The following is a 115343-nucleotide window of genomic DNA, read 5'->3' as shown; positions in this document are numbered from 1 at the left end:
CACATTCGCAAAGCGCTCGACTTCTTTGATCGCCACATCGTGAGCGAAGATCACCAACCTCGCTCTTTCAATGTCTTTCTGTGTGATGCGATTGCCTATTCCATTAGCACCTTGTGTCTCAACCTTAATCCGAACCCCGAGATGATGCGCCGCTTTTTCCAGAGACTTCGCAGCTAAGAAAGTGTGGGCAACACCTGACGGACAAGAAGTGATTGCGAGTACATCCGCTTGCCCTTCTTCTGTCACCGAGCCACCTGCAAACTGGTTGGAACTCGCCTCGCCTTCGACCACATTTTTTTTCAGCAGTATCACGATCAAAGCCGTGGTGAGCGCTCCCGCCAGTGTGCCAATGATGTAGCCAATTTTTCCGTCAACCACAGGCAGAACAATCCAACCGCCCCATGGTGCATGGTTCACTACATGGAACATAAAGCCAACAACGTTACCGACAATGCCACCAGCAACAACCGCAGGCAGAACGCGTGCAGGGTCGGCAGCAGCAAATGGGATCGCACCTTCACTGATGCCGATCATTCCCATGATCCCTGCGGCTTTGCCCGCTTCGCGTTCGTCGCGTTTAAACTTCTTCGGCGATATAAAAGTCGCCAGAGCCATACCGAGTGGTGGCGTACAAATCGCAATGCCAACGCCACCCATCAACCAAGGTTGGGTATTTACCTGAGTTTGAGCAAACAGTGTAGCGACCTTATTGATTGGTCCTCCCATATCAAAGGCGGTCATCGCGCCTAAAATACTGCCGAGCACCATTTTTCCAGAGCCAGCCATACCCGTGAGCATTTGGTTCATCTCAAGCATCACTTGAGCTATCGGAGATCCAATCACCCACATCACCGCACCACAAGTGACGAAGGTACCAACTAGTGGATAGATGAAGATAGAACTCAGCGAGATCATGCTGTCTGGCAGTTTGATCTTCTTAAGTAGATTCACCACAAAGCCCGCAAAGAAGCCGACCACTATCGCCCCAAGAAAACCGGTGTTGTATTGGTTAACGGCAACCCAAGAACCAATCATGCCCGGTGCTAAACCCGGTTTGTCGGCCATCGAGTACGCAATGTAACCGCCCAGCACCGCAGTAAACAACGTTAAGCCCGCAATGCCCATCTGTGCGATATCAGCTAACACGCCACTCTCAGGAACTGCGCCGTGACCGGATATCATCACCGACAAAGACAACAACACACCGCCCGCAACCACGAATGGGATCATGTGTGAAGTGCCATACAACAGGTGTTCTTTGAGTCGATTGAGTGATTGTGCCCAAGGGCTGAGTGGCTCGACATACACTTCGTGATGGCTAGAGGCATAGCTATCAAAGGAATCTGAATTGACTTCAAGAAACAGCTCTTGAGCTTCCTCAACCGACTCGGCTGCCTTTAATTTTGTAACAAAGCCATCTTCGATCAATTTGGTCGAGATCTGAGCCAGTACCTCGATATGGTGGTCGTCATTATTGTCTGGCGAAGCGAGCATAAAAAACACATCAGACAGTTCACCGCCATCGGCACCATAGTCAATCCCCGTTCGGCTGATACCTACAGCAACGGCAGGTTTAGCAACGGCAGTGCTTTTCGCATGTGGAATCGCAATACCATCATCAAACCCCGTATTACCAATCGCCTCACGCTTCCAGATATCATCAAGGAATTCACTTTTATTCGAGAGCTTACCAGCGCGATCGAGTAACTCAACAAGCTCTTCAAATACTGCCTGTTTTGAGTCTGCTTGTAGCTCCAAACAGATAATCTCGGGCTCGATAATATTAGTGATATCCATGGTCTATTCTGCCTCGCCTGATTTCAGACTGAAGTAATTAGGTTCTTCCGACCTAAATTAAAATTTCGATGTTAATAAGATGAAAAGATTAACGGTGTGAAGGCACTCAATATATAGGACGAAAGGTGCATTAACTGGATTATTGTAACCAAGAACTCAGAGTGTGACTTTCACCTTGGAATAAAAAACGGCAATCCATAAAATCCACAGAACCCATAAACATATCGCCCCTCCTCTATGCGAGCTTTCCATACTGGATTTCCCACGCAAGATGGCTTTTACAAAATAGCTTCTGAAAGGTAGCTTATGTAACGTAACAGGGACGAGAATAAGCCGAGAATAATAATGAGAATTGTAGCGGTAACTGCGTGCCCTACAGGCATTGCGCACACCTATATGGCAGCTGATGCTCTAAATAAAACAGCCCCTAAGTTCAACGTTTCAATCAAGGTTGAGACGCAAGGCGCTATGGGTATTGAAAACTTACTGACCGCCCAAGATATTACTCTCGCAGACAAAGTATTAATCGTATCTGATATCGATATTGAACAACCAAGCCGGTTCGACCCAGCTAAAACCTTATTCATTCCCATGGAAGAGGTGTTGTTGAGTGTCGATAAAGTCTTTATTAAGCATTGTCGAACTTAAACTTTTCATGAACGAATATCAGATCACCTTCTTCGTTAACGATCCTGCCGCAAACTCACATGTCGCGCAGCCCCTTACTCGATTAGCGAAGAAGTTCAAAAGCAACATCCGCATTATCAACATCACTCAAAATCGAACCGCTGATCTATCCAAATCCGTCGCGATGCTGCAAGTAGGTTTACTTCGTGGTGACTTGTGTCAGATAACCGCGGTTGGGATTGATGCGGAGCTGGCCTGTTTCGTTCTCAAAGATGTAATTGCTGAGCATTACGACATGGTTGGCTCACAAGTGAACCATGAATTCTCGAAAGATCTAATCCAGCGTATGCCGCAAATATGCCCGCCCTGTGACATCAAGTGGCACCATGCCAAAGCACAAACCCAACTGACCAAGTTTGAATGCCTAAAAGGGCTCGCTCATTTGGTGTATCCAGAAGATCCGGATGAACTGATTCTGGCGTTTATTAAACGAGAGGAACGCTCGTCTACGTGTGTATCTCCAGGGATCGCCCTGCCGCATGTGATGTTTGAATCGACCCAAGACCTCTCGATCGCGGTTATCGTCAGTGACGACCCAATTGACTGGGCCTCACGCATTGGCGAAGTACACGTTACCATTGCTTTGGTACTGCCTACCAAGCCACAGCGAGAGCATATTGTGGCGGCTACCAACCTAACCAGAAATCTGCTTCACGACCAAGTCAATGAGCGTTTACAAAAGACTCGAAGCAGTGTCGATCTACAAGCTCTGCTCATGTACATCTCTTCACGTCTTATTTAGTTACCAGCTCGTTAGAGCTAGATTGAGCCTCGATACTCGGTCGGTGTTCTTCCGGTGCGGTTTTTGAAAACTCGACAGAAGTAGTTCACATCCTTAAAGCCGCAACGTAATGCCACTTCATTGAGCTTGAAGTTGTACTTCTTAAGCATGAACTTGGCACGATCGACTCGCACGCGCGTGATGTACTCGGCCAGCGTCATATGGCCTTGTTGGCGGAACATTCGTGACAAATGGTTAGATGAAATACTAAAGCGTGAGGCGATGCTATCTCGAGTGATCTGGCGGTGGAAGTTCTCTTGAATGTAGATGCAAATCCCCTGATACACATCCTGTACTCGGCTGTGAGATTTCTCGACAGGTGCATCCAACATGGTCTTACTGTATTGCAGCAGCGCTTGTAGTAACAGTTCATCCATAGGCTGCTTGTTACTCTCGCGCGCTAACGAGCTGAGCGCCTCCAAAATGTTATCAATCGCAAACCCAGAGCGAGTCTGAATACTGTGCTTTTGAATATCGTAAAAACTCTCTTCCCCTTTGCGCTTACTCACCAAACTTAAGCCAAGCTGACGGCGACCAAACAACATGCTCAACACCGAGCAGTCAGTATCCCAGTTGGGTTTGTTCCAGCAGTTCGGTGGGATAAAAATCGCATCGCCCGCTTTCGCGACAACGTTGGTGATCTTACGATCATGACTCTCCATCTCATTGACATACTCTCCGTCGAGCACCAGCTCTAAGCGTGGAAAGTTCACCTGATAACTGCATGCTGAAGGCGTGTGAAAATCCCCCGCAAACCAGATGTTATGAAATGGTTCTCGCTCATTTAATACCGACGAGATTAGGTCATGAAATATCATTTATTCGAACTCTTAAAAGCAGCAATAACGCTACGGGAATAGATATACTCCTTAGTGAAACATAGCGCTATTGAGCAAAATCACAATTTGAGATCTAGGTTACAAAAATCCAGTAGTGGAAATAAATCTCCAGTCAAAAACCTGATATAGCACATTGTTCCTTCGATAACTCTACACGCCGAACCCCATGCAAATAAAAGCCTCAAGCAGGCTCAACCTATGTCAATAGAGGCCGAAAAACGCGCCACTAAACGATCAAAATCACACTCTACTTATAACGCAACAATCATCCAGTAAATGCGTTTTTTCTTCACTACAGAAGGCAAGCCGTAGATTCCAGAATACCTCTAACAAAATAAAAACAAGTAGGGGTTCATTATGATCACAACATTGATCAATCAAGATTTGATTAAGCTTTCGCTTAGCGCTGATTCAAAAGAAGAAGTATTCAAAGAGCTGATAGACGTGCTTTATGCACAAGGCAGAATTTCAGACAAAGCACAGTTTCTTGCCGACATTAAGGCTCGTGAAGAACAAGGTAATACCGGATTTGAAGAAGGTATTGCTCTGCCACACGCGAAAAGTGCTGCGGTCATCAAACCTGCGGTTGTTATCGGTGTCCATCAACAGGGTATCGAGTACGGCGCGGATGACGGTCAGCCATCAAAACTGTTCTTTATGATTGCCTCTCCCGATGGTGGCGATAATCATCACATCGAAGTACTGGCAGAGCTTTCTTCAAAACTGATTGAAGAAGGCTTTATCGAAAGCTTCATGAATGCTCAATCTGAACAAGAAGCATTAGAACTACTGCTTACCAAACCTGAGCCTTCGGAAGCGGAAACCAACGTTGAGAAACAAGGCTTCATCATTGGTGTGACAGGCTGCCCAGCTGGCGTTGCACACACTTATTTGGCAGCCGAAGCACTAGAGAAAGGCGCGGCGGCTCTTGGCTACGATGTGAAGGTCGAAACTAACGGCTCTATCGGCGTTAAAAACAGCCCAACTCAAGAAGAAATCGAACGTGCCGACGCAATTGTGGTGGCTTGTGACAAACAGGTCGACATGGCTCGCTTTGCCGGAAAACGCGTTATCAGCACCAACGTGAAAGCGCCGATCAAAGACGCGCAAGGCTTGATTCAGCAAGCACTCAACGCACCAAGTTACCAAGCAGAGCAAGCTCCAACCAACCAATCCGTTGCAGAGAAAGCATCACAAGCGCGTTCAGACCTTTATCGTTACTTGATGAATGGCGTATCTCACATGATCCCATTCGTGGTCACAGGCGGCCTCTTGATTGCCCTAGCCTTAGCGATTGGCGGTGAGCCAAGCGAATCTGGCATGGCGATTCCTGCTGGCAGCATGTGGAACCAAATCCTAGAAGTGGGTGTGGTTGCCTTCACCCTGATGATCCCAATCTTGGCTGGCTACATTGCTTACGCAATTGCTGACCGCCCTGCTCTAACCCCTGGCTTGATTGGCGGTTGGATTGCCAACAACGGTTCTTTCTATGGCGCTGACGCAGGTACTGGCTTCATTGGCGCAATCATCGCAGGCCTATTAGTGGGTTACTTCGTTAAATGGATTACTTCGTTTAACTACCACAAGTTCGTTCAACCGCTTGTGCCTATCATGATCGCTCCGATCACTGGCTCTCTATTCATCGCGGGTCTGTTCATCTTCGTAATTGGCGCCCCTATCGCGGGACTAATGGATGCTCTTACTGCCCTACTTACTAGCATGAGCACAGGCAACGTGGTTCTGCTTGGCATCGTACTGGGTGGCATGGCTGGCTTTGATATGGGTGGCCCATTCAACAAAGTAGCATTCCTGTTCTCGGTTGGCATGATTGCTAGCGGTCAAACTCAATTCATGGGTGCAATGGCGTGTGCTATCCCTGTCGCTCCACTGGGCATGGCTATCGCAACCAGACTTGGCCGTAAGTTCGACCTGTTCGAATCTTCTGAAATTGAAGCAGGTAAAGCAGCAGGCGCAATGGGCTTAGTGGGTATCTCTGAAGGTGCGATTCCTTTCGCAGCTCAAGACCCGATGTCAGTTATCCCAGCCAACGTACTTGGCTCAATGACCGCTGCAGTAATGGCGTTCTCATTTGGCATCACCAACAGCGTTGCCCACGGTGGCCCAGTTGTGGCTCTACTAGGCGCAATGAACTACCCAATGCTGGCACTTCTGTGTATGGCTTCAGGTGCGGGCGTAACTGCGGTTACTTGTATCGCGCTTAAAAATCTACGCAAAGCCAAGCTAACAGCAGCAGCGGCTTAAGCCATTTCAACTCCAATGGCTTGAGCCTTTCTACCCTACTGTTTTTAGTAGCTAATAGTTTTTTAGGAACGAATAGAGCTCAAGCCATGTTTCCCTTCATGGTGATTTCGATGTCTGATTTTTCTTTAGCGAACGACTCGTTCGTACAACGCTTTTTCTACCCTATGACCAACGTGATTCAAAACTACGCATGGGGGAGTCCTTCTTCGTTTAGCCAACTGTTTGGTATTGATAACCAGTCTGGTGAGCCACAAGCAGAGATCTGGATGGGCGCTCACCCGAATGGTTGCTCAATGGTGACTGATAACGGGCAGCAGACCACGTTGTCGAACCTTATTTCCAAGAACCTAAACCTGTTTCTAAGCGAGAAAGTCGCGAGTCGTTTTGGTGAGCTACCATATCTATTCAAGGTGTTAGCAGCAGAGAAAGCGCTATCGGTGCAAGTACACCCAAATAAACAACAAGCTGAATCTGGATATGCTCTAGAAGAGCAGCAAGGCATTCCGATGACCGCTGGCAACCGCAACTACAAGGATCCCAACCACAAGCCAGAACTGGTGTATGCCCTAACCGACTACACCGCAATGAATGGTTTTAGATCAATCAGCGAGATCCTTGAGCACTTCCATTACCTTGATATTCCAGAGTTGCATTCGATGGTGAACGATCTCGCGGACGACCAAACTCCCAATGGATTAGCCAGCTTCTTTGCAAGCTTGCTGTCTCTGGAAGGCGAGCAAAAAGGCATGGCGTTAACCATGCTGCTGATGAAGGCTAAGCTTTCAGATAAACGTGTATTCCAATTGATTTCAGAGCTTGAAGCTCAATACCCAGGTGATGTCGGCTTGTTCGCTCCGCTGCTATTGAACGTGATTACCCTAAAACCGGGGCAAGCCATGTATCTGGATGCTGAAACCCCTCACGCTTACATCAAGGGCACAGGCTTAGAGATCATGGCGAACTCAGACAATGTGCTGCGTGCAGGGTTAACGCCTAAGTACATGGACGTGAATGAACTGGTTTCTTGTACTCGATTTAATGAAAAACCTGCGGATAGATTACTGCTCAGCCCGATTGAGCAAGGTGATGTGATGGAGTACGACATTCCGGTCGAGGATTTCAAGTTCTCTATCGTGCAGAATTCTCATCAGAGAAAAATCACCACCGAAGGTGCCGAGATCCTACTGCCGCTCGACGAATCTATGGTGCTCACTCACCAATGCGGTGAAACCTGCGTGATAGAGAAAGGCCAGTCGGTATTCATTCCTGCTTATGCTGAGAGTTACAAACTGGATTGCGCTGGACGCGTAGCGCGCGCTTACAGCTAGATCCATCACCACTAATCACACACTATCCATGCCCTGCTTTTGCGGGGCATTTTTGTTCCTACAAAAAGTTATTTCAACACCGAAAAACGCCATCAAATATGACCCATCTCACACTGGATGAATGATGCAAATCACACTTAATTTTGCTGGATACAAATGTACAGTGAAGGGCTTTTATTTGCTATTTCGCGAATCGGGTTAATCCATTAATTTTAATTCAAGAACTTCAAGAGTGAATGAGTTAATAAATGATCACACAGCTAACTAACGTCAACTTAATTAATAACAACCTTAAAGCGAATAATAAAAAAGAACTGTTTGAAGAATTGGCAAGCATGTTATTTGAGAACAACCGAATCAGCAGTAAAGAAGCCTTCTTGGCAGACATTGAAATTCGTGAATCTCAAAGCATCACCTCAATGGACGGCATCGCTTACCCACACTCAAAAAGCAAGGCTGTAACTGAGCCTGCCATTGCTGTCGGTGTTAAGCGTCAAGGTATCGAGTATGGCGATGAAGACGGCATCAATCCAACCGTATTTTTTATGATTGCCTCTCCGGATAACGGTGCTGACCATCATATTTATGTACTACAAGAACTATTTGGAAAATTCAGCGATGAATTTATTCAAGATATCCATAACGCAAAAGACGAACAACAGATCCTTAATATTTTAATTAATTCATAAGGCGTAGAAAATTATGAGCACCCTAACAACTCAAGCTACGAATACCAATAATAAAAACAGTAGTAGCGACTTTAAAAAAATCCTTAGTACCATGAAAGGCCACCTGCTTTTCGGAACCTCACACATGCTGCCTTTCATCGTAGCTGGTGGTGTTCTGCTGGCTTTAGCGGTCATGGCATCAGGCAAAGGTGCGGTTCCAGCCGACGGTTTGCTGGCAGACATCTCTAATATCGGTATCAAGGGCCTTGTTCTTTTCCCAATCATTCTTGGCGGCTTTATTGGTTACTCAATTGCAGACAAACCCGCACTAGCTCCTGCGATGATCTCTTCTGGCATCATGGCTGACATGGGCGGCGGCTTCCTTGGTTGTATCGTGGCAGGCTTTATCGCCGGTGGCGTGGTGTTCCAACTTAAGAAGATCCCGCTTTCTGCGAACATGACGGCGCTGGGTGCTTACTTCATCTACCCACTTCTAGGCACGTTAATCTCTGCAGGTATCGTTCTTTGGGGCATCGGTGAGCCAATCAAACTGTTCATGTCTTCTATGAACGAGTTCTTAGCTTCAATGGCTGGCGCATCTAAGATGGTTCTGGGCACAATCCTTGGCGGTATGACTGCGTTTGATATGGGCGGCCCTATCAACAAAGTAGCGACCCTATTTGCTCAAACTCAAGTAGACACACAACCGTGGCTAATGGGCGGCGTAGGCATCGCGATTTGTACACCACCTCTAGGTATGGCACTGGCGACGTTCCTATTCAAAAATAAGTTCTCTAAACAAGAACAAGAAGCAGGTAAAGCAGCGGCAATCATGGGCTCTATCGGTATCTCGGAAGGTGCTATCCCATTCGCAGCAAACGACCCAATGCGTGTACTTCCTTCAATCGTTGCCGGTGGTATCGTGGGCTGTGTATTCGGCTTCATGACAGACGTTCTACTGCACGCACCGTGGGGCGGCCTAATCACTGCGCCAGTATCAAGCAACATTCCAATGTACGTCGTCGGTATTGCGCTAGGTTCACTGACAACAGCGGTTATCGTTGGCTTCTGGAAACCAGTCGCAGTAGAAACAGAAGATGACATGGTTGAAGCAGCGCCAGTTCAAGCTCAAACAGCACCTGTAGCAGGCGAAGGCGAGTACGACATCGTAGCAGTAACATGTTGCCCTTCAGGTGTTGCACACACCTTCATGGCAGCGAAAGCACTGGAAAAAGCAGGCTTAGCAGCAGGCCTTAAGATCAAGGTAGAAACTCAAGGTCAAAACGGTATTCAGAACCGCATCACCGACCTAGATGTAGCGAACGCGAAGCTAGTTATCTTAGCTCACGATATCCAAGTGAAAGACGCTCACCGCTTTGCAAACGCGAATGTGATTGAGTGTTCAACCAAAGAAGCGATGAAGAAAGCCGCGGACATGGTGGCTATTTAAACCTGAAACAAGTTAGAAGATAAAAATTACTACCCCCTAGTAACTAAAATCCCCATTCGTCTAGTCAATGAATGGGGATTTCTTTTTACAGAATAACTCGTAGGAGCAACAGAATCAGCTCTTAGGAACGAGCGTCTCTTCGGTTTCCAAATCAAATAAGTGACACTGTAGCGTATTAAAGTGGAGCACTGTCTCTTCACCGCTGTTTGCAATTCGATCTGCATCGAAAGGTACACGAGCCACCAGCTTGTCAGCACCGAGTTTGAAGTAGAGATACAGCTCATTACCCATGGATTCAACAACATCTAGCCTGTGCGTTTGAGTATTCACCTCCGACAATGGGGCATCGTGGTTGGCCAATTGGATATGTTCAGGGCGAACACCAAACCACAACCACTCACCGAGTTTCTCACGGGCGATAGCCTGCTTATCTTGTGGTAGCGTCCAACGTGTACCACTTTCCGATATCACGTTCATCACACCGTCAATCTCGTCCACTCTCACCTTGATAAGATTCATCGCTGGCGAACCAATAAAGCCTGCAACAAACTTATTGGCTGGGTACTGATAAAGATTCATTGGCGTATCGACTTGCATGATCTCACCTTGATTCAATACACAGATCCGGTCACCAAGAGTCATGGCTTCCACCTGATCGTGTGTCACGTAGATCATGGTGGCGTTCTGCCCTTCTTGCTTCAGGTTGTTGTGCAGCTGCGCAATGCTGACACGAGTCGACACACGTAGCTTTGCGTCTAAGTTAGACAACGGCTCGTCAAACAAAAAGACATCCGGCTTACGCACCATCGCACGACCTAAAGCCACACGCTGCCTTTGACCGCCCGACATTTCACCCGGCTTATTATTTAGCAGATGTTCAATATCGAGAGTCTTGGCTGCATCTTCAATTCGCTCATTGATTTCATGCTTTGGCAGCTTCTGTTGTTTAAGGCCAAAAGCCATGTTTTCGTACACCGACATGTGCGGGTAAAGCGCGTAGTTCTGAAACACCATCGAGATGCCACGATCTTTAGGTGGCAGCTCATTCACACGCTTATCGCCAATGTAGACATCGCCTTCTGAGATATCTTCAAGGCCTGCGATCATACGAAGTGTGGTGGATTTTGCGCAGCCAGACGGCCCAACAAACACCATGAATTCACCTTCGCGAATATTCAGATCGACACCGTGCACGGCCTTAAAACCATTTGGGTAGGTTTTTTCTACCCCTCTCAGTGTGACTTCAGCCATAACCTGTCCTTAAATCAATTCGTTAAATACTATCTTTGCAATCTGTCGTGAAACGTTTTAGCCACGTTCTTGCAGTTGATTGAGCTCAAAGTGGGCAACCGATGCGATAACCAGATCCGCCACAGGCTCTAACTCGCTGTGTTGTGCAGTCCCCGTCAGAACACCGACATTGCTTGCGCCTGCATTGCGGCCAAATTCCATATCCGAAACCGTGTCACCAAACATGATCACCTCATGAGGCTCAATACCGCATTGTTCACAGAATGCATTGAGCAGTGCTGGCGCAGGTTTAGGTTCGATATCACCATCGGAGTAACCGACATAATCGAACATCTCGCTCAAACCCGATTGCTCCAGTGTGTAGATGGTTGAGTCTTTGGTATCCGCAGTCGCGATGCCTAAAATCATGCCTTGCTGCTTAAACAGGCCAAGCTTTTCAGTCACACCCGGAAGGGCTTCAATCCAGCTTGGATTCTCTTCCACTTCGTCATTGAAAGCCGCTTTGGTCAACTTGGTGAACTCAGCGAGCGAGACATTGGGTTGCAGCATGTTGAACCACGCTGTCGCGGTATCTTCCACTGGGTTTGAGGCTAATAGTCCATAGTTATCAACCACATCACCTTCCACGCCGATGGCCAAGAGTAACTCAGCAGGTGTGACAGTTTGATTACCTTGATGCTGGTCACTGTAAGATTTCACACGCTCACAGGCACCACGAGAAACGTTAAGCCACATCTTGTGGAACTCTAACAATGTGCCGTCTTTATCAAATAACATCGCCTTAAACTTCATCACGGCTCATTCGCTCCATTAGTTCTCCCCAAGTACGCACTAGGGGTTGGTTAAATTCTGGTTGTTTGCCGTCGAATACGGCATTGATGCAGCCTTCAAATTCATGCTCGTTAGATGAAGGTTGAGTACTGTTGATTAGTGCTGAAGAAAGCTCCCCACGACGAATATCGACACGGCACCAACGGTACCCTTCATCAATATGGATACTTTGTAGCTCATCACTCAAAGCGATTCGGTCGACAATTTCGCCATCCACAACGCACTCCGCGTAATAGGGGTTTTCTGAGTCAGTGACAGCAATACGATAAGTCAGAGCCAGCCCTTGAGAATCGTTACCTGGTAGCAAGTCGCCTAAGTTGATATCAAACTTCAAGCCGCAGCGGCGCTCTAAGTACACTTGGCCGTTACGCAAACCGGACAAGATGCCTTCACCACTCAAACCATGGCTGTAAACGAATGTTGATGGATCGCCATAGATAGAAGGCTCATCGGATTTTGGGTTGCGTTCATGGGGCTCAAGGTGTGAATCACTGCCGCCAATCGCCGTGATTCGCTGACCACAATTCCACATTTCATTGAGAACCAATAACGCCTCTTCCGTTGCTTTCGGTGAGGTCGACCAAGTTGGGTCACAACACACTTCAAACGTGGACACTTGGCTGAGCTCTACTTGATCGTATTGCCAATGCCACGGCTTCATCATCGGGTGATTAATGCCGAGGGAACTGTGTCCGCCATTGTGTCCACTTTTAGCTAAGCTCAATCCCGCTTCCATCGTCGCTTGGCTGCTGTGTTCAACGTTTCTGAGATCCAAAGACTTAACCGGGCCATGCACATTGAAATGCCCGAGATCAGTCGTGACTTCTAACGCCGGTAAGAACAAACACTGATTTGATACAGGCAGCTTGGGCTGGCAAATGTTGTGCTCTGTAAAGAAGAAAAAATCGAGCCCTTGTGATTCAACAATGTCTTTAGCCGCGGCTAAGGTATTGTGACCATCAGAAAGCTGAGTGTGAGCGTGTAAATCGCCACGATACCAGCGAGAATCAGAACTCAGCATGTAGCTGTAATCAAACTCGATATCGTGCTCAGTTGTGACTGTTGGGTTCAGTTCTAGCTCAACATCGTTATTAACTAATTCATCAGAGCAAAGCACATCGACTTGATACTGCATCGCGCGTTCGGTACGAAACTCACCCTCAAGGTTGTAGAGTTCTAAGAACCACTCGCCCGATGGAATCGCTCCATCAATCGCGCCTAGGCCTGAGTTTTCCGGTTGGATGGTGAGTGACTTGTGCGTCTTTTCAAACAGCACTTTGCCACGAAATGCTTGGTTGGGATCGTAGGCTGCTGCGTATAGGAACCCTTTTGTCACCGTCGTACCAATAATGGTTACGCTGTGAGAACCTGCTGGCACATCAAAGGGGATACGTACTCTGCCAAACGGCAGCTCACCTTGAAATTGGGTCATTGTCTTCACCAAATTCGTCCTAATTGAAGGACTGGGTCAAAAAGAGGCCCACCCGAATAGATGGGCCTTTATGCATGCAAAGATAGTTTTAACCACTTTACAGATTAAGAACGATTCGCTCGGTCTAGTGCACGTTGTGCTTTCTTAGCTGCTTGTTTTAGCGCTTTATCAGCAGGCACGTTTTGGATTTGAATTTGGTCTGCAGCCACCTTAAGCGCATCCATGATCTTACCGTTGGTAGGGTCTAGGAAATCTTTGGTCGCCGTGTTCGCTTGCTTTAGCGGGATCAGAGCTTGTGGGTTATCTTTAGTGAACGCTTGGTATTCTGGAACTTCAGAAACGCTGTTACGCACTGGGATGTAGCCCGTAAACATCGACCATGCCGCGGTGTTTTTCGCGTTGGTGTAGAACTCAACAAACTCGAATGCACCTTTGGCCGCTGCGTCATCTGTGCCTTTTGGCATTACGTAAACCAGCGCACCCGCTTGTGGTGCAGAAGGGTTTGAGCCCCAACCTGGTTGCGTGGTTGCTGAAAGCTTAGTGAAGTCCAAGTCACCTTGGTCACCCGATGAACCGGTGTAGCCTAGTGCGTTGTCTTTCATCACATCATCAATGGTTTTGTACCAGTATTCCCAGCCTTGACCACCGTAGTGAATACGCATGATTTGATCATCGTGGATCCACTTACGGAAGCTGTCCCAAACCTCAACCCACTCAGGAGAGTCAATCAGCACTTTCTTACCGTCATCACTGATGATCTTAGCGCCGTTAGAAAATGCCGCATCAATCATGTTGTCTTGACCCCACATCGGCTCCCAGCCGTAGAAGGTCACATTACCTTTCTCATCACGTTGTGTGACTTTCTCTGCGACCTTAGCCACGCCTTGCCATGTCTTTAGATCTTGCTCAGTAAAGCCGTTATCTGCCAACACCTGCTTGTTGTAGTAGAACACTTGAGTTGTGCCGTAAGCAGGTAGACCGATGATAGTGCCATCTTCTGCCGTCACTTGATCTTTAAACGCGCCGATGAAATCAGAGAAGTTGAACTCTTCATCCATGAACGGCGTTAGGTCACGACTCAGACCACGCCCGTGCATCGCTTCCGCACGGCCTGAATCTAACAGAACAAGTTCAGGTGCCGTTTTCGACGCTAAACCGGCTTGCAGCTTCTGGTAGGTTTCTGTGTAGTTACCTTGCAATGCTGGCTTCACCACATACTCATCTTGGCTCGCATTGAACTCTTCGATGAGCTTAGTCATCATTTGCTGTGGCTTAGTACCACCGGAATACCAAAAGTTAACTTCGGTAGCGGCAAGAACACTGCTAGAGAACATAGACGCGCTTGCTGCGCCAGCACACACTAGTGCGAGAGTTTTTAGTTTCATTTCCGTTTACTCTTTTACGCCGTTATCGGCGATACCTGAAAGAATCGTCTTTTGACAAATGACGAATAGAATTAACAAAGGCAATACTGCAATGGTGCTCGCCGCCATAATTTGCGACCAGTTCAACCCATAGTTACCTTCGGCAATAAAGTAGTGACGAATACCAGTAGCGATCAGATTTAAATCCTGAGTCGTAATCACCAGACTTGGCCACATGTAGCTGTTGTAATTGGTAATAAAAGTGATGAGGAACAGTGTTGCGACTGCTGCTCGGCATTGCGGTAAGATGATTGCCCATAAGATTTTGAGCTCACCTGCACCATCAATTCGTGCCGCTTCAATCAGCGACGGATGCACCTTGATAAACACTTGGCGCAGATAAAACACGCCGAAAACCGACGCCGCATTCGACGCCACTAAGCCCATATGTGAATCCAACAAACCCAGTTTTGCCAAGGTGATGTAAGACGGAATGTAAGTCACTGCGCCCGGCAGCATGTAACAACCCATCACGATGAAATAGAGCACCGTCTTCGAGCGAAACTTCAGCTGAGTCAGCGCGTATGCAAACATCGCGGAATTCACAATCACCAATAGAGTCGTAAACAAAGCCACGCTAAAGCTGTTGAAGATGTACAAGCCAAACGGCGCACTGTGAAAAGTTTCGACAAAGGTTTCCCAACGGAAATGTTCTGGAATCAAGTCCAGCGGGTTAGCAAAGATCTCATCGTTGCTTTTCAGCGAGCCAGACAGCATCCATAAGAACGGAAACACCATGATGGTTCCACAGGTTGCCAAGAACAGGTGCTTAGCCAGTGCGAGGAACGAACGGCGATCCACTGAATTTGTCTTTGACGCAACCTCTGATTTCGTCGCTTTGGTTTGGGCTTTAACTTTGGTTGTAGCTGCCCTCTGATTTAATACTTGATTGGCATCCAATACTTGCGTGGTCATAATTCTGTCCTTTCAAAAATCGACTAGTAGTACACCCAGCGCTTGCCGATGTAGGTATTAATAAGTGCCAACAATCCAGTAATCAGGAATATCACTAACGATGTCGCGGCTGCAGGTCCCATTTCGTAACGTTCAAATGCTTGTTGGTAGAATAAGTACAACAAGGTACGAGTCTCACCACCCGGCCCGCCCTGCGTTAAGATCTGGAACTGATCGAACGCCTGCATTGCAGTGATAATATTGACCACCACTAAGAAGAATGTGGTTGGAGAAATCAGGGGCAGCGTTATCTTCAAAAAGCGCGTTAAGCTACTGCAACCATCGATCAAAGAAGCCTCATACAGTGACTCTGGAATCTTGTTGATCGCACTGATGTAAAACAACATCGTCCAACCAATCGCCTGCCACACCGTCACGATAATTACCGCAATCAAGGCTGTGTTTCCGTTTTCTAGCCATGGAATCGCGCTAAACCCTGCCGACTCTAACAAGTGGTTTGCCAAGCCCGACTTCGTCTCGAACACCCAAGACCAAACAATCGACACCGCGACCGTTGGCGTGATCCAAGGCGAGAAGATCACAGCACGATAAAACTGGCTACCCTTGAAGTTTTTGTGCAGCAACATGGCAAACACAAGACCAAGAATGATGGTTGGAATCACCACTCCGGCAGAGAACCAAAACGTGTTGAGCACCGCTTGAATGAACTCGTAGTCCTCAACCATGTACTCGTAATTTTCTAAACCGATGAACGAATAATCTGGCGAGATGTAATCCCAATCGGTAAAGCTGATATAAATTGAATAACCAAATGGTACGAGCCAAAAAGTAAACAGTGGCACCAACAACGGTGCGGTAAATAACAGTACCTTTAAGCGGTTTTTCATTGGTTGTGAGAAAGCACTCATGGTGACCTCGTCCTTATTTGTATGCGGTTAAATTAAGGGGTTTGTGTGACAGGTTAGTAAGAGCGCCCTTCATTTTTTTTATGGCTACCCATTAGAAAATCTTTACTCCAGTTCACCGTCTTCCATTTGGTGATAGAGCCAATCGCAGAAGAAATTCACCTTGGCGCTGCGACTGTGTTTGGTAATCAGATAGTGGGCAGATTCGGCAGGCATCGAGGATTCGTTTGCCAACACAAGGTCTTCTTTCTTGAGCAATTCAGACACCGCGAGCGAGCGTACGAGCAACATTCCAATGCCATGTTTAACCGCTTCTAAGGCATGCAGAGAGTTACTCACTTCGAGCAGAACCTTAGGTAAGGTCATCTCGAATTGGTTATGCCCAAGCCATTGCAGCCAGTTCTCTCGGTAGCCTTTCACCTGAACCGTCGGCAGAGCAGCAAAGTCATGCTTGCTGAGTAATTCTTGATGATCGGATTTGAATTGAGGGCTACACACTAACTGCCAGTGTTCTTGAAACAGTCGCTCACAATGGGTGTCTTCGCTTTCGACTTTGCCGTTGGTCAGCTCGATATCGACATTCTGACAAGGGTTGGTTGATGGCCAATCCACCAGCTGAATATCGAGCCTGATAAAAGGGTATTTTTGATAAAAAGATGGCAGGCGAGGTAGCAGCCAGTTATGGCAAAAGGTGTGATTAACGCGCAGGCTCAAAACGTCGGTTTCTTTTTCCCCAAACAGGATTTGAGTCTGTAGTTTCAGATGAGCCAATGAGCCCGCAACAATCGGTTGATAATGTTGGGCAGCCGACGTCAACTTTACGCCTTTGGAGCTGCGTTCAAACAGTGTGGTATCGAGAAAGATTTCTAAACTTTTAAGCTGCTGACTCACCGCAGCTTGCGTAACACAAAGCTCTCGCGCAGCAGCGCCAATAGAACCGAGGCGGGCAACAGCTTCGAACGCAACAAGGGCACGTAGAGGGGGTAACATGGCTTCACCTGATTGAAATAAAAGTGAAAAATACTTCAGTCAGGTTTCAGTTTTTTGTGCTTACCGTTACAGATTAATGACGAAGGGACGTTGATCCGATATTTATGATCAACGTCCCTTTTCTCTATTTCTAATTGTTATGCGTGATGTCTTAGCTTCGCTATGTCTTAGAGCCGAGTTCGCATCAGACTTATCTATTGATCTTTGCAATAACGCAGCTCTAGTAGGTGCCGATATTCGCGAAGCAGCACCGCTTAAAGACGTTGAAGAGAGTAAACCCATCACATCTAAAGTAAGTGTGCTCGGCTCTACTTTTTAATATAATGAGTTTCTAGAAATCAAGGCTAAACGTATTTAAATAGCGCTCTAGCCTAACTGAATAAAAGTCTGATAATTCTTCGTCTTCTTCATCATGACAGTCGGTACAAGTGTCCTTAGGATCAAATTCTTCATGGGGAAGATGACACTCGACGCACTCCATCTCTTCGCTCTCTTTGTGCTTTAAATTATGCTGGCGCCCTTCGAGGTGACCAAAATCATCATGACACTCCACGCAGCTGTTATATTCAAACTCAAGATCGTCAGAAGGCTCTTCGTCTAGATGGCACTGACCCGCACATGTTTCATCCTTTAGGTGAATATTCGCAAGGTTATGCTCATCTGGATTAGGTAAATCTTCAGCGACCACCAGTGCGCATACTCCAGCAAGTAACACACTAATTAAATATCTAGTCGTACTCATAAAACTGGCTCCTTCTTACCGATGCGACTTAAGCTCTTTCTCACGCAGAATAGCTTCATGGCAGGTTGCACATAACCCAATACGGAACTTCTTACTGATACCGATAATCGGGTCTGAATCGCGATGTAAATTATGACAATTGGAACATGTCAATTTGGTGGCATGTACATCGTGAGTCCACTCACTGACCCTCAAGCTTTCAGGAGAATGACAAGCGATACACTTTTGGTTTTGCTCGAAAATTGGCAAGTCGATATGATCATCGAATGGAATCACACTTACCACATCAGAATCTTTGGGATGAGAACCTTTTCTGCCATGACAAGCCGTGCAGTTGTTGTAAAACTCAGTACTGGCATGTGCGCCTACAGAAGCGATGGCATTAATATTTTTAAGCAGACGCTTTTTTTGATGGCACCGTATACAACGCTTATTTTCCTTTATTAAAGTCTGCATTTCCGCTTCATTGGTAATTTGGCTAGAAAACGGTTTTACATTATGCACAGCGGGATTCTGAACTGTTGACTCAGAACAGAGTGGTAGCGGCATAAAGAATATGCTCAACGTGGTCAACACAAATAAATAAGAAACATATTGAGTAACTGTTTTGACCATAATAGTACTCTTCTGTTAAGAAATGATTTGAGCCGATTATTTCGACACAAATCATTTCAGTTAGTTACGAGTGTTATAATTATTTAAACTCAAGGTTTAACACACCGCGATGGTATATGTGATTAATTTGAGAGTTATCAAAAACCGCAACACCAAATGGATATAATTGGCTCAAATCGTCAAATTGCACATCTTGCGTTTCTGCATTTTCCCCCGTAGTTACAAGCTTACGCTTCATTTCCAGAGTCCAAACACCCTCTTTCCAAATAGCACCGACTTCGATATCACCACGGGAACCGGTAAATGGCTTACCCGTTAACCCTGGAATTCGGTCTAACTTATTGTAGTCAGTTGTAAACGGCTTCTTCTCTGAGTCTAAAATAAGTAATGTTTCATTGGTTAAGTTATCTGATACATAGGCTGGCTGACCGTCTTTTACGTTATTAACGTAGCCACCCCCCGTTTTGCTGTCTCCTTTACGTCCCCAACCTTTGTTTTGTTTTGGATCGGTATTACTATCAACATATTGGTCATCGAGCTGATTATGAACCGCGGTTCTCACACCTTTCCAGTGCCACATATCAATAAACTCGTCTTCCTGCTTGGTGTATTTACGTGCTGGGTTCTTATCATCACGCCCTGCATTTTTACCCTTTTTAGCTCTGTGACATGCAGCATTACACCCTTTCTCAGAAAAGCCTTCAGCATTGATGTCCCAATAAACCGCAAATTTATCTTCGTAGTAAGTATTGTCGTGCCCAGTATCATCTTTATTTTTCAACTGCTTCCATGACCCATCCTCTTGTTTAACCCAAGGAAAGCGGTCAATACTTTTGGTCGGGTCGGCATAAGTAAACAAGAAGTAAATGTATTCATTGTCATACATCGACTTCATTTCCACACTGGTTTTTTTAATGCCTTCATAGCCATTATTTGGTTTATACGGTAATTTGTTCACCTTCTGTGTCAGTGGTTTAGCTTGCTCCCAAACGGCATCAACGTTGCCATCGATAACTATATTTGAGGCAAGCTTACTGCTCTCTAGTATCTTATCTTTTGCGTGAACAGCACTGGCTGGAATGATCGTAAGTACAACCACGGCTAATAGCGTCATCATTGAGTACTTCATTATTACCCTCCTAAATCCTATTGCTCTATTTATATAATTAAGCGTAGGAATGAATGAGTTTATTTCAATTGATCGACATCAACTTAAATACAAATAGACAAAATATAAAAATAGATATTTAGAACTCAATAAATAGATAATCACTTTTTTAAAAAAATCTCAAATATTATAAATATCAATAGCCTTATGATAGCTATACTTAACTAATTCACAAATAATAATGGTTAGTATCAATTTCGAGCTTCAACGTTCATTTATAGGCAGCTAAAACTCCCTATAAGTAGCATTATCTAAAATAGAGATATAATAAAGGGACGTTAATCATATATTTATGTTCAACGTCCCTTTTCTTCTGTTTTTGACCTTTATGCGCTATTTCCTAGCTCTATCATATTTTAGTCCTGATATGTCTGAACTCGCATTTGGCCCACCTATTCCTTGATGTAAAGATCCTTAGAATAGATTCGCCCTTCTACGTTGTTCTTAGCAAAGCCACCGACACTTGGACGCACTAGGCGAGCCTGCATATAGTAGTAGATTGGCGCGATAGGCATATCTTCAGCCAGTAACTGCTCTGCTTGATCATAGAAACCTTGGCGATCTTGTTCGCTGGTTGCGGCCAATGCGCTGTCCATCGCAGAGTCGTACTTGTCGTTGTTGTAACGCGCAAAATTACCCGAGGACTCAGATCGCAATAAGCTCAAGAAGGTAGATGCTTCATTGTAGTCACCACACCAAGATGCTCGCATCACATCAAAATCACCTTGGCGACGTGATACTAGGTAAGACTTCCACTCTTGGTTTTCTAACTCAACTTGTGCGCCTAAGTTGCCTTTCAGCATTGATGCAATCGCCACTGCAATCGACTTGTTCGACTCACTGGTGTTGTACAGTAATTTGAAATCCAATGGATTAGCTGCATCGTAGCCCGCTTCTTTCAACAGCTCTTTCGCCTTTTGATCACGCTCCTTTTGAGTCCATGTACTGTATTCAGGCTGAGTCGCATCAAAGCCTGCTGTATACTCATGGGCAAAGGTATAAGCCGGTAAGTTACCCACCTGAGTGACACCATTGGTGATAACGTCACGCATCATGGAGTACGACACCGCTTTACGCACTCTCGCGTCATCAAACGGAGGACGCGTGGTATTGAACGCGTAGTAGTAAGTACACAGCAAAGGCACTGCGGTAAACGCATCTTGGTATTTGGTTTTAAGCTGCTGCGCCATGTGTGTCGGCACATCAGAAGTGATATCGACCTCGCCCACCGCATAACGGTTGATCGACGCATTCTGGTTCTCGAACGGAATGTAAGTCACTTCAGTTAAGTGCGTATCTGCGTTGTCCCAATATTTCGGGTTCTTCTTCAGTTCAATGCGCTCGTTAACCACCCACTCGTCCAGTACAAACGCGCCATTACCGACAAATTGCTTAGGATCGCTCCACGGCTTGTCGCTGTTTTCTAGCGTTGCCTTGTGAACGGGCATCATTGAGGTGTGGCCTGTCATCGCCACAAAGTAAGGTACTTTGCTATCGAGTTCGAACTTCACCGTGTATTTATCGACAGCGGAGATACCAAGCTCTTCAACAGGCTTTTTGCCTTCGGCTACGTCTGCAATGTTGCTAATTTGAGTAAGCTTAAGATACCAAACATTCGGCGAAGCGAGTTTCGGGTCGACCGCGCGTCTTATCGCATACACGAAATCATCGGCTGTCACAGGATCGCCATTCGACCATTTAGCATCTTTACGCAGGTGGAATACAAACGTCTGGTTGTCTTCGGTTTCCCAAGATTCCGCAACACCTGGAGTGATGTTGCCATCGCGATCTTGAATCACTAAACCTTCAAACAGGTCACGTAGAATATGCATCTCAGGCAGGCCTTCTGCTTTCGCAGGGTCAAGCGTCGCAGCTTCTGCATCATTGGCACGCACCAAGTGTTGGTCTTTCGCCAGAGAAGTTCCGGCAGGCAATGTGTCAGCAACGGCAGTCACTGATATAAAAGGGGTCAATAGAGATGAAATGAGTAAAGCCGTTGAATGTTTCTTAAAATCCATATTTTTTTGCTCTCCTAGCCTATCTTTGAAGCAAGTAATAAAATTAACAATGCGACTGTTGACGAGTTTTAACGCTTTAGTTTATTTAAGTAAGTTTGTGTAATCGTTAATACTTGATAGTACTTGATCAATCAGGAGATAAAGGTGAGTTTAATTCCAAGAACGGAAAGAGCTGCATTTTCAATAAAGCCGCTGCCATATGGAAAGTCGGTATTGGGCGCACCCTTGCTCTACTTCCCCGCGCAAGTAGAAAGTGAGTCTCGCGGGCTGCTTTTAGCAGGCACACACGGCGATGAAACTGCTTCTATCGCAGGTTTGTCTTGCGCGCTAAGAAGTTTGCCTGCCCCCAACTTACGACACGATGTAATTTTATCGATGAACCCAGACGGCAATCAACTCGGCACTCGCGCCAACGCCAACCAAGTTGATTTAAACCGCGCTTTTCCGACTCAAAACTGGACAGAAAACGGCACCGTCTATCGCTGGAGTTCACATACACCAGTCAGAGATGTAAAAGTAAAAACTGGGCAAACCGACCAGCTAGAACCTGAAGTACAATCACTGATCGACCTCATCGAGCAGCGCCAGCCTAAGTTCGTCATATCTTTCCACGAGCCACTCGCCATGGTCGACGACCCAACTCAATCAGAGCTCGCCATTTGGCTAGGCAAGCAATTCAACCTACCGCTCGTCGAAGACGTTGATTACGAAACCCCAGGTTCATTCGGCACTTGGTGCCAAGAAAGAAACCTACCGTGTATTACCGTAGAACTACCGCCAGTTTCTTCAGATTTGACTATCGAACAGTATTTGGATGCGTTTGTGGCGGTGTTGGGGGGTAAGTTGACTTATTTTCGAACATAGCTTCGATAGAGAATTAGCTCACTCGGAAATTAGCATTGGCATTGGCATAAAAGATCCCTCTAACTCGGAATCCAATATTGATAATGTAGATCATTATTAGTTTTCTTGGAGCTGCTTCATGCCTTTAAGATATACATCATAGTTATACACATCATCTTCATCACCAATCTCAGAAAATCTTCTGAAAATATCCCCTGCCAACTCTAGATCTTGTAAATTGCTAGACTTAATTAGAGAAAATGCTAATTCTCTTGTTACATAGTTTTCATCTAGCTGATAAGACTTTTTCAGATAGTTTTTAGCTTTTAAATACCAATCTAAAGGTGCATCTTTTGCTTCTGTAAATTTAAAATAATAACTCAGACCAAGGATAGACATCTGGTCGGGATCATTTTCATTATAAAAAGGGCTAGACTCGACAATTTCGATTGCTTTATCAAGGTTGCGAACAAAGCCCTCCCCATGGTAATAAATACTGGCTTCGATTAAAAAAGCATAGTTTTCATTTGTTTTAGAGATAATTTCTAACTTCTCTAAGAACTTTTTTTTGCTGTAGAAACCACTTAGGTAATTTATATTGTCCAAATATACAAATATACCGTCAACCACCTTAGAGTCTTCCTCTGAAGTAAAGTCATCGAAGAAGCAGGTCTCTAGTTCCTTAGTACAAGAATACTTATTTGTTGCGTTAACCCAACTTATATCTCCTTCAGCAAAAACTTGCAGTGAAGTGAATACTCCTAACAAAAAAAATAATGTTTTATACATCAAATGTCCAAAAGTCATATAGTGCATTGAAATGAGTTCGGTTTGTACAATGGAACAACTTATGTTATCCGATTACTATCATGTGTGTGCAGACTAAGAGAGGTTACAAATATCAACTTCTATGCCACGAAAGTCCGTGCTTCATAATTACATAATACAATCCACATTTATAAAATAAAAAGAAAAATCAATCTGTTAAATTAATAAGTGTGACCTAAATAAAGCTCAATGACTCACCGACTCCGAAAACAGGTTGATGATCACTACGCCAGACAGAATCAAACCGATCCCAATCACCGCGTAGATATCGAGTTTCTGCCCGTAAACCAGCCAAGACAGTGCTGCGACTAATACAATCCCAGCCCCACACCCAAAGACATGGTTTGCACTGTGAGAGATAACAGATAAAAGGCACAACCGTAGCTAATCAATACCGCGGCCGTGGCCGGTAAAGAAGTAAATTGCTGCGTTTTAGGTAATAAAGAAGTGGCGACAACTTCAAGCACGATGGCGAGTGATAGCATCACTGGTGGTGGGAGAGATAAAAGCATGTTTGAGTCCACAACTGTAAAATACGGCGCTCAGAATATTGTAGTTTTATTTCCAATTCATGCGATTTTCAGTAAGCAATTATTATGACGTACCCTAAAAGATCTTAACCAAGAAACTCAATGAATTGGTCTTAGATAATTCATCTGCATGCAAAATAAAAGAGCCTGCTAACTCATTTTTAGACAAAAGGGAGCTACAGCTTCCCCTAAATTAGCAATTCATAGATAGCCCAAGGTTTTCCATAATTAGGAAAAGACGGACTGATAGTTTATGGATTATGAATATGTGTTCAGCTATTGCTCCCCGTTGAGCTGATCGCGCTTTTTCAGTGATGCGTAAAAATTGGCTAAAAACTCAATGTCCTCTTTGGGGGCTGCAAGCATGAGGTCGAGAAATTTAAGTGTACTGGCAGAAAGAGGCAATTGCCCTCCATGTAATCGCTCTAATTGGGTCATTGGGAACAACTGCAGCAAGCTGACATCAAGCGCTTTGGCGATTCGGAAAAAGTCCAAAATGGTGAAGTGACTTTTCGCTTCTCTATCCATCTTCTCATAAAGCGCTGAGCGGCCAATATCTGCTTTTTTAGCCAGCGAATTCTTAGATAACCCTTCTTGAACCATGAGCGCCTCGATTCGCTCTATCACCATTCTTCGAAAGACCGTCTCTTCAACGCCGAAGAATTCAAACCCTTCTGTTTCTATTTCTGCCATTACGATTGTCCGTTTTCTGGAATTACTCGAGTAATGCTATCTGAATTTCGGAAATTTGAAATGATAATTTAATAGCCAGACATAGAGGTATGAGTTGTCTCAAATGATGAATCAAATACATAAAGGAAAACAATATGAAAATGACTAAACGCGCAATCCTTTCTACCGCACTTGCACTCTCAGGTTCAGCTCACGCGATTTCTCTTGAGCCAGTACCAGGTTTGGATGTCCATCAGCCTTACTATGCGCCGCAAGCATTTGTTCAGCAAGAAAGTTTACCTATTGTTGATATTCGTGGCGTAAAATCGGCTGATTATGCTGAGTTATTTGAAAAGCAGGTCGGTGAAGAAGTACGACGTGGTATTAAGGAAGCGAAATACGTCTACAAACTAGCAGGCATCGATGTGGTCAAGTTTGAGAGAGATTCAATGAAGGTTTTAAGGAACTCTCAAAAGCTTAATCCCGACTACTTCGAAGTTCTTAACGCGCTTGCCAAAGTGGGCGGGATTTCGTTAAAAACCATGTTCACACTATCACAGCTTGATGCGGCATTAGCTTCGACTGCCCAGTCTGCGCTAAGCGGATGCACAACAGTGAGTTTTTCAGGTACTGGTGTTGTAGGTCAAGTAAACGACACGCCTTCGTTATCTGGTGGTAATTACTGGGTTTTACAAGCTGATGATTATGTACAGGTGATGGCATCAGGATTTTATGGTTCAGGTCAAACACTAGGTAAAGATATTGGGGTTGTGATTAACTTCCAAGGTACCGACTCTAAGGGTATAGGCAATGAAGCAGACAACGCTATTGAGCTTGGTACACTTCAAAACTACCTAGTGCGAAACGCCAAGAGTGTTGATGATGCAGAGAAGATTTTAGACCAATACCGTACTGTCGTGGCATCCCACTTTAACTTTGCGGACAGTACTGGTAACACGGTGGGCGTGGAGATGCTCGACGGTAAGAACTACGTCATAAAACGTCCTGCAGGTGTCGGTCATGCGAATCACTCTGAGCGTCCAGGCGTATTGCAAGCATTCGCTGAGTCTGTGGGGCTTGGCGAGAAGAGTAAACAGCGTACGGTTGCAACCGCTTACACTGAGTGGCGCGCAGAGCTTGCTCAGCAGTTCATTGATAACACACCAGAAGGCAATGTAGAGGCTGCTAAGTATGTACTTAATACGAAGCCGATTGCGCAGCATGCCGCTTATGGCTCTGACTTTATCTCCACGCTAACAGCAGTTATGGATACAAAAGAAGGCTGTATAGAAGTCGCTCCAGGTGTGGGTGAGTGGAATGACTTCCAACGTGTTTGTTTAGACAAGTAAGCACAAAGCATAATAGAAAGCCGACTTAGGTAACAGTGATCAACCCGATGAGCGTTGATCGTTGTTAGAAAGCGAATATGCAATTAACGTGAGTGAGGTGACCCGAGCACCCCACTTGAACGTTACGACTCATATGTAAAAGTCCATACTTTGAATAGGTCCTCCATGGACTTTGCCATCAAGCCTTGAGTAGTTACTGTGAATTACTGAATATTTTCAAAACGAAGAGGCTTTGATGTGTAACTCGTCCACATGAGAAGCCAATGACACAGTGGAAATGACCAGCAAACGAACATGTTTGAACTTACCACGAGAAAATAAGCGAAAATCTCACGTCGTATTTATTTCTAATAAATACCTTACCTACATAGTTCCTGTTTACAGTGTCCTTAGGTTCTCTGAGTAACGAACGTCCCCTATCCCCCCTTCTTAATATACCAATTATTACAAATACGTAATAATCATTTTCCATTTAGAGGGATTATCAAAAACTAGAGTGACATCTATACTAGCTCCAACAAAACGAGAGAGCGGAAACATTTAAGCTCGACTACTCTTAACGAGTTGAACTTAATTGCAAAGTTATCCGCTGTACTGACATATAAAGGAAGCATCCAATGACTATCGAAATCAAACCTGGTCAAACTCATATCCAATCCAAAGCTATGGTTGCTTGGAAAGCGGGCGAGCCACTAAAGCGTGAAACGGTTGACGTTGAACTGCCAAAAGCTGGCGAAGTACTTGTTCGTATCGTTGCGACTGGTGTTTGTCACACTGACGCATTCACATTATCAGGTGACGATCCAGAAGGTATCTTCCCTTCTATTCTTGGTCACGAAGGTGGCGGTATCGTTGAGATGATCGGCGAAGGCGTGACAAGCGTTGAAGTTGGCGATCACGTTATCCCACTTTACACTGCTGAGTGTGGCGAATGTAAATTCTGTAAGTCTGGTAAAACTAACCTTTGCCAAGCGGTTCGTGAAACTCAAGGTAAAGGCCTAATGCCAGATGGCACAAGCCGTTTCTCTATCAACGGTGAGACAATCTTCCACTACATGGGTTGTTCTACTTTCTCTGAGTACACAGTACTTCCAGAAATCTCACTAGCAAAAGTAAGCAAAGAAGCACCACTTGAAGAAGTTTGTCTTCTAGGTTGTGGCGTTACAACAGGTATGGGCGCGGTACTGAACACAGCTAAAGTTGAAAAAGGCGACAACGTTGCTGTATTTGGCCTTGGTGGTATCGGTCTTTCTGCAATCATTGGTGCTCGTATGGCTGGTGCTGACCGCATCATCGGTGTTGACATCAACGAGAGCAAATTCGAGCTAGCGAAACAACTTGGCGCGACTGACTGCATCAACCCAATGAACTACGACAAGCCAATCCAAGACGTTATCGTTGAGATGACCGACGGTGGTGTTGAGTACTCTTTCGAATGTATTGGTAACGTAAACGTGATGCGTCAAGCGCTTGAATGTTGTCACAAAGGTTGGGGCGAATCTGTAATCATCGGTGTTGCAGGCGCAGGTCAAGAGATCTCAACTCGTCCATTCCAACTAGTAACCGGTCGTGTATGGCGTGGTTCTGCTTTCGGTGGTGTTAAAGGCCGCTCTGAGCTTCCAGAAATCGTAAACCGTTACATGGCAGGTGAGTTTGGTCTTCAAGAGTTCATTACTCACACAATGAGCCTTGACGAAGTAAACGACGCATTCGACCTAATGCACAAAGGTGAATCTATCCGTACTGTTTTACACATGGACAGATAATTCTCCTTGGTCTCGGCACTTAGGTGTCGAGACCACAGTTCTGACTTAAGCATCAGAGCGAAACTGTCTTCACCACCTCCTGCCCGGTGGGTGGTGAAACTTTTACTCATATAGACAAATTTACTCCCAAACCATCAACCTAACGGAGCACAATAGATGACAATTGAAAACATTAGCCAAGCAAAGGTTGCTGGTGGTTGGCACAAACAATACACCCACTTTTCTGCAACGCTTGACTGCAACATGCGTTTCGCGATTTTCTTGCCACCGAATGCAAGCAAAGAAAACCCAGTACCTGTTTTATATTGGTTATCAGGCCTAACCTGTACCGATGAAAACTTCATGCAAAAAGCCGGCGCATTCAAAGCCGCGGCTGAGCAAGGCATTGCCATTGTTGCCCCAGACACAAGCCCGCGTGGCGAAGGTGTTGCCGACGATGAAAACTACGACTTAGGCCAAGGCGCAGGCTTCTACGTGAATGCTACTCAAGCGCCATGGGACAGCCATTACCACATGTACGATTACGTGGTAACAGAGCTTCCTGCACTGATTGAGTCTTTCTTCCCTGTAACATCAGTGAAATCAATTTCTGGTCACAGCATGGGTGGACACGGTGCACTAACGATTGGCATTAAAAACGAAGATAGCTACCGCTCTATCTCGGCATTCAGCCCAATCACGAACCCAATGCAATGCCCTTGGGGACAGAAAGCATTCAACCAATACTTGGGCTTAGATATTGAAGAGTGGAAGCACTACGATGCCTCTGAGCTTCTAAAAACCAAAGGCACTAAGCTGCCAATGTTGGTAGACCAAGGCGAAGCGGATAACTTCCTGATTGAGCAGCTTAAACCTGAGCAACTAGTCGAAGCGGCTAAGGTAACCAATGCCGATTTAGAGCTACGTATGCAGCCAGGTTACGACCACAGCTACTTCTTCATCTCTAGCTTTATTGATGAGCACATTGAGTTCCACGCGGCTTACCTAAACAAGTAGCGACACCTATTTAGCCCACACCTTGCAAAAGCGTGAGGTGTGGGCTTTTTTGTGCCTGCAATATGAGTTAATCCGCGATTGGCATCGATTAACACTTTCAAACACTCTTGCTATACCAACACAAACAATACAACGACAAAGGTACGAATATGAGCTGGTTTTTCTTGATGATGGGCGTAATGGCTGAAGCACTTTCTCACGTTGCACTTAAAGCCACTGACGGGTTTAGTTTGTCTAAACCAGTACCAGCTTTACTGGTTATCTCAGGGCACTTGGCAGCGTTTCTATTTTTGAGCCAAGCGATGAAGGGAATGCCAGTTGGTGTGGTGCACTCTTTATGGGCAGGTTTAGCTATCGTGACCGTGAGTCTGATTTCTACATTCGTTTACCGCCAGCACCTCGATACCATGGTTTGGATTGGCATGTTACTAGTGGCAGCCGGTGTTGTGATGATCAACCTGTCGCAAGGTCATTCACACTAGTGTAGATAGTGAGTTATTAACAGTGTGTCAATTCGTTCAAACTTCCTAACAGACAGGTGATGCCTTCACTTATTCATACTCTTACAATCAGCAGATCAAACCTGTTACCATAGCACCTTCAACATCACCTATTTTGAAGGTTGCTATGAAAGCAATTAAGACTCTTTTCTTCCTGATGGTTTTATTGAGCGGTCTGTTTACCGCTTGGCTGTTTATCCCGATTCCAGCAACAATGGACAAGCAAACGCTCGACGTTCCATTGACGGAACCATTCAAGCTTGTGGCGTATCGCAGCAACCCGAATGATGCGAGCAAGCCGCTAACCTACCACTACTATGTGATTTCAGATGTGGTTGGTGTGGACGACATGGACCCGTTTCTAATTACGACAGACCAGTTTGTGAAGCTTGGCGAATTTGACGAGAACACATTCAACCTTACAGTTAACGGCAAGATTGAGAGCTACACCAACGATTTGTGGATCAAGAAAGCCGATGGCAAACTGCAGCACTGGTACGTAAGTATTAATGCCAACTACATTCGTTAAAGTCGGTATACAATAGAATCTATTATTAGACAGCGCTTGACTTCCAAGCGCTGTTTTTGTTTCTCGCCTCTCGCTTAAAACCTTCTCTCACTTTCCACCGACTACTGCCCTTTCCGCTGGAGATACGATAAGCTCAGCCAATGCTCAACGCCCAATAAATCAAAAATAATAAAGGATCACCCGTGGAATTTACGCTCGACAAATTTAACGGCATCATCATTGCCCCGGCAACCGCCCCTCAAGATGCTGATACATTTCATGCCGAACTTAGTGAAATCACCGAATTTTCAAAACAAAATAACAAAGGCATTATTTGGATTAGCTTACCTATTTCGCTCTCGCACCTCATTCCGGTAGCGACCGAACTTGGCTTTGTGTTCCACAACTGTCTAGAAGACGAGATTACGCTGATCCACAAATCCGAAATCGTCGAGTTTGTGCCTTTCATCCCGACCCATACTTTGGGAGCTGGAGCTCTGATCACCAACGGACACAATCAAGTGCTGATGATAAAAGAGCATGGCATGACAGGCTATAAACTACCTGGCGGCCACATTGAACTTGGCGAGGGTATTGAAGAGTCTGTGGTTCGAGAAACCTTGGAAGAGACGGGTATCAAAGCGGAGTTTGTATCGGTGGTTGGCATGGCAACGCGCCACCCATACCAGTTTGGCAAATCGAACCTCTACTTTGTTTGTCACCTTATCGCTCAAACTCGGGAGATTGCGATTCAAGACACCGATGAAATTGCAGAAGCAAAATGGGTCGATATTGAAGAGTACATTAACAACCCTGACAGTTACCCGTTTAATCGCCAGTTGGTCGGTTCTTTAATAGGGAAACAAGGATTAGAGCTTACTCAGCTAGAAGGTAATTCGGGCCCGAACCACAAGCCAGAGGTCTTCTTTTCGCAAAGCTAGACCAATTCAAACATAAAAACGCCCAACTCAATTGAATTGGGCGTTTTGCTTTCACTTTTTGTTTTTCTTAATTAAGCCAACTGCGTTGTTAGTTGTTCTTTGTACCCATGATTCATTCCCATACTTTTAGAACAAACCTGTATTAGAAGAAGCCCAACGGATTAGTATCGTAGCTGATCAATAGGTTCTTAGTGTTTTGGTAGTGGTCGAGCATCATCTTATGTGTCTCACGGCCTATGCCCGATTTCTTATAACCACCAAACGCCGCATGTGCTGGGTAAGCGTGGTAACAGTTAACCCAGATACGGCCCGCTTCGATATTACGTCCCATGCGGTACGCAAGGTTGGCATCACGCGTCCATACACCTGCACCCAAGCCATACTCGGTATCATTGGCAATCTCTAGCGCTTCTGCTTCATCTTTAAAGGTGGTTACCGCGATAACAGGGCCGAAGATCTCTTCTTGGAAAACACGCATTTTGTTGTGCCCTTCGAGCATGGTTGGCTGGATGTAGTAACCATTACCTAAATCATCTGGTTGCTGCGCGACTTCGCCACCTGTCAGCACTTTCGCGCCTTCTTGGCGGCCAATCTCAAGATAGCTCAGAATCTTATCGAACTGCTCTTTAGAAGCTTGTGCGCCAACCTGAGTATCGGTATCTAGCGGGTTACCTTGTTTGATGGTTTGAGCACGCTCGACTACTTTCGCAATGAACTTGTCGTATACCGATTCATGGATGAGCACACGAGAAGGACAGGTACACACTTCACCTTGGTTGAAGAACGCCAACAACATGCCTTCAACACACTTGTCTAGGTACTCGTCCTCATGGTCAAAGATGTCTGGGAAGTAGATGTTTGGAGACTTACCGCCAAGCTCAACGGTTGATGGAATCAAGCTTTCAGCCGCACATTTTAGAATATGGTGACCGACTTCTGTTGAACCCGTAAACGCCAACTTAGCCAAGCGGTCACTGGTTGCTAACGCTTGGCCTGCTTCGCTACCAAAACCATTCACGATGTTGACCACACCTGCAGGCAGGAGATCCGCTATCTTCTCCATCATCACCAAAATCGATGTCGGTGTTTGCTCGGCAGGCTTCATCACCACACAACAGCCCGCAGCCAGTGCAGGTGCTAGTTTCCAAGCCGCCATTAGAATCGGGAAGTTCCAAGGAATGATCTGACCGACTACGCCAATTGGCTCTGGGAAGTGGTAGCTTGCAGTGTTTGAATCGAGCTCGGCAGCACTGCCTTCTTGCGCTCGAATACAACCCGCAAAGTAACGGAAGTGATCGACAACTAACGGGATGTCTGCCGCCAGGGTTTCACGCACTGGTTTGCCGTTTTCCCATGTCTCGGCGACTGCGATCTCTTCTAGGTTTGCTTCAATACGGTCAGCAATTTTAAGTAGAATGTTCGAACGCTCTGTCACACTGGTCGCCGCCCAACTTGCACGAGCTGCATGTGCCGCATCGAGCGCTAAGCTAATGTCAGCCTCAGTTGAACGTGCCACTTGGCAATACACCTGACCATTCACTGGAGACGTGTTATCAAAATACTCGCCGCTGACAGGCTTCACCCACTCACCACCGATAAAATTATCGTACTGAGCTTTAAAGTTCACCACTGCGTTGTCACTACCCGGCTGTGCGTAAATCATAGTTAGATCCTTCTTAGATGTGTTGTTCGTTATTGAGCGAGAGCTGTCTTATTTTTGTTGCGACTTCTCTGAGAAAAGGACTCATGACAAGACGCCCATGTTTATTCTTTCTGTTTAAAACACTGATACTTCGTGTTTTCTTCACAGCAAGAACAACGCAAATCACACGCCACAACCTCAAGACTTGTTGTTAATAAATTGTAAAACTATGATTACCAAACATTTACAACCTAAAGTGAGTTGGTATTGAACAGCCGTATGGAAACCACTCCAGTGTTCAACTGTTCCAATTTGGTACACCCTCACTGTTACGACATGGAACAGTCATGCACCTTCAACAAGCAAACACCTCAGATTGGCTTTCGTCCTCTTGGCACCGCAGCACAGAAGCGGGGCTGAAACAGAGACGTCTTCCCGAAGATATTCGCCTGCCACAGTCGATTCTTAAGCAGCGACGCCATCAATCATCGAGCTTGATTCAAATCGTCGAGCGCAATGCTCTACCTCTGTTTAACCAGATGTTTGCGCGCACCGACAGTCGTTTGATCTTGACCGACATTGAAGGGGTGATTCTGGCTAGTTGGGGACAAGAGCGGTTTAGGGAAAAACTGACTTCGATTGCACTCAGCTCTGGTGCGTGTTGGCAGGAGCAACTCAAAGGCACCAACGCCATTGGCACGGCGATCGTGGAAGCTAAACCTGTAACCATCATTGGTGAGCAGCACTTCATCCACCAGCATCGATTTATCAGTTGCTCAGCAAGCCCAGTGTTTGATCATCAAGGGCAAATGGTTGGCGTATTGGACATTACCAGTGAGCAGCAGCAACACGACAGTTCGGTGCAGCTACTCGTTCAAAATATGGTTCAGCTTATTGAGAATCAGCTATTGAGCTATATCCCACAAGGCACGACTCGCATTGATCTCGCTTGTGAAAAATCGCTACTGCACAGTGGTTGGCAAGGGATCGTAATAGCGAATGAGGCTGGTGAGGTGGTGGCACATAATCAGGTCGCCTCTCAACTATTGGATCAAACCTCGATCGTCGGTGAGAGTATCGATACCCTCTTCAACCGAGCTTCAATAGATGCACCCTTTGTGTTTGAAAAACAGCACCTCAAACGACCAACAACCAAGCGCACACGCTCTATATCAGCATCATGTGATTTACACCATGGTGAACAACAGATAGAACACGCTTGGCAGCAGGCCAATAAGGTTATCGACAAAGGCATTAGCCTATTAATTCTAGGTGAAACAGGTGTCGGTAAGGGCGAGTTTGTTAAAGCGTTACACAAGCAAAGCCAGCGTAAATCATCGCCTCTAGTGGCGGTGAATTGCGGTGCGCTGCCTAAAGATCTTATCGAATCTGAACTGTTTGGTTACGCGCCGGGCGCCTTTACGGGAGCAAGCCACAAGGGCTTCCAAGGCAAGATCCGCCAAGCAGATAAAGGGATTCTATTTCTCGATGAGATCGCCGACATGCCTTTAGAAGCTCAGTGCCGACTGCTGCATGTTCTACAAGACAAATCCGTAGTACCTGTAGGTTCAAACCAGAGCTACCAAGTCGATTGCCAGATCATCGCTGCCACTCACAAAAACCTCGAGCAGTTAGTCGCAACAGGTGAGTTTAGGCAAGACCTGTATTATAGACTCAATGGCTTGGCCTTTACCTTGCCAAGCTTGCAACAACGACAAGATAAGCATGCTTTAATCGAGTATATTCATCGTAAATACGCCGAAGCTGAGCAGTCAATTTGCCCGTACCTGATGAGTTTATTGTGCGCCTATTCCTGGCCGGGCAATATCCGCGAGTTAGACAACCTACTTAAAGTCGCCGCTTTACTAGCAAGTGATGAACCACAACTTACACTCGAGCACGTACCGAACCATCTTGCTCAACACCTTATCTCTTTAGCTCAAGATAGCCATCATCAGGTTACTGCTTCTCGTATAATCGAAGGTAAGCCAAATGCTGATTTAAGAAGTACCGTGGAAGAAACCTTGCTGCAAACCTATCAAGCCAACCAAGGCAACATCAGCAAAACTTCACGCATACTTGGCATCAGCCGTAATACGATTTATCGAAAACTAAAAAGCTTAGGTATTCTCTGATAATGAACACAGGCGCTCATAGCCTACCCTTTCATCATCGAAAATAAAATTCACTTCCAGTGAGACATTTTGACCTCTGATTCGTAATGATCCAAAACGAAAGAGGGCTCAGATGCAAACAATCAACATAGTGTGGCTAAAGCGCGATTTAAGACTCACCGACCATGCACCTTTACAACATGCTTTATCAAATCAACACCCCACGATATTGCTCTACATTTTCGAACCCATGCTGCTAAACAATGCCCACTATTCTGAGCGACATTGGCGGTTTGTTTGGCAGTCGCTGCAATGCATGAACCAGTCGCTGAAAGAGTATGGACATCAGGTCTCAATACTTCATGGCAGTGCAGTGGACTGCTTCGAAGTGATCCAATCTCGTTACAGCATCAAAAACGTCTTCTCTCATCAAGAGGTAGGATTAAATTGCACTTTTGAGCGTGACAGAGAACTCTCTACTTGGTTTAAAGAGCACAACATCCATTGGCAAGAGTTCGCACAGGGCGCTGTCGTGAGAGGGTCGAAAGACAGAATCGGTTGGGACAAGCATTGGAACAGTGTGATGCGTGCTCCCATAGAAGAAAGTCAGTTAACTACAGAATCACTGCATACCCTTGATGCTGAAGAGCTTGAACTCGCTATGGAACCTCCACAAGCATGGTTAGCCAAAGTTAACGGCATACAAACGGGCGGAAGTGCACTGGCATGGGCAACATTACACGACTTCTTTGAGCGCCGTGGTCGCGATTACTATCGCAGTATCTCAAGCCCAGAAGCTTCACGACATGCCTGTACACGTCTATCCCCATATTTAGCTTGGGGCAATATATCGCTGCGCGAAGTTTATCAACACCTATTGGGACACTGGCAAGTCGCTGGATTTCGTCGCAGCTTGATTGCTCTCTCTTCAAGGCTTCACTGGCACTGTCATTTCATGCAGAAGTTTGAATCGGAATGCGGGATGGAGTTTCGCTGCATCAACCACGCCTATGAGACGCTATTGCAGAATGAAACGGTAAAAGATCCGACACATCTTCAGGCATGGAAGATGGGGATGACAGGCGTGCCGTTGGTCGATGCCTGTATGCGCTGCCTGCATCATACGGGGTACATTAATTTCCGCATGCGCTCTATGCTGGTGAGCTTTCTCACTCACCATATGAACATGGACTGGCGTGATGGTGTCACACACTTAGCGCAGCTGTTCCTCGATTTTGAACCTGGCATTCATTACCCACAGTTTCAAATGCAAGCTGGGGTAACCGGCATCAACACCATCCGAATTTACAACCCAACCAAGCAAGCCCTAGAACACGATTCCGATGGGGACTTCATCCGAAAATGGGTACCCGAACTTTCAGACATACCCACTCCACTCCTGTTTGAGCCTTGGAAGATGACGCCTATGGAAATCATGATGCATGAGCTTGAACCAGAATCCCCTTACCTTAATCCAGTAGTCGATCTCGACGCTAGCGCTAAAGAGGCACGAGTGCGTTTATGGTCATGGAGAAAGCTAACGGAAGTGAAACAAGAGCGAAGTCGTATTTTGTCACGCCACGTTAGGCCACCGAAGAAACAGAGCAAAACAAAACGGGCAAGCTAATACAACGCGTTCCCTCTTTAAATCACTTATAAAAAGAGTGGTAATTCATTGGGTTAAATAAAATAAATTGTGACCGCCGTCATATAATGAGTAATAGACTCGCGGTCACAAACTAGAAAAGAAAAATAGCCGCCTTACTAAAACATCAAACTCTCCTAATTATCATTAAAACTAATAAATACAGAAAGTTAGCGATTGCTAAATGATGATTTTCATCTTCCTCTAAACGTTGCGACCAAAGCCAAAACTGCGCACTATGCAATCTTGTTTATATTTTTGATCTCCCTATTCTTTTTGTGTTCATTATTTTGAATTTTCCGTTCACTTATCTTGTTTAAAATCTCTGCAAAACTACCACTATTTAGCTAGAGAGATCATATGTTTAACAGTATACGAACGCGAATTGCGGTGAGTGCAGGCGGGGCGATGGCTTTCACCCTGTTGATCGCAATGGGCATGACCACTAGCGCTTTTACTGATGTGAATAAACAAGTCACAGAGAAAGTAAAACTACAGTTAACCGACGCTACGACAACCGATTTACAAAATACGGCACTTCAGCAAGGGTTGAACATTTCCAACCAACTTAATCCGGTATTAGCCAACTTAAAACAAGCACGTTCAATCATTGAGTTGAGTTCAGAAACGGACGCTAGCTCAGACCTTATCGTTCAACAGTTTACTGCCGCTTTAGAAGCACAAAACAAAGCCGTCTTTGCTGGCTACATGGTGTGGGAAAACAAAACTTGGCCACAACAAACCGATCTCAATGGCGAGATCAGCTTAGACAACAAATTAGGCTTTAACAGTCAGGGCTATCTTGCCCCTTTCTTCTCTCCCAATGACCAAAACAGCTTTGATGCGGTCGCAATGGAGAGCTTCAGCAATACTGAACTGAACAGCAATGGCGAACGCAAAGACGACTGGCACTTAATGCCTTACCAAACAGGTAAAACATTCGTAATGGAACCGTACTTCTATCCGGTTCGTGGTAAGCAAGAACTCATTACTACCATCAGCCAGCCGATCAAACAGAACGGTAAGATCATCGGCTCACTTGGTTTCGATCTGTCACTTCATGAACTGCAAAGCCAGAGTGAAGGTCTTGCTCGTCACCTGTTCAACGGACAAGGTAAAATTCTCATCACGTCATGGAAAGGCATTACCCTAGCCAACAGCAGCGCTAGAAACACGGTCGGTAAAAAGGTCTCGCCAGAGCTAGAAAAAGAATGGTCGCGAGTTCAGTCTATCGCTAAACAGTCTGGGGCTGGGTTGGTTACATTTGGCGGAGAAGAGTACGCCATAACTGCTATCGAGACTAGCGACGCACCGTGGGTAGTCATGGTGTCGGTTCCCAGTAGTCACCTTGCAAAAAGTGTCGACGAATACACCCAGTGGAGTGATGAACAGAATTCGAAAGCGCTTGAAAAAGGTGTGTGGGCGGGGATCGTCGCTGTTCTTCTAGGCATCATCTCTATGGCATTGATTGCCAACTCTCTGGGCAAAGTTCTCAATAACTTGGTCGAGCGCTTTAAAGATGCCGCACAAGGTGAAGGTGATTTAACCTATCGCATCGAAGTAAAAGGGAAAGATGAGACCGCGCAACTTGCTCACTGGTTCAATACCTTCCTATCTCGCATACAAGAGATGCTGCTTACTGTAATGGCGACAGCAGACCAAGTCGATAAGAACGCGACTGAGGGTCAAGCTCGTGCAGAGGTATCCCGTGACCAGTTGAACGCTCAAGTAAACGAAGTGAACTCACTCGCCACTGCAATCAATGAGATGAGTGCAACTGCACAAGAAGTAGCGAACTCAGCCGTTCAAGCCGCTGCGGCCGCTAGCCAGGTACAAAGTAATAGCCTTAACGGCATGACACGCATGGACAATGCCGCCAGCGCAGTTGATAGCTTGGCCACTCAAGTGAATGATGCTCAGCAACAAACGCAAAACTTAGTTGATTCAAGCACCGCCATTCAAGGTATTTTGAGTGAAATTGGCGGTATTGCAGAACAAACCAACCTACTTGCGCTTAACGCCGCGATTGAAGCAGCTCGTGCGGGTGAAGCCGGACGTGGCTTTGCGGTGGTGGCCGATGAAGTGCGTAACCTAGCAAACCGTACTCAAGGCTCGACCGAAGAGATTCGCTCAATGCTGGCGCGCCTAGAGCAAGAGACCCAATCTATCGTGGTATTGATGGAACAAAGCCAACAGCAAGCGAACAATACCAAAGGCGAAACTCAAGCGGCCCACTTAGCCCTATCAGAGATTAACCAAGCCATTGAAGTCATCAACGACATGAACAACCAAATCGCTTCCGCGGCTGAAGAGCAAAGCTCAGTATCCGAGGAGATTAACCGCAACGTGGTCATCATTAACGACACCGCCGTGGAAGTGATGGACACCATGACATCATCGGTAGAAATCAGTAATGAGCTGACAGTAAAAGCCGGAGATTTACACGGCGAGTTGAGTAAATTTAAGCTCTCTTAATTCACTCTATCTTCCATAAAAACAAGGCCGAGAAACGTAATGTTCTCGGCCTTTCTATTTCTTGAACACTCTTAGCAGTGCCTCTCACCAAACAACACACCCTAATTGGAATCCAACTCAATCAGCTGATTGATCACCTCTTTATCCAACACAGGATGATGCTTACTCGCAAGCAACAGTACGATGTCCACCGCAGGTAACGGCGGCATATCGTCGAGAACCTTCAAATCAGGCGTGACACTGAGCTTGCCCATCGCACCAATTGCCAACCCAGCTTTGACGATTGCGCGCTGCGCTGAAGCCGTATTGCTACACGCCAAAAGCTGATAAGGGGTGTCTTGTTTGGTTAAGCCATTCACCGCCGCTGCATGGTATTTACAATCAGTCTGGAACAGAGCAAGCGGGACAGGTTTAGAATCATCAAACACAAAATCAGGGCTGCTTATCCAAACGCCCACATCATTGGTTAGCCAATATCCCTCTTCACTATCGGGAGCGCGGGTCACAATCGCAGCATCAAGCCGACTATCATCAAGCCACTCTCTAAGCGTAATGCTCGGCAAGCTAAATATTTGAATGGAGCACGTGGGTTCTGCGTTCTGCAACAAACGAATCACTTTCGGCAGAATACTGTCGTTATAGTCTTCAGGGCAGCCGAGTCGCAGAGGTTGTTTGTCTTCGTAACGCTTTACTTGCTTAAGCGCGGTATTGTGTAGCGAGACCAACTGTTCAGCATGAGAACGCAGCGCTAAGCCTGCTTCAGTCAATACAAGGTTACGTCCTTCTTTTTGGAAAAGGGTGACGTTTAGCTCCTCTTCCAACTTACGCATCTGCGCACTGAATGCCGATTGGGTGCGATTTATCTGTTTCGCTGCACGTGTGAAGCTGCTGGTTTCCACAAACGCGAGAAAGCCTCGCAACGCATCAATATCCATATTGAAATCACCACCCATCGTTTTAATTAATGTATTGCATCAAAATTATCCGTTAGTGCGCCGCAATACAATCCCCTAAGCTCAAATGCATACTCACCAAACGCAAGGAAGTACCTATGCAGCTTTATATTGGAAACCAGAACTACTCTACTTGGTCATTGCGCGCATGGCTCATATTCGATAACTACAACCTGAATGCAGACATCATCAAACTTAAGCTTTTCACCTCAGGTTTTTACGACACTCTGGCGAAAGTGACGCCAACGGCCAAGGTTCCAACCTTAGTAGATGGCGACATTGCGGTGTGGGATTCACTTGCCATTCTCGAATACGTTAACGACGCCCACTTGAACGGCGCAGCATGGCCAAAATCCACCAAAGAGCGTGCTCGTGCAAGAGCTATTTCCGCAGAGATGCACTCAGGATTCTTTGCTGTCAGGAATGAAATGCCAATGAATTGCCGAGCTAAAAGAAAGCTTACGCTGAGTGAAGGCGCGCTGAAAGACATCGAACGTATTGATGCGATATGGTCGACGCAGATGGATCAATACCCAGAAGGTTGGTTGTTTGGTGAATGGTCGATTGCTGATGCGATGTTTGCACCTGTAGCACTGCGAGTCGAAACCTACGGCATCAAACTTTCGGATAAAGCCCAACAGTATCAACAACGTGTGTTGAATAGCCCGTCGATAAAGAAATGGTTGGCGGAGGCGAGTTTAGAAAAAGATATCGTTGAAGAAGACGAGGCAGGAGAACCTGTTTAATTTGTAACGAATGAGTCTCGAATAACTTCGAGACTCATTGTTTTCATAAGGGAATACGATTTACGAACTCGCTATTCAGCAGTTGCACTCTCTTGATGAACGTTCGCTTCAAACTCCAATATGTCACCCGGTTGGCAGTCTAACACTTCACACAACTTGTCTAGTGTCGATAACCTTACCGCTTTGGCCTTGCCATTCTTTAACACCGACAAGTTGGCTTCAGTAATCCCAACCTCTTTTGCCAATGTCTTTAATCGCATTTTTCGCTTGGCCATCATAATGTCTAAATTAATGCGGATAGTCATGACAAGTCCTTTAAATCGTTTGGCTGTGCTCATCAGCCAGAATATAACCTTCTTTCATCACCCATGAGATGATCAAAATAATTATACCTAATATAAGTGTCAAAAAGTCCATTCCCTCAAAACTAATCGCAAAGATACGCTCACCTGGTGGATTATTGAACGACAAAATCACTGACATCAATGAGCCATAGATAACGGAGCCGAATACCCAATAGAACAAGCTATACCCGAGCTTCTGGTAAGACAGTGCATTTTCTAGTGAGAAGATCTCGCCTCGCTCATAGTTGCGGAATAAACGTATCAGAACTACTAGTGCGTATATCAGGATGCTAGACATCGCTAAGCTTGTGAACGCAGCAATCATTCTTGTTGTCATATTAAGCGGCAACATCGTGTAACTCCCGATGTCATAAGTGAGATAAAAAATGCCTGTCGCACTTATAAAGTCATAGGGAGTCTCAACGGTTAACCAAAAGTAGCACACCATGATAGGAGTAAGTACAAGAAAGGACTGCAATAGCATACGCACACGTCGGCTTTGTTTTTGGATTTTAGACATAGTTAATGTTCCTGTTGAGTTGACAGGAGGATACTAAGATCAAAACAAACGATGATCAATAAAAAATTATCGATAAGCGATAATTTATTGCTTATTTACAACATTTGACGAGTGAGACCCGCATAGTCCTTCATCTACACCACAATAATTTGGTCGATTGTGATCGCCGAATCACAATGTGCAGATATGATTGTTTATATTCAACTAAATTCAAATAGTTAAGATAAAAATCATGCTACGAGCAACGATCGCATTACTCAGTGTTACTAGCTTCGCCGTATCTGCCAACGCACCTCTTCCTTCTGGTGAAGACTGGATCAATCATGCTACTGAAGGGTTAGCACCGTACTGGTTGATGCCTAGCGCTCAAGGGCAACCGATAGGCAACTTCCCTACTTTCCGCTGTGATGACGGTACCTTGCTCGATGTTTCCGATGTGTGCCCTGAGCTGAACAAAGGCTGGATCACGCCACATTTTGGCAAAGAATTTACGCGCATGAAGTCACGTCAAACCTATGCCTATGGCGTGCTCTACCATCTTACCGGAGACAAGCAGGCGTTAGAGTTAGCTAAGCAAGGTGCCTACTACATCATTGACCATCTTGAAGATACGCAAAATGGCGGCTTTATTGGCTACACAAAAGAGGGAAAAGCAGGCCAGGATTGGCAGCAACGTACCTCTCAAGATCAAGCGTATGCGTTGGTCGGCCTTGCCATGTACTACTACCTGACCCAAGACAAAAAGGTAGAACAGGCACTCATCGCCCAACAATCTTTTATCTTTGATAAATATCGGCTTAGCGACAACAGCGGTCTTGCATGGGTACTTGCTGACGGTGAGGATGGCAGTGCAGAACGACGCGAGCTTGTCGCACAACTTGATCAAATTAACGGTTACATGTTGTTAGTCGCCCCTCTACTGCAAGAGCCTGTTAAATCAAAATGGCTTGATGACTTACACTGGCTCACGCAAGCCATGATTGATCACTATCACTCTGAAGATGAACATCGATTCTACGGTGCAATTCACGACAAAGCAGCGATGATGCCGAATACCAATCACAACGATTTTGGGCACACTATCAAAGCGTATTGGATGACCTACCTAACCGGTCATGCATTAGAAAATGCAGAATGGTCGCAGTTTGGTTTGGGTGGCATGAAACACACTCTCGCTCAGGCGCAATATCAAAAAGACTTTGCCAATGTATCCAACTACTTTGGTGAGCAGCTTCAGAGCGCATGGAAAGGACAAGAGATTACTGGCTGGCAAAGCAGACCGAACACAAACTGGGCTTCATCATGGGAATGGGCAGAGCTCGACCAAGCTGCGATGACGGTATCGCTTATCGATGGTTCAATGAAAGAAACCCTACAATACACCTTACCTACCTTTCATGATGTGTGGGTTGATCATCAATACGGAGGCGTAGGGCTTGAACCTAAGCGCACCAAGGCTTTTCATTGGGGCAATGGCTACCATCAATTTGAGCACGCTTTGATTGGCTATTTATACGCTCAGCAAGTTGCTGCTAAGCCAGCAACCCTTTACTACGCTAGAGAAGCTAACAGCGAAATGCCAATGGAACCGTATTACTATCAAGGAGATGTAGTTAAGCTGGAGAATCAAGGCGATGGAACGCAGAAGGTCAGCTTCAATAACATTCGACCTTAGCGTGGGGGCGCTCTGAATAAGCGGACTAACAGCAAAGCCTGAAAAGCAATTTTCAGGCTTTTGAATGACTACTTTCTTTTACCCTGCTCAACCAGCTTTTCATTCCATGCCGTGTTACCGTCACGCTTGGTCACATCATATTCAGAACAGAACTGAGAGATGGTCATGTTGCTGTCGCCAGTAGCAAGTTTGAGAGCCAACTGAACTTGTTGAAGCTTGCTTTGCAAACGCAGGATCTGACCTGCATTTGGGCTTTTCTCTTTGGCATATTTTAAAGCCGCATGTTTGCGTTCTGCCGCGCCAGCTCTACGATCCGCTTCTGATAACAGATACTTTAACTGCGCAACACTCTTGCCCTTCTTGAAGGCAGGATCAAGCAACTCAACGCATTCATCAAACGATGGTTCGATAACGTATGGGTCAACTTTATGAGCTTGTTGGCGCATCCATTCGAGTGCGAGTTTTTCATCTGACATAATTACATCTTTACCAAAGAAACAGCCCTATATGGTATCGCTCAATAGCGAATGGCTGCAATAGCAAATTAACTTATCTCAAGTCTTTAAATACATTGCTAAAGAAAGTATTGGTGCCACGCATCAAGAAGCACCCTCTCTTCAAATATTGGCGTTAGAAACTAAATAAGAGCTAATCACACCGTTAAAATTCGCCAAACCAAACGCAAGAAAAACGAAATTAAAAACATTTAAATCAATAGCTTATTGATATTAACCCGTGTAATTCACCCGTCAAATTACACGACTTCTTTGCACTCTTTCATAGTTTTGTACATTACTCATTCTAGCCAATAAAACTCACCTACTTTGTTTATATGCATGGGTAAACATATAAGTCAGAGCAATGAAAAGACGTACATTTTTGAAAAGCGTAGCAGGGGCTGCCTTTGTGCCAACCCAACTTTTGGCTTCGCAAGACAACACCCCTTCCTTATTTCCGGTCTCAATTATGCAAGCTGGGCGCAGCGCAACCTCGGGAGATTTGCACCTTATTAGTGGAGAGTTGCCAGCTGATATCCATGGCCATGTGTTTTTTTCTGAAGGAATACCATTAGAGCCAGACCACCTGAGTCCGAACGGTCGCGGCGCTCTAACCCGTCTCGACTTTTCGCCAAGCAAAGTTTCTTTCTTGCGTAAGATGATTGATACCCCGTCAGCCATCATGCAACAGCATATCTCGTATGGCTATGACAGCTTTAAACTACTTGGTGGTATGGCTTATTACAGCCCGACGATGGGATTCGTCAACTATTGTAATACCGCGCCCAACTACCTAGGTGACAACCGATTCGCGCTCAGCTACGAAGGTGGGGTTCCCTACGAATTTGATGCGCTCAGCTTAGACCTGATCACACCGGTTGGTCACTATGATGAGTGGCAGAGCAGTCTTCCACCTTGGATGAGCCCTTTTATTCCTGACAAATGGCTGTTTCCACAAGTACGTACCACAGGCCATCCATATTTTGATCTCGAGTCGGATGAATGTTTCACGATTAACTACGGTGGAAACATTTCCAACACGGGTACTAAAAATGGATTTATACGGCTTTTGAAATGGGATAAGCAAAGCCCTTTACAAGGCTGGAACATTATTGGTCGTAACGGTAAGCCCGCCTTTATCGTCGCAACCGCTCACTCGCTGGGTGTAACGCGCCACCACATCCTCGTATTTGAAACTGCAGCGCAAGTCGAACCATTACGTATGCTCGGTATATCGTCGGTTTATGCTCAGCAACATCGAACTCCAACTTGGATAATTCGCAAGAAAGATCTCAATCCCGAGTTCAATTATGTGGTTGCCGACTACCTAGAACTGGATTTCGATACCTCAGACATCATGTGTAACTACGATGACCATGAAAACGAAATCACCCTATATGGCCAATACCTAGGAGCGATGGACAAATCGGAGCCCCAATACACACGCGATAAGCGATTATTTGGTGGAAGAACTCCGAGTCAATTGGCAGGTTATCCGGCAGCACCTATTGATGTCGGCGGCTTAGTACGCGCAAGGATCCAAGTTCAGTCACAATCCGTTCGACAGATAAATGAAGACTTCAGGCTGATACGAGACGACCAACTTTTTTGGGATATGAATGATCCCGCGTACCGTGGACACTTCCAGTTCCCAGAGCAATTTGAACATATTTATTGGGCTGCCGTTGGCTATCGCAAAGACCATGTCATTAAGCGTGTCGCAGAGGCGTATGAGCACTACCCCAATAGAAGGTTCACCAACGATTCATTACCTGAAACCGACCAACCCTCGGCTCTCGTGCACATGGACTGCCTTTCGATGAATCTCGCCGATGCGTATCAATTTCCCTCAGATTGTGTGATGCGAACACCTCAGTTTATGGCTCGCCCTAACAGCACCGCTCAAGACGACGGCTACATATTCACAGCCGTGGTTCGTAGTCACCCTACTCATGGCATTGGAAATGGCAAAGAGATCTGGATCTTTGACGCACAAAACTTAGCACAAGGCCCATTAGCGATCTTAGGGCACCCGCAACTCAACTTTGCGACTACGAATCATGCGCTCTGGGTGGCAGAGATAGGCCCGAGACCTGCCGATGCCTATAAAGCCAACATAGGAGACTTCTTCAGTTCACGTTTATCCAGTCATCGCAGCGCTGTTCAAGAAGTCATTCAACAACACATTCTGCCTCGATTTGGCTAATCCATTCGATGAAGAAAACCACCTTTAAAAATCAACTTCGACTAAACCACAAGGAAGTCTTAATGAAAATAAAAACCATGGTACTTGGTAACGCTTTGCTTGCTGCCGTAATGGGGACAGCTTTCTCTCTTCATTCCAATGAGCCGGAAAGAGAGATTTCGAACTACCAAGGAACATACACTTGCCACCCCGAAGCGATCTACGACCCAAGTTCTATTGATGAAGTACAAAACATCGTCCAAGACGCTCTGATACGCGGTAAAAAAGTGATGACGGGAAATCGCAAGTTCGCAAGCCAAATAGATGCCGCTTGTGCCGGTGACGACCAAGTTCAAATCACTCTGAAGAATATGAATAAGATCGTCCACTTCGATGCAACAAATAAGACCGTCACCGTTGAAGCTGGTATGCGGTTCAACGATCTCAATGACTTCTTACGCGGGCAAGGTTATGCGATCAACATGGTGACGGAGTTAGCTATCTTTACCGTTGGTGGCATGCTGGGCAGTGGTACACACGGCTCTACATTAGATAGACCAAGCAACATGCTCGCTGACTACGTTACCCAGCTTAAAGTTGTTGATGGGCAAGGCGAAGTCAGAGTACTTGAGGGCGATTTACTGGACGCCGCAAGAGTGAACCTTGGTGTGCTTGGCGTAGTGGTTGAAGCGACATTAAAGCTTGAAGATGCCTTTAAAGTGAAAGCAGAAGTCACCGGTTATCGAGATGATTCCAACCTTGAAGACGTAATACTGGATATTGCACACAACAACTACTCAGCGAACATCGCATGGTTCCCCGGTCTAGGGCGTTACACCACAACACTTTACAACCCCGTTCCAATCGAGACAGAAGGCCAAGCCTACAATGCACAAGCCGATGTCACGGATGCTGAGGAATTTTTCTTCGGGCTACTGTTTAATGCCGCACACGAATTCCCAGGTGCTGGTTTGCAATGTCTTGCTGCCGTCGCTCGTTACAATGGCCGAGCAAAGTCCTACTTCAGAGACAGTGTCACAGGTAAGGCAGTTGATGAACCTATCGGCTATTCTGACCAAATGCAGTACTTCGAATGCAAAGACCCGAACAAATGTATCTGGGATCGTCTGCCTATCGCGCTTCAAGAAGTCGCTATCGACATTGAACGCCTGCCAAACTGGATCAATGATGTCCGCCAAATCGTCGATGCTCACCCACGTACTTGCTTCCCGCTCAATGGTATTTACTTCCGATTTGGTAAAGCTTCCGACAGTTATTTAGGAATGAGCGCAGGACGAGATACCGCTTTCGTCGGCATTGAATACACACTACGTAAAGAGGGCAAGAAAGAGCCTAAAAACTACTTCGTGAACCTAGAAATCGAGCAAATGTCGCTACGAAAATATGATGCGCGACCACACTGGGGTAAAAACTCAGTCGCTATTTTTGAGGACATGCCCTCTCGCTTCCCGATGTGGCCTGAGTTCTTGCAAGCCAAAGCGGAGCTGGACCCTTTCGATACCTTCACCAACCCATTCTGGGAGCGTGTGAGTGGTGAAACGCCATTAGAAGATTATCTAAAACCAGGATGTAACGTGCGCGGCGAATGTTACTGTGAAGAAGATGCTCACTGCCAATCAGGGACGACTTGTCAGTCAGGGCTCTACTTCACTGACGCACGCATATGCCGAAAATAACCGGCTCGTCAGGCATATAGCACTGTGCTCTATGCCTGACACTCGCTTTTCCAAAGGATTCAACAAAGGACATCACTTCAATGAACCTCTGCCAACTACTGCGTTTAGGGCTAGCATGTTGCTGCCTGTTCGTAGCACAAGGGTTTGCTACCACACTCGAGGATATACGCCCTCATACTCCATCATCGCAACAAACTTGGGCTGAACAATGGTTCTATAATATCGCCGTCCCAGAGGTCGGCTACTTTAAAGTCAGCCTACAAACCTACATTGCTCCAGACTTTTCTGACCCAACGCCTAAGGCATACGTGCATCTCGCGTTTACACCGGTCAACGGCAAGACAGTGAAATACGACATCTTTCGTGATGAGTTAATCCTCCGTGGTTTTGACGACTCGGAACAGTTCCATTACGAAATACCGGGGATTGTCGTCGCCAATAAAGAAACACTGAATGTAACTTTCGAAGACTTTCAATTCTCGATGCGTTGGGATGGCGAACATGCTCATTATTGGCGTGGCAGAAATCCGGGACAAACGCCTTTCGGTATTATTCCTGAATTGCCGGGAGTCGGAGGTAAATGGTTTCTTTACACCGTTGGCACGCCGATTCAGTACAGTTTCTACGATGGTGAGCAATCTCTGTTTGGAAGCGGATACGCTCAGCTTGATAAAGGGTGGTACGACAAAGAGTCTAGCGCAGGAATGATCTACACCATGGGACTTTCTGATGAACTCTACTACATGTTTACAGGCGCAAAAGTTGGGAGTTCTAATATTGAACTGTGGGCTGGCCGCTATATCTCACCTAATTATGACCTGATCTTCTACCCGGCGATTGGCAATATTTCACTGAAAAGAGAGGTCGATTCCTGCGCAGGATACTTAAAATTCGAAATGAACAAAATTAAGTACAAGATGGTCATGGAAGTAAAATCCGAACTGGAAAGCTTTTACCCGTTAGCCTTCCCTTCTGTAATTATCTTTGGCGGAGAGCAGAAGTACATGAAATCAATGAAGGCTTCGGTCAATGTTTCTTTATACGAGCACAACGTTTTGGCCGAAACCATAGAGATGCCGCAAGCCTTGTTGGAGTTCAGTGGACCTTTCTATTGCGATGCCTTGGATGATATTCAAAATGCATCACTGTAGATCGGTTTGAATACACAACAGGTGCTTCAAACAAAACAACAACGGAGTAGTACTTTCTTGGTGCTACTCCACAACTTAACACCTTCCAATCAGTTCCAGTAACCCCAAAAGACTCACCTTTCATGCAGACGTAATGGTAGCTCACGAAACGGATAATTTTCCTGATCGATAAAAAGCCCATGTTCGTACATATAAGCTCATAAAACGCAGGTTCATTTAATCAAGTAGGAAGAGAAAGATATGAAGGACATGACCCTTTCAAGACAAGATATCCAAACAATGGATCAGCGAGAACGCGCTCGCTTAATCAACTCCTTATCAGGATTCAAAAGCGCCAACCTAATTGGTACGTGCGATAAACAAGGGCTAGAAAATCTTGCTGTGGTGAGCTCTGTTGTTCACCTAGGGTCGAATCCACCTTTGCTTGGCTTCATAGTCCGACCAACAGAAAGTCGCCGCCATACATTAGAGAACATCTTAGAAACTCAGCACTTCACCATCAATAGTATCGGTGCTGACTTTGTTCAAAAAGCCCATCAAACTTCCGCTCGTTATCCTAAATCAATCTCCGAATTTAACGCAGTTGGTCTCACGCCCTATTACGATGATGTATTATCTGCTCCATTTGTTTTAGAAAGCAGTCTCAAAATAGGGTTAGTTTTGAAAGAACAGATATCGATTGAAAGCAATCAAACGCAAATGTTGATTGGAGAGGTCATTACGATTCAAGCACCCAAACGTGCCGTGATGCCGGATGGCTACCTTGATTTAGAAGCACTAGATTTAGTCACGATTTCAGGGCTAGACAGCTACCATGTCACGCAAAGGCTTCATCGCTTAAGTTATGCCAAGCCAGACAAGTCTCTATTTCCGCTGACTCACGAAGGCACCCCAACCTCGTGGGAAGCTTTCGAACACAACCTAACTCATTTTGTTCGGTAATTTACTCACAAAGGTGCTAACTTTCGTTCTTAAATACGGTTCATAACGGTGTGTTTTAAGAATATGGTTCAATGCCCAGCATCCGATAAAAACACTCCACTTAAATTCCACCTAACCTCTTTCTCCAAGGACCCCTTTGAAGTTAGCTCACTTTAAATACAAAACGCGCAAAGGCCCAAACTACCGACATGGCGATCAGGTGTCTTTCATGGACATCAAACAGACCTTCGGTATGGGCAGCATTCGTGTGGGCGCTTGGGTAACAAAAGAAGAGAAAGAGCTCGCTGCGAATCTGATATTCGATTCGCTAGCAGATTTGGCTTACATCTTGACTTTGCCACCAGAAGCAATTGGCTTGCGTGGCACATTAGGCTTAGCGTTCGGCAGTGGTGGCAGAAAGGGTGTACAAGCACACTACGCGCCAAACCAAAGAGAATTAGCCCTCGCTAAAAACGCAGGGGCAGGTGCGTTAGCGCATGAGTTCTGGCATGCGTTTGACCACTACATTGCTGAAAAGGCGTTTGAAATTGGTGATACCTCAGGCCCTCGAAAACACATTTTGTTCGCCAGTGATTGTTGGTTACACGATAGAAAAGTAAGACCTCATCCATTAAATGAAAGTTTGATGTCTGTGTTCGATGCCACACTACTCAGTGACAACAACCTAGATAAGCACGACTACGTAGCTCGAAGTGTTATTGCCGACAAAGCGATGTCTGCCCGTTACTTCTCACTACCCACAGAGATGATGGCGCGTGCCTTTGAGTCGGTGATTGAATCCTGTTCTGATATCAAAAACGTTTATTTGGTCGATGGTACAACCAAACCGGATATGTACCCTGTGTATCCTGATATGGCGCACCGAAAACAGATTTATCAAGCGCTGCAAGATTACTTCGCGCCGTTGGGCCGATCTTTAAGTAAATAGCATTTTGAGTCAGTAACACTCTGCAGATTTACAGTGAGTGACATGTACCATAAGTTGACCATGTGTAATCTCTAAGATAACATGTACAACAAGCGGAACATGTACAATAGTTAATTCATGAATGATTAACTATTCTGTGTATATTGAAAGATTAAACATATCCAAAAACAACAGGGTAAATAAGTGATGAATATTGTTTCTTTTACTGAGGCAAGAAATAGCCTTAAGTCTGTGCTCGATAGAGTGGTAGACGATTCTGATGTTACGGTAATAACCAGACGAGATTCAGAAGATGCCGTGGTAATGTCTCTTGATCATTTTAATTCAATGCAAGAAACCTTGTACCTAATGAGCTCGCCTAAAAACGCTGAAAGATTGGCTGAATCCATTGCTCAACTCGAAGCCGGAAATACAACCGTTCGAGAATTGAATAATGACGAATGATCGAAAGATTGTATTTACAGATAATGCTTGGGAAGATTACCTATACTGGCAAACCCAAGACAAGAAAACGCTCAAGAAACTAAATAAGTTGATTGAAGCTGCCAAAAGAACGCCCTTTGAAGGGATTGGAAAGCCGGAGCCACTAGTCGGCAACCTCTCTGGCTTTTGGTCAAGACGAATCGATGACAAGAATCGATTAGTGTATAAAGCAGATGACGATAACTTTTACATAATTGCTTGTCGTCACCACTATTAAAAGCAGTAAGCAGCACATAGAAAGGGCAGTAATGATCAGTTGGCCATCTTTGGTAAAACTCGACGGTGATGATGAGCTTATTTACGTCACATCCGAGAACGATTTTCAGGCAGAATGCTCAGACATGATCTTGGGTGAAGATGATTACCTCATCGATTCTGAAGGTGACAGTTACGCACTTCAATCGAACTCAAATCAACTGTCGCTAGCGAAACGAACTGAGCAGTATTCAGTAGAAAGCGTGACTAAGCTGATTCGAAATCACGAGTTCCAGAAAGCAGAAATGTGTCTGATGAAGATCCACTTCCTGACGATTGAAGAAGCAATTCAGTCTTTGGCTTTTGAGCCACGTTAATAGTTCATTTAAAAGCTAATAAACGAAACCTGTTAAAACAAAAACAGCGCCAATTTAGGCGCTGTTTTTCGTTGTTGTCTTGGCTATTTCAAAAAAAGAGTTAATACATTAAGCGATAAAAATCTGAGCCAGTGCATAACCTAAGCAACATGCGCCGACCACACCAATTAAACCAACCGACATGAATGAGTGGTTGAAGTACCACTTACCAATCTTAGTGGTACCAGACACATCGAAGTTCACCGTAGCGATATCTGATGGATAGTTCGGGATGAAGAAGTAGCCGTACACTGCTGGCATCAAACCGATAAGCAGCGCTGGATCCAACCCTAAACCAAGGCCAACAGGCAACATCATTCGTGCAGTTGCAGCTTGCGAGTTCACCACAACCGATACGATGAATAGCGCCAGTGCGAACGTCCATGGGTAGTTGGTCACCATTTCCACGATGCCAGATTTAAACTGAGGCATTGCGTATTGGAAGTAAGTATCCGACATCCATGCGATACCAAAGATAGCAATCGCTGCCACCATACCCGATTTGAATACCACGCCGTTTGGCACATCTCGCGGGTCAGTTTTGGTTGCCAGCAAGATGATACCGCCGAAGCAGAGCATCATCATTTGAATGATCACCGACATCTTGATTGGCTTGTCGCCGTCTACGATGGTTCTGATCTCAGGCACCATCGCCACGATAACAATCACGACAATTGACAGTAGGAAAATCAAAACCGCATTACGAGCCGAAGTTGGCAGCACTTCATCCAAAGACGTCGCTGTGGTGCTTTCGATACGCTTTTTCCACTCAGGATCTTTTAGACGCGCTTGGTATTCAGGATCATCGTTCAGCTCTTTACCGCGTTTCAAGCTATACAAAGAAAGTAAGAACGTACCAAACAGCGTTGCAGGCACCGTCACCATCAAAATAGAAAGCAGAGTAATAGAATGTTGAATATCAGAAAGCTGCGCGAGGTAATACACCACAGCAGCTGAAATTGGCGATGCGGTAATCGCAAGTTGAGAGGCAACAGAAGCCGCAGCCATTGGGCGCTCAGGACGGATTCCGTTCTTCAATGCCACATCACCGATGATAGGCATAATTGAGTAAACCGCGTGGCCAGTACCCAATAGGAAAGTCATCGAATAAGTCACAAACGGGGCTATCAAGGTGACGCGTTTCGGGTTCTTTCTCAGCACCCTTTCCGCCACTTGCAGCATGTATTTTAAGCCACCAGCCGCTTCGAGTATCGAAGCACAAGTAACAACGGCGAGGATGATCAACATTACGGTGACAGGTGGAGACGTTGGTGGCATCTTGAAGACAAACACCTCGATTACCAAACCAATACCAGAAACAACACCTAAGCCAATACCGCCATACCGAGACCCGATATAAAGGACGACTAATAAAAATAGAAACTCAAAATACAACATAAGCAACCCTGCTAAAAATGTGGACTAATGTTATTTTCTCCCTAAGCTCAGCCATTTACTTATTGCTTGGTCACACTATGATTGCAGGCTCCCGTTAATTGTTTTTTATAAGATTATGGTCACGCTAACACGCCTGTAAGTTTATGAAATGTAATAAGAAGCCAGGCACAAGACCTAGATTTGTTATGTGGGATAATCACAATTGTTTCTATTAGATCTATATGGCCTATAAAATATCAAGCTCATAACTGAACGATATTATTTCAGCGTAAATCAATCAGCTCCCAACCCACCTATAGGCACATTCCTTAAGCTAATTGGGCTCGTTCTTACTAAACACTGACTCGCCTATCCCTAGACACTGTGTCAAAATACTCGCCCTCACGACGACAACACATAAAGAACCACGTATATGAATTTTCAAGCTGCTATTTTTGATATGGATGGACTGCTGCTCGACACCGAGCGACTTTGTATGCAGGTATTTGAAGAAGCATGTCACGCGCAAGGTGTTCCGTTTTTGCAAGATGTTTACCTAGGCATCATTGGTTGTAATGCAAAAACCATCGAACAGATTTTTCGAAATGGTTACGGTGAAAACCTAGACTACCCAGCGCTGAATAACGAATGGCGAACCCGCTACAGTGCGATTGTTAAAAACCAAGCAATCCCGGTAAAAGATGGCGTAATTGAGTTGCTGGAGTGGCTAAAGTCGAATGACATTCCAATCGCGGTAGCAACCTCAACTCAACTAGATATCGCCAAGAAGAAGCTTGAGTTAGCAGGCCTAGATTCTTACTTCACTTCACTAAGCACCGGCTGCGAAGTGACTCACGGTAAGCCTCACCCAGAAATTTACTTGCTGGCGGCAGAACGCCTAGGTGTTGCGCCTGAAACTTGCTTGGCGTTTGAAGATTCAAACAACGGCATTCGCGCTTCTATGGCAGCCAACATGATCAGCTTCCAGATCCCTGATTTAGTAGAGCCATGTGACGAAGTAAAAGCGCTTGGTCACACCATCAGCCCTTCTCTACATCATGTATTGGCACAGCTTCAACAAGCTGCAGCTTAGGCTCTCACTACCGTTGATAATGCTTTTATCTGTCTCGTCCTAAAATACGTAGACAAGCCTCTCTATTAAGCCGACTCACAGAGTCGGTTTTTTTGTTGGTATAGTTTTTATAAAAGATAAAAAATCGCGCTTGAAACTGTTAAAGTCGATGTGAAATAAATGCTAGGTGATCAACAAGATTGCTAACGTCTACGTATGGAGAAAAAGACGCGTGAAGGAAAAGTTTGAAGACCAACTGCTTGATTTTGCACAACGAGAAATGACACAAGATGCAGCGCACGACATTAGCCACATTAAGCGCGTCGTTAAAACCGCTAAGGCTTTATGTGTTCAAGAACAGGCTAAGCTTGAAGTCGTTCTTCCCGCCGCTTATCTTCATGACTGCTTCACCTTCCCGAAGAACCACCCAGACAGAGCCAAAAGCTCGCAAATGGCAGCAGACAAGGCGATCTCTTTCCTTAAATCTATCGACTATCCTGCGTCCTATCTGGATGAAATCCATCATGCGATTGTCACGCACAGCTACAGCGCCAACATCACACCAGAAACTTTGGAAGCTCAAGTCGTCCAAGATGCTGATCGTCTCGATTCTCTTGGTGCGATTGGCATTGCTCGTTGCTTGTATGTGGGTCAAAGCTTTAACGCAGAGTTGTATAACCACGAAGACCCGTTCGCGAAGCAGCGTGACTTAGATGACAAGCATTACAGCGTCGACCACTTCTACGTGAAGCTGTTTAAGCTCGCTGAAACTATGAATACAGAATCCGCCAAGTTAGAAGCCAACAAGCGCACTGACTATATACGTGGCTTTCTTGAGCAGTTGAGTACGGAAGTTTAATGGTTTAGAAAAAGAGACACACGACAAGGAAGAGACAAGGATATGGAAATAAACCGCTTTAAAGCATCCGACGCCGACGAGATCGTCACTTGGTTCACATCCCTCGAAGACTACGTACTGTGGGGAGGACGAACCTTTGGTTGGCCGTTAGAAGCCTCTTCCATCATCGAACGTTCTCAAGAGCCCCATGTCGAGCTTTACACATTCTCCACGTCTAGCACTAACTCGAATACCAATGACTTGCTCGGTTTTATGGAGTTTCAACGCATGTCAGACAATGAACTTCGTTTCTGCCGAGTTGCTATTCACCCAAACCAACGAGGCAAAGGGTTAGGACAATCGATGCTTGAAACGGCCTTAAAGGTGGCGAAAGAAATACCAAATGTCACCACCATCACCTTGGCCGTATTCAAGCAAAACCACGGCGCAAAACGCTGCTACGACAAAGCGGGCTTTGAGGTGGTCGACAAAGAGCCGAGCGTTAAAGAGTTTAATGGTAAAACGTGGCCCTTGTATCAGATGGAATTAAAGCTCGGATAGCATGCTTTACTCAACTCAATCGTTTTAATTGCTAGATTCACCCCCATATCATTAAGCATTGGCTACACACTCAAGATACACAGATGTAATTTGGAACCTTCAATGACCCAAGAAAAATTCGACACCATTTACCAACGTGCCGCTCACCGTAAAGGCGGGGCAGCTGAGCTCGAAAAGATTGTTCGTGCACCTCTTTCACAAGCCGAGTTATCACAAATCACCGACGACCGTTGGCTAGCCGCCTTTACCGAGAAGGTATTCCAGTGTGGGATTTCGTGGAATGTGGTGAGGAAGAAATGGCCGCAATTTGAAGAAGTGTTCTTTGAATTCGACATCGAAAAGATGCTAATGCTGCCGAATGAGATGTGGGAACAGAAAGCGCAAGACCCGCGTATTATTCGCCACCTTACTAAGGTGATGACTATCCCTGCCAATGCCACCATGATTCATAATGCCAAGCGTGAAGCCGATTCATTCTCACAAATGGTTGCCGACTGGCCATCAGAACGCATTACAGAACTTTGGGACTACCTGAAGAAACACGGTAAGCGATTAGGTGGTAACACCGGTGCTTACACCTTGCGCCAGATGGGTAAAGACACATTCATCTTATCATCGGACGTTGAAGCGCACCTGCGCAGCACAGATGTGGTTGATAGCGGTCGTAACACTAAGCGAGCACAAGTTGCGGCAAGTAAGGCTTTCAACGAGTGGCAGCAGCAATCAGGTCGCAGCCTGAGCGAAATCAGCCAGATCGTGGCATACAGCTGCGGCGATAATCGCGTCTAGTTTTAGGGCTAATGACTTAAAGCTCTAGATTGCACACAGTTCCTTGCAAACTAAATGTTATAAGTCATTAACAAATAAGCGTGCATCGCACTTTCATCCGGTGGAATTGTATAGATAAATGTATACAATATAGGGTAATACTCATGAATTATTCTCAACCAACCCAACTCGACTAAACAAGGGTCCTTATCTCTATGACAGTTCTCAAAAACTCTGTCTCCAAAGGTGTAAAAACGAAAGTAACAGGCCAGACTCAAGACGATGTTGTTTACTGCCATATCTTCGATGCGATACTAGAACAAAGGCTGCCACCAGCCACAAAATTAAGCGAAGAAGCATTAGCAGAAATCTTTGGTGTTAGCCGTACTATTATTCGTCGTGCCTTGCTGCGCCTATCTTTAGAACAAGTTGTGGTGATCCGTCCTAACCGAGGTGCCGTGATTGCAGCACCCACAGTAGACGAAGCCAAACAGATATTTAAAGCACGCGAAGTGATGGAAATTGCTATCACAGAGCTAGCGGTTAAAAACGCGACCAAAGCTCAAATCGAAGAGTGTAGAAAACTGGTCGCGAAAGAGAACTGCGCCTTCGACCAAGGTGACTATGGTTCTGGCTTACGTTTGTCTGGTGAGTTCCACATCAAACTGGCTGAAATGGCTGAGAACGCGCCACTGCTGGCTTTTCAACGCAGCTTGGTATCGCAAACTTCTCTGCTTATTGCCCAGTACGAAACCGGCAGCCACTCAAACTGCTCTCTCGATGAGCATGAAGGATTGCTTGATGCGATAGAGTCTGGAGATGAAGAGCAAGCCGTTGACCTAATGCGAGAGCATTTAAGCCACATTCGCTCTAAGCTAAACCTAGACAGCAGCACTGCATCGAGCGACCTGCATGTTGTGTTCTCAGATCTGCTTAAGAACAAATCATAATCGCTTCTATAAGCTATTAATGACTAACTGCTAATAGTTTCTTGTTGGCAACTATCAGTTAACAACTTTTTGTTAACAAGACGGGAGAGAAGTAAGCCTCTGCGATTACTTCTCTTTTTTATACCCTCCCTATAATGATAGACGCGAAGATCGACTCATTTCACCTCAAAATACTCTCGTTTCTGAGCAGAATAGTGCTCTTAGCCTCTATAACATTTACTCCCTAATGCAAAAATTATTGTCTTTATTTTGTATACATAGCCATTAATTCATTCACACCACAAAACTCAACACTTCCAATTTAAATCCCAATAAAACAAACAACTACATCCAAAATTAAATTGTACACAATCCACCAAAGTGCAATGTTGTTGCATTTTTGTAAATAAATAGTTGACCACAGGGTCAGGATGGATAATTATTGACCTAGAAGTCAAAAAGAATACACATGGAACAATGTCGATTTACAAGGAGGTCTCTTGATTACTTTTTTGCTCAATCAGGAAATAAGACGTGAAGACAATCTGTCACCTAACATGACAGTGCTCAACTACCTTCGTACCAAGGTTAATAAAACCGGTACCAAAGAAGGTTGTGGGTCAGGTGACTGTGGCGCATGTACCGTCGTTCTCGGTGAAGTAGTTAATGGACAACTGCAATACCGTTCGGTGAACTCTTGCCTTACATTTGTGTCAGCGTTACACGGTAAGCAGCTGATCACAGTAGAAGATCTGCAAAACCGAGATAAGTCATTACACCCGGTACAGAAAGCGGTCGTCGATTTTCACGGTTCACAGTGTGGTTACTGCACGCCGGGCTTCATCATGTCGATGTTTGCCCTAGGCAAGAACAAACCCGATGCGAGCAAAGAAGACGTCATGGAATCACTGGCGGGTAACCTATGTCGTTGTACAGGCTACCGACCAATCGTTGATGCCGCGATGTCGCTTTCAACAGACCAACCTTTGATCGACCAATTTGCTGAGCTTGAACGCAACACCATCAAGAAGCTAGAAGGTATTCAAGACACCGAGGCCAACTTACGCCTTGGTCACCTCACCGCTTTTTCCCCGAAAAGCACTGACGAGTTGGCCAAGCTTTTTCAAGCGCATCCGAACGCGAAGCTGGTTGCTGGCGGCACGGATTTAGCACTGGAAGTGACACAATTCCATCGCGAGATTGAAACACTGATCAGCGTAAACCTTGTTGAAGACATGAAGGTATGCGAAGAGACCGACACCGATTTAATCATTGGTGCCAACCTACCTATCAGCGATTCTTACTCACTACTGAAAAAACACTACCCAGATTTTGGGGAACTATTGCACCGCTTTGCTTCACTTCAAGTTCGTAACCAAGGCACCATCGGTGGCAATGTTGCCAACGCTTCACCTATCGGTGATACCCCTCCTCTACTGATTGCCCTGAACGCGAAGATCAAACTTCGTTGTGGTGATGAGTCACGCACCATGCCGATTGAAGATTACTTCATCAGCTACAAAGTGACAGCGCAAAAAGAGAGTGAGTTCATTGAACAGATCATCATTCCTAAGCCAACCAACGACAGCTTCCGAGCTTACAAACTGTCTAAACGTTTAGACGATGATATCTCTGCAGTGTGTGGTGCGTTTGATATTCAAATCGAAGATGGCAAGGTTTCTTACGCTCGTATCGCTTTCGGTGGTATGGCTGCAACACCTAAGCGCGCGGCGCGTTGTGAAAATACGTTATTAGGCAAACCGTGGACAGACGCTAATATTAAGTTAGCAATGCAGGAACTGTATAACGACTTTGAGCCGCTATCTGATTTCCGTGCAAGCCAAGAATACCGTTCATTGTCGGCAGCAAATATGTTGCGTCGCTACTTCATTGAACAACAGAACAAAAACAACCAAATCGAAACAAGGGTAACGTCTTATGTCTAAATCAAATTCCTCTGTTCACAAGAGCAATGCGATGACCCACGAAGAGATGGTTACCATTGCAAAACAAGACCTAAAAACTGGCGTAGGTAAAAGCGTTAAACACGATAGTGCAGCCAAGCAAGTCACGGGCGAAGCGGTATACATCGATGACCGCCTTGAGTTCCCAAATCAGCTGCACGTCTACGCTCGCCTGAGCACTCAAGCACACGCCAACATCACCAAAATAGATTTATCACCGTGTTACGAATTCGAAGGTGTGGCGATTGCCATTCAAGCCAAAGACGTACCAGGTGAACTGGATATCGGTGCGATTCTTCCGGGTGACCCACTGCTTGCCGATGGCAAAGTCGAATATTACGGCCAACCTGTGATTGCCGTGGCTGCTAACGATTTAGAAACCGCACGCAAAGCCGCACATGCAGCCGTTATTGAATACGAAGAGCTACCTGCGATTCTTGATGTGAAAGAAGCACTGGCAAAAGAGCACTTCGTCACAGAGAGCCACACCCAGCAGCGTGGTGACTCGAAAGCAGCATTGGCAAAAGCAAAACACGTGATCTCTGGTGATCTAGAGATCGGCGGCCAAGAGCACTTCTACCTAGAAACTCAAATCAGTAGCGTGATGCCAACCGAAGACGGCGGTATGATCGTCTACACCTCGACTCAAAACCCGACCGAAGTTCAAAAACTGGTTGCGGAAGTGATTGGTGTGCCAATGCACAAAGTCGTGATTGATATGCGTCGTATGGGTGGTGGTTTCGGTGGTAAAGAGACTCAAGCAGCCTCTCCAGCGTGTATGGCTGCGGTTATTGCTCACCTCACTGGTCGCCCAACCAAAATGCGTTTGCTGCGCAGTGAAGACATGCAGCAAACCGGTAAACGTCACCCGTTCTACAATCAATACACAGTCGGTTTTAACGACAATGGTGTGATTCAAGGTGCCGACATTACCGTTGCAGGTAACTGTGGTTACTCACCAGACTTATCAAGCTCAATCGTAGACCGCGCGATGTTCCACTCAGACAACGCCTATTATCTAGGTGATGCAACTGTGGTCGGTCACCGATGCAAAACCAACACAGCATCGAATACCGCTTATCGTGGCTTTGGTGGCCCGCAAGGCATGATGACTATTGAACACATCATGGACGAGATTGCGCGTTACCTGAAAAAAGATCCTTTGGAAGTACGTAAGGCAAACTACTACGGCGAAGAAGGCCGTAACGTGACCCATTACTACCAAACCGTTGAAGACAACTTTTTACCTGAGATAACCGAACAGCTTGAGCGCAGCAGTGACTATCACGCACGTCGTAAAGACATTGCTGAGTTCAACAAGCAAAGCCCTATCTTGAAGAAGGGTCTAGCAATCACACCAGTGAAATTCGGTATCTCGTTTACTGCGACTTTCTTGAACCAAGCAGGTGCGCTCATCCATATCTACACCGATGGCAGTATTCATTTGAATCACGGTGGTACGGAAATGGGGCAAGGCTTGAACATCAAAGTGGCACAAATCGTTGCACAGGAGTTCCAAGTCGATGTCGAACGTATCCAGATCACCGCTACAAACACAGACAAAGTTCCGAACACATCACCAACCGCAGCCTCATCGGGCGCCGACCTCAACGGTAAGGCCGCGCAAAACGCCGCAATAACCATTAAGCAGCGCTTGATCGAATTTGCTTCTTCACACTTCAAAGTTTGGCCTGAAGAAGTCATCTTCAAGAACGGTATGGTGCAGATCCGCGATGAGATCATGACCTTTAACTCGTTTGTTGAACTGGCTTGGTTTAACCAAATCTCGCTGTCGAGCACTGGCTTCTACCGCACTCCGAAGATCTACTACGATCACGAGAAAGCGCGCGGTCGCCCATTCTACTACTACGCGTATGGCGCATCTTGTTCAGAGGTTATCATCGATACTCTAACTGGCGAAAACAAGATTCTGCGTGTCGATATTCTGCATGACGTGGGGGCTTCATTGAACCCTGCGATTGATATCGGCCAAGTCGAAGGCGGCTTTGTGCAAGGTGTCGGCTGGTTGACGACAGAAGAGCTAGTATGGAACCAACAAGGTCGCTTAATGACCAACGGTCCTGCAAGCTACAAAATCCCAGCGATTGCTGATATGCCGATTGATTTCAGAACGCACCTTTTGGAAAACCGCAGCAACCCAGAAGACACTGTCTTCAATTCGAAAGCCGTGGGTGAACCACCTTTCATGTTGGGTATGTCGGTATGGAGCGCACTGAAAGATGCGATTAGCTACGTAGCCGTCGATGGCACGATTCCAAAGCTCAACACACCTGCAACGCCAGAGCGTATTCTGATGGCGATACAGGAAGTAACTGAAACGGCTCCGACTTCGGTCGATGCACAATCAGAAACGGCTTAGGACGTAATAGACCGCTAGGGAAGCATAAAAGGGATTTAGGAGGACGTATGTTTAAGGATAATTGGATTCACGAACTGGCAAAACTGGAAGAGAACTACGAACCATGTGTGATGGTGACAGTGCTTGAAGACAAAGGCTCAGTGCCGCGTGATGCGGGTACCAAGATGCTTGTAACTCGTGACCGAATCATCGCTACGATTGGTGGTGGTCATCTTGAACATGTGGCCACCAAAATGGCGCGTGAAATGCTGATTGCCAGCGAGAAATCACTCAAAGTAGAACGCTTCAACCTAGGCGCTCGTTTAGGCCAATGTTGTGGCGGAATGGCAACGTTAAGCTTTGAACCGATTGGCACTCAGCAGAACCACCTTGTGTTGTTCGGCGCAGGCCACGTTGCCAAAGCGCTACTACACATTGTCGCAACCCTGCCCTTCCGCGTGACCTGGATTGATGAACGCGAAGAAGTATTCCCTGAAGCGCTGCCACACGGTGTGAAAAAGCTTGTCTCAGACGATCCAGTCGGTGAAGTGAAACACATGCCACCGAACAGCTATTACCTAGTGATGACCCACAACCACCAGCTCGATTTTGACCTAACCAAAGCGATTATCGACCGTGAAGACAGCCGTTACTTTGGCATGATCGGCTCGCTTACTAAGCGTAAGAAATTCGACTTCCGCTTAGAACAGCGTGGCTATAGCCAAGAGCAAATTGAAACCATGATTTGCCCGATTGGCATTAGCGCCGTGAATGGTAAACATCCTGCCGAAATTGCGGTATCGGTTGCGGGTGAACTGATCGCACACTATCAAGGCCAAGCGCTTGAACAAAAGCGCCCAACCAAACAATATCGAAATCAGGATTTGACCGATCAACACAGTCAACCAAGCGATGTAGGCGAACCACCATTGGAAGAGAAGATCGCCTAATACAAGTCGCAAAGCTTCAGTGGCCATCACGTCGCTGAAGTCATTAAAAGGAAGTAAACATGACAACGCAACGCAAAGCTTATCGCGCCAGTATTTTACACAGCGTCGCCGACCCAAAAGATGTCGGTATCGATGAGTCTTACGACTATTTTGAAGACGGTGTTTTAGTGGTTGAGAACGGCCACATCGTCGATTTAGGCCATGCCGATGACGTATTGGCTCGCCAGCCTAAAACACTCGAAGTAAAAGAATACAAAGATAAGCTGATCACCTCTGGCTTTATTGATACGCACATCCACTACCCTCAAACAGGGATGATCGCGTCTTACGGTGAGCAGCTACTTGATTGGTTAGAGAACTACACCTTCCCAGAAGAGAAACGCTTCAAAAACCCAGTTTATGCACACAAAGTGGCGAAGCTATTCCTAGACGAACTAGCAAGCAACGGCACCACCACAGCACTCGTGTTCGGCACCGTGCACAAAGAGTCGGTTAACGTTTTCTTTGAAGAAGCAGAGAAGCGCAACCTACGTATGATCGCAGGTAAGGTTTTAATGGATCGCAATGCGCCAGACTACCTCACCGACACGCCAGAATCTGGCTACGCTGATTCCAAAGAACTGATTGAGAAGTGGCACAACCGCAGCCGTTTGCTTTACGCGGTGACGCCTCGTTTCGCGCCAACCAGCACACCAGAGCAATTGGCGACCGTTGGTAAACTTCTTGAAGAATACCCAGATGTGTACATGCACACGCACCTTTCTGAAAACGAGAAAGAGATTGAATGGGTAAAAGAACTGTTCCCTGAACGCGACAGCTATTTGGATGTATATGACCACTATGGTCTACTGCACAAACGCTCCGTATTCGCCCATGGTATTCACCTGTCTGACTGCGAATGTAAGCGTCTAGCGGATACCGAATCTGCCATCGCTTTCTGTCCGACCTCTAACCTGTTCTTAGGCTCAGGTTTATTCCGATTACCCGAAATGGAAGAGCACGGCATTCGTGTTGGTATGGGTACCGATGTAGGCGCAGGCACTAGCTTCTCGATTCTGCAAACCATGAGTGAAGCCTACAAGATCATGCAACTACAACATAAGAAGTTGCACCCAGCCAAATCACTGTTCTTAGCCACATTAGGTGGTGCACGTTCACTGCATTTAGAAGACAAGATTGGTAACTTGGAAGTCGGTAAAGAAGCGGATTTCGTGGTGCTCGACTTACACGCCACGCAACTGATGCGCTTTAGAATGGAACAAGCCACAAAGCTCGAAGAGAAACTATTTGTGCTAATGAGTTTGGGTGACGACAGAACCGTCAGCGAGACTTACATCTACGGAGAAAAAGCCTACGATGTGAACTTCAAAGATTACCAAAAGCTCGTTAGCTAGACTTAAAACCGAGTAACAATCGCTAGACAGCGGCAGCCGTCGTTAATTAAAAATCCGTCCAGATTTATCTATCCTTGAAAGACCAGTTGCTGATGCCACTGGTCTTTTTTGTGCTTCATTCAAAGAAATATAAATTAACCGCTCACAGACAACGATCTTCGGTGACGCCAAGTCATTATATTGATAGGTTAATGTTTATACATCTCGACTTCATACTTCACTTTAGCGTCTCTCTCAAACATTCGTTTCTCAGCTAAATGGAAGCACTAAATCTAGAAAGGAATTCTATGTTCGAACAGGTCGTCAGCATTCTGTTTCCCGTTTTTGCTCTAGCCAGTGCTGGCTTTGCTGTCGGTCGTTGGCTCAAACCCGATTTCAAACCGATCAATCGCATCAACATGGATGTTTGTATCCCTGCTTTGGTGTTTGCCTCGCTGACCACCATGCCTCTCGACACAGAACAACTGCCACTCATCACAGCTTCTTTGGTCGCGGTGTTAGTGCCTGCTTTATTGATGATACCAATCTGTAAGATCTTTAAGCTCAACTTCAAAGCTTGGGCTCCGCCACACATGTTTCGCAACAGTGGCAACCTGGCTATTCCCCTGTTCACTTATACCTTTGGTGAGAGCGCGTTAGCCCCTGCGGTATTGCTGTTTGTGGTATCGGCGTGTGTGCACATTAGTGTCGGTTTGGCACTATTGAGTGAAGGTAATCCGATCAAACAGATCCTCAAAATGCCGATATTCTTAGCAGCTGCGTTAGCGATGACGTTGAACCTATCTGGCATTGCAGTTTGGAATCCAATCTACGAAGCCACATCGCTACTTGGGCAAGCAGCCGTGCCTATCATGCTGCTGTCGTTGGGGTCGCAAATGGTCAACTTGAGGCTAAGTGGATTAAAGGTCGGCTTGTTGTGCACGGCTCAATCGCTGTTTACCGGAGCCATCGCCTTTACCATCATCTACTTCTTTATCCCACTGCCAACGCTGCACCTACAAATGATGGTGCTGTTCACCATGCTGCCGCCCGCCGTGATGAACTACCTGTTTGCAGAACGCTTCAATGTCGAGCCACCCAAGGTCGCGTCTATGGTGTTGTTCGGTAACTTCTTAAGTGTGGTAACGCTGCCGATATTGCTGTCTTTTGCCCTGTCGATGCCCTAAAAATTACTGCAAGTCCGCTGTACGACAGGCACACAAGATAAAAACATAAAGTTCCCACCCTAAGAATAAATATCATTGTTGATGTTTACGTTAATGTTTAATAAACGCACAAAATAGAAACTCAATACAAAATAAGTTTGATATCACTCTTTCCCTCCCCCCCCCCCTTTCTGAACAAAAACACAAAAATGAACAACAAAATATTTTATTTATTTTGACTTTGTTCTCCTCGAGCTTCATCTTCCTCAAGTTACCTAGTTAATAAAATACCATCCGATTTTCGCCCCGCTAGCATTACCTTTTATAAGTCATATGAAAATTAAAAATTTAATACCTCTACTGCTATGTACCTTCTCTCACCAAGCATTGTCTGCTGCAAATTTCACTACAGATTTTGTAGAGCTTGGGATTCAAACAAAGCCAAATGGTATTAGCTTGGAAGGGGGGCGAGATATCAATGACAGCCTGGCGCTTCTGGGTGGAGTAAGCTCAAATGCCGATCTCGATGAAGACAACTATGACGTCTATATCGGCCCTCAAGTTTACGGTCCTATCAACCAAGCCATCGATCTCAATACTTAATTATTTCTTCACTACAACAAAGGCTCTTACGCTCCAGGGAAAAGCAAAGCCTTTATTGAATTCAACGCAGGGCTTCGAGCCTGGATTACCCAACGAGTAGAGGCAAATGTCATGGTCGGTGCAAATGGAGAGCATTCGATCTTTACGTTTGGCGCGAGATTCCATGCAACGGATAAAGCCGCGTTCTCGATATCTTCTAAGAACAACGGGATTTATGGGCCTCAACTACAACTTGGGGTTAGATACAATTTTAGTTAACTGACTGTAAGTAAATGTTCTTAAAAGCAAAGTAGCCATTTGATGAGACATCTTGTATTCAACATACTTAGCGCAGCAAAAATTAACATCAGAAGGGCTAGGCGCCGATGAATTACTGAAGCTGCGTTCGAAATACATCGCGAATCAACAGCGAGCATCAACAGCGAGCATCAGAGACATTGACTCAAGACTTTGACGGTAAGAAGGTGCGTATACCTGGATTCCTGGTTCCAATTGCTTTCTCAGCGCCCCTCGTTGCTACCGAATTCTTGTTAGTTCCTACAGCAGGAGCGTGCATACATATGCCACCACCACCAGCGAACCAAATTGTCAGAGTCTCTTACCCCGAAGGCTACAAAGTAGAAACCGTTCAGTACCCAGTTTGGGTAGAAGGCGTGATTTCGTCAAAACTGACCACCGACAATGTATATCTTGTCGATGGCGATACCGATCTGACCATGGGGTACGATATGAATGCTTCGTTGGTAGTGAATTACCACTAACTAAAACGGCGTGAACCACGAAGTGCTAATGCTAGCTTTGGTTTCACCGACAACTCATAACCTATAACAAAAAGAGCCGCATCGAGGCTCTTTTTAACATCCAATCAATCCCAGACTAGCTTGACGGTTCGAAAATCAACGTATTGTCATGCCCGATAATCGTCAGCTGTTCACCTACATCGTCGTAAGCCACAGTAACGCTCTCTTCGAATGTATCAAAAATCAAATTCTCTTGAATCGCTTGAGTTCCACTACAGCCCATTCTCGTGCTGACAATTGGGGTGAATGCCAAATAGCCCTGTTCAAATGTCGTCACGTGGGTGAAAAAATGGTTACACCCCGTACGGCCATAAATGTTGTCTCGTGCTATTTGTATTGATGCTTGGTGTGTCGGCTGCTCACCATTAACACGAATAAGATTCCAAGGCCCCATAACAGCCTGGTGCATTGGTGATAACTCATGAGAGGTTTCTATTTCTTGCGCTTGAACGGCTGTTCCTAACACTCCAGAAAATAACAACACACTAAGCGATAAAATTACTTTTTTCATTATTCTTTCCGTTACTTATGAATTACCAACGTGTGAATTTAATTGAGACTGCTTCACCCATTCCCAGCCCTAACCCGCCAGCTTTAAGGTCAAAAATCTCTCCAGCTTCTCGGTCCCAAATTTTCACCTCATGGTAAAACAAGCCGCTGAAATAATGCCCCTTATTATCGAGTAATTCGATCTGTTTCCCCTTCTCAAGCTTATCGAAGAATCGCTCATCAATATAAGATGAACCAGAGAAAACAGGGATTGTTGTAATACCAGCGAAACGCATCACTAGCTCACCATAATCACCAACAGCACAGGCAATCACAATACCGGCACCGCCACAGGTCGTGACACGATATTGCCAGCCAGAATCGGTAGTAAAGGCACGCTTGATCGTTCCTCGCCCTAATACACCATCTATTTGAATATGAACTTCTTCTGGCAATGTCGTGCCTTTAATTTCAAACATATGAGGTTGAGAGTTACGGAAGTAAGGTATAGACATACCTTGACTAACGAATCGCTTAGTCGGTGTGATAACTTTGATTCTTAACCTATCACCATCAGTGTAACTAATGAGATTAGACAGGGAGCTCGGGTCATTCATATCAAGCTGTTCAATATCAACCCAAGCACCTTTGTTAATTGAATAAAAAGCTTTCATCTCCTCGCTGCCACTTTCTCCAGACATGTCCAAGCTATTCTTGATAAATAGTGTTGAACTTAGGACCGAGTTAGAAAAAAGCAGGGTTAATAATAGAAATGTAAGTTTAATTTTCTCCAGCATATACTGACCTTAATATTTAATAAGTATTTAGCTGGCAGGATGTTATGTACAAAAAATAAGAAAAACAACACATGATAAAATAATATATTAGAATCAAGTTGGGGCGCATACTTTTTTACGGTTTATAATAATATAACTATCATACTTTAGAACTAGAAATATAACATTTAACAAGATCAGTAAGAAAAAAACCAATGAACACAAAAGTCTATAAATTAGGGGGACGGTAATATTAGCCACACAATAATTTAAACTGAGTTGCGTATGGTTATTTATCAAATAATAAAATGACTAACACGGAAAAGAAAACGAGAGGCTTCCTCGTCAAAGAAAGCCATACCCACTGAATCTAAACGGTAGTTTACCCAAGCTTGTCCAGTTTAAGTTCTGCCGTCACCTTAGTAAGGCGGAGAGCTATCGCAAAGCAAACTAAATAAGGGCTTACATACCAAAAGAGGCTTTCTAGTGGCTGCTTGACCTGGGCCTCTCTGGTTTTAATGTATTGGTTTTTCTGCTTCTCATACTGACTCAACATACCATCCACCCACACCGCATCGCTTTCCACCAGCGAAACGCTCGGCGCAGGAACCGTAAAATCCGATGCATTCGGTAGCAAGGTGAAATCGACATCTTTGAACGTAATTGCGGTATTCAAATACCACAAACACGCTTCATGGTGCTGAGCGTGATTATCCAAAGATGGTTGACCGGTGCAGGTATCACTTCTCAGCTTATCCAAAGAAAACTGCTGAACCGACTCTAAAATCGCCACCGCTCTGGTTTGTTCTGTTTCAACCCAATCACCCGCTACTTTCGCACGAATCTCAGACACTGCACCCAGCATCCCGATACCCGCCAGAAACGGCCATAAATAATCCATAAGCTTCCACTTTCGTCGGCTCAAGTTTAACCCACACCAAATCGGAAGATGAAAAAGGAGCGTTAGCCCTAGTGATAGCAAAACGAAATTCAAGGAGCTAGAGAGCATGAGTTCGCTATCAAAGAAGTTCTTCATAATGAGAGACTTGCCTGTATAACAAAGAGAAATTTGATACTAGGTTCGATGTTAGAAAAGAGTGTAAGGGGAAAGTAAAAACAGCACCAAGATTGGTATTGGCGCTGTTTATTTAAGCAACCACCGGCTTTTCCATAGGGATGCAATCGAGGCTAATACCTCTAGGCGAGTGATAAGTGGAAAGTTCATCGCCAATAAAGCCACACGAACGATAAAACGTAGCGGCATTCAGGGTCGATTCTAACTTCATTAAGGGCAAGTTGTGTTGAATCGCGAGCTCCTCTAAGAACTGCAACATCTGCTTCGCTGCGCCTTTTCCTGCAAAGTCAGGGTCAACAAAAATAGCATCAACCATACCGGTTTCGATGTTGATCTTACCGCTGCCAATCACTCGACCATCAACTTCTGAAACGTGGAAGGTTTCAACTACATCACTGATGAATCCATCAGACATTCCACCCTGCGTCCATATTGACAGCTGTTCTTCTGAGTAATAAGCCGAGCACTTCTCGACAATGGCACGGCTTCGAATATCGAAAATATCCTGAGCATCAGACTCAACCGCTTTTCTAATTGTAATCATAAGCCTACCTCTGGTGACTAAAAGATACTACTTGCTAGTAAATCGAATAACTACTCGGTGACTAACGCTGGAGATTGCTTCCCCTTAGCTGACATAAGATAAAAACCAACGGCACCAACAACTGAAATTAATATCACACTAAACCAAGTGAAAGTGTACCCATAATCATCGATAAAGTAGCCAATCACGATAAAACTAGGCATGACGAAAACCGTTCGCAAGGTAATGAGCACGCCTTGAATGCGTCCACGATGACTCGACGGGGAGTTGTTTGCTAAATATATGCCCTCTTTTGTCAAAAGAAGAACCTCGCCCGCAGATAGAAATAGCCAAGCAAAGAAATGAACAGGAATGTTGGGAAACAACATGACGAGCATATAACCAAAGGCAAACATAAAGCCTGCATAAGCAAGGCTTACGGTTTCAGCCTTACCTGACGTGAACTTCATTAAGATTGGCGTAATCAGCACCACTACAACACAAGCGTAAGTCATAAGTTGCCCGAAAATAATTGGGCCTTGCTCTCCAAACACATGACTCAAATACAATGGACTCGCCATAGTCATTTGATTTAGCGAATACCACAGTAATCCACATAGAAAAGTGAACAACAAAAGCCGTGGCCTTGCTCGTAGAACGGACCAAACAGAGCCTGAGACCGGCTGTTCGAGCTCGCTATCGTTGGCCGATTCTATTCCAGTTTGCACTCTCACAAACGTAGCAACAATAACAACACAAAAAAGAGCCGCAAAACCGTTGCCGAAAAATATCCAGTCAGTGTGATTCCAGAACAAGTACCCAGCCATAACAGGACCAAGAGCTGAACCAAAGTTATAGGCTAGATAACTCAGTGACATAACTGCATCACGATTCTGAGGGGTAGAAAGGTCAGCAACTAAAGCATTACTCGCGGGCAACGCTAAGCCGCCAAAGAAATAGGCACAAAACAAAAACACAGGTACGACGACCGGAGCATCGGCGAAGAAACCACAAATAATCAATAATACAGCACACATAAACTCGCCAAACACCATGACCCGTTTATGTCCCAACCTATCCGCCAATCTCCCACCTAAAAAGCTCCCTAAAAGGTAAGAGCCCGTCACACCCATGGCAAGGGAACCTGCGACTGTTGCGGAATAACCCAACTTATCGGTTAACAGTAAGACTAAAAATGGAACGATAAAGTTACCCATTCCCAGAATCATTCTAGCCAGTGCTAAATAATAGATGTTATTCGGTAAATACCTGTAAATAGAAATGGCTGAGAAAAGCTTATGAATCATGAAATGCCTAAAGTATGTAAGTGCTTAATTATGAATCTCTATTCGATAGTGCTGAAATCGAGATTTCTAGGAACAGCAACACTAACAACCTGACTTCCCGCGATTAAGTCATGCAAGCAACGTCTGTTTTTACGTAAAGCAAACAGATAGTTTAGCAACGCAATAAATTGACCAATAACAGGAATATAAACAAAGATGTTCATAGGTAAAATTCGTTTGATCATTATTTCGAATAACCCTAGTTGCTTGCCATCCATATCGACAATCGCGATTTCCATTATATTTTTGCCAATAGTCTGCCCTTTCTTATGCAGTAAATAGCCATTCAACAAAAGGAACACGAGCCAACCGTAAGCAGTGACTGCTATTAGTTCTGCTGTATCAGCTGTCCCTGTTTCAAATATTTTTTGGAAATAATCGGTATAGAGATAAATTGGCATGACAATAGCCACAGCAATTAAGACATCAATAAAAACGGCCCAAAAGCGCAGCCACCTAGACGCGAGTCTTACTTCAGGTGCATTTTCAATTATTGGGTTTTCTAATGATTCGTGCTCATTTTTTTCTAAATTGTTGGCTGACACACTAACAACTTGAGTGCCTGCGATTAAGTCATGCAAGCAACGTCTGTTTTTTCGGAAAATGAAAAGAGAATCCAACATGGATATTAAATGGCCAGTGATAGGTATAATAGTAAAGGGAATCATAGGTATCATTCGTTTACCCACTATTTTATATAACCCTATAGGTTTACCTTCCATATCGACAATCGCAATTTCCATTAGATGTTTGCCAATCGTCTGTCCCTTCTTATTCAGTAAATACCCATGTACCAATAAAAACATCAGCCCTAAATAGGCATAGACAGCAGCGACTTCTCTAAGGTCTATCACCCCTGTATCGATTGTTTTTTGAAAATAATCTGTATACATAAAGATTGGCGCAATGATGACAGCCGTAATGACACCATCAATAAAAAACGCTAAAAAACGAGGCCATCGAGATGCAGGGACAACTTCGGTTGTATTTACACCAATTTCAGAGTTGTCGCTATCTGAACTTTTCTTTGAAACAATGACAACTTGAGTGCAAGCGATTAAGTCATGTAAGCAGCGTTTGTCTTTGCGAAAAACAAACAGATAATCAAACGTTGATATAAATGGACCAATAAAAGGTATGTAAGCTACAGCCACCATAGGAATGATTCGTTTGCCCACTATGTTTAGCAAACCTATTTGTTTACCTTCCATATCGACAATCGCAATATCCATTAGATTTTTACCAATTGTCTGCCCCTTCTTATGAAGTAAGTACCCTTGGCACAAAAAGTAAACCACCCAACTATAAACAGTCAGAGCAACTTGTTCTGTTAACTCAATGGTTTCATTGGAAAGCAATTTATCGTACAAACCGCCATATAGAAAAACAGGAACAATGAAAATCGCATACACGAAAGCATCAATGATAGATGCCCATAAGCGAGACCATCGAGACGCGAGTACAATTGTAGGGGTGTTTTCTATTACTTCAGACATGTCCTTTCCTAAGGTGGTATTGATTATTGGCGTAGAGAAATTGATTTTTGATAGCGTTAGGTTGATGTACTGATAGACAAATCTTGAAATTAATTCGAAAGAAAACACTTTGCTTTCAATAGATAAGAAACGCTTTATAAAATCGAGAAAGCATAACACAAGCAAATACCAAAACTAATATACCATGTAATACATGTGAGCTTAGTTGCTTAAATTACAGCTATAAAACGTAGCAAGATAGTTTAAAGGAAATTTAATCGGGTAAATCTTCAAGCACAGAGATCAGCATCTTAATTCATTGTTTTAATGAGATTTTTGTTAATCATTGAGTTACAAACGAGGAGTTTGGTGACTATTTCAGAGCCAACACATGCTCGATAAAACTCGACTTCTTTTCGCGGTATTCATCTTGAGACCAACCTTCACAAGCCATTTTTATAGTGTTGTATTGCTGAACTAATGCAGGATTCGCACGTAGCTTGTCACGAAACCTTAGAAAGCATTCAAACTCAGAACCATTGGCGACCACTTGCAACGCCACATCATCAGAAGATGTAGATTCCAACATACACAGTTCGGGCGTTCTTAAGGTATCGAGTTTCTCTGTAAAGCCGAGTGTTGTGAGTCTATCTATAACATCCTCAAGTTCGCCAAGTTCAACACCAACGAAAATATCTAGATCGCCCTTAGACACGGCAAAAGGAATAGAAGATGCGCCTACGTGCTCAACTCTCGCGTTAGGGATTAGCTTTCTGATGTCACGTTCGTATCGGATAAACAGCTCGTTGCAAGCCGCTTGGTATTGTTCCGCGGGGTAAAATTTCATATATCCTCACTCCGAATCACAAACTATTGAAGACACCAATTGCTAACAGAAATAACACGATGCTAATAGCTCCGATATAAGAGATTCTGGTTCGCTCTTTTTCAGTTGGAATCAATGGGGGGAAGCGCCCTAATGTGAATACTTTACAAACTATCCAGCCAGCTCCGTAACCAATGAGCTCAATCAATATCGACTGAAACATATACCTAAAGAATGAGCTCAATGCCCTAAAATACGCGACTATCAAGTCTTCCATTTTTTGTCCTAACTAAAGTCAATTGGGACTAAAAATGCCATGGGTAGAGATTCATATCAAGAACCTTATACAGAACTTCGCACGCAATGAATCAGTTTAAACGTAAGTACTTACTATCGACATGCAATGATTCACAGAGTCTTCTTTCTCACCAACAGGCGCAACATAGTGAATTGCAGCTTCGGCATGTGCTTGGTCTGCGAGCTTACAGATAACCCATGCAGCTAAGTATTTAGACGACAAACAGCCACCCGCTGTAGCAATGTTACCTTCCGCATAAAACGGCTGGTCCAACACGTTCACACCGGATTCAATTACCCATGGCTTCGTTGTTAAATCAGTACAGGCTGGGACTTGATTCAGTAACCCCAATACCGACATTAACAGAGTCCCTGAGCATTGACCGCCAATCAATTGTGCTTGTGGGTTAAGGCTTAACCTTGAGAGTAATTTAGCGTCTTGGGCGATATCGCGGGTCAACATGCCACTACCAAACAACACCGCATCAGCAGTATTGGCAAACTCCAAAGGTTGCTGAGATTGAATTGTGACTCCATTCATTGAAGTCACTGATTCTGTAGGGCTAGTGATCTGCGCATTCCAGCCAAACTCTTTCATACGGTTCAAAATACCCGAGGCGATGAAAGAGTCCAGTTCGTTAAATCCGTCAAATGTTAGTACAGCAATATCCATATTTATCCTTTCCTAAATCACTACACTTACGACTATTTTTCAAATAGTTAGTCGCAACGCCCTTTGATATTACCAACAAACATGTTTGCGCCGTTAAAGCCACCAAAACCATTTATCGATTTAGTGTAAACCACTTTTTCTTTCTCAGGGTAAACAGCCCAAGTCTCAACAGTTGATTTGCCGTCAGTACCAACATCTGCGCAAATTAGAGTGGATGAACCAACCTGAAAGCAATTCATATTATTTGGAGATACGCTACTTTCCTCACCTTTAAACTCAACGATGAACTTTTGAGATGAAATACCATCTTTATCAATTTCAAAGCTTTCAAATTGACGAGTAGAAAAACCTTTGAGATCACCTACAACAAAGCAACTAGCTTGTACTGTAAATGACAATAGGGCCCAAACAACAACGATATATTTCATCTCTTCTCCAGAGCGCTAACAGAAGTTAATTCGGCTCACTTTAATTCACATATGCACCTAGAGTCACCAAATGAATGATAATTCTGCATTTCCTTTGTCCAAAAACAAAAAGCCCCGGTTATAGGAACCGGGGAAACAGGGTGGGATGAGTTTGGCGCGTGCCCGAAACCAAACTCTCCCCAAGCCTCACCTAAGACTCATGCTCTTAGGTAAAGGATTCACATCATTATTGCAGCGTAGCGCCTTGCTCTACCCAAGTGCCGATGAGTGCGCGTTCTTCGTCGGTCATTTGAGTCATGTTGCCGAGCGGCATCACCTTGGTTGTTACGGTTTGAGCAACAATTCTTGGTACGTTGGCTTTAATCTCTTCTGGCGTATCAAACATCACACCGGCTGGCGCAGCAGCAAAAGCGGCGTGGCTAGGGGTTGATGAGTGACACACAGAACAGCGCTCTTGAATGACTTTGTTGATGGTTTCAAACCTGACGCCTGCGCTAGCAGGTTGCGTTGCATGCGCTGGAGTCTCTTGAGCATCAAGCACTGCCGAAGCCGTACTGTTCGCAGCAAGATCTTCTGGAGTCGATTCTGTCGCGCTCACTTGCGCTTCTTGAACCACTGGCACTTGCACAACCGGAGTCATCTGTTTTTTGGCGTAAGGTGAGGTAACAAACGCAAGCGTGATCATACCCAATGCTGCTACTGGCACTGTCCATGCGAACTTCTGACTACCATGACGGGTGTTGAAGTAGTGACGCACCAAGATACTGAAGATCGCTAAGCCAGCAAGAATCAGCCAGTTATATTCCGAGCCATAAGTGCTTGGGAAGTGGTTACTGATCATGATGAACAGCACTGGCAGAGTCATGTAGTTGTTGTGACGAGAGCGCAGTAAGCCCTTCGCTGGCAATGCCGGATCCGGTTCGCGCTTCTCTTCTATCGCTTTCACCAAGTTGCGCTGTGCAGGCATGATAACGCGGAACACGTTACCCACCATGATGGTACCAATAATCGCACCCACGTGGATGTAAGCACCACGACCACTGAACACTTGGGTTAGACCATAGGTCGCAGCAACGAGCAATACAAACAGCACAACGCCAAGCAGTACGGGTGTTTTACCTAATGGTGAGTCACACAGTAAGTCGTAGATAAACCAACCGGCAACGAATGAACCAATACCAATCGCGATTGCCGTTGTTGAATCAAGACCAGAACCCGGTGCAATCAGGTAAATCTCAGCGTTGAGGTAGTAAACCACACCCAGTAGACACACACCGGTGATCCACGTGAAGTAGGCTTCCCATTTAAACCAGTGCAGGTGCTCTGGCATCTCTGGTGGCGCAAGTTTGTACTTCTCTAGGTGATAAATACCACCGCCGTGAATTGCCCATAAGTCGCCTGAAAGGCCCGTTTTTGGGTTTACTCGGTTAAGGTTATTCTCTAACCAAACAAAGTAAAATGATGCGCCTATCCACGCAACACCAACAATCATGTGAGCCCAGCGTATTGCTAAGTTCAACCACTCTGTAATATGCGGATCCATAATAAACTCCTGTATCACAACGCTTTAGCTAAGCGTTGCTCTTCCTTATTGTCGTCCGTTGGCAGATCGTCCAAATGCAACGCCACTCGGTCGCTGTCGAAATAAACTTCGTCACAGTTATGCCCTTCGCCGCCTCTATCGACGATCAAGAACTGGTCTTGATCGGTGAGGGCGAGAACTGGGTGATGCCACACCCCTTTGTGATAGTTCACTCCTTGACGGCCGTTGCTCAAGAAAGCTCGGCTATTGGCTAATGTTGGATCGTCGCCTTTTGGCGCAACAACAATTAAATAGGGTTGACCAAGTAATGGAATGAATGCCTGAGAGCCAAGTGGATGACGCTCTAACATTTTGATGGTCAGTGGGTAGCTCAACGGTGTGGCTTGGAAGATGCTGATGATGGCTTCTCCGTCTTGGTCTTGCACATCCGTTGTCGCTAGCTTGTGGTAGCGACGTGTTGATCCACTGTTGATCATGAAGAAATCACTATTATCGGACTCGATAACATCGCCAAACTCTGCAAAAGCCTGCTTGGTTAACGGTTCGATGGATAAACGACGTATTCCATTACTCATATCTGATTTCCTTACCTATTTCGCCTTCGTACCAAACAGACGCAAACGGCTGATACCACCATCTGGGAATATGTTTGCACGTACGTGGGTAATCGCACCAAGGTCGTTAACCTCAGAAATGAATTCGTGAATCTCGTGCGCTTGCAGCTTTTGATCAGGCAACAATTCACGCCAGAATAGGCTTTGTGTTTCTACTTGGTCGTCGGTACCACCTTTCACGTAAGCGGCTTGAATCGAGCAGCTATCAGGATAGTTACCTTTGAAGTGGGCCGTATCCACTACGATACGTTCGATGTTACCTGGGTGGCCTAGTGCCACGATAACCCAGTCATTACCCGGCGTACGACGACGCGCTGTTTCCCAACCGTCACCCATGTTTTCACCGCGGCCAGGACCTAAGATGTTGGCTTTGTTTCCGTAGTGTTCGTCACTACATGCGAGTGCTCGGCCACCGTGTTCAACCGATGCTAGGTCGACTTGTTGCTGAGAATCAATTGCGTCCCAATCCACACTTGGTCGGCCATAAACACGTAAACGTGCAACACCGCCGTCTGGATAGATATTCAAACGTAGGTGCGTAAATACTTGGTCACTTTCAATCGCTTCAAGATGATGATGATCACCGTGTAGTGCCATTGAAGGCAGAATTTCTTGCCACTCTGTTGCGTCTGTTGGCTCACCTTGTGGTGAATAACACGCGTCAATTGATGCCGAAGGTGGGAAGTTACCTGTGAAGAATGAGGTATCAATATCAACGCCAGCAATAGTGCCAGCTAGGCCAAGGCGAACGACACAGTAGTCGTAACCTTCACCACGTTTACGTCTGCTTTCCCAACCGTCCATCCACTTGCCGTTATCGTCGTATAAGTCGTCTTTCCACTCTGGCGCTGCGTGGCTGAGCAAGCGGCTTTTATCGGCGAAAAAATCGTCTGTTGCGAAGGTAGCTTCTGCGCCGAGTTTTTCGTCTGCAAGGTTTATGTACTGTTCAAATTTATGGGTCATGTCCGTGTAATCCTATCCAATTAATCAAGTAATAATAAAATGAGAACTTAGTGGCTTATTCGCTTATAAAGCGTGCTCTAGCGCACTAAGACTGGGCTGAGATAGCTGTTAACTCCGTTAACTTACATATCCCAGAGACGAAACATCGCGATCTTGTTGATCTCTTGAATCGCCGTAGCAAACTCAGTTTCACTATCATTTCCTAATCGCATCTCGAACGACTCAAGAATTTGGTAACGATTGGCTCCCTTCACCGCCATGATAAAAGGGAAATTGAAGCGACTTTTGTAGCTGTTGTTGTAAGAAGTGAATTTTTCAAATTCTTCGGCGTTGCACTGGTCAATGCCCGCCCCCGCTTGTTCTTTGGTCGACGACTCGGTGAGTTCGCCGTTTACTGCAGCTCGACCGGCTAAATCCGGGTGAGCGTTGATCAAAGCCAACTGTTTGCCTTGGTCTGCACTTAACAAAGTCGATGCCATTTTCAGATGAAGATTCTCGATATGATCGTCTTCGGCATTCAAACCTTGGTCATACACCACTTCGGCAACCCACGGGCTGTGCTCGTAAACATCAGCAAAATGAGCGACAAAGGTATCGCGGTCCATGGTTGTTGGTTGGCATGATCGAAATTCAGTCACGTTAAGCCTCCTTGCTTCACTGCTGCTTTTGCTGTTGATGATTAGCGTTATTTGGTTGATATGGATGATGTTGATGCCAGTGGTTGGCGATATCGATTCGACGACATAACCACACACTGTCGTGCTGTTTTACATAATCTAAGAAGCGTCTTAATGCAGCAATACGACCAGGGCGACCAATCAGGCGACAATGCAGCCCAACCGACATCATTTTCGGTGCGGTTTCGCCTTCCATATAAAGGGTGTCAAACGTGTCTTTCAGATATTGGAAGAACTGCTCACCCGAGTTAAAGCCTTGCGCGGTTGAAAAACGCATATCGTTCACATCAAGCGTGTAAGGAATCACTAGCTGAGGATGACCGATTTCGGTGTGCCAATAAGGCAGGTCATCGTCATAGGCATCAGAGTCATAAAGAAAACCGCCCTCTTCTGCGACTAAACGACGCGTATTTGGCCCCGTTCGACCTGTATACCAACCTTGTGGGCGCTGACCCGTCACTTGTTGGATGATCTCAATCGCTTTAGTCATGTGGTCTCGCTCTTCTGACTCATCAATGTATTGATAGTCGATCCAACGATAACCGTGACTACAGATTTCGTGACCCGCTTCGACCATGGCTTTGGCAACGTCTGGGTGACGCTCAATCGCCATTGCGACCGCAAAGACGGTTAATGGAATTTCATATTCATCGAACAAGCGAAGAACACGCCATACACCCGCACGGCTACCATATTCATAGATGGATTCCATGCTCATGTGACGTTCGCCTTTGATCGGCTGTGCTGACGGGATCTCTGAAAGAAAAGCTTCAGACTCGTCGTCTCCATGTAACAAACAACGCTCACCGCCCTCTTCATAGTTCAATACAAAAGAAACCGCGACGCGCGCATTACCTGGCCATTGAGGGTTTGGAGGGTTAGCTCCGTAACCGATCAAATTTCTTGAATAATCCTTATTCATCCAAGTACTCCTAACATAAGTGGTTGGCTTAGCCGCTCTTTAAGTAAGTCACCAAATGATTCAACCAAATGGATTCTCGATAAACAGAGCAACCTTACCCCTGTACATTTATTGTATACAATTATTTATCTCAATGTAAAGATTTTGTTATTCAAGTTAAATTTACGCACTATTACTAATTAAAAACAACAACTTAATAAAACCAAAACTCACCAAAAAACGATAATCAAGATCTATAAAGTCAGAAAAAACGACACAATAGTTAACATTTTTACAACAATTAGCTTTACTAATTGTGTACAGTTCGTACATAGTTAGTGATAACAAAGTGACCAGTTGCATTCTTTGCAAGGTCGAAACAGACAGATAAACCACGGAACAGAGGAGCGCCAAAAGCGCTATTAAAGGACTATGGGAAGATTAACAACACACGTATTAGACACGACTCACGGCTTACCGGGTGCAGAGATCAAGGTAGAGCTTTATAAGGTCAATGACGGCTCAACAGAAAAGCTGGCGACGGTAATCACGAACTCCGATGGCCGAACCGATGCGCCGATTCTGGCTGGGAATGATTTCCGACCGGGGAAATATCAATTGGTGTTCTACGTTGCGGATTATTACAAAAGCAAAGGTGTGGAATTGGATGGCGTACCTTTCCTAGACGATGTGGTTATTCGTTTCGGCTTAGATGATCCAGAAGCGCATTATCACGTTCCTCTTCTCGTCTCGCCTTACAGTTTCTCAACCTATCGGGGCAGTTAACCGAAAGCGTTAACCTAAAGCGTTAACCGAAAGGGCTCGTTTATTTTAAATGAGCTCACAAGTAAACAATGAACAGATTCATACGAGCATCAATACTGATGCGCGTTCATTAAGCACGCTCATATAAAAGATACTAATAACGTTATTAGTTAGAAGTTGATGACTAAACGACAGATAGCTAAAGAAATAGCGGCTAGGGAAAACCTTAAAACTTAATATTGAAATCTCGCTGTATTCAATAAATGGATCACAACATAAAAGGACTTGCTGACATGAGTGAGAGTAAAACAGAAATACTCAACCAAGATGCGAACAACGGAATTTTAGAAAAGTTTTTTAAAATTAAGGCCCACGGAAGTAGCGTAAAAAATGAGTTGGTCGGCGGTGTCACCACCTTCGCAACCATGGCTTACATCATCTTCGTTAACCCACAAATCATGGCCGCTTCAGGTATGGATTCCGGCGCGGTATTCGTCGCAACCTGTATTGGTGCAGCTATCGGTTGTTTGTTAATGGGATTATTTGCTAATTGGCCTGTCGGCCTTGCGCCGGGCATGGGCTTGAACGCCTTCTTCTCGTTCACGGTAGTAAGCGAAATGGGCTATAGCTGGGAAGTGGCACTGGGTGCGGTGTTTATCTCAGGTATCTTGTTCGTCGGGATGAGTTTCTACAAAGTCCGCCAATGGATCATTGAAAGTATCCCGGTGAGTCTGCGTTACTCTATGACTGCGGGTGTTGGTTTGTTCTTAGGCCTGATTGGCTTAAAAACAGCAGGCATTGTCGTCGAAAACCCAGCTACTTTGGTATCACTTGGTGACTTCACTAAACCTGAAGCTCTGCTCGCTGCTATCGCATTCTTGATTATTGCGGTTCTAAGTGAGCGTAAAGTATTTGGCGCGGTACTGATCGGTATTTTGAGTGTCACGCTTGTCGGCATGATGCTTGGCTTAGTGCATTACAACGGCTTCTTCGCAGCACCACCAAGTTTAGCTCCTACATTCCTAAAAATGGACATTATGGGTGCGCTCGATGTTTCAATGATCAGCGTTATCTTGGCTTTCCTTTTTGTAAACATGTTCGATACCGCAGGTACTTTGATGGGCGTGGCAGAGCGCGCAAACCTGACGAATCCTGAAACGGGTAAGATTGAAGGTCTGAGCAAAGCACTGAAAGCTGACAGTATCTCAAGTGTGGCAGGTGCGTGTGTGGGTTGTCCGCCTGTCACCAGTTATGTAGAGAGTGCAGCGGGCGTTGCAGCAGGCGCACGAACTGGTCTTTCAGCAATTGTGGTTGGTGTGTTGTTCTTAGCAGCGATTTTCCTATCGCCATTAGCAGGTATGATCCCCGCTTACGCAACGTCTGGTGCTCTTATTTACGTGGCATTCGTGATGATGAGCAGCATGCAGCACGTCGACTGGAAAGACTTTACCAACGGTGCTCCTGCTGCGATTACCGCACTGATGATGCCTCTGACCTTCTCTATCGCGAATGGTATCGCACTGGGTTTCATTACCTACACCGTGCTTAAGCTGGCGACAGGTAAAACAAAAGACGTCTCAATTTCGATGTACTTCCTAGCAGCTATCTTCATCGCCAAGCTGGTGTTCATCGGTTAACTACCCAACGTAACTATCGCTTGGCTTTTTCGCAGGCCGAGCTATCAAGACACTGGTTACAACAACATTTTTAAGAAAAAGCTAATTGTGCTAACCAACAGATCGCACAAGCAATCCGCTCGGTTAGTGCACCTTTTTTATGACCCTACGCAGTTTGTAGAAGTCATTATTTGACCGCCAATCGCCTGCAAACGGAAACGCAGGCAAAGGAATATCAAATGAAACTTCTGTACACCCTAAATGAAAGACCACCTCACAGCTTAACCTTTCTACTTGCATTACAGCACATGCTCGCCTCCATCGGTGGCATCGTCGCTGTTCCCCTTATTGTCGGCGCTTCTATTGGCTTACCTAATACCGAGATCGTCTCGCTGATCAATGCTGCGCTATTGGCTTCAGGTATTGTGACCGTCGCGCAATGTCTTGGTTTTGGCCCTGTTGGTATTCGACTGCCCGTTGTGATGGGCTCGAGCTTTGCCTTTTTGGGCGTCGCCATTTCAATCGGTAACGAAGGTGGCGTCGCCGCTATCATGGGCTCAGCGCTGATCGGTTCGTTTGTAGTAATTGGTGCCAGCTTCTATATGGACAAGGTTCGAAAACTGTTCCCGACCGTGGTAAGTGGTGTAGTGGTTACCTTAATCGGTTTAACCATTTTACCGGTTGCCATGAACTGGGTGGGAGACTCACCAGCCAACACAGAACAATTCGCCACGCTACCAAAGCTGTTTCTAGCACTGATCTCTTTAGGGATTGTGGTTGGCGTATCGGTTTACTGTAAAGGCGCAGTTGCTGCTTCGGCTATCGTGATTGGTCTAGCGGGCGGTTACATTGTGGCGCTGTCGCTTGGCATGGTCGACCTTGAACAGATCAGCTCTGCCGCTTGGGTTGGTGGCCCTGAACCCTTCAAATATGGCTTTACCTTTTCTGCCAGTGCCATCATCAGCATGAGCTTGGTGTACATCGTGGTCATCGCCGAAGCAACGGGCGACTTCATGGCGCTAGGCAATAACTGCCAAACCCAAGTCAGCGGTAAAGATTTAAAACGTGGACTGTTGGGCGATGGCCTTGGTAGTACCTTGTCTTCGATTTTAACGGCAATGCCATTAGCCTCTTTCAGTCAAAACGTCGGTATCGTGGGAATCACAGGTGTAGCCAGTCGCTATGTTGTGGCTGCAACGGGCGGTTTGTTGATTTTAGGTGGTTTATTCCCCAAATTAGCCGCAATTGCCGTCACGATCCCTAAACCCGTTTTAGGTGGGGTGGGCTTTGTGATGTTCGGGATGATTGCTTACGCGGGTATCCGCATGTTGATCAAAGCTGCAGACACCAAGCGAAATGCCTTGGTAATTTGTGTAGGTTTGGCGTCTGGCTTGGCCGTAACTTTCGAACCTAGGTTGCTGCAACACTTACCGCATGATCTAGCGAACTTTCTTCACTCAGGCATTACTACCGGTACTATTATGACGGTACTGCTAAACCTTATTCTGCCAAAATCTTCACGTGCAGAAGAGCAAGAAGCGCTAGCAGAAAGCCAAGCACAAGTTGAACTAGAGATGAAAGAGCAGGCGGAAGAAGAAGCCCAATCAGACGAAAAATTTGAGAGTCACCAACAAAGCACTGAAGCAGACGTTCAAGCGACATCAGAAAACCCTGAACCCAAAGCGAACTAACTGGTTCACTGACTAACGTAAAACCGATTTTCACAGAATCAGGGAATGATTAGAACATTGAACGTTTTAACGCCCCTGATTCGAATTTATCTATCAACAGCAAATACCAATAAAGACCCTCTTCCCTGAAAAGGCTGAGATGGCTAAGGACTACTATGAATGGAAACCATCTGGATTAAGAATCCTCTCGCAATCTACACTGGCTCACTCGCTGATGCAGAAGGCGGCATTGTTATTAAAGGTAACAAAATCATTGAGCTGGTTGGCAAACACCAAGAGCCGACCTTACCTGTAGATTACAGCGTCGACGCCTCTCGTCATGTTGTGACTCCAGGGCTTATCAATGCGCACCACCACTTCTATCAAACCCTAACGCGTGCTTACCCCGGCGCACTGAATAAAGAGCTCTTCCATTGGCTACAAAGCCTCTACCCGGTTTGGGCCAACCTCGACTCTGAGATGATGAGCCTAGCCACAGAGCTGGCGCTGGTTGAGCTGATGATGTCGGGCTGTACCACCGCATCCGATCATCATTACTTGCTACCTAACGGGCTAGAGCACGCCATCGATTTACAAGTCGAGGCGGCAGAGAAGCTGGGTGTAAGGGCGATATTCACGCGTGGTTCCATGAGCCTAGGGGAAGATGAAGGTGGACTGCCTCCACGACACACCATTCAAACAGAACAGACCATTATTGATGACAGCCAACGCTTGATTCGCGATTACCACCAGCGTGATGAAGGGGCGATGATCCAAATCGCACTCGCGCCTTGTTCGCCATTCTCGGTCACTACCGACCTGATGAGGGAGACCGCCAAGATCAGTGAGCGTGAGAACGTAATGATGCACACGCACTTATGTGAAACGCTCGATGAGGAAGACTTCTGTATAGAGAAGTTTGGCTTGCGCCCTGTCGACTACCTAGAAGATGTCGGCTGGCTCAACGAACGCACTTGGCTCGCTCATGGCATTCACTTCAATCCAGAAGAGATCAAGCGATTGGGTAAAGCAGGCATTGGTATCAGTCACTGCCCGACGTCCAACATGATGTTGGCTTCCGGTATTTGTAAGAACAACGATCTTGAAGCAGCAGGCGTAAAAGTCGGACTGGGTGTGGACGGTTCTGCCTCGAATGACGGCTCCAATATGATCGCCGAAGTGCGCATGGCGATGTACCTGCAACGCCTGCAATACGGTTCCGCCAATGTTTCACATTTTGATGCACTGCGCTGGGCAACGTCAGGCTCGGCACGCGCAATGGGTAGAACGGATATCGGTACACTCGAAGTCGGCAAACAAGCCGACCTCGCGATGTTCAAGCTCGATGATATTCGTTTCTCTGGCAGCCACGATCCACTTGCAGCACTACTACTCTGCGGCGCTCAACAAGCGGACAAAGTAATGGTTGCCGGAAAATGGCGAGTTAACGATGGTTCGGTGATCGGCGTAGACATGGAGCAACTAATGCACCGTCACCACGCCGCTGCGATGAAACTCGGTAAACTGGCAATGAATAATAACTAACGCCAATGCTTGCCCATCATAGTGTATATATCACTATGATAGGCAAGCTTCCTTAATACTGCTAATACTAATTCACTCCTGACTATTAGATACGCCGTCCTATTGGTTGTTCTTCCCTTAAATATCCAACCAAACCTCACCCTACAATTAACATCACTAATTTAATTATTGCTAATTTAAATCTAGCTAATTTAATTAAATCTAAATATTAAACCTCTTAGCTATTTGGCACAGGTCAAATTTAAAACGCTTGTTCTATTTATATAAATATCAATTCAATCAACAGATTTAGTAATAATCACAACAATTATTATAATTACATTTTTATCATTTAACTCATTGGTGAATAGAATAAAAATCGCCGACGCCTTTCTAGATATAGCCTGAAGAAAGAATGGAAACGAATGATTTAAATATCACCAAATTCAATAGATCAACAATCAAACAATATGAATCCCAATATGTGATCTAGATAGAACTTTTAATTATAAATTTGCTATAGATTGACCAAATCTTATAAAAACAAAAATCACATTAATGGAGAGTGTATTTAAAACCCACAGCATAATTACAATAATAACAATATAAAGAATTCAATAAACCCGCATAAATATATAAATACCATTTTTATGGTAGGGGAATTTATTGTCTCTGAAAAAGCTAATAACAAATCTAACAGGGATTCAAACATGAAAAAAATCACACGAACACTCGTATTATCTTCGATCTCGATTGGACTGCTTTCATCTTTTGCTTTCACTTCTCAAGCAGCGCCAATTCAAGTTAATCAAGCGTCAGCCGAACAGAACATACCTCAAATCACCTACGATACGATCATCGGTGAAAATGGCGTCTTTATCGATCTAGAAACCGACAATTTCATCCTCAAACAACAAGAGTGGTACCAAATCCAAGCTTATGTTGAGGGAGCACTGGCACTGCCTGTCACAGAAACCAGCATGAAGTCGGCTTTTAGCATTCCTAACGACATCCCTTTCTCTAACTTCCAAGCCTTAGTTCAGCAGTACTCAAATATCCATGACACCGCGTTCTACTGGAAAAAGGACCTGTACCCAAGCATCGTTAACCTATCACTAAGCCTGGCTAACTACGCGCAAATTAAAGATTACATGCTTAACCCTTTGAGCGACGCCCTCAATGAGATGTTGGCAAAGGCATTCTCACCGTTGCCAGAAGATATCGAAGCCGTTGAACGTAATCAAAAAATGGCGATTGCTTACCTGAAAAGCCTGCAAAACTTTTCATTGAGATACCAGCAAGAGGTGTCCGATGTGGGTGATAACTTGTTGGACTTCTCTGCGCAGCTAGACACGCAAAAGCTACAGCTTGAAGTGTTAGAAGGCACACATAACGGCTATCTAACGGATGATGGCAGTGCACTTCAACAGCAAGTAAACGACATCAATGCCCGAATCGCGCAACTCAACAAAGACTACACTCACTACGTCACGGTTGCTTCTACCGCCGTTACCTACGCATGGTTCCCTTTGGTCGCCGTGCCAATCATGGGCGTCTACGGAGATAAAGCAGAGAAAGCACGTAAGCTTCGCAATGAACTGCAAAATGAAGTTAAAGATTTAGAAGAACAATTGTCTTACACACAAAAGGTATATAACTCTTACCATCGCTCTTCAGAAAGCATTGATCTTATATCTCAGCAAATTGAAGATGCTATCCCACATATTAATAAGCTGAAGTTAAATTGGCAGAAAATGAATACCGACTTCACATCACTGCTCGCAGCATTGGATGAAGCTCAAAACAATGCCGATATCATGAAAGACGACGCAATGCTTGGTGCTATCGGTGCATTAGCCAATACATCGGTTGCAGAAATGAACTGGAATAACATCAGCGAGAAAGCCAAGGCATTTGCAAATAATGCTTATATTCAAGAAATGGAGTAGTCCATACCCATCGATAAATAGCTCGGTAAAGCGACGCCTCGCTATAAGTTAAACCAGCAAGACCAATAAAAAAATAACAACAGAACCCCACGCCTTATGAAAAATAAGGTGTTGGTTTCTGCTACCCAAAATTTGGCTAATACTCATTTCGACAGGACATTAATATGAGAATTCTACCGATTATTATTTCTCTTTCATTATCTCCACAAGCTTTTGCTAGTGACTGGCTAGAGCTTAATAACTTGCCTAATTCCACCGAATACCCTACTTGGGTTCAATCTGCTTATTCCGATGTCGATGTTCTCTCTCGCTCTACATCTGATCTCCACATCAACCTCAGTGACTGGATTGCGGAGCAGAACCTCTACGTGACTAAACCCTCAAAGATCGTCGTTTTTGCCGATACTATTGAGGTTCCAGAAAACTTCAACTTGGTAGTGAATAACCAAAACATTCTCATTTTTGCCCGTAAAATTGTCGGTCAAGGAGCCCCAACTTTCGTTCTCGGGCAACAAGGCGCGGCGGCATCAGTAACTGTAATAGCAGGAGAGATCGAAACTCCGATTAATGTCCTCGCCTTCCAAAACGATGGCAGCATCACACGAGATGCCCTTTCTGCAGAAGACGGCGATGGAACCTCTGTGGTACTAGCAGGTGAACACTACCGCAGAACCACCATCGACTCGAACATTACAGGGCAAATGAAACTGGCGACCACACCTTTTACCGACATTGTTAACCGCTCTTTTGATATGGCTGCCAGCTTATTCGACACCAACCTAGAGCTTAGCCTCGAACTGATTAACTGGATTGAGCAGAGTTTACGTCACGCCGGCTCTGTGGTGGAAGATGACCCTATCCTTTCAGACCTGTACCTACAAACCGTTGCCTTTAAACAGTTCATTAGTTTCAGCACTAAAGAGAGTAACTATGTGCCTTATCTCGACAAGGTGCTCTACCAAGGCAAATACGAAGCGTACCTGAATGCAATGATCGCGTATCAAGCACAGTGGGATATCATTCAAGACAGAAGTACGGTGATCGAAGACAAGATTGAAGCTGCGAAGTTAGCACTCGATAACATTGAAGACGTTCTCAGAGCACAAGACTCGATCATCACTCAAACCCAATCTAACATAGACAAAATAGGCGACAGCCTGACCGAAATCGACAGCCAATACAAAGCTCAAGAACTTGTGACACTGAGTGCAAGAACCACTTACTTAGTCGGTGTAGAAAACTGGAAAACTCAGCAAGAGCTCAATGCAGCATTGGCTATCTTCAAAGCCATCGCAGAGATTGGCAGTGCCGTCAGCGGTGTGTTCACAGGAAATCTATCTGGTGTGAACGACCTCACCGAGCAATTGGCTAAAACGCCAGAAGCACTGGATAAAGCGAAAAACTTAGTCACCAATATCAAGACAGTCACGGGGATCATTGATAGCGTTACCAAGACTATTTCGGGCATCGCGCAGCTCACCGCCGATGTGAAATCGACCATCAAACTTCATAAAATCTCCGAAGCGATGGATGGCTTTGACTTTAATATTCCGACTTTGAATGAGAGTAATCTGGCCTGGGATCTGATGATCACCGAGATCCGCAGTAACTTAAGACTTGCTGATAGCTTGGGAATTAAAGGCGCGAGACAATACCTAGTCGAACTTGAAAAACAGGTGCTATTAGGCAAAGCAATTAACACCACTCAGCTTAACTTTGCACAAGAGCAAGCCAAACTCGTCGACCTATTATTGACCAAGAACGTCACCGCTAATCAACAGCAAAGATTGAGTGACGCCATTGAGAGTTATCAGGTAGACAGCGAAGGTTTCGACTCCATCGAGCGTGAGCTGTCGCGAGTGCTAATGCACTTCAAACGACCAATGTATGTGGCTTTATCTAACTATGTTCAGGCATACGAATACTGGGCGTTGAAACCAAGTGAGATCACACCTTCGCTGAATAAAAGTTACTTGGACTACCAGTTTGACCTCGCGTCCATAGAAAATGAGTATGTGAATGCACTCTCTTCATTCCAGCCAGCACCACAAGACTTCACTATCGACAACTACACCATCTCTAGCCCAGAGCAACTCGATAGCTTCGCAACCACTGGCGAGTTGAACTTCACAATTCCATTAGGGCAGGCACAACTATGTTCATTCGACCGAGTTAGACTCTCTACAGTACGTGTGTTCTTAGAAGGGGAAAACTTACCTTATGGCAAGCAGTTCAACCTTGGAATATCGAGTTCAGGTAACTATGCCGACCGCTATCAAGATCAGGATTACCAATTCAGTTCTAATCCGGTCGCACGGGCGTTTTACTACCGCTTAGATGATCCAACCACCAATGACGTTAGCATCATCACCGATGGCGCAGTGGCGAATAGGTTCGAGTATGCGTACTTCCAACCAACTCCATTCTCGACATGGAATGTCACCCTCAACAACTACGATGAGGCAGACCAAGCCAACAACCAATACCTAAAAGATGTCGAACAAATTAGGGTTGAGTTCTTAGGCAGTGGTATCCCGAATGGCAACAGTTGTTCTAACTGAAGTGAGAAATAACCAAGCTATCTAATAGCCATAAAAAGGCCGACATCTTGTCGGCCTTTTTGGTTTTATTCGATTAACTACTTAGCGTTTGGAGTCTAATCCATCAAGCTCTTCGACTTAATCGCTTTCTTAGAAAGTTCTTTGGCAAAGGCTTTAATATCAGCTTCAAACTCATCAACGCTTTGGCGGATTTCATCCAGTTGAACCGTCTGCATCACTCGGTTTTCCATTACGATTTGGCCGTTAACAATGGTGGTGTCGATGTTGCTTGGGTTCGCTTGATAAACCAGGGTCGCGTATGGGTCGTAACTTGGCATCATGTTCGCCGATTGTGTCTCTACAATCACGATATCCGCTTTCTTACCCGCTTCAAGAGAACCGATTTGGTCTTCCATGTGTAGGGCTTTTGCGCCACCTAATGTCGCCATCTCAATCACTTGTTCAGGAATAATGATGGTACGGTCAGAATGCTTTAAACGTTGCATGTTGGCTGCGTAGCTTAGAGTACGCATGATATCGACTTGGTTAGAGCTCATTGGGCCGTCTGTTCCCAAGCCGATTCGCATATCAGCACGGTACATATCCCACGCAGGTGCAATGCCTGTCGCCCCTTTAGCATTGGCCATTGGATTGTATGAGATACCCGCATCAGCTTGTTTCAATAGCTTTTGGTCATTCTCTGAAAGGTGGATACCGTGAGCAATCACTACGCGCTCGTCCAGTACTCCAATTTCATCCATGTATTCGACTGGCGACGTTGCCTTAGTTTCGTCTTTGATACGCTTTTCTTCATTCGGGAATTCAGCAACGTGAATCAACACAGGCACATCGTATTGAGCCGACAGTTTATTGATTTCTTGCAGTTTATCTTTGCTCACGGTGTACACCGCGTGTGGCGCATAAGCGGGTGTGATTAACTCATCGTTTTTGTACTGCTCAATAAAACCTTTAGCATACTCAATCCCGCCATAAGGTTCTATCAACCACCGGGAACTTAATCACGGTTTCGCCCAGCACAGCACGCAAACCAACTTCTTTGGTCGCCTTGGCCATTTCGTCCATGTGGTAATACATGTCGGCATAAGTAGTTACACCGCTTTGTGCCAATTCGATAGAGCCAAGCTTAGTCGCGTTGTAAATCAGTTCACGGCTTAGCTTTTCTGCTTCTAGAGGAAAGAAGTAAGCGAACAAGCGGTTCGAAATGCCCTCTTCGCCTAAGCCACGAAACGCAATCATAGGTAAATGGTTGTGCGCGTTCACCATGCCCGGCATAACAATCCCATCTTGAGCATCAATCACCTTTTCAGCACGGTACTGAGCAATCAAATCCTCATTGCCCACCGCGATAATCTGGTCGTCTTTTACCACTACCACACCATCTTCAATCACATCCATTTCAGAGTTGATTGTTAGAACCTGTCCATTGGTTATGATCAGATCGGCGTTGTATGTTTGCGTCGCGACTGTCGAACCACAGCCTGCCAGTAGAACTGCGCTGATGGTGCATGCCAAGCTTTTAAGCGTCATTGCTAAACCTTAATGTTGTGCGTGTAATAAATATAGAAGTCTAATATTAGCTTCTAGCTTTGATAAAAATGACGGAATTGAATTTTTGCCGATACTATAACGCTAACTTTAAATAAAATGGCATACCTAATCGAGCCAAATTCAAGATAAATAAGTTATTGCACAACAGGTCACAAAAGTAGCTTTGCACATATGCTCACTCAAATGCACAAACAAAAAAGGCCCGCAATCGCAGACCTAAATAAACCTTCAAATACCGTTAGCTTTTCACACCACACCCTTTAATCACGAGTTGGGTAATGAACTCAGCGGCATCTTCATAGTCTTTATCATCGAGCTGGCCTTTCTGCATTACGCTGCAAATCTGCCAGCCAAAATCGGCGTAGGTTTGGGTGGCTGCCCAAATGGTAAACATCAAGTGGTGTGCGGGGACATCGTCCATTAGACCTTGCGCCGACCAAGTTGAGAACTTATCGAGGATCATCTGGGATTGTTTATACAGCTCGTCACCGATCTCTTTTGGTAACACTTTCGCGCCAGACATCACTTCATTGGCAAACACTTTAGAGGCGTGTGGATGGTCGCGAGAAATGATCAGCTTGGTTTGAATATACTGAGACAAGGCTTCAACAGGATCGCTGAGTTCTTCAATCGGACGAGACGCTTCTAGTAAGGGCTGAGTGACGGTTTCAAGCACAGCGTTGTAGAGCTTATCTTTAGAGCTGAAATAATAGAATACGTTAGGTTTGGGAATGTCGGCCGCTTTTGCGATATCGGCCATTTTTGTTGCGGCATAACCATGAGTGGCGAATTGTTCACACGCGACTTCGATGATTAAATCTTGATTCTTTTGTCTGATCCTAGACATATTGCATCCTTTACAGCTCGTTACTGAAATCATAGTAATCAACGTGCTTCATTAGTCCAGAAGATAATTACAGAACTCAAGGTCACAGCATTGATAACAATAAAATGGTCGCTCTATTTGTTAAGAAGCGACCATTCCATACCCTGCGTTTGAACTGTCCAAATTAAAGAATCAATATCGCTCTGAAGTCATTCACGTTAGTCAACGTCGGGCCCGTGGTAAGAAGCACATCGACTTGCTTGAAGAAATCGTAACTGTTGTTGGCATCGAGGTAGTCTTGCGCTTTAAGCGACAGGCTCGAACCTTGTTGCCATGTTTGAGGTGTAATCCACGCGCCCGCATTGTCTTCCACACCATCAATCCCGTCGGTATCGGCAGCCAATGCAAATATATTGTCTTGGCCTTTGAGCTCGTTATATAGGCTCAACAAGAACTCACAGTTACGCCCACCGCGACCATTGCCTTTAACGGTTACTGTGGTTTCGCCACCAGAAAGTATCACGCAAGGCGCCTCAAATGGATGCTTATGATTGGCCACTTGCTTAGCCAGCGCAGCGTGAACCTTCGCGACATCTCGCGCTTCCCCCTCTATGCAATCACTCAACACATAAGCCGGAATGCCCAAGCCTTCAGCTTCTGCAGCAGCGGATTCCAATGCCGACATTGGTGTGGCGATAATATGGTGCTCGGCGTTTTTCCAACACGCGTCATCTGGTTTCACGGTTTCTGATTCTGGGTTGTTCAACCATTCAAATGCCGAAGGTGGTGTTTCTATTTGATAACGTTCTAAAATTGCCATCGCATCAAAACGCGTGGTGGTGTCTGGTACGGTGGGGCCCGATGCAATCACACTGATGTCATCGCCCGGCACATCTGAAATCGCCAAAGAGACGACTCTTGCTGGGTAAGCGGCCTTTGCTAGTCGCCCACCTTTGATTGACGATAAATGCTTACGCACACAGTTCATCTCATCAATAGCCGCGCCAGATTTAAGCAGTGCTTTATTGATTTGTTGCTTCTCTGCAAAGCTGATGTCACCACCGGGCAGACTTAACAAAGCAGAGCCGCCGCCAGACAATAGGCAAATAACCGTATCGTCAGCGCTCAAGTCACTCACCAATTGCAGCATACGTTGGCTTACTTCTAAGCCCATCGCATCCGGAACTGGGTGCGCCGCTTCAATCACCTCAATATGTTCGCAAGGGGCGGTGTGCTCATAACGAGTCACCACCAGGCCTTCAAGGTCACGCAACGCAAGGTCTTGTTGTTTCTTTGCCTGCCAAACCGCTTCAAGCTCAGCTGCCATTGATGCGGCTGCTTTTCCTGCTCCTATCACCACAGTTCGCCCAGCTTGGTTAGCAGAGCGATAAAAAATGTCTTGAGGAAGAAAAGGTTCGATGTGATTTTTAGGTAGCGCCTGATTAACAGCACTTGAGAAAAGGGTTTGCAGAAACTGCTTAGCATCAATGTCCATCAGCCACTCCTTAGTTGACGGAGAAAAAAAGAACCCCGATACAAGGCTAAAGGGTGCCTGCTAAGATCAAGTTGGAAAGGAACAACTTCAACCTCTGCCTCATATCAGGAACGCGTATAAAAGGAGACGAAACTACGCGATTTATAAACAAACTGTTTGAAACTGGTGGGCTAGCTCATCGATGTGCTGTCGAGGAGTAAAGTAGATTCACTATTCGACATTACATGCGATGCCAGCCCGTATTCATCATTAAAACGAGGTTAACGAATCGAGTGGTCAGAACGCTTCTCTATTGCTTGGATAAGTGCAGAGTGGTCCCAGCCTTCACCGCCCATTTCGGCACACTCGCCAAACAACTCTTGAGCATTAGCCGTATTTGGCAGTGCAACCCCTAGCTCTTGTGCGCCCGTTAGCGCAAGGTTAAGGTCTTTCTGGTGTAGTGAGATTCTAAAGCCAGGGTCGAATGTGCCTTCAACCATACGCTCGCCGTGCACTTCCAGGATCTTAGAGTTGGCAAAGCCGCCCAATAGTGCCTGACGTACACGTGCTGGATCAGCACCGGCTTTTGAGGCAAATACTAAGGCTTCGGATACCGCTTCAATATTTAGAGCAACGATGATCTGGTTGGCAACCTTACACGTTTGGCCAGCACCGTTATCACCCACCAGCGTGATGTTTTTACCCATGGTTTCAAATAGCGGACGTGCTTTATCAAAGGCGTCTTGCTCACCACCAACCATGATAGTCAGCGCTGCATTAATAGCGCCGACTTCGCCACCTGATACCGGAGCATCTAGGTATGACGCGCCACCTTCGTTGATTCGTGCGGCAATCGCTTTGGTCGCGATTGGCGAGATTGAACTCATATCGATAACCAATTTTCCAGCTGCGCCACTCGCCATTAGGCCTTGCTCGACACCGTTCTCACCAAACAGGACATCTTCCACTTGAGGCGTATTAGGCACCATTAGGATAATGACATCCGCCGCCTCTGACGCTTCTGCTGGTGAGTGGTAGACCGTTGCGCCCGCTGCCACAAGATCGGCAGGTGCTGCATTAAAGTGATCCGACAGAATCAATTCATGACCCGCTTTTTGAAGGTTACTCGCCATAGGTTTACCCATGATGCCAGTTCCGATAAATGCAATTTTAGACATGTTGTTCTCCTTAACGTTTGAGGGTTACCAGACGCAATTAACGGTACTGGTGCAGCCAACCAAGGCCTTCTGTCGTTGTCGTTTTAGGTTTGTATTCGCAGCCAACCCAGCCCTGATAGCCAAGCTCATCAAGGTAGTTAATTACGAATGGGTAGTTGATTTCTCCGGTACCCGGTTCGTGTCGACCTGGATTATCAGCCAGCTGCACGTGTGCGATTTGGCCAATGTTCTGCTGCATGGTCGGCGTTAAATCGCCTTCCATAATTTGCATGTGATAAATATCGTATTGGATAGAAAGGTTATCGCTCCCTACCTCTTTGATGATCGCTTTGGCTTGCTCAGTCGTGTTCAAGAAGAAGCCCGGAATATCACGGGTATTGATCGCTTCTATCACTAGACTGATACCTTCTGCTGCTAGCGCGTTCGCCGCGTAATGCAGGTTAATCACAAACGCTGATTGAGCGTCTTGTTGAGTGACGCCTTGCGGAACAATCCCGGCCAAGCAATTCACTTGAGTACAACCCAGTGCTTTTGCGTAAGCGATGGCTTTAGGTACACCCGCTTGAAACTCTTCAACGCGTGCAGGGTCGACCGCGATACCACGGTCGCCAGCATCCCAATCACCCGCGGGCAGGTTAAATAGCACTTGCTCTAGGTTATTAGCGTCGAGCTCTTGTTTAATCTCATCGGCATCAAAGGCGTAAGGGAAAAGGTATTCGACACCTTGAAAGCCCGCTTCTGCGGCGGCTTCAAAGCGATCCATAAAATCGACTTCCGTGAATAACATCGACAAGTTTGCAGCAAATTTTGCCATGACTCTGTCCTTATTCTTTATCTGTAAAAATCTGGTTGTTTGTAGTAAAGCCTCGCTCTATCGGAGGCTTTCCGTAGGGCTAAACCTCAGCTCTACGGATACACATTACTTAATGATTACTTGTACGCCAGCGCCGTTGGAGCATCGCCGCGGCTTTCGGCAAGCGGTTCAAATTCATTGATGGCATTGATCTCAACGCCCATCGCAATGTTGGTTACTCGCTCAAGAATCAGCTCAACAACAACCGGGACCTTATGCTTGTTCATCAGCTCTTTGGCTTGCTCAAACGCAGCGGCAATTTGCTCTGGTTCACGAACTCGAATCGCCTTACAACCTAGGCCTTCAACAACTGCGACATGGTCTACCCCGTAGCCTTCAAGCTCTGGTGCGTTCTGGTTATCAAACGCCAGTTGTACACAATAATCGATATCAAATTGGCGCTGCGCTTGGCGAATCAAACCTAGGTAAGAGTTGTTCACCAGTACATGGATGTATGGCAGGTTGAACTGAGCACCTACCGCCAGTTCTTCGATCATGAATTGGAAATCATAATCACCAGAGATAGCGACGATATCGCGATTTGGATCAGCCGCTCGGACACCCAATGCTGCTGGTGTTGTCCAACCTAGCGGGCCAGCTTGACCACAGTTGATCCAGTTACGCGGCTTATAAACATGCAGGAACTGAGCGGCAGCGATTTGCGACAAACCAATGGTGCTCACATAACAAGTGTCACGACCAAATGCCTTGTTCATCTCTTCATAAACACGCATCGGTTTCATTGGTGCTTCATCAAAATTGGTTTTACGCAGCATGGTCGACTTGCGTTCCTGACACTCACTTGCCCAAGCATTTCGGTTTGGCAGCTTGCCAGCATCACGCCACTCTTGCGCCACTTCAACCATTAACTCTAGTGCTGCCTTCGCATCAGAGACAATGCCTAAGTCAGGACAAAACACGCGGCCGATTTGGGTCGGTTCAATATCGACATGTACGAACTTGCGCCCTTCGGTATAAACATCGACAGAGCCTGTATGACGGTTAGCCCAGCGGTTACCAACGCCAAACACAAAGTCAGAGTTAAGCATGGTTTCGTTACCGTAACGGTGGGAAGTTTGTAGCCCTACCATGCCCGCCATTAAGTCATGATCATCTGGGATAGAGCCCCAGCCCATCAAGGTTGGAATCACTGGTACGCCTGTGATTTCAGCAAACTGCTGCAGCAGCTCAGATGCGCCAGCGTTAATCACACCACCACCGGACACAATCAGCGGTTTTTCCGATTGAGACATCATGGTTAATGCTTTCTCAACCTGCGCACGTGTTGCTTGTGGCTTATAAGGTTCAAGCGGCTCATAGGTATCGATATCAAACTCAATCTCAGCCAGCTGAACATCAATCGGTAGATCAATCAGGATTGGACCCGGGCGACCCGAACGCATTAAATGAAAGGCTTTTTGAAATGCGCGTGGCACTTGTGCAGGTTCCAGCACCGTGGTTGCCCACTTAGTCACTGGCTTAGCGATAGATTCAATGTCGACCGCTTGGAAATCCTCTTTATGAAGACGAGCACGTGGCGCTTGGCCTGTGATGCAGAGAATTGGAATCGAATCTGCAGACGCAGAATAAAGCCCCGTGATCATGTCCGTTCCCGCTGGACCAGAGGTACCAATACACACACCTATATTTCCTTGACTGGTACGTGTGTACCCTTCAGCCATATGGGATGCACCCTCTACGTGGCGAGCTAAGACGTGATCGATTCCTCCGAGCTTTTTCATAGCCGCATACATAGGGTTTATTGCTGCGCCGGGAACACCAAATGCGATGTCTACTCCTTCACGTTTAAGCACTTCTACCGCTGCTTCAATCGCTTTCATAATTGCCATTCGAACCTCCAGTTCAGATTGTATACAATTAAACTAACTTTTGTGTACTATGAACCATCCTCGCTATTTATCAACCCCAAAATGAAACAATTTTATTACATCACACTGCCACTTTGAGTAAGCATCAACCCTGAAAAGCTTACAATTCATTACTTTACATAAAATATCTTTACGTAAAAATAAATTCTAAAAAGACCAAATGATAAATAAATATTAAATACCCTTTGCTTGTTTACAATTTATGCAATATAAATATCCTTAAAAAGAGTATTTTGTATACAAAGTGGCATCGTATTGTTCAAAGGAGACAACAATGATGAATGACGTAAAAGAGAGAGAAGAAGTACAATGTATGCAGGTACTCGGGAATATGGACAACCCCGAGTACAAAGAGATCTTGTCTAAAGATGCATTAAAATTCTTAGAAGCTCTCGTCAATAAGTTTGGAGATCGCCGTCATGCCCTGCTAAGTGACCGCGACATAAAACAAGCTCAATATGACGAGGGAGAGCTACCCAATTTCAGAAAAGACACCATTTCCATTCGCCAGAATAAAGAGTGGAAAGTGGCAACGCCGCCGCCAGAATTGCTGGATCGCCGAGTAGAGATCACCGGGCCTATCGAAAGAAAGATGGTGATCAACGCGCTAAACTCAGGCGCGAAAGTCTTCATGTGCTGCTTTGAAGATGCGTCTTCTCCTACTTGGGCCAACATGGTCGAAGGGCAAATCAACCTAAGAGATGCCAACCTTGGCACCATTAGTTATTTCGATGAGAAGAAGCAGAAGCGTTACCAATTAAACGACGATCCTGCACTGCTGATCGCACGCCCACGAGGGATCCACCTTCCTGAGCAATCCATCCAATTCAACAATCAGCCTATCGGCGGTTGCTTGATGGACTTCGCCTTGTACTTTTTCCACAACTATCAATCACGTGCACAACAAGGCTTAGGCGTTTACTACTACATTCCAAAGCTAGAAAGCATGGAAGAAGCACAATGGTGGGACGATATTTTCAGCTTCACCGAAAACTATTTCCATGTACCCAAAGGCACCATTCGTGCGACAGTATTGATCGAAACGCTACCAGCCGTATTCCAAATGGAAGAGATCTTGTACGCAATGCGTGATCACATCGTTGCGATGAACTGTGGCCGTTGGGATTACATCTTCAGCTATATCAAAACGCTGAAGAACCATAAAGACCGCATCCTGCCAGATCGTCATGGGATCGGCATGGATCAAGAATTCCTTAACGCTTACAGCCAACTGTTGGTACGCACTTGTCATGCTCGCGGCGCACTGGCGATGGGTGGTATGTCAGCCTTTATTCCAGCAAAAGATCCGCAAGAAATGGCGCGTGTGACTGCCAAGGTAATCGAAGATAAACAAAGAGAGTCTCAAAACGGCCACGATGGCACATGGGTCGCGCACCCTGCGCTGGTTGATTTGGCAATGTCGATATTCGATAAGCACCTCGATGGTAAAGTAAACCAAATGGATTTCCAAAGCCCAGAGCATGTAATCAATGCAGACTTATTGCTGAAACCTTGTGAAGGTAGCCGCGATGAAGCGGGCGTTCGTAAGAATATCCGCATCGCGCTGTATTACATCGAAGCTTGGATCCAAGGCTACGGCTGTGTACCTATCTACGGCCTTATGGAAGATGCCGCAACCGCTGAGATCTCAAGAGCCAATATCTGGCAGTGGATCCACCACGGGGTAACACTCGATGATGGCCAAACCTTTACCAAATCACTATTCCACTCTTGGCTTTACCAAGAGCTAGACACGATAAAACATGAAGTCGGAGACTCGCGTTATACAGCAGGTCGATTTGAAGAGACAGCCGATCTTTTCTATCAACTTTCTACAGCCGAAGAGTTCGCCGCCTTCCTAACTTTACCCAGCTATGGGCTATTACAAGAGTCCAGTTAGGACTCTTGTACCGAACTGAATCAGTCGATGATATCCACAACAAGAGTAATGATTGGCTGACTTAGCTTGGTACACGGCCCCTTGAAAAACTAGGAGATAACATGGGAAGTTTGACTCTACAACAAGCGTTAACCATCATTGATGGCACCTTAAAAGCAGGAAACAAGATCCACACTGAGCCTTTGACGGTCGCCGTCTTAGACAGCGGTGGCAAGCTGATTTCTTTGCAACGTCAAGACGGCTCTAGCATGATGCGACCAGACATCGCGATTGCTAAAGCGTGGGGGGCACTCGCACTGGGCTGTTCCTCTAGAAAGCTCGCCCAAGATGCTGACAACAGGCCTGCATTTATCTCCGCCGTAAACGTACTCGCACACGGAAACATGGTGCCAGTGCCAGGGGGCCTACTGATTCGAGATAAGGATAAAACGGTACTGGGCGCGATTGGGGTCAGCGGTGACATTTCAGACATCGACGAGAGCTGCGCCATTAATGGTATTGGTTGCGCAGAGCTGTTCAGTGACGAGATGCTACAAGCTTAATTCACTGTACTTGAATTTCTTAAACAGGAACAAAAAGCCGAAGCTATTAGGCTTCGGTTTTTTTATTCATACGTTGCGCCAACAACGCTAACGAACAAACGCCACTAAGCGCGCCCATTTAGCGTCTTCCTTCAATTTATTAGACAGCCAGTAATCAACACTAAACGATCCCGCGCCAAGTACCGCTAACGCTAGATACCCACCAGCAACAGAGACGTTTTTGTAGAAGTGAATCATTTGCCCCGATGAACTTGGGTCGAAGTGAAACATAACACCAGAAACCAAAGAGAAAAGCGCAATCGAGAACGCTGTAAAGCGAGTCATACACCCAGCTAGAATCGCAAGCCCACCACCGAGTTCAAGCAAGATAACCAAAGGCAACAAGTGAGCGCTGACTCCTTGAGAAGCCATGTATCCCGCCGTTCCTTCATAGCTAAATAGCTTTCCCCAACCCGCTTGAATAAACAAGTAAGCCAATAAAATACGAGCGAAAAAAGTCAGTGTGTCGTTCAATCTAGTGTTCATAGTTCTAAGCCTTGATAAGTTTCATTGCCGATAGGTTATTCGGCTTAGCATTAAGATGATAACGAGAAAAATAGAACAACTTGTTTGAAATTTTAGTAGACATACTTGCATACAAATTACTGGCTAAATCCGAAGATTCAACAACCTCAATGCTGATACCATTGGCTTAAATTCATTGAAACACTTGTCCCATTTTTATTGATTTTATGAAGACTTTGAAGAAAACACTGCCGCTCGATACTTTACAAATATTGGATGTTCTACAACGTGAAGGGACTTACTCGTCAGCCTCTGCGCACCTCAATCGATCCGTATCTGCATTAAGCTATCAGATTCAAAAGTTGGAAGACGAACTCGGTATCTTGATCTTAGATCGATCAGGGCACAGAGCCGTGTTTACTCAAGTCGGTAAAATGTTGGTGGAAAATGGTCGACAATTGCTAACGGGATCAGATGAACTCATAACCCAAATACAACGTTTCTCAAGTGGTTGGGAAAGCGAACTGTTTGTTTCTTATGACGGTATTATCGGGCAAGACATTGCGTTATCACTAATCGCTGATATGGCAACGGAGTGCAGCACGCAACTGTATGTCCAAGAGGATATTTTGTCAGGAGGCTGGGAGGCGTTAACCACAGGAAAAGCAGATATTCTTATCTCATCGATGCCCAATATCGAGCTACCGAATACCGTGAACAGTAAAACCATCGGCAGGGTAGAAATGATCTGGGTGGCCGCAAAAAATGCACCCATTTTAGACGAGAAAAATCCACTCAGTGAATCCACGCGACGTGAACACACAATCATCGCGGTTGCCGATACCGCTAAGTCAGCGCCTAAAATCACCAAGAATATCTTGCTGAATCAAAAAACCAGTACGGTCAGTTCAATGAGTAGTAAGTTGACGGCAATTCAACGTAATCTTGGTATTGGCACTCTACCCAAGCAATTAATAACATCCGAGTTAGAAGACGGAAGTTTAGTGGAAATTGGCCACGCAAGAACCGTTGATATCGTGCTCGCGTGGCAAATAGGCAATATGGGGAATGCAAAAACACTCGCTTTGAAAAAGTTAGAAAAGTGCTGGAGAGCATCAGCTCAAATTCACTAGGCCTATCCCCTATCCGGGCACTCTAGATATCTATTTATCTCTTCCAATGAATCGGCTTTGTTGAATACTCTCACCGTCGGGATTCGTTACTTTAAACTGGTAAACTCTCGGGATATTACCTTTGTAGAAAAATGCTCGTCCATTCTCAGTTGTTTCTTGTACTTGTTGGCCTCGAATGTTGGTGGTCACTTGAGCATTAGCAAGGCGTTTACCATCTTGGTAAGCCGTCACCACCACTCCATTATGTTGCTCGAAAATCGACATTTTCAACTCGGCATGAGATGCAAATGAGGCTGCGAACAGTGCTGTGCTAAGGGCAAATTTAAATTTCATTTCAGTAATCTCTGTATTGTGGGAATACGAGAAATATACGGATGGGGACTCTCTATTGATAACGGGAAGTCTTAAATAGGATGTCCTAAATTATTGAATTACATCGATGGAACTTGTTCTATTTTCTGGTTCAGTGTCGCCCCAAATTAACCGACACAAAATTACAGACACAAAAAAACCGAAGCCCATCACTTCGGTTTCAAATCAAATTAAGCTCGTTCAGTTCACTGAGTTCAGCAAGCCGATTACTCGTAAGCACTCAACCATGTTTTTAGCAGCTGGTTAGTATTCTTCTTCTGGCTAGCAGACAATGATTTAACCAATTTTTTTTGCATTTCGACATGTTCAGTCATCATTTCATCGATCAGAACTAGGCCATCTTTGGTCAGTTTCACACTCACGCTTCGTCTGTCTTCCTTACTGTGCTCTCGACTTATTAACCCTTTGGCTTCCAGTTTATCAAGACGATTGGTCATCGCGCCTGACGTTAGCATCATTGAGCCAATCAGCTCTGAAGGCGTCAGTCGATATGGCTTTCCAGAGCGTCGTAAGGTCGCCAATACATCAAACTCGCCCAACTTCATGTCGTACTTTTTATGCAGGTCGGCAACTTGCGTTTCCATATACTTGGCAATACGCATAATTCGGCCCATCATTGCCATAGGCTCAGTTTCTAATTCGGGCTTTTCCTTTGCCCATTGCTCTACAACGCGGTCGATAGCATCCATTTGCAATCTAGCTCCGTTATTAGTCTGATTACTTTAAACTAGTTTAACATAAAGATACTTTACAACCACTAGTTCTCAGTATACAGTTCACACAATAGTTATCTTAACGTAAAGATATTTTAGATGAACATATTATTAGCAATGATTCCCGCATTCTTCTGGGGAACAACTTATGCAGTGACGCAATTTACGCTACAGGAGTGGCCACCACTATTACTAGGTGCTTTGCGTGCATTACCTGCTGGTTTGTTATTGCTAGCGGTAAAACCGACACTGCCGAAAAAAGGCGAGTGGCAAATCATTTTCACTCTAGGCCTGATCAACATCGCGACCTTCTTTGGTTTGATCTTCGTGATGGCACTAACCCTGCCTTCAGCGATTTCAGGCGTGGGGATGATCTCTGTACCTGTGTTCGCAATGATCTTCCATTGGGTAGTGAAGAAACAGCGCCCGCATTTGATTCAAGCCTTGTCAGGTATTGGCTTGATCACCTTAGCTTGGATTCTATTCAACCCAAGTCAAATCGCATTGAACCCTATCGGTTTAGGCGCCATGTTTGCCGCTATCATGTGTATCGTTATCGGCAGCAGCATTACCAAATCACTGGGTAATCGCATGCACTGGTGGAAGGTACTCACATGGCAGCTCATTCTGGGCGGTACGATTTTGTCTGTCGCGTCTGGCGTTCATGCCTTCATCGACCCACAGCCTTATGTTAACGCTGTCACTCATTTCGATACTCGTAATGCGATGGGCCTATTGTGGGTGATTGGGCTAAACACGGCACTTGGTTACGGCATGTATGTGTGGTTGCTGCAACGTATGTCTGTAGTTGATTTCACCTTCGGTGGCATCGCTAACCCAGTAGCAGGTATCGTTACAGGTATGGTGTTGATGGGTGAATCATTCACTGCAGTCCAATACTCACTAATGACAGGCATGATCGTGATGTCGCTGCTACCGCAACTTATTCTTGCAGTCAGACAATCCAAGCAAGTTAAGCCTGTTACTCAATAGTAATCGCATACAGAAAATACCTATTCCAGAGCCCAACAAACCCGCCGAGTGCGGGTTTTGTTTTATTAGCATCACATCCATATAAGTTTTCTATTTGTTCTCAATCTGTTACCAACTTATGATTAAAGAACTCATAATCATTCGGTGCTCCTTATGGCAAAAGATCTATTCTCGAACTTAGATTTAAATTTACTTCGCACTTTTATCATTCTTCATCAAGAAAGGAACATGCGTAAAGCCTCCGAGCGCCTATTCGTATCTCAACCTGCGATAAGTAAAGCTCTACAACGATTGCGCGATCATTTCGACGATGAACTATTTGTCAAAACGCATCACGGCTTACGTGCAACTGAACACGCAAATATGTTGGCTGAGAGTATTTCACCTATCTTGGATGACCTATCCTCGGCACTCAATAATAGTAATGAGTTCGATCCTAGTGAACTACGCGGTCCATTGAAATTAGCTTTGTCTCCATTTCTTTTAAGTTCACTATCTAGCAAGTTGTTCAATGCAATTCGTTCTCAAGCTCCACACGTTCAAGTTCAGCTATTAAATTGGTCTAAAACAACGATGTCAGACATCATCAATGATGAAGTTCTGATTGGCTTCAATTATGAAATTAACCACGCCCCAAAAGAACTATTACAACAGCCGATCGCACAAGACAGCTTTAAGGGCTATCTAAGAGAAGGGCATCCTTACCAGAAAGATTTCATTGAAATCAAAGATGGTGTGAAGTTTGAACTGGCGACGATCATTGCTATAGACTGGAATTCTCATCAAACAATTGCTGAAAAAATTCTAAAAATCAAAGGGCTTGACGCCAGAATAGGCTTTCGCTCCGAGCTTCCATCAGCAGTTATCGACGTAGTGCAAAACTCCGATATGATGTTTCCTGCCTCGAAGTTTTTAGGAATAGAGAAGAAAACCTCTTTACGAGCTATCGATATCTTGTTTGATAACAAAGATATTAACCCTGTCGTTTGTGCTTATTTTCATCACAAGAATCGAAACAGCCCAACAACTCTATGGCTTAAAAAGATACTTGATAACCTTATCAATAATAACCAGTAGTTATCAGCGTCTTTACTTTCCTTTATTAATAACTAAACGTTAATGCCTCTATTCCTTTAAGGGATTAGAGGCTTTTTTGCTCAATCCATATACTTCTCTCATCGGCTAGGAACGCCACATAACACTGCAAGAAGCAACTTAAGTTCCTAAACAATTATTTGAGAGTAAACCATGAAACTAAAATTACTGAGCACTGCTATTGCGGCCACATTCCTTGCAGGTTGTTCTTCTTCTGGTTCAAGTGATAACGGCGGCGGTATTGATCCACAAGACGGTATTGCTGACGTTACATACTTCCAAGGCGAAAACCTACAAGCAGCAATCATTAGTGGTGATGAAGGTAATTACCAAGCTAATTTATTGCAAGGAAGCAATGGTAATACGGTCATTCGCTTAAATGGTACAACCTATGTAACCAATGGTGATGAAGTAAAAAATGCTCAAGGTGAAACCATTGGCCATATACAAAAAGAAGGTTCAGAGCTTATCTTTCATGGCAACAATGGTGGAGAAGCAGTACTTAAAGTTGAAAATGGCCGTTTAATTATTTCTGAAACGATAAAACCAGCCCCACAACTACCACCTAAAGATGATGATTCATGGGATGGAGATCATGGCTGGGATGTCACGAAACCTGCTCCAGAATTACCACCTAAATGGGATGGCGATGAAGGACACACAAACCCATTTATACCAGTGACAATTAATGGTGTTGATTATGTTATTGATACAACAACTAACTTAGTCACAATTGATGGTGTTGTTGTTGGTGGAGCTGAATATGATGGAAAAGGTCGAATCGTATTTACTGATTTCTCTACTGGCGAAACTATGCAAATTGGAAAAGACAGCAACGGTAATATTACCATCATCAGAGGTGATGTAGATAATGGATGGGGTTGGGTAAACCCAGATAACGACTTACCTGAATTTGATGGCGGTTGGGATAATCCAAATAAACCTTACACTGTCGAGTTTAGTAAAGAACACCAACAAGCTTACGTGTACAACGAAGAGGGTAAAACGGTATTAATTATTGAGCCAGGTGATACTCATGGATCGTTTGAAGTTCGACTAGGTGCCATGAACTCTGACGACGTTTATGTTATTTATCAAGACAATCGTGGGGAATGGGTAATTGATTGGGAAAAATCAAGCATTGATGGTGAATGGGGAGTATCTCCTGATTCTGAAAAACAACTACCACCAAGCTTAAATGACCAACTGATTACTAGCATTGAATCTGGACAAAATACTGACGGCTCAACATGGATTAGTATTAATGACAAAGCGGTAAGTATTATTATTAATGACGGGAAAATTGTTGATGTAAATATCTCTGATAAAGCAAAGAAAGTAATTGCTGAACGTATTGAGCTTCGCTCAGATTTAAATGCAGAGCAAATTCGTCAAAAGGCACAATCTCTATCTCAAGAACAACGTCAGCAAATTAAGCAAGCTGTAAAAGACCGTGTTAGTCGCAGCTAATCAAAGACAATAAATATAAAAGCAAAGGAGCCGCTTATTAGCGGCTCCTTTTTATTTGAGAGTTGGGAACACGATGAAACGACTATTAATCACTTTATTGATACCCCTTGCCGTATGTGCAAACGACCATCAATTACAAACATTAAATTATCATGAGCCAAGCTTGAGCTTTCAAACAGCTAAAGCTGGAGACAACTGGATAGGTACTGTATCTGGAGTTATTCAAGCAACTGAAGAGATCAACGTCAGTGCAGAAATTGACTCGGAAGGTTACCTAGAAATAGGAACTGGTTACGGCTTGATGCTGGGTAACTTTTACACTGAAGCTTTCGTGAGTTATGGCCGAGCAGACCTTATCGATATCTACGATATCGGCTTATTTGGTGGCACCGCCATCACGAACAATATTATGGTGTTTGCGAACACATCGCATGAATGGCGCGATGTTTCTTTATCCCTCATAGATATGACAGATAGAGAATGGAAAAACACTATCGGGACAAGTTACTCTCCCAAGGAGTTTATGAACTTTTCCTATTCATTCAGCCATGATCGCCAATTAACGGGTTCAAAAGGTTATTACAACAGCCAAGACGTCACTTTTACCCTGAAACCCAAATGGGTGGAGCCTTATGTGAAATATACATTCGGTCAAAAGCGCGTTAGTCCAGGAGATGTATTTCGTTCAGATGGCAGCGTCGAACTAGGATTCAACCTTCGTTTTTAGTTTACCGTTTCGTGTGGTAGCTCTCTCCCCTTTACGATCTGTTTGAGTAAAGGGGCTTTTTGGTTTTTGCGCCCTATGAAAACCTCATCTCATGCTTTCACAATAAAGGATGAAGTGAGACTCATTTTTGAGCCTGTCGCGTATCAGATATGTCTTTTCGACTAGCATAAAGTAAGTACATCGAAACGAAACTGAAAGGTGACATCATGATTAAGTCGAAGCTGAAAGCACTTGTTTTGGCGAGCAGCCTCTTTATCTCACATCACGCACTGGCTACGGAAAACTACAATACCGAAATTCCATCAAGCATTATGACGCCGGATACGGTGCAGACAAGCATCGGCGAGCTGAACTTTAAAGACGGTGCACCAACGGCTGAAACCGCGCAAAAGCTGTATGACAACCTAGATACGCTGCGCTCAACAGAGGTGTTCCTCAATGCTATCCCAATGGCTTCGCTTGAAGCACTGCGCGTTGGTCACGCTGAAATCGGTTCAACATCATCAAACCAAGTTGTGGTGTTTGATAACTTAATGGATTCGAATCCGCTATTTCTAACCGGCAACACCGACACCGTTTATGCTTCGGTTTTCCTCGACCTTGAGAAAGATGGCCCAACCGTCATTGAAGTTCCTGAAGATATGGGACCAACGACTGTGAACGATGCGTTCTTCCGTTTTGTTACCGACCTAGGCATCGTGGGGCCCGATAAAGGCAAAGGCGGTAAGTACCTGATTCTTCCTCCAGGTTACGAAGGCGAAGTTCCTGAAGGCTACTTTGTTTCACAATCAACTAGCTACACCAACTGGTTTATTGCTCGCGGGTTCTTAAAATACGGTAAGACCGATGCCGCGGTAAAAGCTTATAAAGAGAAACTTAAGATCTACCCATTAGCGAAGAAAGATGACCAACCAAAAATGGAGTTCATCTCGGGGAGTGGCAAATCGTTCAATACCATTCATGCAAATGACGAACACTTCTACACAGAGATTAAAACCGTGCTAGATAAAGAGCCGATTTCATTCATCGACCCTGAGCTGCGTGGATTAATGTCGAGCATTGGCATTCAAAAGAACAAACCTTTTGCGCCCGATGAACGCATGAAAAAGCTGATGAAAGATGGTGTCGCGATTGGTAACGCAACGGCTAGATCCCTCTACTTCCAGCCAAGAGACAAGAAAGCTTACATCTATGAAGACCGCCTATGGAAAACAGCGTTTATCGGTAAAGATTACCAATGGTTTGTTGACCAAGGTGAAGGTGGACGCAACCTAGATGCACGATCTTACTTCTTCTATGTAGCGACAGTGAATACACCCGCGATGGCTTTGAAGCTTATCGAAAAGGGCTCTCAATACGCGCTACTTGATCAAGCAAAAGACGGTGAATATTTCGATGGTGGCAAGCACTATAAATTAAATATTCCGGCGAATGTTCCGGCTAAGAACTTCTGGTCTATTGTGGCTTACGACACACAAACACGTTCAGAGCTACAAACCAGTCAACCGCTGCCAAGCAAGAACAATCAACGTGATGATTTTATTGAAAATGAAGATGGCTCGGTTGATTTGTACTTTGGCCCAACAGCACCAAAAGGCAAAGAAGCGAACTGGATTGAGACGGTACCAGGTAAAGGTTGGTTCACGATACTAAGACTCTACGGCCCTCAAGAAGCTTGGTATGACCAAACATGGAAGCCAAGCGACATTGAAGAAGTTAAGTTGTAACACGAACCAGACTTAACTAAACAAGCTGTAGATACTAAAAAACGCGCCTTCATCGGCGCGTTTTTTTGTTGTTGTCATCATCTATATGATCAATAGCTTTCTAAGCTCTCACTTAAGATCTGCTCAATCCGTTTGACTATCGGGTGCTGATAACAAGCTCGGTGATACTGAATACCAACATCAAAAGTCACCGCTTCACCGTTGAATAAAACAGGACGTTTACTGAGCCCACTAGGGATAGAAGCCAAATCCATATCAAAGCCAACGTACACATACTGGCTTACTTGAACACATTGCAACGCAGAGGATACCGATGCAACGGTCAGCTTTTGTTGCAATACCAAGCCTGTGCGTTTTTTTAGGCGTTCGTAATAGGAGTTCGCATCCAATGACCCCATCGAAACGCGCACCGTATCAAAGCTTTCTAACTGGTTGAGGTCGATGGCTTCATTTTTGGCTAAAGGGTGAGTATCCGCCACATAAGCAAACAGCTCCAACGACCCTACTTTACGCTCCACAATTCGGTCGTTGAGCTCATTAGGGTAGCCCGACACACCAATCGCTAAGGTCCCTGCTTTAGGGAATTCAACGCCATCCAAAGACCAGTCCATCATCGAGATCTTGGGCTTAGCCTCCTCATTAGTAAGTCCCTGCAACAAAGGGACCGTAAACAGTGTGCTCAGCGGATTGGCGGCGTGAAAAACATATTCGATGTTCGAATCGTTACCAATAAACGACTGCGATATTTGCTGCGCTTGCTCTAGCTTTTCTAAAGGTTCTTTCACCACCAGTATTAGTTGAGTGGTGAACAAGGTCGGCGCATAAACACCTTTGGTTGCAATGAATAACTCATTAGCAAACAAATCTCGACAATCCGAAAGGTGGCGATTAAACGTTGCTCGGCTGATATCCAGAATATGGCAAACCTTCGCCTGAGATTGTTGCTCATAAAGCAAATCCAAAAATCGATACAGATTTAAGTCGATTGTGTTTTTCAAATGCCCTACCTCATTTCCATGCTTTGCCTTTCTAGTTCAGTATGAACGTGAACCAAATAAACCTTCAACACTCTATGCTATAAGTTTGTTGTCAGTAGCGTTTTTTACAGACGTTATCTAAATACCACTGCCCACAAGACTCCGAAGTCGAGTAAATATATCATTTGTCTTACGTTGCGGAATCATACATCCATTCGTAAAAATTAAACCTTACAAAAAATAATGACTTTATAAAAATATCAATTGGTGAAAATATTTGCTTATCAATAGTTATATTAGAGATTTAATTTCTACATTTCATTTCAATTAGAGACAAAAAGACAAATTTTTTCTCCGACTACCTCCTTATACTGTGCCACGTCATTAAGGCGCTACAAGCCTATGATTTAAAATAATTATTAATGAGTAGTCACCATGAATTCGAAGTCGCTAACTATCTTGCTTTTTGTCTCTGTTTGCTTAATTTGGGGAACCACTTGGTTCGCTATGGAAGTAGCATTGCATTCTATCCCACCTATTTTTGCTACTGCGTTGCGCTTTTTACTTGCAGCCCCTCTGCTTGCGGTATTGGCGAAAGTCTTCAACCAACCACTGCTGTTCCCTAAAGGTAAGCGCCAATGGCTGCTTATTGTTGCGCTGATGTATTTCGCGATTCCGTTTACGTTGATGATCTATGGCGAGCAATACATCTCTTCAGGTTTAGCGTCGATCATCTTCGCCAACATGCCTGTCGCTGTGATGCTGATGTCTGGCTTATTCTTAGGTCTACGACTGGCGAAGCACCAGATATTCGGTTTGATTACTGCTGTTGTGAGCCTATGTTTGATCCTTGGTAACGAAATGCAGATGGGCGGTGATGACTACTTTATCGGTACAGTTTGTCTGGGGCTCGCGGTTGCGATTCACGCGGTAATGTACGTATTGGTTCAAAAACACTGTAAAGGTATCGAGGTGCTGACTTACAACGCTGTACCAAGTTTTATTGCTGCGATTTTCTTGTTTGCTGTATCGGCAGTCGGTGAGAACGTGAATGTAGAATCTTTCACTTGGGATTCTATCTCAGCGGTCGTGTACCTAGGTTTTGTAGCGAGTGTCGGTGGCATTGTGGCTTACTTCAAACTAGGTCAGGTGTCGACGCCGTTCCAAGCATCCATTTGTTTCCTTATCTTCCCAGTGGTTGCACTGTTGATCTCTTGCTACATCAATGGTGAGGTGCTATCGGAACAGTCTCTGCTTATGATGATCCCTCTACTTTGTGGCATCCTGCTAACTAAAGCACCAAAGAGCATCTTCAAGCTACGTTCAACGCTTAAAACGGCAAGCAGTAACTAAGCAGCTAAATACTAAGATAAACCGCATTCAAACTACCCCAGAAGCTCACCATATGCTCCTGGGGTTTTGTTTAGTCCCAACACGCCTTCACAATTTACTGCCCCTTTACAGCCAACCCCTTCTCATATTGAACCGCTTACCAAGCGAATGACTTAAACATCGCAATCAACTACATTAGACTCAGCCATTATTGCCAGCTCTGGTTAATACCCTTAGTTATCTCTCCACAAAGGAATGTCATGAGTAATCCCATCAAACACATGCGTCTTGTCAAAGGTCAACCTTGTAGGGTTGAGGAACTGACGAATAACGATGATGCGTTCTTAGAACCGCACAGACATGAATACTGGGAGTTAGTATGGTGCGTGGATAATCATGGCAGTCAGAGCATTGATTTCGTTGACTACGACAATAAGATCGGCCGTATTTTCACCATTGCACCGGGCCAAGTACACCGCTCGGAGCTAGTCGGAGAAAGTGCTCGTTTACTGGTATTTACTCCTGGCTTTGTTAAAACCAATCACCGCAACACTCAGCTGGTCGATACTGTTTTTGCCATGCACCAAAGCCGCCCTCCCTATTTGGATTGCAGTGAAGAAGGCAACCGCTACTTGTTGCCTATTTTCGACATGCTGAAAGAAGAGTGCGCACGAGAAGAGAGTGACTGGGACCTAGTAGAATCACTCATGAATAGCTTTTTGCGCTACATCCTGCGCTTTGCTAGCCAATCCTCATTGAAAGGTGAAGTACGCGATAGCCGAGTGAACAAGGTGGTTGATTTGATTGAACAGCACTACATCACCCATAAACATTGTGATTTTTATGCGCAAGCGCTGTCGATAACCAACAAACGTATTAACGAAATTGTCAAAGCTGATAAAGGTAAAACCGTCACTCAATTGATCCACGACCGAATCATTTTAGAAGCGAATCGAGAACTGCTCTTCTCAACCAAGACCATCAAGACCATCGCTTTTGAACTAGGCTTCGAAGATCCGGCCTATTTCAGCCGTTTTTATCGCGGACAGATGAAAGAGTCACCGGCACAGTTTCGAAGCCGATGTGCAGATAGTGCAATATAATACGCAGATAATCCCTTTTTTAGCCTCCATTAAGTTCCGATAATGCTCCCTCTTTATTTCATCCATTTTGGTACATCCAAATTGTTGGGAGCTTATTCGAATGGCCATCAACCTAAAAACCGATCCAATATCTAAGTCTTTTTATCAATACCTATGGCCAGCGCTAACCGGCATGGTGATCAAATCTCTTTTCATAATGGGAGACGCTTGGTTCGTTGGGCATGGTGTCGGTCCTGGTGGCTTGGGCGCTATCGCTCTCACCATCCCTGCTTTCTCAATATTCACTGCAATTGCCATGATGGTTGGTATTGGTGGTGCGGCGCTGATGTCTATTGAAGTGGGCAAAGGCAACGTAACCTCTGGGCAAACTCTGTTTAATCAATCGATGTTGATCACCGCTCTATTTAGCACGGTGACCGTCAGCATTGCCTTGTATTGGCTCGATGAGATTATTGCGCTGATGGGGGCTTCTGGATACATGGCTGAGCTGACTCACGACTACCTATCGGTAATGCTGCAGTTCTTCGTGCTCTACTCGTTAGCTTGGGTTATGTCATGCTTTGTGCGTAACGATACCAACCCAAAACTGGCGACTTACGCCATGTCGATTGGTGCTGTGGTCAACCTCGTATTGGATTACTTCTTTGTCCTAAAATGGGGCTGGGGCATGAAAGGGGCCGCCTACGGCACAGCCATCGCACAGGGTGTCATCGCGTGTATTTTATTGAGTCACTTTGTACGCAAACAAGGCACCTTAACGCTGAGTTTAAAAGGTATTGGTTTTAATAAACTACCAAGTATCCTGAAGATTGGCACTCCAACTTTCTTCATTGAAGTCACAGCCGCTATGACGATCTTGCTCTTCAACTATGTACTGTTGGATCAGTTTGGTGAGAACCACATAATCGCTTATGGTTTAACAGCCAACATCGGGGTCTTTGCTCTATTTGTGATGGTCGGTATTGCTCAAGCTTGTCAGCCTATCATTAGCTTCAATCATGGTGCTAACCAGCCAAATCGCATCGAAGAAATCTTCCGCTTAGGATTAAAAAGTGCAGTCGGCAGTGGCCTAGTATTTATGGGGATTGTGTATCTGTTCGCACCTCAAATCGCAGCGCTTTATCTGGGAGCTTCAAGTGATTTGATTGGGCTATCCGTGACCGCACTCACTTTCTTTTTCTTTGGTGTGCCGCTAATGGGAATCAACTTAGTGATTGCCAACCTGTTTCAAGCGACTGCCAAACCAAAACAGGCAACACTAATATCTCTTGCTCGCGGTTTTGTGTTCGTGGCTTTGGGTATCATCATTCTGCCAAAGCTGTTCCCAGAACAAGGGATTTGGGCAAGTATTCTATTCGCGGAAACTCTAACGGCAATCGTCAGCTTTAGCATGTTACGCAGTTATAAGAAGCGCTTTGCTGACTCTTTAGAGCAACAAATCGTTTAGACGAGCGAACAGCAGAAACTAAAAAAGCTCCAATATCGCTATTGGAGCTTTTTTATTTATCTCGCGTTAGGTGACCATGACATTAGCGCCAGCTAAACATTCGTACTTCGTTGCCCTCTTCTGGCTTCTTCGGAATATTCAAAGACAGCGCCAAAGAAACGGCCGCCATTGCTGCACCAATGTAGAACACAGTCGCAGGCGAAGAGAGCCAAATCACACCGAATACAACAGGAATAACAACCGCCGCAATATGGTTGATAGTGAAAGACACGCCCGCGGTGGAAGCCATATCAGCAGGGTCGGCAATCTTCTGGAAGTAGGTTTTGATTGCTAGAGCTAGAGCAAAGAATAGATGATCGACCACATACAATGCTGCCGCCCATTCTGCACTTTGCACCAAGCCGTAACCGACAAACACACCAATCAAACCCACATACTCGAAGATAAGCGCTTTACGCTCACCCACTACACCAATGAACTTACCGATACGCTTAGCAAACAAGAAGTTAAACAGATAGTTAATTAAGAACAGTAGCGTTATGTCAGCGGCTGAGTAACCGAACTTCTCAACCATCAAAAAGCCTGCGAATACGGTAAATATCTGTCTTCTGGCACCACTCATAAAGGTCAACGCGTAGTAAAGCCAATAACGCTTTCTCAGCACCAACTTCTTATTTTGCTGGGTCTTCGTTTGAAATTCAGGGAAGCCAAAAGTCATCACAAGCACCAGAATAAAACCTAGGCCGCCAGTAATGCCATATACCCAGGCAAAGTCGAGCTTTAACTGCTCCAACATCACCCAAATAGAACCGTATGTTAGCAAAGATGCTAAGGCACCCACCGAGATCATTTTCCCTAGCATCTCTGGCGCTTCTTCTTTGCTTAGCCATTGCAGTGACAAAGATTGCTTCAGCGTTTCAAAATAGTGGAAACCCGTCGACATCAAAATGGTGGTAAGCAAAAGGCCTGTCAGCGAAGGGAATAAACCAGTAATCGCCGTGCCCACGGTCAGCATCGCTAGCGATATCAACATGAAGCGTTGCTCACGTATGAAGGCTAAAACAAACACCACAGTAAACGCTAAGAAGCCGGGTATCTCACGAACACTTTGCAGCAAGCCTATATCAGCACCGTCAAAGTTCGCTTTCTCAATCACGAAGTTATTAAGCAGAGCCATCCAGCTCGAAAACGCGATAGGTACAACAATCGAAATCAGTAATAAAAAGTTTTGCGGCGTTTTCCAGCTCGCCTTCGATGCACTCATAGCAGACAAATCCTAAATAGTAATCCAGTATCATACTCCGGTTTTATGCCGAGTAACAAATCATTAACACTTCTGAAGAGGTTAAAAGGACATGACTTTCATCGTTTGCATAGGGGAGCGTGAAAACAGCAATCGACACCTTGAAATGATGAAACATTATGTTACATTTACAACCTACTTGATCACAACCAAGTGACGGGAATGACAACCCTGCGTAACACTCCTCTCTACCACGCGCATCCCAATATCAAAATTTCATTCTAAGCCTACCTGCACTTGCAGCGTCTGCGCTTCTGACTTTTATAATAATAACTCATTGGATTAACTATGTTTCCCATCTCTCATGAGGGGAAGTGGTTTCGATTTTTAATGGTATTCATATTCCTTGGTGCTGCCATGGAGACGGATATCTATCTACCCACATTTCCCGATATATTGAACGACTTCAACACTGACGCGGTTATGGTGCAGCGCATTCTGAGCTATAACTTTATCGGCATCTGTATTGGTTCCTTACTCTATGGACCACTATCGGATCATTTTGGTCGCCGAAAGATACTAATGTTTGGTTTTAGTGTCTTTCTTGCTGCAAGTATAGGCTGCATTTTTGCTTCAAGTATCGAGCAATTATTAGCGTTTCGACTGCTCCAAGGCTTCGGCAGTTCAGCGTGTGTAATCGTTGGTACCGCAATGATCTTTGATCTGTTCGATGAAGAACCCGCCGCCAAACTGATTGCCGATCTCAATACTTTAGTGGTCAGCTTGATGGCTTTTGCACCTCTTATTGGCGGCTGTATAAGCCTCCATATGGGTTATAAAGCAAACTTTGTCTTTATCGCCATTTTAGTACTGCTTTCTGCGACCAAATGTTTCTTCTTCTTGCCTGAATCTTTGAGTAAAGATAAACGGAAGAAGGTCGCGCCTAAGCGAATAGCAAGCGACTATAAAACCGTATTGTCTTCGTCAGCCTTTTGGTACAACACGCTAGTGACGAGCTTAATTCTTGCCGCCTACATGATTTATGTTTCCAACATGTCGTTATTGTATATAGAGCAATTAGAAGTCAGCCCTGATCAGTTCCCGTTTTTCCAAATGGCAACACTGGGCACATTCGTCTTGGTGAGTTTGAACAACGCACGCTTAATCGACAGGTTTGGCATTGATAAATTAAAAAGTACTGG

103 protein-coding genes and 2 pseudogenes (2 of these 105 running past the window's edge) are annotated in these 115343 nt (G+C 45.2%); 57 read left to right on the top strand and 48 right to left on the bottom strand.

Annotated features, from left to right (window positions below):
* Positions 1 to 1797, bottom strand: partial view of a fructose-specific PTS transporter subunit EIIC gene (locus BCV39_RS00905; protein WP_102431993.1) — the 5' portion only. 69 nt of this gene lie to the left of the window's left edge; 1797 of the gene's 1866 nt are visible here — the first part of the coding sequence; it begins with the start codon at positions 1795 to 1797; its stop codon lies beyond the left edge, outside the window.
* Positions 1798 to 2142: 345 nt separating this feature from the next.
* Here BCV39_RS00905 and BCV39_RS00900 point away from each other — a divergent pair, with 345 nt between their 5' ends.
* Positions 2143 to 2445 (top strand): fructose PTS transporter subunit IIB, encoded by a 303-nt coding sequence (locus BCV39_RS00900; RefSeq protein ID WP_017069788.1) that lies wholly within the window; start codon positions 2143 to 2145, stop codon positions 2443 to 2445.
* Positions 2446 to 2452: 7 nt separating this feature from the next.
* A complete protein-coding gene (locus tag BCV39_RS00895; protein WP_102431992.1) occupies positions 2453 to 3226 on the top strand; it encodes a PTS sugar transporter subunit IIA in 774 nt (257 codons plus the stop codon).
* 17 nt (positions 3227 to 3243) lie between these two features.
* On the opposite strand, the gene BCV39_RS00890 is transcribed toward BCV39_RS00895, so the two are convergent.
* Positions 3244 to 4083, bottom strand: a complete 840-nt coding sequence (locus BCV39_RS00890) for an AraC family transcriptional regulator (RefSeq protein WP_102431991.1) — start codon at positions 4081 to 4083, stop codon at positions 3244 to 3246.
* Positions 4084 to 4461: 378 nt separating this feature from the next.
* On the opposite strand from BCV39_RS00890, the gene BCV39_RS00885 reads away from it, so the two are divergent.
* From BCV39_RS00885 to BCV39_RS00870, 4 genes are all read left to right on the top strand, one after another.
* The gene (locus BCV39_RS00885; protein WP_102431990.1) at positions 4462 to 6366 is read left to right on the top strand and encodes a fructose-specific PTS transporter subunit EIIC; all 1905 of its coding nucleotides are present in this window, start codon (positions 4462 to 4464) and stop codon (positions 6364 to 6366) included.
* A gap of 110 nt (positions 6367 to 6476) precedes the next feature.
* Entirely contained in the window at positions 6477 to 7694 is a 1218-nt protein-coding gene (manA, locus tag BCV39_RS00880; protein WP_102432028.1) for a mannose-6-phosphate isomerase, class I, read from the top strand.
* Positions 7695 to 7942: 248 nt separating this feature from the next.
* Complete coding sequence (locus tag BCV39_RS00875; protein WP_017069783.1) at positions 7943 to 8383, top strand: PTS sugar transporter subunit IIA; 441 nt, start codon at positions 7943 to 7945, stop codon at positions 8381 to 8383.
* 13 nt (positions 8384 to 8396) lie between these two features.
* On the top strand, positions 8397 to 9812 hold the full coding sequence (locus tag BCV39_RS00870; protein ID WP_055319106.1) for a fructose-specific PTS transporter subunit EIIC: 1416 nt from the start codon (positions 8397 to 8399) through the stop codon (positions 9810 to 9812).
* Between the two features lie 114 nt (positions 9813 to 9926).
* Here BCV39_RS00870 and ugpC read toward each other — a convergent pair whose 3' ends face one another.
* The 7 genes from ugpC to BCV39_RS00835 all read right to left on the bottom strand — a co-directional run bounded on the left by ugpC (position 9927) and on the right by BCV39_RS00835 (position 17560).
* A complete protein-coding gene (gene ugpC / locus BCV39_RS00865; protein WP_102431989.1) occupies positions 9927 to 11063 on the bottom strand; it encodes a sn-glycerol-3-phosphate ABC transporter ATP-binding protein UgpC in 1137 nt (378 codons plus the stop codon).
* Between the two features lie 57 nt (positions 11064 to 11120).
* A complete protein-coding gene (locus tag BCV39_RS00860; protein WP_102431988.1) occupies positions 11121 to 11855 on the bottom strand; it encodes an HAD family hydrolase in 735 nt (244 codons plus the stop codon).
* Positions 11845 to 13326: a CehA/McbA family metallohydrolase gene (locus BCV39_RS00855; protein ID WP_102431987.1), complete on the bottom strand. Its 1482-nt coding sequence runs from the start codon at positions 13324 to 13326 to the stop codon at positions 11845 to 11847. Before BCV39_RS00855 ends, BCV39_RS00860 begins: the two co-directional genes overlap by 11 nt.
* Positions 13327 to 13430: 104 nt before the next feature.
* On the bottom strand, positions 13431 to 14711 hold the full coding sequence (locus tag BCV39_RS00850) for an extracellular solute-binding protein (RefSeq protein WP_102431986.1): 1281 nt from the start codon (positions 14709 to 14711) through the stop codon (positions 13431 to 13433).
* Between the two features lie 6 nt (positions 14712 to 14717).
* On the bottom strand, positions 14718 to 15665 hold the full coding sequence (locus BCV39_RS00845) for a carbohydrate ABC transporter permease (RefSeq protein ID WP_102431985.1): 948 nt from the start codon (positions 15663 to 15665) through the stop codon (positions 14718 to 14720).
* 23 nt (positions 15666 to 15688) lie between these two features.
* A complete protein-coding gene (locus tag BCV39_RS00840) occupies positions 15689 to 16573 on the bottom strand; it encodes a sugar ABC transporter permease (RefSeq protein ID WP_102431984.1) in 885 nt (294 codons plus the stop codon).
* 102 nt (positions 16574 to 16675) lie between these two features.
* The gene (locus BCV39_RS00835; protein WP_102431983.1) at positions 16676 to 17560 is read right to left on the bottom strand and encodes a LysR substrate-binding domain-containing protein; all 885 of its coding nucleotides are present in this window, start codon (positions 17558 to 17560) and stop codon (positions 16676 to 16678) included.
* A gap of 139 nt (positions 17561 to 17699) precedes the next feature.
* Between BCV39_RS00835 and BCV39_RS00830 the strand changes: the two genes are divergently transcribed.
* A complete protein-coding gene (locus BCV39_RS00830; protein WP_102431982.1) occupies positions 17700 to 17879 on the top strand; it encodes a hypothetical protein in 180 nt (59 codons plus the stop codon).
* Between the two features lie 12 nt (positions 17880 to 17891).
* Here BCV39_RS00830 and BCV39_RS00825 read toward each other — a convergent pair whose 3' ends face one another.
* From BCV39_RS00825 to BCV39_RS00810, 4 genes are all read right to left on the bottom strand, one after another.
* Positions 17892 to 18302: a cytochrome c3 family protein gene (locus BCV39_RS00825; protein ID WP_102431981.1), complete on the bottom strand. Its 411-nt coding sequence runs from the start codon at positions 18300 to 18302 to the stop codon at positions 17892 to 17894.
* Between the two features lie 15 nt (positions 18303 to 18317).
* Positions 18318 to 18917 carry a cytochrome C gene (locus BCV39_RS00820; RefSeq protein ID WP_102431980.1) on the bottom strand — a complete coding sequence of 200 codons (600 nt, stop codon included), beginning with the start codon at positions 18915 to 18917 and terminating at the stop codon, positions 18318 to 18320.
* Positions 18918 to 18996: 79 nt separating this feature from the next.
* Positions 18997 to 20046, bottom strand: coding sequence for an ethylbenzene dehydrogenase-related protein (locus BCV39_RS00815; protein ID WP_102431979.1), 1050 nt, complete (start codon positions 20044 to 20046; stop codon positions 18997 to 18999).
* A gap of 431 nt (positions 20047 to 20477) precedes the next feature.
* Positions 20478 to 22103, bottom strand: coding sequence for an ABC transporter substrate-binding protein (locus tag BCV39_RS00810; protein WP_102433409.1), 1626 nt, complete (start codon positions 22101 to 22103; stop codon positions 20478 to 20480).
* Between the two features lie 144 nt (positions 22104 to 22247).
* On the opposite strand from BCV39_RS00810, the gene mpaA reads away from it, so the two are divergent.
* A complete protein-coding gene (mpaA, locus tag BCV39_RS00805) occupies positions 22248 to 22967 on the top strand; it encodes a murein tripeptide amidase MpaA (RefSeq protein WP_102433410.1) in 720 nt (239 codons plus the stop codon).
* Positions 22968 to 23063: 96 nt separating this feature from the next.
* On the opposite strand, the gene BCV39_RS00800 is transcribed toward mpaA, so the two are convergent.
* The 3 genes and pseudogenes from BCV39_RS00800 to BCV39_RS00790 all read right to left on the bottom strand — a co-directional run bounded on the left by BCV39_RS00800 (position 23064) and on the right by BCV39_RS00790 (position 24997).
* On the bottom strand, positions 23064 to 23735 hold the full coding sequence (locus BCV39_RS00800) for a sel1 repeat family protein (protein WP_102433411.1): 672 nt from the start codon (positions 23733 to 23735) through the stop codon (positions 23064 to 23066).
* 225 nt (positions 23736 to 23960) lie between these two features.
* Positions 23961 to 24286, bottom strand: a pseudogene (locus tag BCV39_RS00795) (SMR family transporter).
* Between the two features lie 294 nt (positions 24287 to 24580).
* Positions 24581 to 24997, bottom strand: a complete 417-nt coding sequence (locus tag BCV39_RS00790) for a helix-turn-helix transcriptional regulator (protein WP_048663813.1) — start codon at positions 24995 to 24997, stop codon at positions 24581 to 24583.
* Positions 24998 to 25131: 134 nt separating this feature from the next.
* On the opposite strand from BCV39_RS00790, the gene BCV39_RS00785 reads away from it, so the two are divergent.
* From BCV39_RS00785 to BCV39_RS00760, 6 genes are all read left to right on the top strand, one after another.
* Positions 25132 to 26325, top strand: a complete 1194-nt coding sequence (locus BCV39_RS00785; RefSeq protein ID WP_102433412.1) for a C45 family autoproteolytic acyltransferase/hydolase — start codon at positions 25132 to 25134, stop codon at positions 26323 to 26325.
* Between the two features lie 617 nt (positions 26326 to 26942).
* The gene (locus BCV39_RS00780) at positions 26943 to 28091 is read left to right on the top strand and encodes an S-(hydroxymethyl)glutathione dehydrogenase/class III alcohol dehydrogenase (protein ID WP_102433413.1); all 1149 of its coding nucleotides are present in this window, start codon (positions 26943 to 26945) and stop codon (positions 28089 to 28091) included.
* A gap of 156 nt (positions 28092 to 28247) precedes the next feature.
* A complete protein-coding gene (gene fghA / locus BCV39_RS00775; RefSeq protein ID WP_048658978.1) occupies positions 28248 to 29087 on the top strand; it encodes an S-formylglutathione hydrolase in 840 nt (279 codons plus the stop codon).
* Positions 29088 to 29236: 149 nt separating this feature from the next.
* Positions 29237 to 29569: a multidrug efflux SMR transporter gene (locus tag BCV39_RS00770; protein ID WP_048658977.1), complete on the top strand. Its 333-nt coding sequence runs from the start codon at positions 29237 to 29239 to the stop codon at positions 29567 to 29569.
* A gap of 145 nt (positions 29570 to 29714) precedes the next feature.
* Positions 29715 to 30116 carry a hypothetical protein gene (locus tag BCV39_RS00765; RefSeq protein ID WP_048663815.1) on the top strand — a complete coding sequence of 134 codons (402 nt, stop codon included), beginning with the start codon at positions 29715 to 29717 and terminating at the stop codon, positions 30114 to 30116.
* 182 nt (positions 30117 to 30298) lie between these two features.
* On the top strand, positions 30299 to 31036 hold the full coding sequence (locus BCV39_RS00760) for an NUDIX domain-containing protein (RefSeq protein ID WP_102433414.1): 738 nt from the start codon (positions 30299 to 30301) through the stop codon (positions 31034 to 31036).
* Positions 31037 to 31178: 142 nt separating this feature from the next.
* Here BCV39_RS00760 and BCV39_RS00755 read toward each other — a convergent pair whose 3' ends face one another.
* Positions 31179 to 32699 carry an aldehyde dehydrogenase family protein gene (locus BCV39_RS00755; RefSeq protein WP_102433415.1) on the bottom strand — a complete coding sequence of 507 codons (1521 nt, stop codon included), beginning with the start codon at positions 32697 to 32699 and terminating at the stop codon, positions 31179 to 31181.
* A gap of 326 nt (positions 32700 to 33025) precedes the next feature.
* Between BCV39_RS00755 and BCV39_RS00750 the strand changes: the two genes are divergently transcribed.
* The 3 genes from BCV39_RS00750 to BCV39_RS00740 all read left to right on the top strand — a co-directional run bounded on the left by BCV39_RS00750 (position 33026) and on the right by BCV39_RS00740 (position 38912).
* On the top strand, positions 33026 to 34813 hold the full coding sequence (locus BCV39_RS00750) for a sigma-54-dependent Fis family transcriptional regulator (RefSeq protein WP_102433416.1): 1788 nt from the start codon (positions 33026 to 33028) through the stop codon (positions 34811 to 34813).
* 112 nt (positions 34814 to 34925) lie between these two features.
* On the top strand, positions 34926 to 36419 hold the full coding sequence (locus tag BCV39_RS00745; protein ID WP_102433417.1) for a deoxyribodipyrimidine photo-lyase: 1494 nt from the start codon (positions 34926 to 34928) through the stop codon (positions 36417 to 36419).
* 378 nt (positions 36420 to 36797) lie between these two features.
* Complete coding sequence (locus BCV39_RS00740) at positions 36798 to 38912, top strand: methyl-accepting chemotaxis protein (RefSeq protein ID WP_102433418.1); 2115 nt, start codon at positions 36798 to 36800, stop codon at positions 38910 to 38912.
* A 101-nt stretch (positions 38913 to 39013) separates the two neighbouring features.
* Here BCV39_RS00740 and BCV39_RS00735 read toward each other — a convergent pair whose 3' ends face one another.
* Positions 39014 to 39865, bottom strand: a complete 852-nt coding sequence (locus BCV39_RS00735; RefSeq protein ID WP_102433419.1) for a LysR family transcriptional regulator — start codon at positions 39863 to 39865, stop codon at positions 39014 to 39016.
* A 98-nt stretch (positions 39866 to 39963) separates the two neighbouring features.
* Between BCV39_RS00735 and BCV39_RS00730 the strand changes: the two genes are divergently transcribed.
* Positions 39964 to 40611 (top strand): glutathione S-transferase family protein, encoded by a 648-nt coding sequence (locus tag BCV39_RS00730; RefSeq protein ID WP_102433420.1) that lies wholly within the window; start codon positions 39964 to 39966, stop codon positions 40609 to 40611.
* A 71-nt stretch (positions 40612 to 40682) separates the two neighbouring features.
* On the opposite strand, the gene BCV39_RS00725 is transcribed toward BCV39_RS00730, so the two are convergent.
* Positions 40683 to 40916 (bottom strand): helix-turn-helix transcriptional regulator, encoded by a 234-nt coding sequence (locus BCV39_RS00725; protein ID WP_061033049.1) that lies wholly within the window; start codon positions 40914 to 40916, stop codon positions 40683 to 40685.
* A gap of 10 nt (positions 40917 to 40926) precedes the next feature.
* On the bottom strand, positions 40927 to 41475 hold the full coding sequence (locus tag BCV39_RS00720) for a DUF2975 domain-containing protein (RefSeq protein WP_102433421.1): 549 nt from the start codon (positions 41473 to 41475) through the stop codon (positions 40927 to 40929).
* Positions 41476 to 41707: 232 nt separating this feature from the next.
* Between BCV39_RS00720 and BCV39_RS00715 the strand changes: the two genes are divergently transcribed.
* On the top strand, positions 41708 to 43150 hold the full coding sequence (locus BCV39_RS00715) for an N-acylglucosamine 2-epimerase (RefSeq protein WP_102433422.1): 1443 nt from the start codon (positions 41708 to 41710) through the stop codon (positions 43148 to 43150).
* Between the two features lie 68 nt (positions 43151 to 43218).
* Here the strand turns inward: BCV39_RS00715 and BCV39_RS00710 are convergent, their stop codons facing one another.
* On the bottom strand, positions 43219 to 43626 hold the full coding sequence (locus BCV39_RS00710; RefSeq protein WP_061015626.1) for a hypothetical protein: 408 nt from the start codon (positions 43624 to 43626) through the stop codon (positions 43219 to 43221).
* Between the two features lie 385 nt (positions 43627 to 44011).
* Here BCV39_RS00710 and BCV39_RS00705 point away from each other — a divergent pair, with 385 nt between their 5' ends.
* The 8 genes from BCV39_RS00705 to BCV39_RS00670 all read left to right on the top strand — a co-directional run bounded on the left by BCV39_RS00705 (position 44012) and on the right by BCV39_RS00670 (position 51605).
* Positions 44012 to 45853, top strand: coding sequence for a carotenoid oxygenase family protein (locus BCV39_RS00705; protein WP_102433423.1), 1842 nt, complete (start codon positions 44012 to 44014; stop codon positions 45851 to 45853).
* Positions 45854 to 45915: 62 nt separating this feature from the next.
* A complete protein-coding gene (locus BCV39_RS00700; protein ID WP_102433424.1) occupies positions 45916 to 47529 on the top strand; it encodes an FAD-binding protein in 1614 nt (537 codons plus the stop codon).
* Positions 47530 to 47609: 80 nt separating this feature from the next.
* Positions 47610 to 48680 carry a hypothetical protein gene (locus BCV39_RS00695; protein WP_102433425.1) on the top strand — a complete coding sequence of 357 codons (1071 nt, stop codon included), beginning with the start codon at positions 47610 to 47612 and terminating at the stop codon, positions 48678 to 48680.
* A gap of 240 nt (positions 48681 to 48920) precedes the next feature.
* Positions 48921 to 49622, top strand: coding sequence for a flavin reductase (locus BCV39_RS00690; RefSeq protein ID WP_102433426.1), 702 nt, complete (start codon positions 48921 to 48923; stop codon positions 49620 to 49622).
* Positions 49623 to 49758: 136 nt separating this feature from the next.
* Positions 49759 to 50550 (top strand): CLCA_X family protein, encoded by a 792-nt coding sequence (locus BCV39_RS00685; RefSeq protein ID WP_102433427.1) that lies wholly within the window; start codon positions 49759 to 49761, stop codon positions 50548 to 50550.
* A 186-nt stretch (positions 50551 to 50736) separates the two neighbouring features.
* Positions 50737 to 50994: a type II toxin-antitoxin system prevent-host-death family antitoxin gene (locus BCV39_RS00680; RefSeq protein ID WP_017061616.1), complete on the top strand. Its 258-nt coding sequence runs from the start codon at positions 50737 to 50739 to the stop codon at positions 50992 to 50994.
* Positions 50984 to 51250, top strand: a complete 267-nt coding sequence (locus tag BCV39_RS00675; protein ID WP_017069754.1) for a Txe/YoeB family addiction module toxin — start codon at positions 50984 to 50986, stop codon at positions 51248 to 51250. The genes BCV39_RS00680 and BCV39_RS00675 overlap by 11 nt, the downstream gene beginning before the upstream one ends.
* 31 nt (positions 51251 to 51281) lie before the next feature.
* A complete protein-coding gene (locus BCV39_RS00670) occupies positions 51282 to 51605 on the top strand; it encodes a DUF4144 domain-containing protein (protein ID WP_102433428.1) in 324 nt (107 codons plus the stop codon).
* Between the two features lie 108 nt (positions 51606 to 51713).
* Here BCV39_RS00670 and BCV39_RS00665 read toward each other — a convergent pair whose 3' ends face one another.
* A complete protein-coding gene (locus tag BCV39_RS00665; RefSeq protein WP_010432780.1) occupies positions 51714 to 53042 on the bottom strand; it encodes an anaerobic C4-dicarboxylate transporter in 1329 nt (442 codons plus the stop codon).
* A gap of 412 nt (positions 53043 to 53454) precedes the next feature.
* On the opposite strand from BCV39_RS00665, the gene BCV39_RS00660 reads away from it, so the two are divergent.
* The 12 genes from BCV39_RS00660 to BCV39_RS00605 all read left to right on the top strand — a co-directional run bounded on the left by BCV39_RS00660 (position 53455) and on the right by BCV39_RS00605 (position 66365).
* A complete protein-coding gene (locus BCV39_RS00660) occupies positions 53455 to 54114 on the top strand; it encodes an HAD family phosphatase (RefSeq protein ID WP_055319150.1) in 660 nt (219 codons plus the stop codon).
* Positions 54115 to 54325: 211 nt separating this feature from the next.
* Entirely contained in the window at positions 54326 to 54952 is a 627-nt protein-coding gene (locus BCV39_RS00655) for an HD domain-containing protein (protein WP_102433429.1), read from the top strand.
* A 42-nt stretch (positions 54953 to 54994) separates the two neighbouring features.
* On the top strand, positions 54995 to 55492 hold the full coding sequence (locus BCV39_RS00650) for an N-acetyltransferase (protein WP_102433430.1): 498 nt from the start codon (positions 54995 to 54997) through the stop codon (positions 55490 to 55492).
* A gap of 102 nt (positions 55493 to 55594) precedes the next feature.
* Positions 55595 to 56281: a DNA-3-methyladenine glycosylase I gene (locus tag BCV39_RS00645; RefSeq protein ID WP_019821260.1), complete on the top strand. Its 687-nt coding sequence runs from the start codon at positions 55595 to 55597 to the stop codon at positions 56279 to 56281.
* A 194-nt stretch (positions 56282 to 56475) separates the two neighbouring features.
* Complete coding sequence (locus BCV39_RS00640; RefSeq protein ID WP_048669449.1) at positions 56476 to 57210, top strand: GntR family transcriptional regulator; 735 nt, start codon at positions 56476 to 56478, stop codon at positions 57208 to 57210.
* Between the two features lie 479 nt (positions 57211 to 57689).
* Positions 57690 to 59135 carry a xanthine dehydrogenase small subunit gene (gene xdhA, locus BCV39_RS00635; RefSeq protein ID WP_102433431.1) on the top strand — a complete coding sequence of 482 codons (1446 nt, stop codon included), beginning with the start codon at positions 57690 to 57692 and terminating at the stop codon, positions 59133 to 59135.
* A complete protein-coding gene (gene xdhB, locus BCV39_RS00630; RefSeq protein WP_102433432.1) occupies positions 59128 to 61533 on the top strand; it encodes a xanthine dehydrogenase molybdopterin binding subunit in 2406 nt (801 codons plus the stop codon). Before xdhA ends, xdhB begins: the two co-directional genes overlap by 8 nt.
* Before the next feature lie 47 nt (positions 61534 to 61580).
* The gene (gene xdhC / locus BCV39_RS00625) at positions 61581 to 62462 is read left to right on the top strand and encodes a xanthine dehydrogenase accessory protein XdhC (RefSeq protein ID WP_102433433.1); all 882 of its coding nucleotides are present in this window, start codon (positions 61581 to 61583) and stop codon (positions 62460 to 62462) included.
* A 59-nt stretch (positions 62463 to 62521) separates the two neighbouring features.
* Positions 62522 to 63856, top strand: a complete 1335-nt coding sequence (gene guaD, locus BCV39_RS00620) for a guanine deaminase (RefSeq protein ID WP_102433434.1) — start codon at positions 62522 to 62524, stop codon at positions 63854 to 63856.
* A gap of 287 nt (positions 63857 to 64143) precedes the next feature.
* Positions 64144 to 65022 carry an AEC family transporter gene (locus BCV39_RS00615; protein ID WP_102433435.1) on the top strand — a complete coding sequence of 293 codons (879 nt, stop codon included), beginning with the start codon at positions 64144 to 64146 and terminating at the stop codon, positions 65020 to 65022.
* 312 nt (positions 65023 to 65334) lie between these two features.
* Positions 65335 to 65604: a hypothetical protein gene (locus tag BCV39_RS23300; RefSeq protein WP_241902284.1), complete on the top strand. Its 270-nt coding sequence runs from the start codon at positions 65335 to 65337 to the stop codon at positions 65602 to 65604.
* A gap of 464 nt (positions 65605 to 66068) precedes the next feature.
* Positions 66069 to 66365 carry a DUF3299 domain-containing protein gene (locus BCV39_RS00605; RefSeq protein WP_241902282.1) on the top strand — a complete coding sequence of 99 codons (297 nt, stop codon included), beginning with the start codon at positions 66069 to 66071 and terminating at the stop codon, positions 66363 to 66365.
* 115 nt (positions 66366 to 66480) lie between these two features.
* Here BCV39_RS00605 and BCV39_RS00600 read toward each other — a convergent pair whose 3' ends face one another.
* The 15 genes from BCV39_RS00600 to puuE all read right to left on the bottom strand — a co-directional run bounded on the left by BCV39_RS00600 (position 66481) and on the right by puuE (position 79031).
* Positions 66481 to 66915 (bottom strand): META domain-containing protein, encoded by a 435-nt coding sequence (locus tag BCV39_RS00600; RefSeq protein WP_017105036.1) that lies wholly within the window; start codon positions 66913 to 66915, stop codon positions 66481 to 66483.
* Between the two features lie 22 nt (positions 66916 to 66937).
* The gene (locus tag BCV39_RS00595; RefSeq protein ID WP_017105037.1) at positions 66938 to 67690 is read right to left on the bottom strand and encodes a hypothetical protein; all 753 of its coding nucleotides are present in this window, start codon (positions 67688 to 67690) and stop codon (positions 66938 to 66940) included.
* Between the two features lie 361 nt (positions 67691 to 68051).
* The gene (locus BCV39_RS00590) at positions 68052 to 68570 is read right to left on the bottom strand and encodes a hypothetical protein (protein WP_102431658.1); all 519 of its coding nucleotides are present in this window, start codon (positions 68568 to 68570) and stop codon (positions 68052 to 68054) included.
* 247 nt (positions 68571 to 68817) lie between these two features.
* The gene (locus BCV39_RS00585; protein ID WP_019821249.1) at positions 68818 to 69288 is read right to left on the bottom strand and encodes a GNAT family N-acetyltransferase; all 471 of its coding nucleotides are present in this window, start codon (positions 69286 to 69288) and stop codon (positions 68818 to 68820) included.
* Between the two features lie 50 nt (positions 69289 to 69338).
* Positions 69339 to 70574, bottom strand: a complete 1236-nt coding sequence (locus BCV39_RS00580) for an MFS transporter (protein ID WP_102431657.1) — start codon at positions 70572 to 70574, stop codon at positions 69339 to 69341.
* Between the two features lie 38 nt (positions 70575 to 70612).
* Positions 70613 to 72109, bottom strand: a complete 1497-nt coding sequence (locus tag BCV39_RS00575) for an RDD family protein (protein WP_102431656.1) — start codon at positions 72107 to 72109, stop codon at positions 70613 to 70615.
* A gap of 352 nt (positions 72110 to 72461) precedes the next feature.
* Positions 72462 to 72935 carry a GrpB family protein gene (locus BCV39_RS00570; protein ID WP_102431655.1) on the bottom strand — a complete coding sequence of 158 codons (474 nt, stop codon included), beginning with the start codon at positions 72933 to 72935 and terminating at the stop codon, positions 72462 to 72464.
* Between the two features lie 16 nt (positions 72936 to 72951).
* A complete protein-coding gene (locus BCV39_RS00565; protein ID WP_102431654.1) occupies positions 72952 to 73191 on the bottom strand; it encodes a hypothetical protein in 240 nt (79 codons plus the stop codon).
* A gap of 96 nt (positions 73192 to 73287) precedes the next feature.
* Positions 73288 to 73884 carry a DJ-1/PfpI family protein gene (locus BCV39_RS00560; protein WP_102431653.1) on the bottom strand — a complete coding sequence of 199 codons (597 nt, stop codon included), beginning with the start codon at positions 73882 to 73884 and terminating at the stop codon, positions 73288 to 73290.
* A gap of 47 nt (positions 73885 to 73931) precedes the next feature.
* Positions 73932 to 74312 carry a hypothetical protein gene (locus tag BCV39_RS00555; RefSeq protein WP_102431652.1) on the bottom strand — a complete coding sequence of 127 codons (381 nt, stop codon included), beginning with the start codon at positions 74310 to 74312 and terminating at the stop codon, positions 73932 to 73934.
* Positions 74313 to 74538: 226 nt separating this feature from the next.
* Entirely contained in the window at positions 74539 to 75855 is a 1317-nt protein-coding gene (locus BCV39_RS00550; protein WP_102431651.1) for a urate hydroxylase PuuD, read from the bottom strand.
* A gap of 14 nt (positions 75856 to 75869) precedes the next feature.
* Positions 75870 to 76430: an ureidoglycolate lyase gene (locus tag BCV39_RS00545; protein WP_004732859.1), complete on the bottom strand. Its 561-nt coding sequence runs from the start codon at positions 76428 to 76430 to the stop codon at positions 75870 to 75872.
* A gap of 15 nt (positions 76431 to 76445) precedes the next feature.
* A complete protein-coding gene (gene alc, locus BCV39_RS00540) occupies positions 76446 to 77432 on the bottom strand; it encodes an allantoicase (protein WP_102431650.1) in 987 nt (328 codons plus the stop codon).
* A 122-nt stretch (positions 77433 to 77554) separates the two neighbouring features.
* Positions 77555 to 78070: a 2-oxo-4-hydroxy-4-carboxy-5-ureidoimidazoline decarboxylase gene (gene uraD, locus BCV39_RS00535; RefSeq protein WP_017067791.1), complete on the bottom strand. Its 516-nt coding sequence runs from the start codon at positions 78068 to 78070 to the stop codon at positions 77555 to 77557.
* Positions 78071 to 78086: 16 nt separating this feature from the next.
* Complete coding sequence (gene puuE, locus BCV39_RS00530) at positions 78087 to 79031, bottom strand: allantoinase PuuE (RefSeq protein ID WP_102431649.1); 945 nt, start codon at positions 79029 to 79031, stop codon at positions 78087 to 78089.
* Positions 79032 to 79442: 411 nt separating this feature from the next.
* Between puuE and uraH the strand changes: the two genes are divergently transcribed.
* The 6 genes from uraH (at position 79443) to BCV39_RS00500 (ending at position 89095) form a co-directional block, all read left to right on the top strand.
* The gene (gene uraH, locus BCV39_RS00525) at positions 79443 to 79796 is read left to right on the top strand and encodes a hydroxyisourate hydrolase (RefSeq protein ID WP_102351831.1); all 354 of its coding nucleotides are present in this window, start codon (positions 79443 to 79445) and stop codon (positions 79794 to 79796) included.
* A gap of 272 nt (positions 79797 to 80068) precedes the next feature.
* The gene (locus BCV39_RS00520; RefSeq protein ID WP_048611821.1) at positions 80069 to 81412 is read left to right on the top strand and encodes an NCS2 family permease; all 1344 of its coding nucleotides are present in this window, start codon (positions 80069 to 80071) and stop codon (positions 81410 to 81412) included.
* A 218-nt stretch (positions 81413 to 81630) separates the two neighbouring features.
* Entirely contained in the window at positions 81631 to 83082 is a 1452-nt protein-coding gene (locus BCV39_RS00515) for a nucleobase:cation symporter-2 family protein (RefSeq protein ID WP_102431648.1), read from the top strand.
* A 159-nt stretch (positions 83083 to 83241) separates the two neighbouring features.
* Positions 83242 to 84606, top strand: a complete 1365-nt coding sequence (locus BCV39_RS00510) for an 8-oxoguanine deaminase (protein ID WP_102431647.1) — start codon at positions 83242 to 83244, stop codon at positions 84604 to 84606.
* Between the two features lie 689 nt (positions 84607 to 85295).
* Positions 85296 to 86534 (top strand): alpha-xenorhabdolysin family binary toxin subunit A, encoded by a 1239-nt coding sequence (locus BCV39_RS00505; protein ID WP_102431566.1) that lies wholly within the window; start codon positions 85296 to 85298, stop codon positions 86532 to 86534.
* A 164-nt stretch (positions 86535 to 86698) separates the two neighbouring features.
* Complete coding sequence (locus tag BCV39_RS00500) at positions 86699 to 89095, top strand: hypothetical protein (RefSeq protein ID WP_102431567.1); 2397 nt, start codon at positions 86699 to 86701, stop codon at positions 89093 to 89095.
* A gap of 95 nt (positions 89096 to 89190) precedes the next feature.
* Here BCV39_RS00500 and BCV39_RS00495 read toward each other — a convergent pair.
* The 6 genes and pseudogenes from BCV39_RS00495 to gcl form a co-directional block, all read right to left on the bottom strand.
* Positions 89191 to 90622: pseudogene (locus BCV39_RS00495) on the bottom strand (amidohydrolase).
* Positions 90623 to 90881: 259 nt separating this feature from the next.
* Complete coding sequence (locus BCV39_RS00490) at positions 90882 to 91490, bottom strand: TetR/AcrR family transcriptional regulator (RefSeq protein ID WP_102431568.1); 609 nt, start codon at positions 91488 to 91490, stop codon at positions 90882 to 90884.
* 163 nt (positions 91491 to 91653) lie between these two features.
* The gene (locus BCV39_RS00485) at positions 91654 to 92964 is read right to left on the bottom strand and encodes a glycerate kinase (RefSeq protein ID WP_102431569.1); all 1311 of its coding nucleotides are present in this window, start codon (positions 92962 to 92964) and stop codon (positions 91654 to 91656) included.
* Between the two features lie 260 nt (positions 92965 to 93224).
* Positions 93225 to 94121 carry a 2-hydroxy-3-oxopropionate reductase gene (locus tag BCV39_RS00480; protein WP_102431570.1) on the bottom strand — a complete coding sequence of 299 codons (897 nt, stop codon included), beginning with the start codon at positions 94119 to 94121 and terminating at the stop codon, positions 93225 to 93227.
* Positions 94122 to 94158: 37 nt separating this feature from the next.
* Positions 94159 to 94935, bottom strand: a complete 777-nt coding sequence (hyi, locus tag BCV39_RS00475; protein ID WP_102431571.1) for a hydroxypyruvate isomerase — start codon at positions 94933 to 94935, stop codon at positions 94159 to 94161.
* 116 nt (positions 94936 to 95051) lie between these two features.
* Positions 95052 to 96824 carry a glyoxylate carboligase gene (gene gcl / locus BCV39_RS00470; RefSeq protein ID WP_081229031.1) on the bottom strand — a complete coding sequence of 591 codons (1773 nt, stop codon included), beginning with the start codon at positions 96822 to 96824 and terminating at the stop codon, positions 95052 to 95054.
* A 313-nt stretch (positions 96825 to 97137) separates the two neighbouring features.
* Here gcl and aceB point away from each other — a divergent pair, with 313 nt between their 5' ends.
* Both aceB and BCV39_RS00460 read left to right on the top strand, forming a co-directional pair.
* Positions 97138 to 98763 (top strand): malate synthase A, encoded by a 1626-nt coding sequence (gene aceB / locus BCV39_RS00465; protein WP_102433250.1) that lies wholly within the window; start codon positions 97138 to 97140, stop codon positions 98761 to 98763.
* Between the two features lie 101 nt (positions 98764 to 98864).
* Positions 98865 to 99305: a heme-binding protein gene (locus BCV39_RS00460; protein ID WP_008220964.1), complete on the top strand. Its 441-nt coding sequence runs from the start codon at positions 98865 to 98867 to the stop codon at positions 99303 to 99305.
* A gap of 87 nt (positions 99306 to 99392) precedes the next feature.
* On the opposite strand, the gene BCV39_RS00455 is transcribed toward BCV39_RS00460, so the two are convergent.
* Positions 99393 to 99830: a DoxX family protein gene (locus tag BCV39_RS00455; protein WP_102433251.1), complete on the bottom strand. Its 438-nt coding sequence runs from the start codon at positions 99828 to 99830 to the stop codon at positions 99393 to 99395.
* Positions 99831 to 100036: 206 nt separating this feature from the next.
* On the opposite strand from BCV39_RS00455, the gene BCV39_RS00450 reads away from it, so the two are divergent.
* Positions 100037 to 100942, top strand: coding sequence for a LysR family transcriptional regulator (locus BCV39_RS00450; RefSeq protein ID WP_102433252.1), 906 nt, complete (start codon positions 100037 to 100039; stop codon positions 100940 to 100942).
* Positions 100943 to 100972: 30 nt separating this feature from the next.
* Here BCV39_RS00450 and BCV39_RS00445 read toward each other — a convergent pair whose 3' ends face one another.
* Together BCV39_RS00445 and BCV39_RS00440 are read right to left on the bottom strand one after the other, a co-directional pair.
* Positions 100973 to 101275 (bottom strand): hypothetical protein, encoded by a 303-nt coding sequence (locus tag BCV39_RS00445; protein WP_102433253.1) that lies wholly within the window; start codon positions 101273 to 101275, stop codon positions 100973 to 100975.
* Between the two features lie 245 nt (positions 101276 to 101520).
* Positions 101521 to 102003 carry a MarR family transcriptional regulator gene (locus BCV39_RS00440; protein ID WP_004737459.1) on the bottom strand — a complete coding sequence of 161 codons (483 nt, stop codon included), beginning with the start codon at positions 102001 to 102003 and terminating at the stop codon, positions 101521 to 101523.
* A 123-nt stretch (positions 102004 to 102126) separates the two neighbouring features.
* On the opposite strand from BCV39_RS00440, the gene BCV39_RS00435 reads away from it, so the two are divergent.
* From BCV39_RS00435 to BCV39_RS00415, 5 genes are all read left to right on the top strand, one after another.
* The gene (locus tag BCV39_RS00435; RefSeq protein ID WP_102433254.1) at positions 102127 to 103020 is read left to right on the top strand and encodes a DMT family transporter; all 894 of its coding nucleotides are present in this window, start codon (positions 102127 to 102129) and stop codon (positions 103018 to 103020) included.
* A gap of 153 nt (positions 103021 to 103173) precedes the next feature.
* Positions 103174 to 104097, top strand: a complete 924-nt coding sequence (locus BCV39_RS00430) for a LysR family transcriptional regulator (RefSeq protein WP_102433255.1) — start codon at positions 103174 to 103176, stop codon at positions 104095 to 104097.
* A 171-nt stretch (positions 104098 to 104268) separates the two neighbouring features.
* Entirely contained in the window at positions 104269 to 105585 is a 1317-nt protein-coding gene (locus BCV39_RS00425) for a hypothetical protein (RefSeq protein WP_102433256.1), read from the top strand.
* A 73-nt stretch (positions 105586 to 105658) separates the two neighbouring features.
* On the top strand, positions 105659 to 106312 hold the full coding sequence (locus BCV39_RS00420; protein ID WP_102433257.1) for a hypothetical protein: 654 nt from the start codon (positions 105659 to 105661) through the stop codon (positions 106310 to 106312).
* Between the two features lie 206 nt (positions 106313 to 106518).
* Positions 106519 to 108039, top strand: coding sequence for a DUF1254 domain-containing protein (locus BCV39_RS00415; RefSeq protein WP_102433258.1), 1521 nt, complete (start codon positions 106519 to 106521; stop codon positions 108037 to 108039).
* A gap of 89 nt (positions 108040 to 108128) precedes the next feature.
* On the opposite strand, the gene BCV39_RS00410 is transcribed toward BCV39_RS00415, so the two are convergent.
* Positions 108129 to 109037 (bottom strand): LysR family transcriptional regulator, encoded by a 909-nt coding sequence (locus BCV39_RS00410; protein WP_102433259.1) that lies wholly within the window; start codon positions 109035 to 109037, stop codon positions 108129 to 108131.
* Between the two features lie 414 nt (positions 109038 to 109451).
* Between BCV39_RS00410 and BCV39_RS00405 the strand changes: the two genes are divergently transcribed.
* From BCV39_RS00405 to BCV39_RS00395, 3 genes are all read left to right on the top strand, one after another.
* Positions 109452 to 110369, top strand: coding sequence for a DMT family transporter (locus tag BCV39_RS00405; protein WP_102433260.1), 918 nt, complete (start codon positions 109452 to 109454; stop codon positions 110367 to 110369).
* A 239-nt stretch (positions 110370 to 110608) separates the two neighbouring features.
* Positions 110609 to 111451: a helix-turn-helix domain-containing protein gene (locus tag BCV39_RS00400; protein ID WP_102433261.1), complete on the top strand. Its 843-nt coding sequence runs from the start codon at positions 110609 to 110611 to the stop codon at positions 111449 to 111451.
* 100 nt (positions 111452 to 111551) lie between these two features.
* On the top strand, positions 111552 to 112898 hold the full coding sequence (locus tag BCV39_RS00395) for an MATE family efflux transporter (protein WP_102433262.1): 1347 nt from the start codon (positions 111552 to 111554) through the stop codon (positions 112896 to 112898).
* Between the two features lie 82 nt (positions 112899 to 112980).
* On the opposite strand, the gene BCV39_RS00390 is transcribed toward BCV39_RS00395, so the two are convergent.
* Entirely contained in the window at positions 112981 to 114162 is a 1182-nt protein-coding gene (locus BCV39_RS00390) for an MFS transporter (RefSeq protein WP_102433263.1), read from the bottom strand.
* Between the two features lie 327 nt (positions 114163 to 114489).
* Here BCV39_RS00390 and BCV39_RS00385 point away from each other — a divergent pair, with 327 nt between their 5' ends.
* Positions 114490 to 115343, top strand: the 5' portion of a protein-coding gene (locus BCV39_RS00385) for a multidrug effflux MFS transporter (RefSeq protein ID WP_102433264.1). It continues 361 nt past the right edge of the window; 854 of the gene's 1215 nt are visible here — the first part of the coding sequence; its start codon is at positions 114490 to 114492; its stop codon lies beyond the right edge, outside the window.

Source organism: Vibrio sp. 10N.286.55.E10, from assembly GCF_002872555.1.
GTDB lineage: Bacteria > Pseudomonadota > Gammaproteobacteria > Enterobacterales > Vibrionaceae > Vibrio > Vibrio crassostreae.
Note: the sequence above shows the minus strand (reverse complement) of the source record. Positions and strands in the feature narration are given on the sequence as shown.

What these genes read in the sequence shown, in the direction of transcription:
- ugpC (WP_102431989.1), bottom strand. Translation starts at nt 11,063, where the DNA reads ATGGCTGAAGTCACACTGAGAGGGGTAGAAAAAACCTACCCAAATGGT.
- BCV39_RS00450 (WP_102433252.1), top strand. Translation starts at nt 100,037, where the DNA reads ATGAAGACTTTGAAGAAAACACTGCCGCTCGATACTTTACAAATATTG.
- BCV39_RS00755 (WP_102433415.1), bottom strand. Translation starts at nt 32,699, where the DNA reads ATGATTTACGCACAGCCGGGTAGTGACAACGCAGTGGTGAACTTTAAA.
- BCV39_RS00730 (WP_102433420.1), top strand. Translation starts at nt 39,964, where the DNA reads ATGCAGCTTTATATTGGAAACCAGAACTACTCTACTTGGTCATTGCGC.
- BCV39_RS00890 (WP_102431991.1), bottom strand. Translation starts at nt 4,083, where the DNA reads ATGATATTTCATGACCTAATCTCGTCGGTATTAAATGAGCGAGAACCA.
- BCV39_RS00615 (WP_102433435.1), top strand. Translation starts at nt 64,144, where the DNA reads ATGTTCGAACAGGTCGTCAGCATTCTGTTTCCCGTTTTTGCTCTAGCC.
- BCV39_RS00885 (WP_102431990.1), top strand. Translation starts at nt 4,462, where the DNA reads ATGATCACAACATTGATCAATCAAGATTTGATTAAGCTTTCGCTTAGC.
- guaD (WP_102433434.1), top strand. Translation starts at nt 62,522, where the DNA reads ATGACAACGCAACGCAAAGCTTATCGCGCCAGTATTTTACACAGCGTC.
- BCV39_RS00445 (WP_102433253.1), bottom strand. Translation starts at nt 101,275, where the DNA reads ATGAAATTTAAATTTGCCCTTAGCACAGCACTGTTCGCAGCCTCATTT.
- BCV39_RS00895 (WP_102431992.1), top strand. Translation starts at nt 2,453, where the DNA reads ATGAACGAATATCAGATCACCTTCTTCGTTAACGATCCTGCCGCAAAC.
- BCV39_RS00505 (WP_102431566.1), top strand. Translation starts at nt 85,296, where the DNA reads ATGAAAAAAATCACACGAACACTCGTATTATCTTCGATCTCGATTGGA.
- BCV39_RS00595 (WP_017105037.1), bottom strand. Translation starts at nt 67,690, where the DNA reads ATGCTGGAGAAAATTAAACTTACATTTCTATTATTAACCCTGCTTTTT.
- BCV39_RS00515 (WP_102431648.1), top strand. Translation starts at nt 81,631, where the DNA reads ATGAAACTTCTGTACACCCTAAATGAAAGACCACCTCACAGCTTAACC.
- BCV39_RS00765 (WP_048663815.1), top strand. Translation starts at nt 29,715, where the DNA reads ATGAAAGCAATTAAGACTCTTTTCTTCCTGATGGTTTTATTGAGCGGT.
- uraH (WP_102351831.1), top strand. Translation starts at nt 79,443, where the DNA reads ATGGGAAGATTAACAACACACGTATTAGACACGACTCACGGCTTACCG.
- BCV39_RS00900 (WP_017069788.1), top strand. Translation starts at nt 2,143, where the DNA reads ATGAGAATTGTAGCGGTAACTGCGTGCCCTACAGGCATTGCGCACACC.
- BCV39_RS00645 (WP_019821260.1), top strand. Translation starts at nt 55,595, where the DNA reads ATGACCCAAGAAAAATTCGACACCATTTACCAACGTGCCGCTCACCGT.
- BCV39_RS00500 (WP_102431567.1), top strand. Translation starts at nt 86,699, where the DNA reads ATGAGAATTCTACCGATTATTATTTCTCTTTCATTATCTCCACAAGCT.
- BCV39_RS00455 (WP_102433251.1), bottom strand. Translation starts at nt 99,830, where the DNA reads ATGAACACTAGATTGAACGACACACTGACTTTTTTCGCTCGTATTTTA.
- BCV39_RS00735 (WP_102433419.1), bottom strand. Translation starts at nt 39,865, where the DNA reads ATGGGTGGTGATTTCAATATGGATATTGATGCGTTGCGAGGCTTTCTC.
- aceB (WP_102433250.1), top strand. Translation starts at nt 97,138, where the DNA reads ATGATGAATGACGTAAAAGAGAGAGAAGAAGTACAATGTATGCAGGTA.
- BCV39_RS00720 (WP_102433421.1), bottom strand. Translation starts at nt 41,475, where the DNA reads ATGTCTAAAATCCAAAAACAAAGCCGACGTGTGCGTATGCTATTGCAG.
- BCV39_RS00460 (WP_008220964.1), top strand. Translation starts at nt 98,865, where the DNA reads ATGGGAAGTTTGACTCTACAACAAGCGTTAACCATCATTGATGGCACC.
- BCV39_RS00855 (WP_102431987.1), bottom strand. Translation starts at nt 13,326, where the DNA reads ATGACCCAATTTCAAGGTGAGCTGCCGTTTGGCAGAGTACGTATCCCC.
- BCV39_RS00430 (WP_102433255.1), top strand. Translation starts at nt 103,174, where the DNA reads ATGGCAAAAGATCTATTCTCGAACTTAGATTTAAATTTACTTCGCACT.
- BCV39_RS00415 (WP_102433258.1), top strand. Translation starts at nt 106,519, where the DNA reads ATGATTAAGTCGAAGCTGAAAGCACTTGTTTTGGCGAGCAGCCTCTTT.
- BCV39_RS00705 (WP_102433423.1), top strand. Translation starts at nt 44,012, where the DNA reads ATGAAAAGACGTACATTTTTGAAAAGCGTAGCAGGGGCTGCCTTTGTG.
- BCV39_RS00405 (WP_102433260.1), top strand. Translation starts at nt 109,452, where the DNA reads ATGAATTCGAAGTCGCTAACTATCTTGCTTTTTGTCTCTGTTTGCTTA.
- BCV39_RS00715 (WP_102433422.1), top strand. Translation starts at nt 41,708, where the DNA reads ATGCTACGAGCAACGATCGCATTACTCAGTGTTACTAGCTTCGCCGTA.
- BCV39_RS00590 (WP_102431658.1), bottom strand. Translation starts at nt 68,570, where the DNA reads ATGGATTATTTATGGCCGTTTCTGGCGGGTATCGGGATGCTGGGTGCA.
- BCV39_RS00815 (WP_102431979.1), bottom strand. Translation starts at nt 20,046, where the DNA reads ATGAAGTACTCAATGATGACGCTATTAGCCGTGGTTGTACTTACGATC.
- BCV39_RS00820 (WP_102431980.1), bottom strand. Translation starts at nt 18,917, where the DNA reads ATGGTCAAAACAGTTACTCAATATGTTTCTTATTTATTTGTGTTGACC.
- BCV39_RS00600 (WP_017105036.1), bottom strand. Translation starts at nt 66,915, where the DNA reads ATGAAAAAAGTAATTTTATCGCTTAGTGTGTTGTTATTTTCTGGAGTG.
- BCV39_RS00875 (WP_017069783.1), top strand. Translation starts at nt 7,943, where the DNA reads ATGATCACACAGCTAACTAACGTCAACTTAATTAATAACAACCTTAAA.
- BCV39_RS00845 (WP_102431985.1), bottom strand. Translation starts at nt 15,665, where the DNA reads ATGACCACGCAAGTATTGGATGCCAATCAAGTATTAAATCAGAGGGCA.
- BCV39_RS00825 (WP_102431981.1), bottom strand. Translation starts at nt 18,302, where the DNA reads ATGAGTACGACTAGATATTTAATTAGTGTGTTACTTGCTGGAGTATGC.
- BCV39_RS00680 (WP_017061616.1), top strand. Translation starts at nt 50,737, where the DNA reads ATGAATATTGTTTCTTTTACTGAGGCAAGAAATAGCCTTAAGTCTGTG.
- BCV39_RS00785 (WP_102433412.1), top strand. Translation starts at nt 25,132, where the DNA reads ATGAAAATGACTAAACGCGCAATCCTTTCTACCGCACTTGCACTCTCA.
- BCV39_RS00870 (WP_055319106.1), top strand. Translation starts at nt 8,397, where the DNA reads ATGAGCACCCTAACAACTCAAGCTACGAATACCAATAATAAAAACAGT.
- BCV39_RS00390 (WP_102433263.1), bottom strand. Translation starts at nt 114,162, where the DNA reads ATGAGTGCATCGAAGGCGAGCTGGAAAACGCCGCAAAACTTTTTATTA.
- BCV39_RS00850 (WP_102431986.1), bottom strand. Translation starts at nt 14,711, where the DNA reads ATGAAACTAAAAACTCTCGCACTAGTGTGTGCTGGCGCAGCAAGCGCG.
- BCV39_RS00670 (WP_102433428.1), top strand. Translation starts at nt 51,282, where the DNA reads ATGATCAGTTGGCCATCTTTGGTAAAACTCGACGGTGATGATGAGCTT.
- BCV39_RS00560 (WP_102431653.1), bottom strand. Translation starts at nt 73,884, where the DNA reads ATGGATATTGCTGTACTAACATTTGACGGATTTAACGAACTGGACTCT.
- BCV39_RS00780 (WP_102433413.1), top strand. Translation starts at nt 26,943, where the DNA reads ATGACTATCGAAATCAAACCTGGTCAAACTCATATCCAATCCAAAGCT.
- BCV39_RS00745 (WP_102433417.1), top strand. Translation starts at nt 34,926, where the DNA reads ATGCAAACAATCAACATAGTGTGGCTAAAGCGCGATTTAAGACTCACC.
- gcl (WP_081229031.1), bottom strand. Translation starts at nt 96,824, where the DNA reads ATGGCAATTATGAAAGCGATTGAAGCAGCGGTAGAAGTGCTTAAACGT.
- xdhB (WP_102433432.1), top strand. Translation starts at nt 59,128, where the DNA reads ATGTCTAAATCAAATTCCTCTGTTCACAAGAGCAATGCGATGACCCAC.
- BCV39_RS23300 (WP_241902284.1), top strand. Translation starts at nt 65,335, where the DNA reads ATGAAAATTAAAAATTTAATACCTCTACTGCTATGTACCTTCTCTCAC.
- xdhC (WP_102433433.1), top strand. Translation starts at nt 61,581, where the DNA reads ATGTTTAAGGATAATTGGATTCACGAACTGGCAAAACTGGAAGAGAAC.
- BCV39_RS00665 (WP_010432780.1), bottom strand. Translation starts at nt 53,042, where the DNA reads ATGTTGTATTTTGAGTTTCTATTTTTATTAGTCGTCCTTTATATCGGG.
- BCV39_RS00790 (WP_048663813.1), bottom strand. Translation starts at nt 24,997, where the DNA reads ATGGCAGAAATAGAAACAGAAGGGTTTGAATTCTTCGGCGTTGAAGAG.
- puuE (WP_102431649.1), bottom strand. Translation starts at nt 79,031, where the DNA reads ATGAATAAGGATTATTCAAGAAATTTGATCGGTTACGGAGCTAACCCT.
- BCV39_RS00555 (WP_102431652.1), bottom strand. Translation starts at nt 74,312, where the DNA reads ATGAAATATATCGTTGTTGTTTGGGCCCTATTGTCATTTACAGTACAA.
- BCV39_RS00840 (WP_102431984.1), bottom strand. Translation starts at nt 16,573, where the DNA reads ATGAGTGCTTTCTCACAACCAATGAAAAACCGCTTAAAGGTACTGTTA.
- BCV39_RS00640 (WP_048669449.1), top strand. Translation starts at nt 56,476, where the DNA reads ATGACAGTTCTCAAAAACTCTGTCTCCAAAGGTGTAAAAACGAAAGTA.
- hyi (WP_102431571.1), bottom strand. Translation starts at nt 94,935, where the DNA reads ATGGCAAAATTTGCTGCAAACTTGTCGATGTTATTCACGGAAGTCGAT.
- BCV39_RS00690 (WP_102433426.1), top strand. Translation starts at nt 48,921, where the DNA reads ATGAAGGACATGACCCTTTCAAGACAAGATATCCAAACAATGGATCAG.
- BCV39_RS00550 (WP_102431651.1), bottom strand. Translation starts at nt 75,855, where the DNA reads ATGGATCCGCATATTACAGAGTGGTTGAACTTAGCAATACGCTGGGCT.
- BCV39_RS00860 (WP_102431988.1), bottom strand. Translation starts at nt 11,855, where the DNA reads ATGAAGTTTAAGGCGATGTTATTTGATAAAGACGGCACATTGTTAGAG.
- BCV39_RS00420 (WP_102433257.1), top strand. Translation starts at nt 105,659, where the DNA reads ATGAAACGACTATTAATCACTTTATTGATACCCCTTGCCGTATGTGCA.
- BCV39_RS00565 (WP_102431654.1), bottom strand. Translation starts at nt 73,191, where the DNA reads ATGGAAGACTTGATAGTCGCGTATTTTAGGGCATTGAGCTCATTCTTT.
- BCV39_RS00485 (WP_102431569.1), bottom strand. Translation starts at nt 92,964, where the DNA reads ATGGACATTGATGCTAAGCAGTTTCTGCAAACCCTTTTCTCAAGTGCT.
- BCV39_RS00660 (WP_055319150.1), top strand. Translation starts at nt 53,455, where the DNA reads ATGAATTTTCAAGCTGCTATTTTTGATATGGATGGACTGCTGCTCGAC.
- manA (WP_102432028.1), top strand. Translation starts at nt 6,477, where the DNA reads ATGTCTGATTTTTCTTTAGCGAACGACTCGTTCGTACAACGCTTTTTC.
- BCV39_RS00400 (WP_102433261.1), top strand. Translation starts at nt 110,609, where the DNA reads ATGAGTAATCCCATCAAACACATGCGTCTTGTCAAAGGTCAACCTTGT.
- BCV39_RS00770 (WP_048658977.1), top strand. Translation starts at nt 29,237, where the DNA reads ATGAGCTGGTTTTTCTTGATGATGGGCGTAATGGCTGAAGCACTTTCT.
- BCV39_RS00490 (WP_102431568.1), bottom strand. Translation starts at nt 91,490, where the DNA reads ATGTCTAGGATCAGACAAAAGAATCAAGATTTAATCATCGAAGTCGCG.
- fghA (WP_048658978.1), top strand. Translation starts at nt 28,248, where the DNA reads ATGACAATTGAAAACATTAGCCAAGCAAAGGTTGCTGGTGGTTGGCAC.
- BCV39_RS00570 (WP_102431655.1), bottom strand. Translation starts at nt 72,935, where the DNA reads ATGAAATTTTACCCCGCGGAACAATACCAAGCGGCTTGCAACGAGCTG.
- BCV39_RS00830 (WP_102431982.1), top strand. Translation starts at nt 17,700, where the DNA reads ATGCGTGATGTCTTAGCTTCGCTATGTCTTAGAGCCGAGTTCGCATCA.
- BCV39_RS00800 (WP_102433411.1), bottom strand. Translation starts at nt 23,735, where the DNA reads ATGTATAAAACATTATTTTTTTTGTTAGGAGTATTCACTTCACTGCAA.
- BCV39_RS00750 (WP_102433416.1), top strand. Translation starts at nt 33,026, where the DNA reads ATGCACCTTCAACAAGCAAACACCTCAGATTGGCTTTCGTCCTCTTGG.
- BCV39_RS00545 (WP_004732859.1), bottom strand. Translation starts at nt 76,430, where the DNA reads ATGAGTAATGGAATACGTCGTTTATCCATCGAACCGTTAACCAAGCAG.
- BCV39_RS00575 (WP_102431656.1), bottom strand. Translation starts at nt 72,109, where the DNA reads ATGTCTGAAGTAATAGAAAACACCCCTACAATTGTACTCGCGTCTCGA.
- alc (WP_102431650.1), bottom strand. Translation starts at nt 77,432, where the DNA reads ATGACCCATAAATTTGAACAGTACATAAACCTTGCAGACGAAAAACTC.
- BCV39_RS00580 (WP_102431657.1), bottom strand. Translation starts at nt 70,574, where the DNA reads ATGATTCATAAGCTTTTCTCAGCCATTTCTATTTACAGGTATTTACCG.
- BCV39_RS00510 (WP_102431647.1), top strand. Translation starts at nt 83,242, where the DNA reads ATGGAAACCATCTGGATTAAGAATCCTCTCGCAATCTACACTGGCTCA.
- BCV39_RS00675 (WP_017069754.1), top strand. Translation starts at nt 50,984, where the DNA reads ATGACGAATGATCGAAAGATTGTATTTACAGATAATGCTTGGGAAGAT.
- BCV39_RS00725 (WP_061033049.1), bottom strand. Translation starts at nt 40,916, where the DNA reads ATGACTATCCGCATTAATTTAGACATTATGATGGCCAAGCGAAAAATG.
- BCV39_RS00520 (WP_048611821.1), top strand. Translation starts at nt 80,069, where the DNA reads ATGAGTGAGAGTAAAACAGAAATACTCAACCAAGATGCGAACAACGGA.
- BCV39_RS00480 (WP_102431570.1), bottom strand. Translation starts at nt 94,121, where the DNA reads ATGTCTAAAATTGCATTTATCGGAACTGGCATCATGGGTAAACCTATG.
- BCV39_RS00585 (WP_019821249.1), bottom strand. Translation starts at nt 69,288, where the DNA reads ATGATTACAATTAGAAAAGCGGTTGAGTCTGATGCTCAGGATATTTTC.
- BCV39_RS00440 (WP_004737459.1), bottom strand. Translation starts at nt 102,003, where the DNA reads ATGGATGCTATCGACCGCGTTGTAGAGCAATGGGCAAAGGAAAAGCCC.
- BCV39_RS00425 (WP_102433256.1), top strand. Translation starts at nt 104,269, where the DNA reads ATGAAACTAAAATTACTGAGCACTGCTATTGCGGCCACATTCCTTGCA.
- BCV39_RS00650 (WP_102433430.1), top strand. Translation starts at nt 54,995, where the DNA reads ATGGAAATAAACCGCTTTAAAGCATCCGACGCCGACGAGATCGTCACT.
- BCV39_RS00710 (WP_061015626.1), bottom strand. Translation starts at nt 43,626, where the DNA reads ATGTCAGATGAAAAACTCGCACTCGAATGGATGCGCCAACAAGCTCAT.
- BCV39_RS00395 (WP_102433262.1), top strand. Translation starts at nt 111,552, where the DNA reads ATGGCCATCAACCTAAAAACCGATCCAATATCTAAGTCTTTTTATCAA.
- BCV39_RS00700 (WP_102433424.1), top strand. Translation starts at nt 45,916, where the DNA reads ATGAAAATAAAAACCATGGTACTTGGTAACGCTTTGCTTGCTGCCGTA.
- BCV39_RS00695 (WP_102433425.1), top strand. Translation starts at nt 47,610, where the DNA reads ATGAACCTCTGCCAACTACTGCGTTTAGGGCTAGCATGTTGCTGCCTG.
- BCV39_RS00435 (WP_102433254.1), top strand. Translation starts at nt 102,127, where the DNA reads ATGAACATATTATTAGCAATGATTCCCGCATTCTTCTGGGGAACAACT.
- BCV39_RS00810 (WP_102433409.1), bottom strand. Translation starts at nt 22,103, where the DNA reads ATGGATTTTAAGAAACATTCAACGGCTTTACTCATTTCATCTCTATTG.
- BCV39_RS00835 (WP_102431983.1), bottom strand. Translation starts at nt 17,560, where the DNA reads ATGTTACCCCCTCTACGTGCCCTTGTTGCGTTCGAAGCTGTTGCCCGC.
- BCV39_RS00740 (WP_102433418.1), top strand. Translation starts at nt 36,798, where the DNA reads ATGTTTAACAGTATACGAACGCGAATTGCGGTGAGTGCAGGCGGGGCG.